The sequence below is a fragment of the Paenibacillus cookii genome, assembly GCF_018333375.1.
Lineage (GTDB): Bacteria > Bacillota > Bacilli > Paenibacillales > Paenibacillaceae > Paenibacillus_AQ > Paenibacillus_AQ cookii.
On the sequence record NZ_BORW01000003.1, the window covers coordinates 115,344 to 230,686 of the forward strand.

The following is a 115,343-nucleotide window of genomic DNA, read 5'->3' on the forward strand; positions in this document are numbered from 1 at the left end:
TCGTCATCGAAGAGGAGACGAAAAGAAAACCAAACGGCAGAACCAACAGCAGCGTCTTCCGGACCGGAAACCCGCCGAACGCGAACAATAGAACGGTATAAGTCAGCGCCTGGTACGCCGCGAAGTCGATGTTCCGCGTCAGCACCGTGACCAGGCACAACGCGACAAACAGGACGAGCTTGATGGCCGGATTGGTGCGCAGCAGCACCGTTTGCCGCGTAGGTTTCAGCAATTCGATCATGTGCCCGCCCGCCTTTCTGCCAGATCGGCCTCGATCGCCGGACGTTCGGTAACCGCGCCGTCCAGCACCTCCCACACCTTCGTGGCAACACGCCGGGCGATATTCTCTTCATGGGTGACCATTACGATGGCTGCGCCCTTTTCCTGCATCTCCAGGCAGTATTCGAGGATCGCAAACGTATTCCGGGCATCCTGGCCGAAAGTCGGTTCATCCAGCAAAAGGACGGGCTGCTCGCCCACGACGGCGGCCGCCATGCTAAGCCTCCGTTTTTGGCCGGTGGAAAGCTGGTACGGATGGCGGCGTTCCAGCCCTTCCAAATGAAAGAATCGCAGCAACCTTCGCGCTTTCGCTTCGGCCTCGGCCTTCCCCGCTTGTTTCGCTTTCGCGGAAAAGCCGGCTTCCCCCAGCACCGATTCCGCGACGAACTGGAATTCCGGGTTTTGGAACACGTAACCGATCCGGTCCGTGGGCGGACGAATCGCCCGGCGCGCTCTCCGGGAAGCGCCCTCCGTTTCCGGCATGGCCTCCCCGCATAACCGGTATTCCCCCCGAAAGCGCAGCAGCGACATCAGGCTGAGCAACAACGAGCTTTTGCCCGCCCCGTTCGGACCGACGACCGCGATAAAATCCCCGGGATCGACCCGCGCCTCGTCTGCCCGCACCACGGGCCGGCCGGCCCGGAATCCCGAAAACCGCCGCAGCGTGAGAAGCGGAGCGGATGCGTCCGGTTCCAACGGTTTCGCCGCTCCGCCCCGCCTCAGGTCAAGCACCTTGAAAAAATCCGCCCATACGCCCGGATACCAGATGCCGTACTGCTGCAGCTCCCGCCGGAAGGCGCCGAAAACCCATGCGGGAGGGCCGTCGCCGAGAATGCTCCCGTCCGGAGCCAGCAGGACGATCCGGTCCATCCGGTCCGCGATCTCTTCGATCCGGTGCTCCACGACGATTAAAGTCCGCCCTTCCGCCGCTTTCCAGACGGACTCCCACATCTGTTTTCTTCCCTCGGGATCCAGGAGGGCGGACGGTTCGTCCAGAAAAATGACCTCGGGCTCCAGCAGCAGCACGGAGGCCAGCGCCAGCCGCTGCTTCATGCCTTGGGACAGGCTGTCTACCGGAACATGCAGCAGATCCGGACGCAAACCGACCGCTTCAAGGGCCCGGCGCATTTCGGGCACCATCCGTTCCCGCGGAATGCCGCGGTTCTCCAATACGAACGCCAGCTCTTCGTCGACGTATGGCATGCAAAACTGCGTATCCGGATCCTGGAACACGTACCCTCTGGAATCCGGCGCCACGATGCCTTCCGCTTTGATCGGCACCTCGATCACTTGCGGAATCAGCCCGCCGAGCACCTGCAGCAGCGTCGATTTGCCGCAGCCGCTGGGCCCGAGCAGCAGCACTTTCTCGCCGCGACGAACGGACAGGGACAAATCCTTGAACACGAAAGACGGCTCTCCCGGAAATTTAAGCCTGAGCTTGCTGACTCCCGCCACGGTCTCCGGCCCGAACGGTTCTAAATCCAACGGCTCAATCATGGTCAAGCGCTTCATAATCCTTTTGGGTCACGGGCCGCAGCAGCTGCGTCACGCCGGTAGCCTCCAATGCCTTCGCCAGCGCAAACGCCAAATATCCCGCCAAAATCGCGGAGCTGATGATTCTAAGCACGTATTTGAACAGCATCATCCCGAGCGTATAGTCCGTCACGTAACCGAAATAAACATCGACCGCAAACGAACCGAGCGCAGCGGCCGCGCCCGCAAATGCCGCCGTCCCCATCTTGAAGCTGCGGTAGCGCAGCAAGGCAAAAACCAGTTCCGCCGCAAGGCCCTGCGCGACGCTGTACAGCACCAGCTGAACGCCCCATTCGCTGCCGAACAAAATTTCCACGTGTGCCGCCGCCACCTCCGCCAACAGGGCAACGCCGGGTTTGCGAATCAGGAGCATGGCGAGCGTCGGCGCCAAAAACCAGACCCCGTACACCAGCTCATCAGCCTGAAAAAACAGCGGCTTGAACAGATCGTACACCGAGCTCCAAAAATGATAGACGACGCCAAGCGCAAGCGACAGCAAAATCGTGACCAGCAGGTCGCTCAGCCGCAGCCCTTTCCTTTTTTCCGCCTGAAGCACGTGATTCATCCTACATCTTCCTCTCTTCTTCGGTGAGCGGGAATGCGCAAAAATAGGCATGAAAAAAACCGCCCTGGATACGCAAAGAGAGACGGTTAAATAAGCCCGGTCCATGGGCTTCTATCGCGAATTCTCTACGCTGGCATTATCCAGATCAGATTCCCGGTCAGCAGCGGATACAGCTGCAATCTCAGCCTGATTCACTCAAGCTCCCGCATCCCATATGTAACGGACCGCCCTTCGCCAAAAAAACGAAGCATGCGAAAGCGTCCGGTTCCTGGTTCCAAAATACACCAATTCCGTGCCGGTTGGCAACAGAAAAAATTTTTCCTCGGCAGCCCCTGCCCTACTTCCTCCCCCTGCATGCGGCCGTCCGTCTTGCGTTAGACGTTATTGATTTAACCGCTATTCTATGTCAATATATTTCAGAGTGTTCCAAAAATAGTATGCTGCGCATTTCGGATCTGGCCGAAATTCGGTGAAACCAAAAGGCGGCCGCGCACGTTAACTCTATAAATCGACTCGAAGCACCATCCGAAGGGAGAAATAGCATGGCAAAACGATTGTTAAGGCTGATGACGGAGCTCTCCTCAAGAAAGTGGCTATCCGCATTGATGGGGCGTTTTTCCCATAGCAGGCTCAGCAGGGGCGTCATCCCTTATTTTATAAAAAGCTATCAGATTCCAGCCGACGAAGCCGAAAAGGAAATCCACGAATACAGGACGCTGAACGAGTTTTTTTCGCGCCGGCTGAAGCCGGGCATGCGCCCGGTCGAGGAAGGGCCGAACGTGCTGACAAGCCCGGTCGACGCCAAAATAACGGCCATGGGCGACATTTCCGCGGGGACGATATTAAACGTCAAAGGCCAGGATTATTCCGTGGCGGAGCTGCTGAACTTCTCCCCCCATTTGGAGCTGTACAAACACGGCTATTTTTTTGTGCTTTATTTAAGCCCGACCGACTACCACCGCATCCATTCCCCCATTACGGGGGTGCGTACGGAAAGCGAGCACATCAAGGGCCGGGCTTATCCGGTCAACGAATTCGGCATGACCCGGATGAAATCGGTGCTGTGCCGGAACGAGCGGCTGATCACCTACATCGCCGGGGAATACGGCGAGGTGGCCGTCGTGAAGGTCGGCGCCATGAACGTCAGCAGCATCCGTTACGACGACGAATCCGTGTCCCGCTGGAACAACGGCGACGACCTGGCCTATTTCGAATTCGGCTCGACCGTCGTGCTGCTGACGCAGGACGGAACGTTTACGCCAAGGGCCGGCCTGAAGCCCGGGGACCACGTCCGGATGGGCCAGCTTCTCGGAACGCTTCACCCTCCGGTCCCGCGGGACAAGGGCTAAGATCCGCTTTCGTCCCGTCCCATGACGGAAGCGATCATCTTTTGCAGCAAACGCCCCGGCAGGATCGCTTTGGCCCGGAGCGTCAACCGGGTGCTTCCCGGCAGGGCGTACCGGAACGCGGGCCGCTTCATGCATGCGATACGCGCAACGAGTTCGGCTACCTCCTTCGGGTCGCCTCCTTGTCGTGCGCTTTTTCGCGAAAACGCCAGCACCTTGTCCATCATGGCCCGGTAAGGCGAACCTTCGGGAGCGCTCATTTGCGCGAACCCCTTGTCCCAAATCGGGGTGCCGTAGGCACCGGGCTCTACCAGGACCACATCGATGCCGAAGGGTTTGGCTTCGAGCGCAAGGCATTCGCTGAAACCCTCCATGGCGAATTTCGAGGAAGCATACGGCGCATATCCCGGAAATCCGATGCGGCCGCTGATGCTGCTCATCTGGATGATCCGGCCTTTCCCCCGCTCCCGCATGATCGGCAGCACCGCCTGCGTCACCCGCACCATGCCGTGAAAGTTCGTATCCATCTGTTCCTGCCAAATCGCGGCAGGCACCTCCTCGACGAAACCTCCGTAGGCCGTTCCGGCATTGTTGACCAGCACGTCCAACCGGCCGTACTGCCGGCGTATGTATGCCGCAGCGTCCGCCACGCCGGCCGGGTCGGTAACGTCCAGCCGCACGGCAACGATTTTTCCCTGCACCCCGGCCTCCGCCGCCGCGTCCATCAGCCCTGCCTGCGCCTCCATCCTCCGGATGCCCGCGATGACGGCGAATCCCCGCCGGGCAAGCTCAACCGCCGTCAGCAGCCCGAAGCCGCTTGAACCGCCCGTGACCAGGGCTACCGGCTCCCCTTGCATTGTTTTCATGTTACCCCACCTTATACGGGAATCGCTTCGAACAGAAACGGATTCCCGTCCAAATAATGCCGAAGGAGCGCCAACGAATACGGCTTGCTTTCCCTCAGCTCCGCCGCTTCCCACGGATGCGGGGCATGGAAGCTCTGGTTTTCGATCAGCGCTTTGACAAAAAACGTTTCGAGCGCAGGAATGCAGCCCGGCTGGCCGGAAACGGGCCGCAGCCGCTCGTATCCTTCCATGAACCATTGACGCTGCACAGGGTACAAGCCGATAAACGACTGCGCCAAATCATACAAATAGAAGCCGAAACCGCAGCGCCCGAAATCGATCGGATAAGGCTCCCCGCCTTTGAACACCATGTTTCCTTCGTGGAAATCGCCGTGAATGAGGCCGAAACTCTCGCGATCCCGCCGCATGCCGGACATATGGGCCGTCACTTTGGCGGCCGCCTGCTCATAAATCGCGTATTCGTCCGAGGTTAGAAAACTCCCATGATGCTGCTTGAGCCTGGCCGTCTCCCGCGCGAACGGCTCCCCGTCCCATACCGGGCGGACAAAGCCCTCGGCAGGTTTGAAACGGAGGGCCGCCCGGTGCATCTTCGCCAGCAGACCGCCCATGAGAAGGAGCTGCTCTTCGCTGTACTGTCCCTCCCAATGGTCGCCATCGATCCAGCGAAGCACCGACACCTTCCAGCTTTGCCCCCGACCCGTCTCCACCTCGGTGACGTACGAGCCTTCGCGGTTCGGAACGCCCGTGGGGACCACAAGCCCCTCGACCCGCGCCAAATATTCGAGCCACTCCATTTCCGAAACGGTTTCCCCTGAGGATGCCGCTGCGGGATGAACGCGGAGCAAATACAACCTTCCCGCTTCATCTTCGATTTTATAAGTGACATGCTCCGACACCTGAATGAAATCCAGATGTTTTTCCTGAATACCGTACTGCTCCAGGGCAGCCGTCAGAGCCGCCTCCGCCTGAACGAGCAGCAGCCTTCTGCTGTCCTCCGAATCCGCATGAAACGCTTCGTTCATGGGTATCTCCCCCCTTGTTTTCGCTCTTTTGCCGTTTTTTTCTGTTCTATCATTACAAAATTCCATATAGCCAGCATAGCATACCGGGCCCGGAAATTTCGATAGCCATCGCCGCCGTGCCGCCTGCTCCGGTCCTCGCCATCCTCTCTTGCAGGCCCCCGGCCCATCGCTTGCCCTTTCCAAAAAAACTCATTGCAGCAAAAATGGCGGTGCGGAGTCGACCCGACCCGCCCGCCATGCGTATGTTTGTCTCCTTTACGGGACCGTTGCCTGTCCGCCCATGATCATCGGAGGAAGGCTCCGGTAAGGATTCAACGGATTTCGGAAGGTTTTTTTCCCGTATATTGCTTAAACTGCCTGCTGAAGAAAAAGATGTCGCGATAGCCGAGGGCGTCCGCCACCTCCGTTACGTTCATGCCCGCATGAAGCAAAAGATGCTGGGCGCGCTCGATTCGCGTCCGGATGATGTAGGACTGGACCGGCGTCCCGATCAGCTCCTTGAATTTGATCGAAAAATAGCGCGGCGACAATCCCGCGCGGGCGGCAAGATCCTCTACCCGGTGAGGTTTGCCCGGATGCTGCTGGACGTAGTTCGCGATTTCGTGGATGGCCTCGGTCAGCTGGTTGCTGGCCTTTTTCTCCTCCGGCTGTTCGCGGTCATGCCGCAGCAGATGGATCATGAGCTGCTTCAGGATCAGCTGTCCTTCCTCCTGCGCGGCGAACGTGTTCACCAGAAACAGCCTCACGTACCGGGAAAGCATGTACTCGAAATCAACCGTGTCCGTGAGCCTCCGGTAAGGCTGCGGAATGTCGGTCACCGGCTCGTTGATCCTGAAATGGCTGTACGTCAGCACGAGCGGTTTTTGCGGATTATGGGTTGCGCTCGTATGATCCCCCGGCCTGAACAAAAAGCAGCTGCCTTTGCCGACCTCAAACGGCTCGTCGTTGCGGATCACCGTTCCTTCCCCGCTCCATACATAAAACAAATCGTAGTTCTCCAGCGCTTTTTCGCGTTTCTGCCATTTCCATCCCGGCTCGCATACGATTTTCGCCAGCGAAGGCAGTATTTGAAAAGAAGACGGCGACGCATGCAGCATGGCGTCATTCCCCCTTATGATATTTACTGAACATGAATCAAGTCGATCGCCGTGTACGCAAAAGCGAATGCCGCAATGCAGCAAAAGCGCAAATCCATCTATCATGATACCCTTTCACGAGAAATTTTGCACATCCTGCCACGCAAGCACCAGCCTTCGGACGCCGTCCGCGATCTGTTCCTCCGTCAGATGGGCGAACCCGAAACAGGCCGCCGGAGGCCCCTGTCCCATCCAATACGCCTGCGCATCCCGGAATACAACGCCCCGGCGGACCGCTGCGCCGCGAAACGCCTCGTATTCATCCGCGGACTTCAGCCAGTTCGCATACACATGCAGCCCGGCATCGCCGGGCATCAGTTCGAAAAGATCCCCGGCGAGCGCATGCATCAGTCCCCAAAAATGTCCGTGCCGCGCCCCATACAACCGGGTTAGACGGCGCAAATGGCGCATGTAGCTTCCTTTGGACATGAACCTGGCGAGCGCCCGCTGTTCCAGCAGCCCCGGCGACATCGGCTCATACAGCGATTTGGCGCGCACGGCGGCCTCGACCAGCCCTTCCGGCAGAACCGCAAACCCCAGCCTCAGGCCGGGAAACATCGTCTGGGAGAAGGAGCCGATATAAATGACCCGCTCCTGGGTATCGAGCGTTTTCAGCGGCTCGATCGGACGCCCGCCAAAACGGAATTCGCTGTCGTAATCGTCCTCGATGATGACCGCATCATGCCGCTGCGCCCAGTCGAGAAGCTGCCGCCGCCGCTTCAGGCTGAGCACGGCCCCCGTCGGGTACTGCCTGCTCGGCGTCACGAACAAAATGCCCGCATCCCACTCCTGCGGCCGCACTCCCTGCCGGTCGACCGCCGCCGGAATGATGTTGCCGCCGCAGGCCTCGACCGCCCGCCGGATGCCGTGGAATCCCGGATTTTCGACGACGGCGGCCTCCCCTTCGTTCATCAGCAGCTGAAAAAGCAAAACGATGGCCTGCATCGAACCGTTAAAAAGGACGACATGCTCCGGACGGGCCATAATTCCCCGCGTCACGCGCAAATGGGAAGCGATCGCCTCGCGCAGCTGTCCGTCCCCTTCGGGGGGCGCTTTATGCTGCAGGCCGATTCCTTTGCGTCCCCCGGCGAAAGACAAGGCGCTCCGCCACTCTTCGTACGGGAAACGGCTCATCTCGAGCGGCTGGTTGATGAAGCTGATCTCCGCCCGCTTCGCGGCATCGAGCGGCATGTCCGGAATGCGGAGCAGCCGTTCCCCCCATTGGGAAAGCTTGATCGGCGTTTCCTTTATTTTTTCCATCGACGGCGGGGAATAGCCCGCATCCGTGACGAAAGTCCCCCGGCCCGTTTCGGCATATACGTATCCTTCGGCCATCAGTATGTCATAGCTTTGGGCCACCGCCCCGCGGGACAAGCCGTACCGCTCCGCCATCTCGCGGGTCGACGGCAGCTTCATGCCGCCGGGCAAGCGGCCCTCCTGGATGGCCTCCCTTAACGCATGATACAGCGCCAAGTATTTGAATCGGTGTCGGTCGAGATATGCCTCCATATGGAGCGTCAATTCCATCCCCGTCGCCTCCTTTGTTCGAAAGGCAAAATTGGACTATTAAAATTAATCTAAATTGGATCTTTTTTATTGTCAATGTCTCCATTATGCTGACAACAAGCTTTCGCGGCTTGAAGGGCTGCGATACCGGCAATAGAAATATTGGAGGGAAACCAGATGAGAAGAGATGAATTCAGCGTTGACGAAGAAAAGGAAATCGAAGCATTTTTGTCCGGGATGAGTTTCGGCTTTCTCGGCACGGTCGGGGAGGACGGACGTCCGCGGGTGACGCCGCTCAACTTCGTATACGATCAGGGGATATTTTATTTTCACGGCAGCCGGATCGGCGAAAAAATGAACCATTTGAAAGCGAGCCCCATGGTCAGCTTCAGCGTCGCCGACGAATATGCCCTCATTCCGTCCTACTTCACGGATCCCAATCTTGCCTGTCCGGCCACGACGTATTTCAAAAGCGTCACGGTAAGCGGACGGGCCGAAATCGTGACCGACGTGCGCGAAAAAGCGGCGGTGTTCACGCTGCTGATGCACAAACTCCAGCCGGAAGGCGGCTATGATCCGATCGATGCCGACCATCCGGTATATGCTCCGAGACTGCGCAACGTGGCCGTCGTCAAAATCGTTCCGGAACGCCTCACCGCCAAATTCAAATTCGGCCAAAACCTGGAAGAAGGCGAAAGACGCCAAATCCTCTGCGGGCTGGAAGCCCGGAACCGGGAACGCGACCTTGAAACGGCGGAGCTCGTCCGCAGCAGCGTTCCGGAACGCCCCCGGAAGAAAAACGAATCGCCGTGCCAATCCATGGAAAATATCGAATGATATCCCTGTCCAAAGCGGTTTTGTCCGTGACGGCTCCGGCGGCAAATGATATAATGTAAGGCAGTGAAAACGGAAACCTGACATGGAAATCCCACGGCATTTCCGAACTTACAACCGATTTGGAAGGATGGAAGACATGGTAAACCGACCTGCTGAACAATTGAACGAAAGCATCAAATCCGGCAATCCGCATGTATACGACATGCTGTCCACGCTGGGCAAGGAGATCTACTTTCCGAAAGAAGGCATTCTGAGCCAATCCGCCGAAGCTGCCGGCCATGCCAAAAAGTACAACGCGACGATCGGCATTGCGACCGAAGGCGGCATTCCGATGCATTTGGACGTCATCCAAAGCAAGCTGTCCGCCTATCAGCCAAAGGACCTTTATCCGTACGCGCCGCCTGCCGGCAAACCGGAGCTCCGGACCGCCTGGCTTGCCAAGATGAAGGAGGAAAATCCTTCGCTGGAAGGAAAATCGCTCAGCAGCCCGATCGTGACCAACGCGCTGACGCACGGGCTGAGCATCGTTGCCGACCTTTTCGTCGATGAAGGGGACGCCGTCATTTTCCCGGACAAAAACTGGGAGAACTATGAGCTGACCTTCGGCATCCGCCGCCACGCGGAAATCGTCAATTATCCGCTTTTTACGGACGAAATGACGTTCAACAGCCAAGGCCTGCGCGAGGCACTGTTAGCGCAAAAAGACAAAGGCAAAGCGATCGTCATCCTCAACTTCCCGAACAACCCGACGGGATATACGCCGGGCCTTAAGGAAGGCGATGAAATCGTTGCGGCCGTCAAGGAAGCGGCGGAAGCGGGCATCAACGTGGTCGTGGTCACGGACGACGCTTATTTCGGACTCTTTTTCGAGGATTCCTTGAAGGAATCGTTGTTCGGCAAGCTGGCCGATCTTCATCCGCGCGTCCTGGCCGTCAAGGTCGACGGCGCGACCAAAGAAGAATTCGTCTGGGGCTTCCGCGTCGGCTTCATTACCTATGCATCCGAAAGCAAAGACGTGCTGAACGCGCTGGAACAAAAAACGCTCGGCATCATCCGCGCCACCGTCTCCAGCTGCTCCCATCCTTCCCAGACGTTCGTGCTCGATGCGCTTAAATCGCCGGAGTTCAACGCCCAGAAGGAAGAAAAATTCCAAATCATGAAAGGCCGCGCCAACAAGGTCAAGGCGCTGCTCGACAGCGGAAAATACGGCGACGTGTGGGAATATTACCCGTTCAACTCGGGTTACTTCATGTGCCTGAAGCTGAAGGACGTTTCCGCCGAAGAGCTCCGCACGCATATCCTCCATCAGTACGGCGTCGGAACGATCGCGCTCGGCGAACATGACCTTCGCATCGCGTTTTCCTGCATCGAAGAGGAATACCTGGAGGACCTGTTTGACCTCGTGTACAAAGGCATTGCCGATCTACGGAAATAAGGCGCCTGGAATAGATTTTTTTAGTCAGGAACGGGTGATTGCCCAAGCACAGTCTTTCCCCGAGACATAAGATACCGTGTAACGCAAAACAATCCAAAGTAAAGGGGAATGAACAATGAGCGAAGAAGTAAGAGGCGGATACGGATACGGTTGTGGACCTGGATTATTCGGTAACACGGGTGCTATCCTGGTTCTCTTCATCCTCCTGGTTATCATCACTCGTTCTTTCTGGGTATAATCGCATACCCTTGACTTACAGGCATCGATAAGCACCGCTAAAAAAGGCAGAAGGCCGGGATTCCGGCCTTCTGCCTTTTTGTTTTCGATACTTGCGCGTTATTCGTCGTCCTCATCGTCTTCCGTCTTTTTCCTGCTTGCAAAAAATCGGGACAACAGGCAAAGAACGATCCCGCCAAGCAGCGCCATGAGCACGGTCCCCATTCGTTCGAGCCCGGCCCCGAGCAACGGAAGCCATGTGACTGCCGCAAACGTCAGTTGAATCTGAAACGCGAGTTTGATGGCATTCCTCCGCCGGCTGCCCGGCGCGATCGGATAGACGTGAAGCCAGAAAGATTCGCTGTGAAAACGCAGCAGCGACGACAGCTGGATGCCTGCCAGAAACACGAAAAACCAATAGATGCCGATGCCGACGTTGCTTCCGCGCTGCCACCAAGCCAAAAACGCCGCCAAAATGCCGACCCTGAGCACGATGCCGAGAATGTCGCTGCGCACAAAGCTTTTCATCAGCAAATACCGGTAAGCCGCTTCCGGCTTCCACGGAATGTTGTTTCCCGCCCACGAAAGCCACTTTCTGGCATAAACGCGCTGCTCCCGTCCCGGAACGTTGACGAACCACCCCAGGACCATCAGCACCCGCCCGCTGTGGACTTTCTCCTGGGCAATAAGTCTTTCCCATGCGACGGGGTGTTTGGCGGGAAGTCGAAGCGCGGCGGTATACGTGGCCGCAAGCAGCACGATAAATATCAGGCTCCGGCCTGCCGGCTGCCAGATCCATGCCGCGACGCAAAGCGCAAGCACGACGTAGCGCAGCACCCTATAGGCAAACGTGGCGCGCCGGGAAACCATGCGCAGTTCCTTCCAGCAGCCGTAGCTGGCGAGCAGCTTCAGTGCGATCAGCACGAGCAGGAACAGCCAAAACGGCTTGGGCTGTCCGTCGCTCCGGACGTAAATCGGCCACGAAATGAGAAAGATGAGGGCGAGTCCCAGCAGTTTGTACACAACCCCGCTGGTCCAGCTTCCTTGAAAATAGCTTTTCATCCGGGATTCCTGCGGCAGCAGGAACACGGTGTCCGCCGGCGCGAGATAGGTTCTGAAGCTGCTGTTGACCGTCAGCGGCACGAATAATACGAGCATGATCCAGCGAATCGGGAGCCCCGCCGGAATATGCTGCACCAGGGACGTATACCAAGCCGAAAAAACGATCAGCGCGAACAGCATCAGCGCCGCGACCCCGCTTTGCAGTACATAACCGAGATACGGCAGCACTTCTTTCCCCCAGAAGCGGCTCCGGCGCTCGGCCCTTAACTTCATCAAGTCCATCGTCAATCCCTGCCTTGCACGAGGGTATAAAACATATCTTCCAGCCCTGCCCCGGTCGTTCCGGCCTGCGCTTCGATCGCTTCCAGCGTCCCCTGCGCAATGATGCTTCCCTGATGCAGCACGACAAACCGGTCGCAATAGTTTTCGATCGTCGACAGGATATGGGAGCTCAGCAGAATGGAAGAGCCCCCTTCCTTCAACTCAACCATAAAATCAAGCAAAGACCGGATGCCGAGCGGATCGAGCCCGAGAAACGGCTCGTCGATAATGTACAGCGACGGGCGGGCGACGAAGGCGCACATGATCATGACCTTCTGCCGCATGCCTTTGGACAGCTGCGTCGAAAGACTGTCCATCTTGTCCTGCATCCGGAAAATCCGGGAAAGCCTGTCCGCGCGTTCTTCGTAATCGCCGCGCGGAACGTTGTAGGCCCTCGCCGTGAATTCGAGATGCTCGCGGACGGTCATATCATCGTATAACAGCGGAGACTCCGGTACGAATGCCAGGGAGCCGTGATAGGTTTCGGAATCTTCGTCCCGTTTTTTCCCCCTGACGCGAATCTCTCCTTTTTGGGGAGTCATCAGCCCAAGGATATGCTTCATGGTCGTGCTTTTTCCCGCGCCGTTCAGCCCGATCAAGCCGACCATTTCGCCCGGATTCACCTGAAAGGACACATCATGCAGCACGGGGCGGTTCAAGCTGTATCCGCCGCTCAAGCCTTGAATATCCAGCACCGTATTTCCGTTCATTGCATCACCTCCAAAAAAATACCCGGCTCATCCGCTTATGGACGTTTTTTGTCTTTCAGCCATTTGGGAGCCCCTTTGTTTTTCCGGTCGCGGTCCCGCTCGCTGCCTTTTCGTTCCGGCTGCTTGCCGCCGCGGACCCATTCGTTTTTGCCTTTGGCCGGGCCCGGCGCCCGGCGCGTTTCTTCCTTGGCTGTGCGGTTTCTGCCTTCCCCGCCCCCCGACACGTCCGCCGTCGCTTTCTTGTCCGAAGGCTTTCGCGTTCCGGACGGGCCGCGCCCGCCGGGCAGCGCCCCGGGTTTCAGCACTTTGCCGCCGTACAGCCTGCGCTCTTCCAGCGAAATGCCGAGCTCCCTGGCAAATTTGTTCATGATGAAAATTTGACGGTGCGTCACCAGGGAGAGAACGAGGCCGCTGCGACCCATGCGCCCGGTACGGCCGGCACGGTGTACATAGTGCTCGGAATCCGCAGGCGGATCGTAGTTGACGACCATCTCGAGCCCTTCGATGTCGAGACCGCGGGCGGCGACGTCGCTCGCGACCAGCACCTTGAACTTGCCGCTGCGGAAACCGGAGAGCACCCTGCTTCGGGTCAGTTTATCCGCATCCGCGTACAATCCCTCTGCCGAAAGCCCCATATAATTCAATTTGCCCTGCACTTCGGCGATGGTTTCCGTCTGATTGACGAACACGATCGCCTTTTTCGGATCGTAATGGCGGATCACCCGGCGCAGCGTCTCGATTTTATCCCGCTCGTCGCCGGCAAAATAATAATGCTCAAGCCCTTTGGCGGTCGACTGGTCGGGATCGATGCCGATTTCGACCGGAGCGTTCATCTCGCGTTTGACGAGCGCCGCCGTTTCCTCGCTGACGGTCGCCGACAAAAACACGAGCTGCCGGTCCCGGAGCGCGCTCCGGAGGATGCGGTCGACATCGGCCGCGCCGCCAAGCTGAAACACCTGATCGACTTCATCCACGACGATCGTGTTTACTTCATGCATTTTCACCTTGCGCGTTTCGATCAGTTCCCGGATTCTTCCCGGGGTCCCGACGAGAAGCTGGGGGTGCTGCTTCAGCTTTTCCACCTGGCGTTTCAGGGCCGCGCCCCCGATCAATCCAAGCACGTTGATGCCGAGGTTTTCTCCGTATTTTTCGCCTTCCCTGACGATTTGCATGGCAAGCTCCTGCGTCGGCGCGATCACGAGCTTTTGCGCCGATTTCCGCTCTGCGTCGATGCCCTGCAGGACCGGCAGCAGATAGGCGAGCGTTTTGCCTGTCCCGGTCTGGGAACGGGCAAGCACGTCCGCCCCTTTCAAAATCGCGGGAATCGCTTCCGCCTGCACCGGCGTCGGATCCGTAATGCCGTATTCCGATAAGCTGTCCATCAAAGATTGTTCAATGCCCAGCGCTGTAAACGAAGTTGGGTTCATTCCATTCCATCCTTTTATAGAAGTCATTCTTAACCATTATATGATAAAAGGGCCGCCGCACCAAAAAATTAATTTGCGCGTACGGCGGAGGACGCGAAAAAACCGGCTCTATGCCGAGCCGGCCTGTCATTTTTTATTCATCATCCGATAGGTAAGCCGATCCGACAGGCGCGGGAACAGCTGGTACAAACGCATGGCCGCGGCTGCTTTGAGCGGCAGGTTCAGCTCTTCCTTTCGGGTATCCATCAGGCGCACCATTTTGCGGGCCACGTGCTCCGGCTTCATCATCAGCCATTTGACGTTGCTTACGTAGCCTCCCGAAGGATCCGCGATATCGAAAAAAGGCGTGTCGATGGGGCCCGGGTTGACGGTAGACACCGTAATTCCCGTGCCGCGCAGCTCCTGGCGCAGGGCGTTGCTGAAGCCGAGCACCGCATGTTTCGTCGCCGTATAGGCGGTCGACTTCGCCGTGCCGATTTTTCCGGCCATGGAAGCGACGTTGACGATTTGCCCGCTCCGGCGTTCAAGCATATGGGGAAGCACCGCCTTGGCGCAGCGCACCGTTCCCATATAATTGACGTCCATCATCCGCTCGAATTCCGCGGAAGGCATATCCGTCGCAGGCTCGAATTTGCCGTACCCCGCGTTGTTCAGCAAAATATCGATTCGCCCGTACTCCCGTATCACTTCTTCGACTGCCCGCTTCACTTCGTCTTCCCGGGTCACGTCAAGCGTCTTGACCCCGTGTTTCCCGGCAATGCCGGCGGAAGCTTCGGCCAGCTTGCGCCCGGAGCGCGCCGCGAGGACCGGTACCGCTCCCTTTTCGCTGAGCATTTGCGCCGTCAACAGGCCGATTCCGCTGGAAGCCCCGGTAATGAAAACGACTTTATCCTTTAACATGTTCCCGACCTCCTCCTAAGCGATGCATCCTAACGGGCCATGCCCGCGATGCGCTTTTTGCTTCTCCTCTAAAGATAGCAGAAACTGCCGCCGGGAGAAAATCCACCGGAACGAACCGGCCGGGACCTGTTTAGGACTGCCTTTTTCTAGGAAATCATGACCTGAATGTCCAGCTCCCCGATTCCGTCCATGACAAGAGGGATGCTGAGCGCTTTTTGCGGAAAAATCGACGTAACATGCTCGCTTTTGACCACCTTCGGCGGCGTAATGTCGACGCTGACGCCTTGATTGGACAAAATGGTGCTCGCGTTGCCGCTGATCATGTTGCCAAGCTCGGAAATGGCGCTTTGCCCCATCTCGTCCATTTCCGTCAGCACGTAGCCTCCCATCATGACGGAAACCATGCGTAACGCCACGCGCTCATGGATGCCGAACATGATGTTTCCGTTCAACTGTCCGGTCATGCCGATTTGAATCCATATATGGTCCTGAATAAACTCGACCGTCTTGACCCCCAGGTTTCCCGTCGAAGGGGATACCTGTATCACCTGCTCAATGACAAGCCGCGCGGATTCCAGAAAAGGATTAATAACCTCCGCTTTCATTAATGTTTAACACCCCTTCCAGATAGATGACAGCACTACGCTCCAAAAGTCCCATTCCCGTTTGAACCAATTATACGTGAAACCCCTTCACAAATCACGAAAAATTCATATCCGGTTTAATAACTAGGGTATAATTACCCTTATGATTAATCCCTTTTTCCTATTTAAGAATTGTAAGAGGCCGAATCCTGATATGTATATCGGTCCTTTAGGCATAATTTTGAAGACCTTGGCGAATTTTGTAGATGCATTTTTTCCTTCCCCGGCAGGCCCTGCTTTCCGGGCAAAGCCCGAAGCCATAAGCCGAGCGGCATTGCCGTCACTTTCCGAATCCCATATAATTAAAGGATATACATTGGGTCGAGGCTCAGTTAAGGTGAGGATTTGCAAAATCCTGAGGGTACAAATAAGAGTCTAAGGAGGAACTGCATGAACATCAGTCAACTGGAGACACTGATTACCATCTCGAAGACGATGAGTTTCCGCAAAGCCGGAGAACTGCTCAATTTGACCCAGCCTGCGGTATCCGCCCAAATCAAAAGCTTGGAGGACGAGTTCAAAACCGTTCTGGTCGACCGGAATCAGCCGGTAACCCTTACCGACCGGGGGCAAGTGTTCCTTGAACATGCCGAGCGGATTTTGGCCGTCGTGGAGGAGTTGAAACAGCGGCTGTCCGATCTGGATCAGATCCCGCAGGGACATATCGTGCTGGGCACGACGACCTCCATCGCGATCCAAATCCTGCCCCGGGTGCTTTCCTATTTTCAGAACCAGTTCCCGCTGATCAAAACGTCGATCCAGTCCATGGCCTCCTCCCAAATTTATACGAGCGTGGAAAACGGCCAGATCGATGTCGGCATCGGATACTTGATTGAACGCAATCCCAATTTGATTACATCCGTGCTTTATTACGACACTTTCGAGCTGATCGTGTCCCCGAGGCATCCCCTTGCCCGCAAAACGACGGTATCGATGGACGTTCTTCGGGATACGCCGCTGATCCTGCTGTCCCAGGATACGGTCGGCAGAAAGTTCAGCGACGACATATTCAAAAAACACGGCATCGTCCCCAACGTGGTCATGGAGCTGTCCAGCAGCGAGGAAATCAAACGGATGGTCGAAATCGACCTTGGCGCGGCCATCATGTCCAAACAATCGGTCGCAAGCGAACTCCGCCACGGCACCCTCAAAATCATCCCGCTCCGGGAGCTCGAGGTCAGCCATCCCGTCGGCGTGATCTACAAATCCGGAAAATATTTGAACTCCGCCATGCAGCAGTTTTTAAGCGATCTCAAGGGCATGCCGGAAACCCAGTTCATCAGCTCCGAATAAATTCGGGCATCTATTATAGCGAAGGGAGACTGCAGGATGAAATTCGATCTTCATACCCACCATTTCCGCTGCGGCCATGCGGACGGCACGATCCGCGATTACGTCGAAGCCGCCATTTCCGCCGGGCTGCAGGCCATCGGCATTTCCGATCACACCCCTTATTTCGGGGAAAAAGCGGAGCAGGCTTTTCCGGGAATCGCCATGGGGAAATCCGAAATCGCCAACTACGTCGAAGAAGTGCTGGAGCTGAAAAAAGAATACGCGGGCAAAATCGACGTGCTGCTCGGCATCGAATCCGACTATTTTCCCGAGCATTTCGAAACCTACCGCAAAGTGCTGTCCAATTACCCGTTCGACTACATCATCGGGTCGGTGCACAACGTGGGGGGCGTCAGCATTTTCAATAAAAACCGGTGGAAAAAGCTAAGCGATCAGCAGCAAATCGAAGTCAAGGAAGACTATTACCGGCTGATCCAGGATTCGGCGCGAAGCGGCCTCTTTCAATTTTTGGGCCATATCGACGCCATGAAAGGAAATTATCCCGCTTTTTCCGATATTCCCGCCGAACGGATGTTGGACGAAACGCTGCAGGTCATCGCGGAAAACGGGGTAGCGATCGAAATCAACACTTCCGGCAAAACGAAGCTGAGCGGGGGGTGGTACCCTTCCGACGCGATTCTGGAGCGCGCCTTGCATTTCGGCGTCGACGTGACGTTCGGCTCGGACGCGCACAAACCTTCCCGGGTGGGCGACGAGCTGAACCAAGTGGCCGCGCGGCTGAAGGAAATCGGCTTCAAAGAATGGGTGTATTTCAAAAACAAGCAAAAGATCAGCGTGCCGCTGTAATCTGCTGCTTTCTAACGCAAAAAAAATGGACCCGTCACGAGCGGGTCCTCAAAACATCATTTATATTTTCAAAAAGGGGGTCATGCAATAAGTGTACCCCGTCTCTGTTAGAGACGCATAACAGCAATATTTCATTTATGTTACAAAACCATTCCCCCGTTGCAAGCTTCCGTTACAGGCTTCTTTCGACCCCTTTTTTAACGATCCGCTTCTGATTCCCTGCTTGACCGGAACGGTTCACGATCACGATGCCGGCAACGACCAGGCCAAGCGACAGCCCGATCCAGGCCGACACGCGTTCATCCAGCAGCACTGCCGACAGCAGGACGCCGAAAACCGGAATCAGGAACAGGTATAAGGATACTTTGCCGACCGCGTTATATTTCATGACCGTGTTCCACAGCGCAAATCCTGCGGCGGAAAGCACGGACAGGTAGATCAGGAGCAGCCACCCTTTGGCGTCAAAAGAAAACGGCGCGATGCCGCTTCGGACGGCCCCTATTGCGAGAAGCCCCAGGCCGCCGGCGAGCATCTGCTTTCCCGTCAGCGCCATGACGGATTCGCTCACGCTTTCCTTGCGGAAAAGCACGTTGCCGAATCCGCCGAAAGCGGCCGATGCCAAGAGCAGGACGGCGCCGATGCCGAAATGGAACTGCACGCCCTGCTGCGCAAACCCCATGACCAGAATGCCGAGAAATCCGAGCAGCAGCCCCATCCATTTCGCCGGGTTCAACCCTTCCGACTTGTCCAGAAGCCGTGCCGACAAAATTTGAAACAGCGAGGTGGAGCCCACCAAAATAGAGCCTTCGATGCCGGAACTGTAGCTGAGTCCCGCGTACAACACGAGGTACTGCAAAAAGGTCTGGATGAAACCGAGCCGTGCGAGGCGGGGCATGGAAAGCGGCTTGCGCCCCGGACTTCGGGTCTGTCCCGTCAGCATGGCCAGAAGGATCAAAATCAACCCCGCCAGCGCAAACCGGTAGCCTGCAAACACCCATTCCCCGAACACGTCCTTGGAATCGATATGAAAATGCCCATAGCTGATCTTGATGACCGGCAGCGCGCTGCCCCACAACAGGGTTGCCCCCGCGGAGCTGATCAAAATGCCTGCCGGATGTTTAAACCATGTTTCTGCCTTCACTTTGCTGTGCTGAATCTCCCTTCAAATCCTTACCGTCGCTTGTCATGCCCTTGTCCTGAAGGGCCTGGTATTGCAGGTTCGTAAGGCTGTAAATTTTCATCTCGAGCGGTGCCGCAAAAAACATCCTTTTATGGGAGAACGTACGCTCCAGCACCATCCCGTTTTTTTGCATGACGCGTTCCGAAGCGGTGTTGACCGCATGGCACCGCCCTTCTACCCGATGCAGCAGCAGCCCGGCAAAAACATACTGCAGCAGCACGCCTACCGCTTCGGTCGCCAATCCCTGCTGCCAAAACTTCCGGTCGAGCATGTAGCCGATCATGGCGTCCTTTTGCTCCTGCCTCCAGTTTTGCAGCGACACGACCCCGACGGGAACGTTCGTCCCCGGAATCCAAATGCCGTAATGCATCGAATCCGGACGGCTGTCGTTCAATAGCTCCGCGGCCACGCGGCGCGACCGCCCGAAGCTGAACAGCGATCCTTGCGTGACGTATTTCATGACCTGCGGATCGGAGAGGATGCCAAGCAAAGCGGGGGCATCCTTTTTCTCGACCTGCCGGAGCGCCAGGCGCTCCCCCGTCAATTCGGGCGAAAACCGAAACTTTTCCGCGAACATCCGCTTCCTCTCCTTTGCATCGCTACATGATTCAGGCGTTTCCCGACCTCAGCGTCATCATGGTCAGCTCCGGCGTGCACAGGAATCGTATCGGCAAATGGGTTTCGCCGATGCCGCGGTTGACGTAAAGCGGCATTGCCCGCTCCCCGACCGCGTAGGCTCCCATCACGTAACGTCTTGCTCCCGGCGGCGTGAGCATCGCTCCGATGAGCGGAACCCGGACCTGTCCTCCATGGCTGTGTCCGGATATTTGCATGTCGAACGGGTACGCGGCCGCCGTGTCCGCGTAATCCGGCTCATGCATCATCAGCAGCGTAAACAGGCCGTCGGGAACGCCGCCAAGCCCCTTTGCGGGGTCCGGGAAACCCTTTAACCCGTCATCCAGGCCCACGATGGCGATCGCCTCTCCTCGCCGCTCCACAAGGGCGCTTCCGTTTCTCAAGACTTGAAAGCCTGCGACCTTCAGCATGTCGGCGACCAAATCCGGGCGGGTCATGTAATCATGGTTGCCGAGGATCGCAAACTTGCCGAGCGTCCCGTTCATGGAAGCCAGCAGCGGAAGATACTCGCGCAAAGCGTCCGCCTCCGAATCTACCGCATCCCCGGTAAAAAGGACCAGATCGGGCGTTTCTCTTCCGATCGCTTCGGCCAGCCTGGCAATCACGCTTTTCCTGGAGTAGAAACCCAGATGGAGGTCGCTGAAATGCGCAATCCGAATCCCGTCAAATGCGGCCGGAAGCCTGGGGCAGCGGAAGGACGGGCGGACGATGTCCAGCTGCACGGGCTCCCAAAACGAGGCGTATCCCCCGGCCAGCATGCCGGCGCCCAACATAGCCGCCCCCGAGCGCTTCAAAAATGCCCTGCGCGTCATCCTGCCGGACTTTGGACTGTTTTTCATCGTCTGGCCGCTCCCTGTATAATAATGATAAGAAAAGCGTCTTTTTACGTTGATGATTCGAACCCTGAGACCGTTTCCAGAAAGAACGGCATTTGCCAAAAAACTTATCCGTTCTCCATCAATCCAAATAGATCAAAGGAAAGGGATGATTCCCTATGTCTAACGATACCATGTCAAGCCTCATTCAGAAACAAAAACATTTTTACAAAAGCGGCATAACGCGCCCCTTGGCTTATCGTTTGGAGCAGCTCAAAAAGCTGCGGGACGCGCTGACCGCAAACGAGAAAAGGATCATCGAAGCCCTGAACAACGATTTGAACAAAAGCGAGTTCGAAGCCTTTTCCACGGAGATCGGCATCGTGTACGAAGAATTGGCCTTTACGCTCAAACATCTGCGCCGCTGGATGGCGCCCAAAAGGGTCCGAACCGCATTGACGCATATCGGAAGCCGAGGCCGGATCATCCCCGAACCTTACGGTACCGCGCTGATTATAGCCCCGTGGAATTACCCGTTCCAGCTCGCCGTATCCCCGCTTATCGGGGCATTGGCGGCCGGAAACACCGCGCTGCTGAAGCCTTCGGAGCTCACCCCAGCCACGTCGGCGCTGTTGGCCGACATGCTCGGCGGCATCTACGGCGAGGAATACGTGGCCGTGGTGCAAGGCGGGCCGGATGTGAGCCAGGAGCTGCTGGCCCAGCCCGTGGACTACATCTTTTTTACCGGCAGCGTCAACGTCGGCAAAATCGTCATGCAGGCAGCCGCCGAAGGGCTTATTCCGCTGACGCTCGAGCTCGGCGGCAAAAGCCCCTGCATCGTCCACGAAGATGCCGAGCTTAAGCTTGCGGCCCGTCGCATCGCTTTCGGCAAATTCACGAACGCCGGCCAGACCTGCATCGCCCCGGACTATGTGCTGGCGCACCGCAGCATCAAAAACAAGCTGATCCCGCACCTGCGGGAAGCCATCCGGGAGCTTTACGGACCCGATCCGTTATTTAACCCGTCGTATGGCCGCATCGTTTCCGAAAAACATTTCAAAAGGCTTGTATCCTTCCTGGGGAACGGCAGCATCGCCGCAGGCGGCCGGACGGATCCGGACCGGCTCCGCATCGAGCCGACGCTTCTGGATCAAGCGACATGGGATATGCCCGTCATGCAGGAGGAAATCTTCGGCCCGATTTTGCCGATACTGGAATACGACGACATCCAGGAAACCGTGGACATGATTAACGCCCGTCCCAAGCCGCTTGCTTTGTATCTGTTCACCCGGGATGCCGGGACCGAGAAGGCGGTTGTCGGCAGCGTCTCCTACGGCGGCGGCTGCGTCAACGACACGCTGATGCATATCGCCACCCCCTACCTGCCGTTCGGCGGCGTCGGCGAAAGCGGCATGGGGGCCTATCACGGGAAAGGGAGCTTCGACACCTTCACGCATTACAAAAGCGTCCTGAAGCAGACGACCCGTTTTGATATCGCATTCCGTTACCCGTCCTCCAAAAACGGGCTCAAACTGTTGCGCAAGCTGATGAAGCCGTAAAGCCTGGCCCCTCGCTACAGCTCCTCCGGCAGCTTGTCGTCGGGTCCCGGGCTAAAAATCCGCCGGAATTCGGTCAGCATCGACAAAGCGTACGCCACGGTAATGAAGCTGAAGCATATTTCCATGATGACCGCCAGCCGGGACGTGCTGTCCACGGGCGATATGTCGCCATATCCGACGGTCGCAAAGGTCGCCACGCTGAAATAGAGGAAAGAAACCAGCTGGCTGACAAGATCGCTGCCGATGTTTTCCCCGTCAAACGCGTTTTGTCCGAACAGCTTGTAAATCGACGTATAAATGATCGTAAAAAAGCACACGCACATGAGTGCGGCCGCGCTGATCCGAATCAGCAGCGTCTTCATGTAAAACTTCCTTTTTTTCAGCGCGGACTCGGCAATGCCGTTAAAAATGTACAATATGTAAAAAATGACGGAGGCAAGGCAAAACAGCAGGATTAGCGCCCGCATGCCCCCCGCGTCCCGGCACGATCCTCATCAGGTCGATCAGGCCGAACAAATCCTCCAGCGACACCAGCACGTAAATGATGACGGGCGCCAGCAGCACCGCCTTGCTCGTCCATTTTTTCTCCAGCCGGTAAAAAACGGCCATCAACGCCAATAAGCCCGCGATATTCAAAAGCCACATCCACCACGTCATGATCGAACACGCTCCCGCCCGTTACGGAGTCCCGGTTGCCTTTTTGTCCTTGCGGCCCCGGTACCGTAAGCCTTGGATTTATAAAAATTTCTTTAATTTGCATTACCCCCGGGCGGGCATCTCGTCACATGTTTCATCCGTGGCGGCTGATCCTTGGGCGATTCCGCAGCAAAAAGCCCCTCCGCCCTGCAGTTCACTGCAGCGATGGGAGGGGCCTTACGGCTTGGGCTGAACGTTATACGCTAAGCCATTTTTTGAACAAATGCTTGGTCGTCTGTTTGTTGATTTCCGCGATGGACGTCGTGAGCGGAATGCCTTTCGGACAGGAACGCACGCAGTTCTGCGAGTTGCCGCAGCCTTCGATGCCGCCGTCGTCCATCAGGGCGTCCAGCCGTTCGTCCGCGTTCATTTCGCCCGTCGGATGGGCGTTGAACAAGCGAACCTGGGAAATGGCCGCCGGCCCGATGAAGTCGGATTTGTCGTTGACGTTCGGGCAGGCTTCGAGGCAAACGCCGCAGGTCATGCACTTGGACAGCTCGTATGCCCATTGGCGTTTTTTCTCGGCCATGCGCGGTCCGGGACCCAGATCGTACGTGCCGTCGATCGGAATCCACGCTTTGACGCGTTTCAAAGCGTTGAACATCCGGCTGCGGTCGATGACCAGGTCGCGAACGACCGGGAAGGTCCGCATCGGCTGCACGCGGATCGGCTGCTCCAGCTTATCGACCAGCGCCGCGCACGCCTGGCGCGGCTTGCCGTTGATCACCATGGAGCAGGCGCCGCAAACCTCTTCGAGGCAGTTGGATTCCCAGCATACCGGGGCGACTTTTTCGCCTTTGGCATTCTGAGGATTGCGCTGAATTTCCATCAGCGCGCTGATTACGTTCATCCCCGGGCGATAAGGAAGCTCGAATTCCTCGGCGTACGGCGCCGATTCCGGGCTGTCCTGACGGGTAATGATAAACTTCACTTTTTTGGTAGAAGCAGTTTGTTCCGCCATGTCAAATCCCCCTTCTTACTTGTCTTTGGAATAGTCGCGAATCCGCGGCGGGATGAGCGACACGTCGACCGCCTCATAGGAAATTTCCGGACCGTCCGGCGTCCAGGCCGCCTTGGTCGTTTTCAGGAACTCCTCGTCGTTGCGGTCCGGGAATTCCGGCTTGTAGTGCGCGCCGCGGCTTTCGTTGCGCAGCAGCGCTCCCAGCGTCATCGCTTCGGCCAGCTCAAGCATGTTCCACAGCTGGCGGGTAAAGGATGCCCCCGGATTGTTCCAGCGCGATTTATCGTTGATGTTGATGTTTTTGTAGCGTTCTTTCAATTCCTTGATTTTGCCGATCGTTTTTTCCAGCTTGTCGTTGTAGCGAACCACCGTCATGTTGGCGGTCATCCATTCGCCCAGTTCTTTATGCAGCACATAGGCGTTTTCGTTTCCGTCCATCTTGAGGATGTTTTCGTATTTGTCTTCCTGCTTCTTTTTGTACTGGTCGAAGACGGTCGAGGATACGTCCGCCGCGGACTTTTTCAAGCCTTTGATATATTCGACCGCTTTTGGTCCTGCCACCATGCCGCCGAAAATCGCGGATACGAGCGAATTCGCTCCGAGGCGGTTGGCGCCGTGGTATTGGTATTCGCATTCCCCGGCCGCAAACAGGCCCGGAATGTTGGTCATTTGGTTGTAGTCGACCCACATGCCGCCCATGGAATAGTGAACGGCAGGGAAAATTTTCATCGGGATTTTGCGAGGATCGTCGCCGACGAATTTTTCATAGATTTCAATGATGCCGCCGAGCTTGACGTCCAATTCCTTCGGATCTTTATGCGACAGATCGAGATAGACGGTGTTTTCGCCGTTGACCCCGAGGCCTTGGTTGACGCACACGTCGAAAATTTCCCGGGTCGCGATATCCCGCGGAACGAGGTTGCCGTACGCCGGATATTTTTCCTCCAGGAAGTACCAAGGTTTGCCGTCCTTGTAAGTCCAGATCCGGCCGCCTTCGCCGCGCGCGGATTCGGACATCAGGCGCAGCTTGTCATCCCCCGGAATGGCCGTCGGGTGAATTTGGATGAATTCGCCGTTGGCGTAATATACGCCCTGCTGGTAAACGGCGCTTGCCGCCGTCCCCGTGTTGATGACCGAGTTGGTCGTTTTGCCGAAAATGATGCCGGGACCGCCGCTGGCGAGGATCACCGCATCGGCTGCGAACGTATGGATTTCCATCGAGCGCAGGTCCTGCGCGACGATGCCGCGGCAAACGCCTTCGTCATCGATGACGGCCTGAAGGAATTCCCAGTTTTCATGCTTCGTGACCAGTCCGGCCGTCTCGTGGCGGCGAACCTGCTCATCCAGCGCGTACAGCAGCTGCTGGCCCGTCGTTGCGCCGGCATAGGCCGTACGGTGGTGTTTCGTTCCGCCGAAACGGCGAAAATCGAGCAAACCTTCAGGCGTCCGGTTGAACATGACGCCCATCCGGTCCATGAGGTGAATGATGCCCGGAGCCGCTTCGCACATCGCTTTTACCGGAGGCTGGTTGGCAAGGAAGTCCCCGCCGTAGACGGTGTCGTCAAAATGGATCCATGGCGAGTCGCCTTCGCCTTTCGTGTTGACGGCTCCGTTGATGCCGCCCTGCGCGCATACGGAGTGCGATCTTTTAACAGGGACAAGCGAAAACAGGTGAACATGGACGCCCGCTTCCGCCGCTTTGATGGTAGCCATCAAGCCGGCCAGACCGCCGCCCACGATAATGATGTTGTTTGATGCCATTTTTGCTCACTCTCCTTAACTAAGAACTGACTTTACGGTATCAAGCCAAGCGGTTGCTTCCTGGAATTCCGCGCCGCGGAACGCGATCATGGACAACACGAGCATCACGCTTACAAGGACGAACAACGTCATGCAGATGTAAGACGATACGCGCTGCGCGCGAGGCCCGACCGTGATGCCCCAGCTGACGAAGAAAGACCAGAGGCCGTTGGCGAAGTGGAACGAAGCCGATACGACGCCGATCAGGTACAGGATGAACAGTCCCGGTTGGACGAAGATGTCGTGCATCGTGCTTCCCAGCTGTTCATGGGTAATGTTGCCGAGGGCCAACTGGATGCGCGTTTCGTATACGTGCCAGATGATGTACACGAACGTGATGACACCTGTTATCCGCTGGAACAGGTAACGCCAGTTGCGCGAATACTGAAAGCGCCCGTTATTCGGCTTGGCTTGGTAGGCGATATACAAACCGAACACGCCGTGGTAAATCAGCGGCAGGTAGATCAGCCCCCACTCGAGCAACCAGAGAAGCGGAAGATCATTGATCAGCTTGACGCCGGCGTTAAAACGCGCGAGCCCTCCTTCGAATGCGCCGAAGTTCGTCAGCGCATGCTCGATGAAAAACAAGCCGAGCGGAATGACTCCAAGAAGCGAATGCAGCTTTCTGGAATAATAACCATTCATAGATTGACGTGCCCCTTTCTCACATTATAACGTTTTCAATTTTTCATTTTCCGACATTTCACGGAAGTTCGCACACGAAAGTGTGAACAACTTGTGGCACTTTTCATGTTACTCTTTTTTTTCTTATAATGGAATTGCAATATAATTATTAATCATTATAATTTAGATGCATATGTAATAAACGTTGACCCCGATTCCATGGTAAGGAAGGTGAATCTGATGTTCGAGGATTTGGACGTCTTTGCGACGATTGTCGAACAGTCCAGCCTGAACAAAGCATCCCGGATATTGAATTTGTCGCAGCCGGCCCTGTCCCGCAAAATTTCAAAGCTGGAGGACGAGCTGGGCGTCAGCCTGTTCAATCGGCGCGGCAAAAGGCTGGAGCTTACCGCTTTCGGGCAAACCGCCTACAACTTCGCATTGGAGCAGCGGCAGCAAAAGCTCAAATTCATGCAAATGATCTCCAAATACAAAGGCGACGACCAAATTTCCGTTACGCTCGGCGCCAGCCTCACCACCCTGCAGACGACCCTGCCGCCGCTCGTGACCGCGTTCATGGAAAAACACCCGACGGCCGAGCTGAAGCTGATCACGGGAAAAACGCATGAAATCGTCTCCGCCGTGCGCGACAAAAAGCTTGACGCGGGCATCGTCGCCTCTTCCATCGAGGAACCCGGGCTGCGCTGCACCGCATTGTTCGACGACCATCTGGAGCTGGTGCTTCCGAAAAGCCATCCGCTGCTCGAAAAGGATGACGTAAGCATGGACATGCTTCACGGTCTTCCTATGATCATATTCTCAACCGGAACCTGGTACCGTAAACTGACCAACGATCTTTTTCATCGCGCCGGCGTCGTGCCGGACATCCGGATGGAGATGGACTCGTTCGAAGCGATCGTCCGGCTGCTTCCGGCCTGCAAGGCCGCCGCGCTGCTGCCGAAATCGTATTTGCGGAGCCAGCTGCTCGAGGATAACGATCTCGCCACGATCCATGTCCCGGATTTGAAGGAAACGCGGCGCACGACCTCGCTCATTTATCCGGACAACGGCGGGCTCAGCGCCGGCGCCAAACGCTGGGTAGAAGAAACGAAATCGATCTTCGGCCAACTTGCCCGGCAGCATCATTCATGAAAAACAAACCTCTGTTGCACGCCAAAAAGCTGCTCTCCGCCGTCGTATCGTTACGGCCGGAAGCAGCTTTTTTGAGCGGCGAACCTCTCGTTCTATGCTTTTGCCCCGGCGGATGCGGGTTGGCCGTCAGGTGTGATTTCCAGCCCCAATTTGCGGGCGACAAGGCCGGTCGTGCTTGCCTGAAGCAAAATCGTGAGCATGATCGCCATGAACGTCATCGCCGAAATCGCCCCGGCATGCGCCACGCCCATGCCCGCGATCATGCCGGACAAAGCCGCGGGAATGACCCCCGTCTCGCGTACCCACATCATGAACAGAAGCTCGCGCCAAGTCCATTTGACCTTCCGGTCAGGCAGCGCGCAGAGCAGGACGGCAAGCGGACGGGCCACGAACATGAGCACCAGGACCGCCGCAAAGCTTGGCCAAAAATAGTCGCCGAGCGCCTGAAAATCCACCTGGCTGCCGAGCAAAATGAAAATCAGCATCCGCATCATGATGCTCGTATTGTCGGCAAAGGACCCGGTTTCCTCCAGTTTGTCGTCCATCGACAATCCCATCGTGTCCGCATTCCCCCAGACCAGCCCGGCGACAAACGTCGCCATAAATCCGCTGACGTGCAGCATGTCCCCTATTAAATAGGAAGAAAGTGCAACGACGATCATCGCGATCGTCGTATAATCCTTTAACACGCCGAGGCGGAAATGGGCGACCAAATAGGTGAGAATGATCGAAACGACCGCTCCGACGGCAATCCCGCCGACAGCCGTTTTGACGAAATCCCAAGCCATGTCCCCCGCTTGCAGCGCCTTTCCTCCCGTAACCGCCGCGAGCAGCGAAAACGTCAGTATGGAACCGGTCGCGTCGTTAAACGCCGATTCGCTTTCGACCGTTTCCCTGACCCGCTCCTTGATTTTCACCTGTTTAAAGACGGGAATGATCGAAGCCGGATCGGTCGAGGCAATGACGGCGGCCGCGAGAAACGAAACGATCCAATCGAGCCCAAACAAAAAATGCACCGCGGCGCCCACGATGCCTGTCGTAATAATGACGCCGGGGACGCTCAGCAGCGACAGGGTGATCCAAACCTTCCGCAGCCCGCCAAAGCTCAGGTTCCGGCCGCCATCGAACAGGATCAAAGCCGAGCCGGCGGTCAAAATAAACTGATTGATCAGCGAGCTGCTTTCCGCATGGATCAGGTGCAGACCTCTCCCCAGCACCATGCCGGCGATGATAAACACGGCTACGTCCGGCAAACGAAGCCAGGATGCCAGCCTTCCGGCCAACATCCCGACGGTAATGATAAAGAGCAGCAGGATTAAAATATGATGAATGATTTCGGTCGTCTGGGTTTCCACGTTAACTTACTCCCATCTAGTCTGCATTGACGGCTTCGCTTTCGAACCGGTCGATGTTGTCGTTCGCGCCGATGATCACCATAATGTCGCCGGCGCGGAGCTGATCCATTGCCGTCGGAGCGACGATCACTTTTCCCTGGCGGTGGATCGCCACGATGCTGCAGCCGAATTTGGCGCGGGTGTTGATTTCGTTTAACGTTTTGCAGTCCAGTTTTTCAGGCACCTTCATTTCGACGATGCTGTATTCCTTGGACAGCTCGATGTAGTCGAGCAGGTTCGGCGTCACGAGCTGGTGGGCAACCCGGATCCCCATGTCCTTTTCCGGAAAAATGACCCGGTCGACGCCCAGCTTCTCCAGCGCGCGCCCGTGAAGCACCGAAATCGCCTTGGCCACGACCGTGCGCACGCCCAAATCCTTCAGCAAAATCGCGGCCAGGATGCTCATCTGGATATCGTCGCCGATCGCGACGATGCCGCAGTCGAAATTGCGGATCCCGAGCGATTTGAGGACTTCCTCGTCCGTGGCGTCGGCCACGACGGCATGCGTCAAATATTCGCTCATGTCGCTGACGACTTCCTCGTTTTTATCGACCCCGAGCACCTCGTATCCCAAATCGACGAGCTCGAGTGCAAGGCTGGAGCCGAAACGTCCCAGACCGATGACGACAAACTGCTGTGTTTTCATTCTCTCCTGATACTCCTTATTTAATCAATTTCTGTTTTCTTTGAAACTAGCCGATAATGATTTTGCCTTCCGGATGCCGGTACAGCTCTTTGCCTTTTTTCGGGCCGAGTGCGTAAGCCAAAGTCAGCGGCCCAAGCCGTCCCGCAAACATCGTGAGACAGATCAATATTTTCCCGACCAGCGTCAAATGCTGCGTAAGTCCAAGCGAAAGCCCGACCGTCCCGAAAGCCGAAGTCGTTTCATACAAAATGGTCAAAAAGTTGCTGTCCTCCGTCGTCGAAAGCACCATCGACACCCCGACCACCAGAAACAACGCGAGGAAGGTGATCGTCAGCGCCTTAAAGATGCGGTCCTGCGCCAGGCGGTAGCGGTAAAGCACGATATCGTCGCGTCCGCGGATCATGGCGATGACCGCGCCGACCAGAATGGTGAAGGTGGTCGTTTTGATCCCGCCTCCGGTGGATCCCGGCGATGCGCCGATAAACATCAGGATGACCATGAAAAATTGGGACGCTTGCCGCATGCTTGCGAGATCCAGCGTGTTGGCCCCCGCGGTCCGCGGCGAAACCGATTGGAAAAACGACGCAAGAATTTTGCCGCCCCAATTCAAGGAACCGAGCGTTTTCGGGTTCGTGAATTCGAAAACGAAGATGACGATCGCCCCGACCAGAATCAGCGCCCCGGTCATGGACAGCACGATTTTCGTATGCAGCGAAAGCTTCCGTTTGTGCCGGTAATCCACCAGGTCCGACATGACGATAAATCCGATCCCGCCCGAAACGATCAAAAACATGACGACGATATTCACGAGCGGATCGTACACATACCCCGTCAGGCTGTTGAAATGGCCGAAAAGGTCGAAGCCCGCGTTGTTGAACATCGATACCCCGTGAAATATCCCGAAGTATACCGCCCGGCCGACCGGCATGTCAAAGGACCAGCGGATGGCGAACAAAACCGCTCCGCAGCCTTCGATCACGAGCGAAAAGATAAGCACCTTCCGGATCAGCCGCACGATGCCCTCCATCGTGTTCTGGTTCATCGCTTCCTGAAGGATCAGGCGGTCGCGCAGCGAAATCTTCCGCTTCAGCACGAGGGAAAACAAGGTGGCCATCGTCATGAAGCCGAGCCCCCCGACCTGAATCAGCAGCATAATAACGACTTGTCCGAAGGTGCTGAAAAACGTTCCCGTATCCTTAACAACCAAACCGGTAACGCAAGTCGCCGAAGTCGCCGTAAACAAAGCATCGATGAACCGGAGCGGCTTGCCCGTCGTGTTCGAAATCGGCAAGGTGAGAAGTATGGCTCCGATCAATATAATGCCGGCGAACCCCAATACAAGAATTTGCGGGGGAGCCAATCGAAACCACCTGATTTTTGCTGTCAACATAGTCACCTCTTTAAAAAAGTCAAAAGAAAAAAAGCATCGGAAATCCAATGCCTTTCGGTTTGGTTCCTGCTGCATAACGCCTACGAGGTTAGCTGACGGATTCGGGCATGCACAGGTTGCCCTATTCGCTATGGATAAAGCGAAATTCACCCCAAAATAATGGTTCCCCCGTTTTCATATCGAAATTCGGCGTACGGATTATTCATTTGCTTCAAAGATTATAATCCTATTCGTTTTACATCACAAAGCCATTATTCGAATGAATACGTGGGAATACGGCCCGATTGCATCGCAAATCTCATAAAAGTCTGCCTTTCTCTCGCGTTTACAATCACTTTCCACGATTTTCATCATTTTTTCACGGCCAATGGGGGAGAAAACTGGCTTTCGAGGGACATCGTATGCTATGTTTACGTTTATACTAGGTATATATCTTTAGAATCCAAACAAAGGGGGCATTTCATGAATTCCGTCGGACAACCGCTGCGGCTCAAAGCCAATTACAAATGGCTGGGCATTTTTGCGGTCATCGGACTCGTTTTATTCGTCTTGTTCCAGATTCTCCCTTCCACCGCCTCGGAAACGCTGGAGCAGCAAAACACGAAGGTCATCAGCAAGGCGGAGGCCCAACGCGCCGCGGAGGCCTTCATGCAAAACACGCTGCATTTGGAGGCGGACCCGAGCAAGGACGCGGTCATCACGTACCAGTCCAACTCTGATTTATACGGCTATTTGTCGCGGGAAAAACTGCTGAACGAATACAACAAAACGTTTGAAAAAAGTTATCCCTACGACGTGTTCCGCGTCCGTTTGGCCGTACGCCAAAACGAAGGTTACGCCAATATCGACGTACATATGAATTCGGGCAAGGTCGTCGCTTTTTCCGTTACGCCCCGTTATTCGAATTATGCCGCGGCCATGGCGGACCCGAATAAATCCAAACGCGAAACCAAGCTGAAAATCGTGGAAGGCGGCCTGTCGCTGGAGAAAAAAGAAGAGCTTGCCGCACCTTGGCTGCAGCAAATGGGTTACGACCCGGGCAAGCTGGAGCTGTCGACCAAGGAGAACGAGGCGGGGCTCGTATACACCGACCCGAACCGGGCGATCGGCCGTTCAAGCCTTCAAGTCAAATTGACGTTCGAGGAAGGGAACGTTCATTCCTTCGAACAGACCTTTAGCGTGCCGGAGGCGCATGCGGCCTACGTCGAAAAGGAAACGTCCAAAGCCAAATGGCTGACCATCTTGGGCTACGGGCTGCTGACGTTCGTCCTGGGCGTGCTGGCCATCGTATACAGCGCGTTGACCCGGGCCCATACGTCGTTCAAGAGGGGCATTTTCCTGAGCGTGTTTTATTTTGCGGTCGCCACGTTCAGCACGTACAACATGCTGCCGGTATTCCAAGGCGAGGGGGTTTCGAATTTCGGCCTCGTCTTCATGCTCGGTTTTCAGACTTTCTTCAACCTGGTGATGGCTGCCCTTTTGTACTTCTCGCTCGTGGGCGGGGACGGATTATGGCGCAAAGCCGGCATCAATGCCTGGGCCAAAGCCAAAGAACCCGGCTACGGGCCTTACGTGCTGCACAGCATGTACACCGGGTACCTATGGGCGTTTATTCTGATGGGCGTCCAATCCGTCATTTACATCGTGCTCGACAAAACGATCCACAGCTGGTCGACGACCGATGCCACGCAATCGCCGTACAACATGCTATATCCTTGGCTTCTGCCGATTATGGCGTGGATGGCGGGCATTTCCGAGGAAGCGGTCTACCGCCTGTTCGGCATTCCGATGCTGAAAAAGCTGCTGCGCAGCACGTTTGCCGCATGCCTGATCACGACGCTGATTTGGGCGCTCGGACACACGCTTTATCCGATTTACCCCGTCATTACGCGTCCGATCGAACTGACGGTCATCGGGCTGCTGTTCAGCTTCATTTTCCTGAAGCACGGCTACATCGCCGCCATGTTCAGCCACGTCGTCTTCGACAGCGTCCTGATGAGCTTCAGCCTGTTCGCGCTGGGCGACGTGCCGGACATCATCGCGGGAATCGTCACGATCGTGATGCCTGCCGTCGTCGCTTATATCGTTTACCTGTACAACCGCAACAAAAAGAAAGAGGAGCCATATGTCATGACTCCTCATCCCGGAGGGCTGCAATAATTTGTTTGGCGAGCTTGTCTCCGATGGAAAGAGGCCGGAAATCTTCGATGCTGGCCTCTTTTATTTTTTTCAGCGATCCGAAATGCTTCAGCAGCAGCTTGCGCCGCTTCTCGCCGATGCCCGGGATCGAATCGAGCTTGGACGCGACCATCGACTTGCCCCGCTGTTCCCGGTGGAACGAAATGGCAAAACGGTGAACCTCGTCCTGAATCCGCTGCAGCAAATAAAACTCCTGGCTGTCGCGCGGCAGGTCGACCGGCTCGGGCGGGTCGCCGACCATAAGCTGCGCCGTTCTATGTTTGGCGTCCTTGACGAGTCCGCATACGGGGATGAACAAACCGAGCTCGTTTTCAAGCACGTCGACCGCTGCCGAAATTTGGCCCTTGCCCCCGTCTACGACGATGAGATCGGGCATTTCCAGGTTTTCCTTCAGCACGCGTTCATACCGGCGGCGGATGACCTCGCGCATCGTTTCGTAATCGTCCGGTCCTTGCACGGTGCGGACCTTATATTTGCGGTATTCCTTTTTATCCGGCTTCCCGTCGATGAAAACGACCATGGCGGACACGGGATTGGCCCCTTGGATATTCGAGTTGTCGAAAGCTTCGATACGGTGAAGATGTTCGATGCCGATATATTGGCCCAAGTTCGCTGCCGCTTTCAGCGTTCTTTCCTCGTCCCGCTCGATCAGCCGGAATTTTTCGTCCAGGGACACCTTCGCGTTTTCCACGGCCATGCCGACCATCTGCCGTTTTTGGCCGCGCTGCGGCACGAGCACTTTGACGCCCAGCCATTCCTGGAGGGAGGCAGCCGCGCTGTGCGCATCCAAAACGTCGCCGCCGTTTTCCGTTTCCCCCGCCGCCTTGTCCGAGCCTTCGGCATCCTTCCCGGAATCGGGCAGCAGTATTTCCTGCGGCAGGGCCGGGTTGTCGCTGTAATATTGGGTCACGAACGACATAAAATCGCTGTACGCCTCGCCGTAAAACGGAAAAGCCGAAGCATGGCGCTGAACCATCTTTCCTTGGCGCATGTACAAAATTTGTACGCACATCCAGCCTTTGTCGACGGCGAAACCAAGCACGTCGCGGTCTTTTGCGTCGGACGTCGTGATTTTTTGTTTCTGCATGATGGCGTCGATGTTCATGATTTGGTCGCGAAGTTCCTTGGCCCGTTCGAAATACAACTCTTCGGCCGCCTCTTCCATCTTCCGCTGCAGCTCTTTTTTGATCTCCTCATGCCCGCCGCTTAAAAACGACTGTATTTCCTGGGTAATCCGTTCGTATTCCGCAGGGTCGACTTCTTTTTCGCAAGGCGCGAGGCATTGGCCCATATGGTAATACAGGCAAACTTCCTTCGGCATGACGCCGCATTTGCGGAGCGGGTACATCCGGTCGAGCAGCTTTTTGGTCTGCTGGGCGGCGTACGCGTTCGGGTAAGGCCCGAAATATTTGGCCTTGTCCTTCAGCACGCGCCGCGTGACTTCCAGGCGGGGATGCGCCTCGTAAGTGATCTTGATGTAAGGAAACGTTTTGTCGTCCTTCAGCAGCACGTTATATTTGGGCTGGTGCATTTTGATCAGGTTGCATTCCAAAATGAGCGCCTCGATATTGCTGCCGGTGACGATATATTCGAAATCGCGGATATCCGCTACAAGCCGCTGGGTTTTTCCGTTATGGCTGCCGGTAAAATAGGATCGGACCCGGTTTTTCAGCACTTTGGCCTTGCCGACGTAGATAATGGTGCCTGCCGCGTTTTTCATGAGGTAGCATCCGGGCAAATCCGGCAGCAGCGCCAGCTTGTTGCGGATGTTTTCCTGCGCTTTTTCCAGCTCGGCTAACGTTTCGGTCTTTTTTTCGTCCATATATTCCGCTCTCCCCCTCTCCATAACATGTAACAAGAATCGGAAATATAACTTTTATTATATGGGGAATTCTCCAAAATCCAAAGCGCATTTTTATGGGAGAATGTACGACATGCCTGAAAAAAGGCGGCTATGTGAACGCAGCAAAGCGCCCCCGGAAGTTCCGGAGGCGCATCTTATGGCTGATCATGCATATGGCTTGAATTACTGGTGTTTGGAGATGATGTTTTTCAGGTTTTCCTTGGAATTCAATCCAACCACTTTGTCAACCGGCTGGCCGTCTTTGAAGAAGATCAGCGTCGGGATGCTCATCACGCCGAAACGGGAAGCCGTTTCCGGATTTTCATCCACGTTCAACTTCGCGATTTTGACGGAGTCGCCCATTTCGTTTGCGAGCTCATCCAGAATCGGAGCGATCATTTTGCAAGGGCCGCACCATGGTGCCCAGAAATCAACCAATACTGTACCTTGGCCTTCAATTTCAGCATTAAAGGATTGGTCAGTTACGTTTACAATAGCCATAATATTTCTCCTCCTTATAAAAAGCTGAATTTCATCGAAACTTCAGGATTTGTGAAAATCCTCAACTGAAATGTCTTAGCGGACAGTTTTAGTATACCACAATTTTTTCAGAAATGTAAATTCCTTAATTACAGATCTTGCTTCGGCTGTCCTGACCGGCGTGAACCAGCTTATTGTACCCTAAAGTATTCGCCATATATTCTTTACAAATTCTTTGGACTTTGGGTATACTAAGGTTAACTCGGGTTTCTGTGTCAATGACCGCGCTCATTTACATAAAGTGAAACCATCCTGAGGAGGCATTGTATTCATGGATGCAAACGTGCACGCTAACGACCCGCGGGAACACGTAAACGAAGAGCCGCGCAATGACTTGATGGATCTGATGAACGGCTTCGGGGGCATGGCTTTGTTCATGACTCTGATTTTCGCGATCATGGTCATCATCAAGTTCGTGATCTCCGGCTAACATGCTCATCGCTGAAGCGATAGCAAAAAGCCTGGCCTTTCCGCCGCTTCGGCAGAAGGTCAGGCTTTTTTCAATTTCTTGGTGATTCACGTTCAGGAACGAACCCGGCGCTGGTTTTCCCCATGCAGATGCACCACGTCGACAAAAGGCAAAATCCGGTCCATCAGCCGCTGTCCTTTGTACAATTCCTCTCCGTCCTTGCTTGTAAAGCTGAGATGCTTTTCCAGGCCCGCCAGATCGTAATTGGACGTATAAAAGGTCGGCTTGCGGTTCATCCTGTAATTGAGGATCGCTCCGAGTACATGATCGCGTACCCACGGGCTCAAATTTTCCGCTCCGATGTCGTCGAAAATAAGCAGGTCGCAGTTTTTCATGACCTCCACCGTTTCTTTCAGCTTTTGGCTGTCCTGGAGCATCGATTTCAGGTCTTCCACGAAGTCGGGCATGTAGACGATGACGCCGGTGTAACCCGCGATCGCCAGCTCATGGAGCAGATAGCTCATCAGGAACGTTTTTCCCGTCCCGAAGGAGCCGAACAAATACAGTCCTTTCGGCGTGAGCCCCTGCTCCTTCACTTCGCGGATATAGCGGAAAACATGGCTGACCGCCGGCGCGCGCAGCCGGTCTTTCCCCATGATCTCCACTTCGTTGTACCCTTCCGCAAGCGCCCGTTCATCGACGTAAAAGCTGCGGATCCGCTTCCTGATTCTCTCTTCGTTTTGTCTCGCGATGTGCAGCGCGCACGGGGCTTTGCGCTCGACCAATTCCCGCCGCCCGTTTTGCTCGGCCATCTCCAGCTTGGAGTAGTGGCCTTCGAAATCGTTGGGGCATCTGTCGAGCCCCGGACAGTTTTGGCAGTTGCGCCGGTCGTTGACGTATTGGTACAGCCGCGGCAAATTGGCGCGCAGTCGGTCTTCGTCCATCTCCGGATGTTCGGCGCGCAGCTCCTTGACGATCGGATCGCGAAGCAGGTCCTCGAAAATCGCCTGCGATCTTTGCAAAAACGACGGTCCGTTCATTTGTTTTAACACTTGGCCTAATGATTCCAACTTGTATGCTCCTCCTTCCCGTCAAGTGATGCACGATGCCGTCACTTGTTTTTGCTCGCCTGCATTTCGGCGGCCATCCGCAGCATCTCTTCGAATTCTTCCTCGCTGACGGCGTTTGCGGCCCCGCTCTCCTGGGCAATCGGAATGTCAGGCTTTAACCTGGCCGCCTTGCTGCCGTATGTACGGGTCCTTCCGCCCCCGGAAGCGGCCGCCTGCTTGCCTTTCACCTTGGATTGGTCGCGGATGTATTGAACGGCTTTTTCGTACGTGTTCACCTGCTTCAGCAGCATGTTGGAAGCGATCGCTTCGACGAAATTGCGGTTGATGCGCTGCTCGTTGCCGCCCGAGGTCAATAAGGACATTAAATAATGGATCAGAACGTTGATGACTTCCCCGGGAAGCTTGTAGCTGTGGTCGATCTTTTCGAAAATATCAAAAAAGTTGTCCGGCACCGCCCCCGGAAAAAACGTCTTCAGCAGACGCGTGTACGGTTCATTGCGCAGCATCATGTTGTATTGGTGGATGTCGCATTTGGATTGGAACTGGACCGGAACGTCCACGTAATATTCCATTTCGACCGCATGTTCCATCGGCGTCGGCTCCGCCGGATCCTCGAGCTGCCTGAGCGCTACCACCTTCCCGGCATACACCTCGCGCTGCTCCTGGCGCCGTTTATCCTGACGGAATTGCAGGTTGGCCCTGCGCTCCAGCTCTTCAAGCGCGACGCTGCCGTCGGGAGCGAACGCCCCGTCTTCGTCCAGCAGCCGGCATAAATCCTGCACGCTCAGGTCGTATTTATGCACGACGTAATTCAGGACCCCCATCTGCTCATGGTTGAAGCGGAGCTTTTCGACATGGGTCCGGTTGACCGAATCTTTCGGAAAACGGAGAATGATGTCGGCATAATTCAGCGCATTTTCGTCCTCGTGAACCCTAACCCCCGGCTGCCTTGCCGAAGACACCTCGGAAAGCGCCTGCTCCAGCTCGTAATCGATCACATGCGTGTTCAGCTCGAAAATGTCGTAAAACGCGAGCGAGATGTTTTCCTTATGTCCTCCCCTCGGTCCCGACAGTTCCTCCGGTTCGCGCGCCCAAAGCTCCTCGCGGAGCGCCAGCACCGCAAACTTGCCGATTTTGTCCCGAAGCAGCAGCGTCAGGTGCTGGGTATTAAAAAATTCGGCCGGCGACAAAGGCTGCTGAAGCTCGTATTCGTAAACGTAATCCTCCTGCTCCGGCATATAGATGCGGCAGGTTTGAAGCAGCCCGACCGCTTCCAGAAGCGAGGCCTGCTCGATCAGGTACCGGCGGCCTTTTTCGCTGGGCTCGAGTCCCAGGGTCAAAAACAGGCGCCGCTGCTGTTCAAGCGGAGAATAACCCAATTTCTCTATAGGAATCTGCTGAAACAGCAGATGGTACAAACTGATGGCGAAGGCTCCGACCATGGGCTGATAAACCGAGCTGAGCATCCTGCTGTCCAGACTGCTTAAACAAAAATCACGATAAACGCAAAACCTGTGATTTTCCGTAAAATGCAGCAGGCTCTTCATGTGCATATTTTGGCTCCTCCCATCGTAACGTAGACTTTCTCTATTCTATCATAAAAGGAATCCCCGCTCCGATATATTTCGACGATTATTTTATCCCCAAATGAATCCAGTCTGCCAAATCCCGGATGACGAATTCGGGAACGTTCGAGGCGAATCGATATTCGTCGCCCGTCGAAGGCCGGTCGTACAATGCGTACATATGGTTCAGCCCGGGATATAATTTGCAGCTGACGTCCGTCCGTGTCCCCAGCGCCTGCTTCCATACCTTCAAACTGGAGGGAGGAACCTGCACGTCATTGCCCCCCTGGAGAATGAAAAGGGGCACGTCCTGTCCGCGGGCGATCATCGGGCCGCTGTATTCCCGTATATCGAACCACCAATAAGCGTTAGGCAGCGGAAAATCGGCCGGCAAACGCGCCTTGGAATAACGGTCGTCGTGCAGCATGTCCACCGCCCGCCGCCACGTATGCAGGTTCGCTTGCTTGCGCTCCAGCTCCGCCCCGGTTTCGCCCGCTTCTCCCGCCCGCTTCAAAATGCCTTCGTATTGGGAAAGCATCAAATCCTCCAGCGCTCCCGAGGGAGCGGACAAAAGCATCCCGCCGGCGATGGAGCCGCCCCGGTCTTCTTCGATGATCGCAGGGAGGAGCATGCCGCCTTGGCTGTGACCCAGCACGAATATCCGGTCCGGATCGATCCGCTTGTCCTGCCGCAGCAGCCCGACCGCCGACAGAGCGTCTTCGACCGTTTCCTCCCGGACGGTAAAATGAGGCGTCAAGGAACGGTTGGGATATTCATATGTCCGTTTGGCATAACGCAGAACCGCAATTCCCTCGCGGGCGAGCCCGACGGCGATGTCGCGGAACATTTTGCCGCCTCCCGACGATTCGTCCGCGTCGTTCGGGCCCGAACCGTGGACGAGGACGACGGCAGGCACCTTCTCCCCGGCCCCGGCAGGTAGCGTCAACGTTCCGGGAAGCGGGAGGCTTGCGGTCCCGACGATCACGTTTTCGGTTATGTATCGGCCATGAGCGTCATAGGAGGGGGGACGGTACCGATCGGAAACGTTCGGAAGCAGCGCCAGATCGTCCAGCTTCCCGTCCCGGCCGAAGCGCAGTTCCATCCGGAAGCTTCGGCCGCGCGGCGTTTGGTAGGACAAAACCGCGTTCCGGTGCACCCGGTTTTCGGTTGAGCCGGCTTGGATCAGCGTCCAGGAGCCGTAGCTTTCCTCCAGATGCCTTTTGTACCGCTCCAGGACATCGGCCGAAAACAGCTTCGCCAAACCGGGGCTCATCATGTCCCTGGCCTCGCCGTATTCCCCCAGCTGCAAAAGCCGCATCCAGTACATCCCCAGGCCGGCCGGATCGGCTTCCGACGCCCTCCACCGTCCGTCGCGAAAATTCATTTGGACGCCCAGCGCCTCATGAAAAGCGGACACGGGGACATACAGCCTGCCCATCCTGTTCAGGACAGCAAGCTTCGGAAGGTCCAGCGGAAGGCCGTCGATTTCGGACCGGGCGCTGCCCGGCGTGATGTTCCATTTCCGGTTTCCCAACAACACCTTGGCCGCCTTTTCCTCCTTCACCCACAGCACGGTTCCTCCCAAGGCTTCGACCGCGTCGCGGACCGGTACGGCATCCGGTTCGGCCTCCCCCTTTTCCGGGATCCAAACGCACAACATGACAATCGCTGCAAACAGCGCAAGACAGGATTTTCCTTTCAACTTCCCTTCCCCTTCCCGGTTCATGCATGGAGCTGACGACGAGCAAGTTTTGATCAGGGATGCGGAGCAAGCCAGCTCTAAATGAAGCAAAACAGCCCCCCTGCCGGAGAGCTGTCTGCCTTACGTTTGCTTTAAAACATTTTAAATCCGCTTTTGCGCAGCTTTTGGATCGATACGCCGCTGACGATCGCCCCTACGAGCCCCGCCACTCCCGTCAAATAATCGACGATGCGGAAGGAGCCCAGGTAATGGAGAAACGAAGTGTCTCCCCGGTCCCAAAGCGAATAAACGACGATCGGCAAAATCACGATAATAAACAAATAGGATGGAAACCAAGTGGTCTTCATAAGCATATTTAAGATGAAGCCGATCCCGAACATCATCATAAAAAACAAAACCATCAGCACCAATACAGGGATAAACTGCATGCTAACCTGTTCACCTCTTCTTCTCTATGACCCGCTCGCGGTGCGCGGATATGGCTAACGAAAAAACGCTTCTTATTTTATGATAGTAAGTTTACTAGAAAATTTGTCACGAAGCAACGAACAATACGTGAATAGATTGTGACTTCATTTGCTCTTTCCGTTGCGGTTGGGATACAATGAGAAGAAGGTGTTAAAGCAACTAAACTTGGGAGTGATCGATAAAATGAACGAAGCAGCATCCACTTTAGAAGGCTGGTACGCTCTTCACGATTTTCGTTCCATCAACTGGACGGCCTGGAAGTCCGCGGACGACGAAGAACGCGCTATGGCGCTCGACGAGCTCCAGGAATTTTTCAAGGAATGGTCCGAGGTCGAATCCGCGAAACAAGGCAGCACGGCCGTTTACGGCATCGTGGGACAAAAAGCGGACTTTGTCCTGATGCATCTGCGCGAAACGCTGGAAGAACTCAACGCGGTGGAAACCGCATTCAATAAAACGCTCTTCGCCCGCTTCACCACCAAAGCCTACTCTTACGTAAGCGTGGTCGAGCTGAGCAACTATCTGGCAGGGGAAGGCGGCGGCGATCCGATGGAAAATCCGCATGTCGTCGCGCGTTTGAAGCCGATCCTTCCGAAAACGAAATATATCTGCTTCTACCCGATGAACAAAAAACGCGATCTAAGCGACAACTGGTATATGCTCGACATGGAAGAACGCCGGAACATGATGCGCAGCCACGGGCTCATCGGCCGCTCCTATGCCGGCAAAGTGAAGCAAATCATTACCGGTTCGGTCGGCTTCGACGATTGGGAATGGGGCGTTACGCTGTTCGCGGACGACGCGCTTCAATTCAAGAAGCTCGTGTATGAAATGCGTTTTGACGAGGTCAGCGCGCGGTTCGGCGAATTCGGCAGCTTTTTTGTCGGTCCGCTGCTCACGCCCGAATCGTTTGATGACATGCTCAAAGTATAAACAACGGCAAAAAGCTTGCTTCCTTTACTCGGAAGCAAGCTTTTTTATTATGAAAAAAGAGCATCATTCGGATTCGTGCCCGGCGTTTTTGAGGGATTCGAGAAATTCGGCGGTAGCCCGGTCGCGGTCGCGGCTTTTTTCCTTCAGCCTTTCGATGGCAGGCAAAATCAAAATATCGATTTCCTTCTGCACGGCGTATGCCAGGTCATAGCGGTTTTGGTCCTCCAAATAACCTCCCACTTCCATCAGCGCGTTATACCGGTCCAGCTCCTCCCTCGTCAAAAGCGAGCGGACTTGAACACTGCAGTGTCGCATCCTTACAAGAACCTTCCTTTCCTCAGCACGAGCGGAATGCCCCCGATGATGAACAAATAGCGCAAATCGACGAGCTTTTTCAGCTGCGCGGCTTTCCAGCCTTTGTAATGCTTGTCGCCCACGACCCCGATGCCTTCCCCTTTGCCCAGGGAAGCGACGGTGCCCTTGTTCTGGAACACGAATCTGCGCGGCTGCTGGTTGCGGATGGCCGCGACGATGTTATGCGCGCAGCATACGCCCTGCTGCATGGCGATTTGCGCCGTCGGCGGATAAGGCCGCCCTTCCGGATTAAAGACGAGGGCATTGTCACCGATAATATAGATGTTGTCATGGCCGGGGGCGTGAAGATATTCGTCGACCTTCACCCGGCCGCGGGCGGTTTCGAATCCCGCTGCTTCGATCATATGGTTGCCGCGGATGCCGCCGGTCCAAACGACGGTCGCGGCTTTGATTTCTTCGCCGGTAGCCAGCAGAACGCCGTCAGGCGTGCATTCCTGGATGGCAACGCCCAGTTTGAACGTCACGCCTTTTCTCTTCAGCACGTCCATCGCGTATTCGACGAGCTCAGGGGCAAATCCGGGCAGCGCGGTCGGCGAGGCTTCCACGTTATAGATGTTCACCTGGGCCGGATCGACGTCGTATTCTTTGCACAGCGCCGGAATCCGGTCCGCAAGCTCCGCCGCGAATTCGATCCCGCTGAAGCCCGCTCCGCCGATGACGAAGTTCAGGCGATGCTGCGGATGCCTTTCGTTTTTGTAAAGCGCAAACTGGTATTCGATATGCTTGCGGATCAGGCGCACCGAGTTGATGCTGCGGATCGTCATCGCATAATCGGCCAATCCCGGAATGCCGAAGGTCTCGGATTCGCCGCCCAGGGAAATGACCAAATAATCATAAGAAAGGGTTCCGTCCTCCAAAATGACCTTTTTTTCATGCGGGCGGATTTCCTGCACGGAAGACTTGACCAGGTCGATCTTAAATTCGTCGATCAGCTTCGAAATGGGAACCCGTGTATTTTCAACGCTGTCCGTGCCTGCGGCAGGCATATGCAAATGGGTCGTAATATAATGGTAATCGTGACGGTTCACGAGCGTGACGTCGGCTTCGTTATAATTCAATTCTTTCTGGAGCCGCTGTGCTGTCAGAATACCTGCGTATCCCGCGCCGAGGATTACGATCTTGGGAATGTTGCTCATCATCTTGCTCCTTCCAAATCCTTTGTTGTATGAATCAATTCCACATGGTTAAAAGCGCAATAATGAAACGATATATAGACGGTTCAACTGCTTCGATCTATATATCGTTCGGGATTAGAGCCGCTGTTAAGTTTATGAAATTGATTCTTATATCTATATTTGTGATACATTACAAAACTTATTGTGAAATTATACACTTTTATTGTCGTGATGTATCGCGATCCCGGTTATCGAATGGGATATGGATTCCGCCTGATTCTGACGGCTGCGGGAAACGTTAATCAGCGGTCAATTAGAAAAGCAGAAAAAGCAGGAAAAAAATGTCCGAAATTCGACAAAAAGATGGTAATGCACAATTGAAATGATAGCTAGTTTCAGGCAAAAGATCAAGTCTTATTTGGGCCTGAAATCCGCGTCCGAAGCCGCTTTTTCCGGACGGGAACGAACGGCCTCCGCGAATCCTCCCATTCTCTGTTCGCCATGGCCAAGGCAGACGAATTCACTTTCCAGCGGCGGCCGGGATATATTATAATAAGAAAAGCGTCGATTGAAGCGCTTCGAAGCAGGCTGGCCGCTTGTCCAAGTTCGAATTGCGATTGGGGTTGCTGATCTCTTTGAAGATGATTTCTTTTCGATATTCATAGATTATATCATTCGATAACAACGCGGAGGTGCAATATAAAACATGACATCACATACCGATGGTGTTGAAATATCCGACCTGCTCATTATTGGAGGAGGTCCTACGGGAATGTTCGCTTCCTTTTATTGCGGGATGCGTCAGGCTTCGGTCACGCTGATCGAAAGCATGCCGCAGCTTGGCGGGCAGCTGACGGCGCTATATCCTGAAAAATACATCTACGACGTGGCCGGATTTCCGAAGGTAACGGCACAGGAACTGGTGGACAATTTATCCAAGCAAATGGAGTTGTTCCAAACGAACGTGCGCTTGGAGGAGAAGGTCACTTCCCTCGTCAAACGGGACGAGCGTCATTTCGTCGTGACGACGGATAAAGGGGAATACCACGCCAAGGCGGTCATCATTACGGCCGGCGTCGGCGCATTCCAGCCGCGCCGGCTTGAAGTCGAAGGCGCGGAGAAATTCGAAAAAGCGAACCTCCATTATTTCGTGAACGATCTGCAGCAATTCAAGGGCAAAAAAGTGCTTCTGACCGGTGGCGGCGACTCGGCCGTTGACTGGGCCCTCATGCTGGAGCCGATTGCCGAGGAAGTGACGCTCGTTCATCGCCGCGACAAATTCCGCGCCCATGAGCACAGCGTCGAGAATTTGATGAAATCCAAGGTGCGCGTCGTGACGCCGACGGAAATCACGGCGCTGCACGGCGAAGACGCCATTACGAAGGTCACGCTGACCCACGTCAAAACCAAGGAAACGCAAGAGATCGAAGTGGATGACGTGATCGTCAATTTCGGGTTCGTGTCGACGCTCGGCCCGATCGCCGAATGGGGCATCCAGATCGAATCCAACTCGATCGTCGTCGATTCGAGAATGGAAACGAACATTCCGGGCATTTTCGCTGCCGGCGACATTACGACCTACCCGGGCAAAATCAAGCTGATCGCCGTCGGTTTCGGCGAGGCGCCGACGGCCGTCAACAATGCCAAGGTATACATCGATCCGGACGCCAAGCTGTCCCCTGGACACAGCAGCAACATGAAGCTGTAGAAGCCTTTTTACCAAAATAGATATACAAAAAAGGGTATCCTTACGTTTGGAACGCTTCAACTTCCAATCGGTAAGGGTACCCTCATTTTTTCCATGTCGTCTCTATGTATTTCGATAATAGAATGTACACCTCCACAACGCCGTCAAATGGTACAACTGTGCTGCATGTCAAAGGAAATAACGATGGATGTGCATGGGATTCCCGTCGCTTAGTGAACGATGCCCGGAGGATCAGCCTCAAGATTCCGTTTATGAATCTCAGCCAGGAGCAGCGTGATGAAGTCCCGGTCAAGCATCAATTCAACAGCTGCATGATAAGAATCAAGGAGCATTTCATCCGTCAAGATAGCCATTCCTTTCACATCCTTTCCTTTATTTTCCTCGAATCTATCATATCAAACATTCCACATCGGAACAAGCGTTCGCAATATCCACAGGTTATTGTGGAAATCCTGTGTATAATTTGTTAGCAAGTGTCGTAATACCAATAAAAATGCAGTGGATTTTGGGGATAACATTTATACACAGGAGGATGAATTATCAACAACCCTAAAAATATTTTTTCTGAATCTATGATCGGCGGTCTTCCGTTTCATAGGTTTACTGGGGTCTGGTATTAACTTCGAAAATCCATATCTTCCCGCTGTAATCCAGCCCGTAATCGAAACCCAACTGGCCGATGCCGGGAAAATGGCGTTCCAGAATAGCCGTGCATTTTCGCGTCAGATGGCGCATTTCATTCCGTTTGGCCGCCGAGGAGATGTGGGGCAGCGATCTGCGCAGCCCTTCACTGCAGCTCAGCAAACGCCCGCCTTTGCACAGGTTGGTAACGAACAGCCCTTGTCTGGCCAATCGCCCTACCATCGCCCTGAACTCCCAATGGTCTCCGGATTTGACATATTTCACGCGGTAATCGATCGGGCGGCCTTGGATGCGCGCCAGATGAATGCCCTGCTGGATCAAATATTTCCGCCTTACCTTGACCCGAAGCAGCGCTTGGTACATGTCGTTAAAATTGGCATACCGGCTCGTTTGCAAGGATTTCGTAATGCTGTAACCCATGTCGGACCGGTTTATTTTGATCACGCCGTATCCGCCGCCCCCTACGATCGGTTTAACGACGACAAATCCATAGGATTCCAACATCGAATAAAGATTTTCCCTATTTAGTCCTCTGGTTTGCGGTATATAAGGGGCTACTTCGGGATCTGTCAGCAGTGCTTCGGTTTTCAGCCACTTGCTAGCCAACTGTCTTCCCCCCACTTGTACCGCCTCCTTTCTCACTCTTCTCTTTTAGCATACTCGCCGGAGGCGTTCCTCTCCTGTATGTTTGTACATAAACGGTGCATATGGGAGGAAAACGGGGGATTGCGGAGTAAAAACGGAAGCATGGAGCCATAATAGTTCTATTGGCGTCTATCGTTTTATCGGATATAATGGGATTTGAATGTGACAAAGGGAGGAAGCTAACGCCGTGGCTGAATTTTTCAAGATATTGTACTGGGTTGCCATGATCGGCATGTCGATTACGCTGGTTGCCGTTACCGTGGGCATTTTCGCCATTGGATTCAAGTTCATTAAAGATAAACGCAAGGGACTGGGCACCGGCTGCATCGTATTCTCCATCCTCGCGGCAGCGATGATCGTGCTGATGGTTAACCACACCTTCATCGTCCCGGCATCCTGACGCAAGACACTACCCGAAAACGAACGGACAACGCAAAAAAGGGCTCGCGCCATGCTTCATACGAAGCGGTGCGGGCCCTTTTGGACGAGCGGTGGTTTGTGGATCAGCATTCTTCCGGCGCCGGCTTGCCAGCGTTCGTGGCCGTGCGGAACGAAGCTCCGCAGCCGCAGGTAGCCGTGGCGTTCGGGTTGTGCATCGTGAAGCCGCCGCTCATTCCTGCATCCTCATAATCGATTTCAAGGCCGTTGATCAAAGGCAGGCTTTGCTTATCGATGACGACCTTCAGGTCGTTGACGTTCATATATACATCGTTTTCCGTTTCTTCGTCGTCAAATCCCATCGCGTAGGAAAAGCCGCTGCAGCCGCCCTCCTGCACGCCCAAACGAAGGAACATATCCGGCACTTCTTGCTCGGCGAGCATTTCTTTTAGCTTATCGGAAGCGGAATCGCTGATTTGAATCATAAGTCACCCTCCTAAAAGTTTTGCGGAGCCATGCCCCTCGGATCTTTCTTTTTAGCAAAACCGGTATCGTAAGCAGACGCTTACTTAAGCTCAGTATACTCCACAAACGGTATCCTCTCAAGTGACCCCAGCCTTCATCCCAGGAAATACCGACCTTTTTTTTCCTCCCTACCGTATTGCGGAGCCTGAATGTGCGGTTTATAATAGGGTGGGTGACAGGGGAAAGGCATTTGTCGGAATTTTGTCACCAACAGGACAATGGTCTGCCATATTTTTTTGTTATTTTTTTCACAAAAAACATTTACATCCATGACGCAGGCAAGCAGATCTGCCGCCCATACTTAACCGGCCTTTGCTCCTTTCGAGCGCATTGACAAGCCGTTATTTCAAGACTTGATTGAATGAAGCCGGACACCTTCCGACGAGCGGATTTTTTTGTGTTTTTTGACGCAAAGCCGCAACCCATTACATGAACAGGAGGAATGGATATGTCCATGATTGTAACATCGAATACCAGCAAGAGAATGCAAGAAATCGCCGAAAAAGTACGCCACGGGGAGCGCCTGAACCTCGAGGATGGCGTATTTCTTTATGAAACGGATGACCTGCTGACGCTCGGCCAATTGGCGAATGAGGTCAACCTGCGCAAAAACGGCAAAAAGGTCTATTTCATCGAAAACATGAGCCTTTATTTCACCAACGTGTGCGAAGCCAGATGCGCATTTTGCAACTTCCGCAAAGACCTCGGCGACGAAGGCGCTTATACGCTGACCGGCCAGGAAATGATCGAATACGTGGAGCAGCACATCCATCCAGGCGTCCGCGAATTCCATATCGTCGGCGGCCATAACCACCATATGCCGTTCCAATACTACGTCGACTCGCTGCAGGCGCTCACCGACCGCTTCCCGGACGTGACCCTGAAAGCCTATACCGCGGCGGAAATCGATTTTTACACGCGAATCAGCGGGCTGAGCATCGAAGAAGTGCTGAAAGAGCTGCAAAAGGCCGGACTGAAGTCGCTGACGGGCGGCGGAGCCGAAATTTTGTCCGATGAATACCGCAAAAAAATGAAGGTCGACAAAGCCAACGTCGATCGTTACCTTGAAGTGCACAGAACGGCGCACAATCTGGGCATGAAAACCCATACGACGATGCTGTACGGCGCCATCGAAACGCACGAAGACCGCATCCGCCATATGATGCAGATCCGCGAGCTTCAGGATGAAACGAACGGTTTCCTGGTGTTCATCCCGCTTTCCATGCAGCCTAGAAACAAAAACGCCGGCATCATGCGCCGCAACTCGGCCTACGAGGATTTGAAAACCATCGCCATCAGCCGCCTGATGCTCGATAACTTCGATCACATCAAAGCTTACTTCATCAACATCGGCCCGCAGCTGACGCAGGTATCGCTTTCCTTCGGCGCCTCCGACGTGCACGGCACGATCCTCAAGGAACGCATCAGCCATGCGGCGGGAGCCCTGACGCCTGAAGGCCTGACCCGGAACGAACTGGTGTGGCTGATCAAGGGCGCAGGACGGATTCCGGTGGAACGGGATACTTTCTACAATGAAATCAAAGTATATGAGTAGGGCAATTGGGGGCAAACGCGCCAATCCTTAATCCCGATGCAAAAGAAAGGAAAGACGGACTTAATGAGAAAATTTGTCATCCTTGGTGGAGGTTACGGCGGCCTGGCGATGATCGAAGGCCTGGTGAACGGCAATCTTCCGGCGGATATCGAAATCGTGCTGGTCGACCGGATGCCGTTCCAAGGCATCAAAACGGAATACTACGCGCTTGCGGCCGGAACGGCTTCGGATTTCGATCTTCGGATCCAGTTCCCGCAGCATAACCAGCTGACCAAAAGATACGGCGAAGTGACGTCCATTGATCTGGAGAAGAAGCTGGTTCACATGGATCAGGACGAACCGATCGAATACGACTATCTTGCGATCGCCCTCGGCTGCACGGACCGTTATCACGGCATTCCGGGCGCCGAGGAGTATACGAACAGCATCCAGACCTTTTCCAGCACCCGCAAAACGTATCAGCGCTTGAACGACATCAAGCCGTACGGCCAGGTTCATATCATCGGCGGAGGCTTGAGCGGCGTCGAAACGGCCGCGGAGCTTCGCGAGAGCCGTCCCGACCTGAACATCACGATTCTTGACCGGGGCAGCCGGGTGCTGTCGGCCTTCCCTTCCACGCTTTCCGCTTACGTGGAGCAGTGGTTCCGCGATCATGACGTCAATACGAGATCCCATATCTCGGTATCGCGCGTCGAGCAGGGAGCGGTATACAACGGCGACGAGGCGATTTATACCGACGCGGCCGTCTGGACCGGAGGCATTCAGCCGGTCAAGGTCGTCCAGGATCTCGATTTGCCGAAAGACCGCGGCGGGCGGCTTCTGATCAACGAATATTCGCAGCTTCCGGATTATCCGGAGGTTTACGTGATCGGGGACTGCGCGAGCATTCCTTTTGCCCCAAGCGCGCAGGCTGCCGGCGCCCAAGCCGAGCAGGTGGCGGAAGTGATCCACGCCCTTTGGCGGGGAGATACGCCGAAAATCCATAAAATCCGCCTGAAGGGCACGCTCGGTTCGCTCGGCAGCAAAGCGGGCTTCGGATTGATGGGGAAAACCTCCGTAAAAGGAAGAGTACCCCGCATCCTGAAGAGCGGGGTACTCTGGTTGTCCAAACGCCATTTCGGCTAGTCCAGCTCGAGGCTGTCCCAAGCCTCGAGCTCTTTTATTTTGGCCATGATCGCCTCGTAAAGCTCGTCCGCGCTGTCGGCGTCGACGATTTCGCCGTTGACCATGGCGAACGGCATCATGGCGCATTGGCCGCAATTGCTTAAGCAGCCGTACTCTATCACATCATAGTCCGGATTTTCTTCCAGCTTTTCCATGACTTCATCGGTTCCGAAATGCATGTTGTTCGTGCAAAACTCGATAATGGGTCTCAATTGACATCACCTGCTTCATGAATGAATATCAGGATTGTGTATTAATCCTTGGAATAATGAACTTCCCTTAGTTTAGCGGGGCAAAAACAAAATATCAATGCCGTTCATGCGTTCCGAGCAGATATAGCCATTTTATTTTGGCTCGTTTTGTAATATAATAATCATTACAGGAAAGGAGTTGAAACTAATGAGCGAAAACGCACAAAGCACCATGTACGATGAGGTAGCGGAAGTGCTGGATAAGCTTCGTCCGTTCCTTCAGCGCGATGGCGGTGACGTGGAACTGGTTGACGTGGAAGACGGCATCGTGAAATTGAAATTGATGGGTGCATGCGGAAGCTGCCCAAGCTCCACCATTACACTCAAAGCCGGGATTGAACGCGCCCTCGTTGAGGAAGTCGACGGAATCAACGACGTTATTCAAGTATTCTAATCCCATTTCATATCTTCAATCGCAAAGAGTCCTGCCTTCTAACCGGAAGCGCAGGACTCTTTTTTGTTCATGATTTGGGGCCGGCCGGTTCGATCCAAGGACGGATCGGGTCCAGCCCGCCGGAAACGTCCATGATGTTGCCCGTGATGAAATCCGAGTCCTCATGGCATAAATAACGGATGACGCGGGCGATGTCTTCCCCGCTTCCCGGCCTTCCCCGGGGCGTTTCTCCGTCCGAAAGGCCGGATACCTCCGCAATCGTTTTTTCCTTGTTGTCTCCGCGAATGTCGCCGGGACAGACCATGTTGACGGTAATGCCGAACGGTGCTTCTTCCACCGCAAGCGTCTTCGTGAACGAAACCAGGCCCGTTTTCGCCGCGGCATATACCGCCCGGTGCGGCCAGGCCCTTGCTTCCGACGCATGGCCATAGCCGAAATGGATGATCCTTCCCCATTTTTTATGCCGCATGGCCGGCAAGACGAGATGATCCAGCAGCATCGTGCCGACCAGGTTCCCCTGGACGAGCGACAGAATTTCTTCCTTCGCGTATTCGGCAAACAATCTCCTCTCGCGGATGAACGGTCCGGCGTTGTTGACGACGATATCCGCGCTTCCCAGCCGGGATTCCACCTGACGCACCAGCTCTTCAATCTGGGCCGCCTCCGAAATGTCCGCCTGGACGGCAATGCACCGTACTCCAAGCTCCTCGATCCGCTGTTTGAGCTCTTCCGCCTCCTGCCGGCTGTGCACGTAGTTGAGCGCGATGTCGCAACCCTGCTCGGCCAGCGTGAGCGCCGTCATTTTTCCAAGCCCTTTTGCGCTTCCGGTAATCAAGGCGATTTTATCCTTCAACATTGCTCCTCCTCCATGGGCATCGGAAACCCGTTCCAAGTTTCAATATGTATCCGGATTTTTGCGAAATCCTCATATTTATAACCGTATTTCATCGATTCGTTATGTATTCCCTGCTCTTCTAGTATAGAAGATTGGACGGCTTCCCAGCAACTTGAAGGCGGCAGCGTTCGGAATTTCTGCAAAGGTTCGCAGCCCATAGGAAGAAGCATAAAAAAATCCGCGAAGGCATGAACGCCTCCGCGGATCTTCGTCTTACGGTATGCTCAAATGGACGGGTCATAGGCTTAAGCGATTAAAATGCCGGAATGACGGCCCCTTTGTATTGGTCTTCGATGAATTTTTTGACGTCGTCGGAAGTCAGCGCCGCAGCCAGTTTTTTGATCGCGTCGGAATCTTTGTTGTCCGGGCGGGCTACGAGAATGTTCGCGTAAGGATTATCTTTGTCTTCCATGAACAGCGCTTCTTTCACGGGATCGATGCCGGAATCCAGCGCGTAGTTCGTGTTGATGACCGCCAGGTCGAATTGGTCCAATTGGCGTGGAAGCATGGCGGCGTCAAGCTCTTTGATTTTGATGTTTTTCGGATTTTCGACGATGTCTTTGACGGTGGCTTGAATCATGTTGTCTTGTTTCAGTTTGATCAGCCCGTTTTTCGCCAGCAGGCTCAGCGCGCGGCCGCCGTTCGTTTTGTCGTTCGGAATGCCGACGACTGCGCCGTCTTTGATTTCGTCCACGGATTTCACCTTTTTGGAATACGCGCCAAGCGGCTCCACGTGCACGGCTACGACAGGGACGAGATCCATGTTGCGGGTTTTGTTTTCGTCGTCAAGATACGGTTTATGCTGGAAGAAGTTTGCGTCAAGCTGCTTTTGGAACGTTTGAACGTTAGGCTGCACGTAATCGGAAAATTCCTTGATTTCCAGTTTTACGCCTTCTTTTTCAAGCGCCGGCTGAATGTGCTTCAAAATTTCCGCATGCGGTACGGCCGTAGCTCCCACCGTCAACGTGACGGTTTTGGCTTCAGTCCCTTTGTTTTCCCCGCCTGCCGCCGGTTTCTCCTCGGCGTTTTTGTTTCCGCAAGCGGCAAGCGCCACCACGAGAATGAGGCTGAGCAATGCAAACAATCCTTTTTTCATTGTAAATCCCCCTTTAATTGATCAACTTAATAAGATTTATGATTGGAGAACTTGGCGCATGTCTTTCCTTTGAAGCGGAAACCACATGCAGGCGCCAAAGCTCTCCCGACATCCGAAGGTTCGGATGGAATTACCCTTCTATCATTTGCGCGTAAAATGCTTGACGAGCCGGTCACCGGCCATCTGCAGCACCTGCACCAAAACGATCATAAACAGCACGGAAATGATCATGACTTCCTTCTGATACCGGTAATAACCGTAACGGATCGCAAGGTCTCCAAGCCCGCCGCCGCCGACCATGCCGGACATGGCCGTATAGGATACCAGCGTGACGACCGTGATCGTAATGCCTGCAAGCAGGCCCGGTCTGGCTTCCGGCAGCAGCACCTTCATGATGATCTGCCACGTGGAAGCGCCCATCGACTGCGCGGCTTCCAGCACGCCCCGGTCCACCTCGCGCAGCGAGGTCTCCACCAGTCTGGCAAAAAACGGCGCGGCCGCGATCACCAGCGGCGGAATCGTCCCGAGCACTCCATAGGATACGCCCACGATCCATGTCGTAAACGGGATCAAAGCAACGATCAGGATGATAAACGGCACGGAACGCAAAATGTTGACGATGACCGACAGCACGTTGTAGACGATCCGCACCCAGCCGGTGTTCGATCGCGACGTCTGGTACAGCAGCACGCCAAGCGGCAGGCCGAGAATAAACGTAAACACCGCGGAGGAAACGAGCATTTTCAGCGTATCCGCGCTGGCTACGCCGATTTCGTTCCAATCCAGCAGCGAAAAATCAATACCGAACATCAGTCATACACCTCCACGTCCAAACCTTCGTCCCGAACCTTCCGGATCGTTTCCTCGATCGGCCCGGACTCGCCTTCCAGCCGAACGATCAGCTGGCCGTAAGGGATGTCCTTGATCTTCGAAATCGTCCCCTGCAAAATCGCGAAATCGACGCCGGTTTCCCTTGCCGTCCGAGATAAAATCGAGTCGTATGTTTTTTCCCCCAGGAACGTCAGCTTGCATAGCTTGGACGAACCGTCATGCGGCGCCTGCAGCGCAAGCTGGGCGGATTCTCCCGCCTCGCCGAGGATAAACTCGCGGGTCACCGGATGCTGCGGCTTCAGGAACACTTCGGCCACGGCCCCCTCCTCCACGATGCCGCCTTGATGAATGACGGCGACGCGGTCGCAAATGCTTTGGATGACATGCATCTCATGCGTGATGAGGACGATGGTCAGGTTGAATTTTTGGTTGATGTCAAGCAGCAGCTTGAGTATGGAATCGGTCGTCTGCGGATCCAAAGCCGATGTGGCTTCGTCGCACAGCAGCACCTGCGGGTCGCTGGCCAGCGCGCGGGCAATGCCGACCCTTTGCTTCTGGCCGCCGGACAGCTGCGCCGGATATTTGTCGCGGTGATCCTCCAGCCCGACAAGCTGAAGGAGTTCGTTCACTTTGTTCGCGATTTTGGCTTTATCCACATGGGCGAGCCGCAGCGGAAACGCGATGTTGTCGTAGACGGTCGCCGAGCTCAGCAGATTGAAATGCTGGAAAATCATGCCGATTTCCCTGCGCTTGGTCTGCAGCTGCTGCTTGCCGAGCTTGGTCAAATCCACGCCATCGACCCATACCTCGCCGGACGTCGGCCGCTCCAACAGGTTCATGCAGCGGATCAGCGTGCTTTTGCCGGCGCCGGAATGTCCGATGACCCCGAAGATCTCTCCTTTTTTAATGGAAAGGTTAAGGCCGGATAGAGCTTCCGTCGTCTTCGTGCCTTTGCCGTATCTTTTGGTTACTTGTTTCAATTCAATCAATCCGAAGCTCTCCTTCCTTGCTTTCTTAAAGCTTAAGCCTTGCGTCCTATCTATCAATGAAATGCCGAAATGCCGCTCTTCGACATAAGTAGACAAAATAAAAAGCCCTCTTGACGGAATCAAAAAGGGCTCTTCTATTCGAAGTCGCTTCCTCTTCTCATCTGCCAATCTGCAGCGCATGCCTGCAGTTGTAGGAATTAGCACCATGTCATTCGGGACTTTGGCCTCGCGGGGCCGCTTCTCGAATCGGTTGCCGGGCTTCATCGGGCCTGTCCCTCCGCCTCTCTCGATAAGAAAAAATGTATGCAAACAATATTATTTTTTCACGTGATTCAGTATAATCACTTTTCCGCTTCTTGTCAAAAGGAAATTTGTTGGATTTTAGGACCACAGTCTCCCTGCATACCGGTATACCGCGATCAACGATTTGCAGACCATGTCAAGCCCCTGCCGCAGATCCTCCAAATGCTGATCCAGGTCCTCCAGCTCCACTTTGGCATGCAGGCCCTGATGCCGCTGCCACAGGTCGTCCTGCATCTCCGCGTTCATGTAATGAATCTCCGCGTTCCTCCGTTTGCGCAGCACGTTCAGCGCGTCGCGGTATTCGTTTTTGACGGAATTCAGTTCGCCCTCCAGTTCAGGACTGCGCTCCAGTTCCCGGAGCCTGCGGAGGACGGTGAAATACGAGTAATGCTCCTTCACTTTGGCCGTATTCAAGTCAAAAAGTTCATTCAGCACCGTGCCGAGCTTATCCAAAACCGAAAAGACGCGGATAAAGCCGTTTTTATAAAAATAGGCGTATCTTGCATATTCGGTCTGCTCTTGAACGTTCATGTCGTCGACGTATCCGGCCTTGACCGATTTGCGGAAAAAGGCGGCGGCAAACAAGCTTTGTTCCAGCTCGTCCAATGAGGAAACCAGCCCCCGCGTCCATATGTCCAGCTTCCGGAAATCATGGCTCGGGTCGTCGTTTTTGTCCATTTCCTTTTGAAGCAGCCCGATGGTGCGGTGCATCGCATCCATGGCTTCCCCAATCCGTCCCTTGTTCTGGCGCGGCATTTCTCCAAGCAGTGTTCGCAGCATGGGCTTCTCTCCCGGCGTATAGTTTCGGATAACGTCCATTCTTGATAAGACCAAACAAAGCCCTCGAAGACGAAACTCGCGGACTTTGCTGTAGGCAAATGTTTATGATGCCTTGCACTTACACATTTGATGCAGGCTTCAGTTGTTCGACGGGCTCTTTGCCGAGCTGCCATACCCGTACGCTCAAATAACACAGGACGCCGAACAACGAGGAAATGAGCAGGTTATGAAGCAGCGCCGCAAAAATGTAAACCTCGGGGTTGCCCAGCGTGTACACGATGCCCGCGCCGCTGAACACCTGCAGAAGGCACAATACGGCGGCGGCGCCTCCGAGCGTTCGAATCTCCCTGCTGTTCCGGTGCAGCTTAAACGCGCAAATAGCCATGACCACGACGGCGATCAACAGCAGCAATGCCGCTAACCGGTGAACAAACGCGATGGCCACGCTTCCCGTGAGCGTCGGAATGAATTGCCCGTTGCACAGCGGCCAGCCGGAACAACCCCCGGCCGAGCTTGTATGGCTGACGTAAGCCCCGACGTAGACCACTAGGTACGAATAGATCGTAATCGACCATACAAAAGTACGGAAGCCGGGCGAAACGGCCGGTTGATCCTCGGGAGAATCCGTTTGCTTTTCCCGGTCCATTTTTCGGGCCCCGAGGGCAAGCATAAGCGAACTGGCGAAAGCAATGAGCGAAAATCCAAAATGAAGCGCTAACACGGCGGACGATTGGTCATAAATGACGGCGAGCGCCCCCATCAATGCTTGCACGATCACAAAAATAAGCGTCAGCACGGAATAGACGCGCAGATCTTTGCGGTTTTTGGCGTAAAGCCAAAAGGCCGCCACGACGGCCACCGCTGTAAGCCCTGCCAGGCCGCTGACCAGGCGGTGCGAATATTCGATCAGCGAAGCGATCGTGTGCGCGGGAATGAATTGCCCGTGGCATAAAGGCCATTCGTGGCCGCATCCAAGCCCGGAATCGGTTTTGGTGACGACCGTCCCTCCGAACGTTGCGAAAAACATGACGATAAAAGTCAGGTAGCTCAGCCATTTCAATTGTTTTGTATTCAAAATATCTCACCCGCAAGAATCAAAGTAAAAACGCCTCATTTCCCTGAAGCGCCCGTATATTACCAATCCTATTTATTATACCTGATATACCATCGCGAAATATAGCCATTTTGTGACAAAAAGACAAAGCTGCCCTTAAGGCTTACGGATTCGGCAGAAAAACCCGCACCGCTTTTGCGTGATGGCAAAAGCGGTGCCGTAATGGGGTGTTACTTATGAATCGCTTGATATACCTCGACGGCCCGCTGCAGGAAGGTTTCGATTTCCTCCCGCGATTTGCGCAGCTTGTTGACGAGGCGGACGAGCTCGCGTCCATCCGTAAACGCCACGAAGCTCGGAATCCCAAGAATGTTCAGCTCCTGGCTGACATCGTCCACTTTATCGACGTCCACCTCGACCAAAGTCAATTCATTTTTGAATTTCTCTTCCACATCGGGCATAAACGGATCCATGAATTTGCAGTCCCCGCACCAATCGGCTTTGAACACGGCCACCGTCAAACGGGGTGACTGGGTCGCGACTTGAAATTCGGCTTTGGACGTAATTTTTTGCATCTATAATCAGTCCTTTCTGAACAATCGATTCGTTTTTTCTTCCGGATTTTGCAAAATCCTACCCTTAGTGAATCAAAATATGGAGTGGAAGTCAAATTTTTGAGACATACTGGGAATAAGGGATTTCATGAAGAAAGGAGGAGGCTACCCGTGTCGGAAAAGGTGGACGGACAAACGTTCAAAGGGTTCATCCGGTTGGCCAAAACGCTGCCTCAAACGGCGGCCGAAGCGGTCAAAGGCAAATATGTTTGCTGGAAAGCGTCGCAGGAGCTGATTAAGGTCCGCAGGCCGCTGGGCTGGAGGGAATCGGCCGCCCACAGCATCCGCGATCAGCTCAAGCGGCAGCTTGCCGACCGGAATCGGATGCACAGCGGCGATTTCGGCAAGGAAGAGGCGCCGGCCCCGTTGTCGGCGGAGGATCTTGAAACCGTCCAATCGATCCGTGGAGCTGCCCTGGAGGCCTCGCGCAGCAACGTAACCCGGACGAGGGCGTACTACGAGTGCTACCGCGAGTACCCGGAGCTGCATTGGTCCTTTTTGGCCCATATGGTATCCCGCAATGCGGGCTGGAACATGACCGACCTGAAGGGCGGACTGTTTTCCGACGTGATTCCGGCGGAGCTTCAGGAAGATATTTATCAAATGCTGGAGCGCAGCAACGCGCTCATTTTTCTGGATGCCTATCCCCAGCTGATGCTCTACGCCCGCAGCCGGAAGCTCGGAAGAAGCCTGTTCTACCTGCTGCCCGAGTTTCGCGTTTCGGCTTTCATGCGCCCGTTCTGGGAACGCTTTTGGATCGAGCGGGACAGCGCGCTGCTCGCCGTCGGCCTGATCATCAACGAGCAAAACTACATCGAAGGCCGGGTCGTCCAAAACCGTTATTTTCAGCAGCGGGTTTTGCGGCATCCTTTTTTTGCGATGAACAGCGCCTTCCAGATGAATCAGGTCCTTTTTCCGATGCTCGTTGCGCCCCCGGCCGAAGCCGAATCGCCGGAGGAGGCGCCCCTCCCCCCTTCCGGCGAAGGCGAAGGCAGCGCCGATGGGGAGCAGGGCTGCCGCGGCATGGTCGGGCTGATTTTGGAGCATTTTGCCGACCTGGACGAACGGATCGAATTCGGCAAGGCGCTGTACGCCATGCTGTTCGGTTATCAAGAAGTGCTCGCGGGCGTCGAGGCGTTTGCCGCCAACGTGGTCCACAGGGGCTCCCGCCAGGAATATTGGCCGAAGCTGTTTACGGACGACAAAAAAACAGCCCTGAACTCTCCCCAGGAGAGCGCAGAGCTGCTGAAACGGGAATGGCTGCCGCCGGACAAGCGGTTGTACAGCCCGTCGCTTGCCGAGGTATGGCATGATATGCCGTACGAGCCGATTACCCGTTACGACTGGTTCAAATCCAATGAAGCGCTCGATCATCTCACGCGGCCGAAACGGCCGGTGCTGATCGAAATGTCGCATGCGCACCGGTTTGCCGTACAAAAGGCAGCGCTAACGCATGATACGGAACGCGCGGTTTCCGCCGATGCCGCTCCGGGGCGGCCGGACGCGACGCAATGACCGTCAGGCCTCGGCTTACTGTCCCTGGGAATCGGCGGACTTGTACCTGGCCGGCTGCAGGCGCATCAGCGGCCGCAGCAGCTTCTGCACTTTGCGCGGGTAGCCGGCAAGCTCATGCTGGCGCAGCACGCCGAGCATGATCAGCAGCCCCAGGTACAACAGGACGACCGCCCCGCCGACGATGATGCAGGTGATCAGGAACGCCAGCCGGTCCGGCATGATGCGGGTCAGCTGAACTCCTGCTTCGTTCAGGCCGTAACCGACCGCCGCGGTCAGAATGACGGCCGCCAAAAAGCCCGGCCACCGTTGGCCGAGGATGGAAAACGGCACGATCGTCTTCAATTGGCGGAGGTTCAGCAGCGTAATGACCAGGAAACAAAGCCCGGTAGCGGCGATGATGCCGTAAATGCCGATAACGAGCGCCAGCAGGAAGCTGCCGGCCAGCTTCACCAAAATCCCGACCATCACGTTCACCATCGACAGCTTCGCTTTGTTGACGCCAAGCAGGATGGAGTTCGTGGTCATCATCGTGATTTGAAAAATCGTGCCGAACGTCAGCAGCATGATGATCCAGCTGCCGTCGAGGCTGCTGAAAAGCAGCCCGTTAATGGAATAGGCAGCCGTGCAAAGCGCGATGACGATCGGCATCCCCGTCAAAATCGAAATGCGCAGCGCCAGCGTCATCTGCTGCTGCAAATGCTCCTGATCCTTGCGGGCAAAAGCCGACGAAATGATCGGAATCAGCGACGTGCTGAGCGCGATCGCCAGGATCGGCGGGATGCCGGCGATGCTTTGCGCGCGCTGGCCGAGAATCCCGAGCACCTGCGTCGCCTTGGCTTCCCCGATCTGCCCGATCAGCAGCGGGTTGACGATCGACGAATCGATGAAATTCACGGCAGGCACCGTCAGCGACGATAAAACGATCGGAATGGACAACGTAAAAATATCCCGATAAATCCTCATAAGCGGCAGCTTAGGATCGACGGTTTCCTGGAGCATCAGCACCTTGTCCTGCCGGCGCATTTTCACCGTGTAATACAGCATGATGGCAAACGCCCCGATGCTTCCGAGAACGCCTCCGAAGGAAGCGCCTGCGGCGATCCAGCTTCCGCTGTACCCGGCTTTGAGCATGATATAAGCGATAATGATGGCGGCCCCGACGCGGGCAAACTGCTCGACGATTTGCGAAACGCCGCCTGCGGTCATGTTGTTCCGCCCCTGGAAATAACCGCGCATCATGGCGATGGCGGGAAACAGGAGCAGCGCGGGCGCCAAGGCCCGGATCGCCAGCGTCGCTTCGGGCTGTTTGGAGACGTACGTCGCGTAATACGGAGCCAAAATATAAAGCAGCGCCGTAATGATCACGCCGGCAGCCACCGCAAACCAAAGCGCCGCATGATAGACCTGGCGGGCTTCGCCGGGCCGCTTCAGCGCGTAACGTTCCGACACCATTTTGCTCAGCGTGCTCGGAATGCCCGCCGTCGCCACGGTGAGCAGCATCAGATAGACGTTGTTGGCAATCGAAAACGAAGCGTTGCCGACTTCGTCGAGCAGATGTTCCAGGGGCACCCTTTGCACGAGCCCCAGCACCCTCGCCACCAGAGCCGCGGCGGCAAGGATCAGCGTACCTTTGATAAACGATTCTTTTTTAGCCAAACTGTTTCCCCTTCTTTCCCCCAGCGAGCAACCCCCATGGAGCAGATTGCCGGGATTAGCGAAATCCCTGATTGCCAATAACCGCAATGCAAACGGCCATGGAACAAAAATAAAAGCCTGTCCCCTAGGCCCATACAATCCAAATAATAAACACGACGATCATGACGATTTGCAAAATGATTTTCATGACCATGCTGCTGAACAGCCCCACGAGCGTGCCGAAGCCGACCTTCGTCGCCTTCGATACCGAGGAACCGTCGATCAGCTCGCCCACGAAGGCCCCGAGAAACGGACCGATGACCAGCCCGAACGCCGGGATGACAAACGGTCCGATAATGGCGCCGATCGTGCTTAATATGACGGACAGCTTTCCGCCCCCGTACTTTTTCGTCCCCCAGGCGCCGACGGCATAGTCGGCGACAAACAGCACGACGATGATCAGCGTTTCGATGATCCAAAACCACACGCCAAAATGCTCGAACGTAAAAAACCATCCGTAAACGAAAAAGGCTGCGAATATGGCGATTGCCCCGGGCAGCACGGGAACGATCGTCCCGGCCATCCCGACGGCAAACAAGGCGATGATAAGAATCCATCCGAGTACAGCCATTGCTTGATCTCCTTTTGACATTCGTATCCGCCCGGATACTTTGGAATTGATGTATCAGAGTGCTGCGGAATCCTTACATATGAAAAATGAATTTCCGAATGACTTCCGCGATGCCGTCCTTATCGTTGCTCGACGTGACAAAATCGGCGGCTTCCCGGACGACCTCCTGGGCATTTTCCATGGCGACGCCAAGCCCGGCCGCCTGGATGGCGGCCAAATCGTTCATGCTGTCCCCGACGGCGATGACCTCGCTCATGTCGATGTCGAGCAAGCCGCACACCTTTCGAATCCCCGACGCTTTGTTGATTCCCTGCGGGTTCACCTCTAGGTTATGAGGGGAAGAATTCGTGATTTCAAGGCCGCCCATATCCTGCAGCCGCATCAGGATGCGGTGCCGGGCTTCGTCATCCTCCGTATGGTAGCCGAACTTAAGCCACTCCTTCCCTTCGATGGAATCCGTCCAGTGATCCTTGTTATAGACTCTTTCCACGGAGTAGGCCCAAAACCAGCAGTCCTCGGCGACCGCGATGGCATGCATATCCGAGATCAGCTTCGGGTCCATCAGCGAGCGCTGGTGCAGCCGATGCGGGGCGCGCCACACTTCGCTGCCGTTGACCGTGATCATCGGCGTCGAAAGTCCGAGTTCCTCCCCGTAAGGAAGCGCGCTCTCGAAGCTTCTTCCCGTCGAGAGGCATACGTGGACGCCTTCTTCTTTCGCCCGCTTGATCCACTCGGCCGTGTCCGGCGAAATGGTCTGGTCGCTCGTCAGCAGCGTCCCGTCCATGTCCAGCGCCAGCATTTTATATTTCGTGTTCATACCGCTCCTCCTATTTGTACGCATTTTCACGTTTCACACACACATACGGACATTTTACCATAAGCCGCTTGGGGCCACAAAAGTGTTTTTAAAGGCTCTGCCCGGGCCCTTCCGAAAGCTGCAAGCGGCAGGCATGCAAAAGGGCAGGTCCGGGTGCCCCGAATCCTGCCCTCGAGATCATAACGATCCGATGAGTTCAAAAAAGATCGAATGCCGGCTTATTGGACGCCGTTCGTCGTTCCGGTCGTTCCGTTTGCCGCCTGGTTGTTTGCATTTCCTTTCGGCACGCCGTCCAGGCCGTAAACCTGGTCGTAGGCGTCGAATATTTTCCGCGCGACCGGCGCGGCGCTTTGCGAACCGAAGCCGCCTTCCGGGATCATGACCGCGACGGCCAAGACCGGATTTTCGCGCGGCGCATAGGCGATGAACACGCCGTTATCGACCAGCTGGTGGCCGACCTGCTGCGTCGATGTCCCCGTCTTCCGGGCAAAATCGTAAGGGAAGTCGCCAAAAGCGGAGACCTCACTTTTCATGCCGCGCCGGATTTCGTTCCAGTAGGATTTCGGGAAACTTACCGTGTTCAGCACCTCAGGCTTGAAGGTTTTGACGATGTTGCCCTTCTCGTCGGTAATTTTGCTGACGAGCTGCGGCTTCAGCCGCTTGCCTTCGTTGGCCAGCATCACCGTGTATTGCGCCAGCTGCAGGGTCGTGTATTTCCCTTGCTGCCCGAACGACGCATACGCCATCGCGGACTGGACACTGCCCGCCTGTTTGATGTTCGTATACTCCTTGCGTCCTTTCCATTCGCCCGGCAGGCCGCTGCCCGTCAGGACGCCAAGCCCGAATTTGGTCATATACTCGTCCCAAATCTCGATACTCTTGTCCTTATATTTGTCGTAAAGCCTTTTGCCGATCATATCGACCATAAACGCGTTGGAGGACTTTTCGATCGCGCGGGCCGGGTCCATGCCGCCGTACACGTGGCCTCCGGAGTTTTGCACGCGCGCCTGGTGGCCTTCCTTACCGAATTTAGCGAAGCCTTTATCCTCGTAATACGTGTTGGTCGTGATCAAATGCTCGTTCAAGCCAACCAGCACGCTGAGCGGCTTCTGGGTCGAACCGAGCAGGACGACCGACTCCGGATGATCGCCTTTTTTCCCCGGATTAAACGAACGGATCGTTCCGTTCAAGTAAATGTTCTGGATTTTTTTCCAGTTGTCCGGCGAAACGCTGCCCGTCTGCCAGACGTTTGCATCGTAATCCGGCATGCTGGCCATGGCGACGACATTCCCCGTCTTCACTTCCATCGCGACCGCAAAACCGGTCGTGGCGTTCGGGTGGGTCCGTCCGGACACCGGATGGGTATGCAGCCAGCTCAGCTGGTCCATGATCGCCTGCTCCGTGGCCAGTTGCACTTGTTTGTTGATCGTGCTGTAAATGTTGTTGCCTTTGACCGGCGGAACGACTTCGTCCACGCCTTCCGGCATGTTTCGCGGATTGATCGGCACTTTTTTATAGCCGTTTTTGCCGCGAAGCTCGTCCTGGTACATCAGCTCGAGTCCGTCGAAGCCGACGAATTCGGGTTCCGTGTACACCAGGCCGGGATCGGTCGTGACGTCGCTGCTCCGCTGCTTTTCGTCGATTTCCTTATATTTGCTCAGGCTCTTCGAACCGCTGAACGTGCGGATATACCCGATCGTTTGGACCGCAACGGTCTCCGGATCGTAATGGCGGACGCTTTCCTCTTCGATCGAAATGCCGGGAAACTCGGATTTATGCTCGCTGAAATAGGCGATTTCCTTTTGGCTCAAATCCATTTTGATCCGCCGCGGGGAATAACCGGCGTATTTTTTGTAATCCAAGTCCATGGCGTCGATGATGTCCTGCTTCGTCATCTTTTCAGCGGCAGGATCCCCGTATTTATCGAATACGTCCAGCAGTCGCTGCGCGATCTGCTCCGCTTCGGGACGGTTTTTGCTGCCGTTTTTTTGGCTGTAATCCTTCATTAACGTAATGTAAAGCGATTGCGTCGGGGTCGAGTAAGCCAGCGGCACGCCTGCCGCATCATAGATGGTGCCCCGAATCGGCGGAAGCGGTACGTCCTTGACGATGTTGCTGGATTCCTTCTCCGTGAGCGTAGGCCCTTCGACAAACTGCAAAATGGCGAGTCTGATAATGATGACGCAAAAAATGATGAACGTGCTGAAAAAAAACAGGTTGATCCTTAAGTTCAAATTTCCTTTTTTCTTCGTTTCCTCCTGTTCCGGATTGTCCGGTGTATATTCGGTCACCGGCCTCCCTCCTCTCTGCCTGAACATGATCGGTTCGGATTTCGAAAAATCCTCGTCTGAAAATAACATTCATATTTTAGCACAGATGGAGGGTGCTCGGCATCTTTCCCTACCGTTCGACAAGGACGGCCTTTTTACGCAAGCCGGAATGCCTTTTTTCAAGGGACATATCCCCGTGAATTGAAGCCAGGGAGCCCCGCTGCTCTAGGGGAGATGCATACATACGCAAGAAAAAACGGCAGCCCGGACGTTCCGGGCTGCCTCGCGCAAACTTACTGCTGTTTGTTGTTGTCTTGTTTTCCTGCGGTATCCAAACCGGTTTGGTTTTTCAGCTGCTTTTTCGGCACGCCGTCAAGGCCGTACACCTCATCATAGGCGTCGAATATTTTACGGGCGATCGGCGCCGCGCTTTGCGAGCCGAATCCGCCCTCCGGAACGACGACCGCGACCGCCAGTTTCGGGTTGTTGCGCGGGGCGTAAGCGATAAACACGCCGTTGTCGAGCAGCCCGTCTTTCCCCGCGTCCTGCTGCGAGGTACCGGTTTTCCGGGCAAAATCGTACGGGAAACCGGCGAAGGCGGCGCTGACGTTCGTATTCATCCCTCTGCGGATGAGCTTCCAATACGAAGGATCGAATTGAACCCGGCTCAACACTTCGCGTTGGGTCTGTTTCACGACTTTCCCGTTTGCGTCGGTAATTTTTTTGACGATCTGCGGCTTGATGCGCTCCCCCTCGTTCGCCAGCATGACGGTATATTGAGCAAGCTGCAGCGGCGTATATTTCCCGCCTTGGCCGAAGGAGGCGTACACAAGCGCGGCTTGGGCGCTGCCGACGGATTTGGGGATGTCCTCCGAGGTGCCGTATTCTTTTTTTCCGAGCCATTCGTTCGGCAAATCGATCCCCGTAGCGACGCCCAATCCGAATTCCTCCATATATCTGTTCCATACGTCGACGCCTTTTTTGCCGTACTTTTTGTACAGGGCGTTGCCGACCATATCGACCATAAACACATTGGAGGAATGTTCAATGGCGTCGGCAGGGGTACGGAAATAACCGTAGGCATGCCCCTGGGAGTTTTGGACGCGCGCCTGATGTCCCTCTTTCCCGAAAAAGGCTTCTCCGGTATCCGTATAAGGCGTCGTCGTCTTAAACAGATTTTCCTTTAACCCGATCAGCACGCTCAGCGGCTTGATCGTCGAGCCGAGCAGGACGGCCGAATCGAATTCATGCTTCGATTTGCCGGAGCTCAGCGGCGTGATGGCGCCGTTTTGATAATTGTTGTTCAGTTTCTTGAAGTCCTCCGTGGAGGACGCCCCCGTCTTCCAAATGTTCGTGTCGTAATCGGGAATGCTGGCCATGGCCACGACGTTGCCGGTATCGACCTCCATCGCCACCGCGTAGCCGGTCACGGCCTCGGGATGCGTTTTGCCGGATACCTGGTGGGTATGGAGCCACTCCAGCTGGTCCTTGATCGCCTGTTCCGTTTTCAGCTGAACCTCTTTATTGATCGTCAGCCATACGTCATTTCCTTTGACCGGCGGCACGATGTCCACCACTTCTTCCGGAATGTTGGCGGAGCTGACCGATACGACCTTATAGCCGTTTTTCCCTCTCAATTCGTCCTGAAACGAGAGCTCGACCCCGTCGAACCCGACAAGCTCGTCTTTCGTGTACGTTTCGTCGGGTTTCGTGCCGTCTTTGCTATCCTGCCGCGCCTTGTCGTACGCTTTCAGGCTTTCCGTGCGCTTGAACGATTTGACGTAACCCACGGTCTGCACGGCCACCGTCTCCGGATCGTAATGCCGCAGCGTTTCTTCGATGATTTCGATGCCCGGAAACTCGGATTTATGCTCCATGAAATATTGGATTTCTTTTTTATTGAGATCCGATTTTATCCGCCGAGGCGTATAACCGCTGTCCCGTTTGGATTCGAGATCCATCGCTTCGATCACGTCTTCCGGGGCCATCGGCTTGGTGCCCGGGTTTCCGAATGTTTTAAACGCGGCCGCCATCCGTTTCGCCATATCCTCGATTTCGGGACGGTTTTTCTTTCCCTTATCCGAATTGGCGTTGTAATCCTTCATCAGCGTAATATACAGCGATTGGACCGGCTGCGAATAAGCCAGCTTCACCCCGGCGGCGTCGCGGATGTTCCCGCGGTCCGGCGGCAGCGGAATGTTTTTCGTATTCTGGTTCGCCTCTTTTTCGGTCAGCGTCGGCGCTTCCACGAATTGGATGACCGCAAGCCGGACGATGACGACGCAAAAAATGATGAACGTGCTGAAAAAAAACATGTTAATGCGCAGATTCAAACTGTTTTTGCTTTCCTGTTCCATTTCCTCCGGCGATTTCCCGGACAAGAAAAAACGCAAGCCCCTCTCCCCCTTTTTCCTGCGCGTTTACCGAATCAAGCTTTATGTATCCCGATGTCCTGCTCTTATAAATTTTAACATATAAAACCATTAAAAGGAAAACCCGCTGCCATCTCTTTTTGCGTCTTCGCAGCCAAACAAGGCCCAAACGAAGGCTCCAACCCCATCCTATTTCCCGGGCCATAAAACAAACCTCTGGCGGCATGCTTCTTTAAGGCGGAACGCCCCATTTAGCGACCGTGTTTCCCGTAAAAGGAGAAAGAACCGTTCAAAGCTGCGGGAAGAAGGACGCGAAGTAGATGTTGGGGGGCATTGAGCAGGCCCTTGCAGGAGCATGGAAGGGGGGATTCAGCCAGAGACTGGGGCCAGCCTGTCAGTACGGCTGTTTTAAAATGCCGGCATGTCCCCGATCGTTCACGCCAAAAAGCCTATCATCGTCATTCAGCCATATACCGCAAGCCATTTTTTCAATTCGCGTTTCATCATTTCGCGATACTGCGCGGGCTCGATAATCTCCGCCTCGGATCCGAATTGGGACAGCCAGCTCATAAAACCTGGAACATCTTCGACGGTGACGTCGATGATGACGCTCCCGTCTTTCTCCTCCGACTCCGCCAGAGGAATGATCGATTCCTTTTCCTTGTATTTGGGGATCGCCGCAGCGGTGAGTCTTATCTTAAAAGCTACCGTTTCTTTCTCTTCATTTCCTCGGAAATGTGGGTGCCATTCTTGCTGCATATTGGTATGTACTTTGATAAAAACGTCATCCAGCACGACGACCCGCGCAAAATATTTTAACCTATAGGTATACAGTTTTCCCGTATTATGATTTCGTCCCACGAGGTAAAATCGGTGCTGCCAAGGAACAAGGATATACGGATCGATTTTGCCGTACAGAAGCTCGTTTCGCTCGGGAACGTAATATTCCGCTTGAATGATTTGCTGCGACAACGTCGCAAACAAGATCGGGATAAGATATTGCGACTGTTCCTCCGTTTCCTCGTTCCAGGCCCCTTTTGCCATGAGACTGTCCTGATCGTCAAGCTCGGTCTCCAGTCGTTCCGCCCGTTGTTTGTGATGGGCTGCCATCACCTTTTCGTAAGCTCCTTCAAAGCCGCCGGGGAGCAGCGGCTTGACCTGGTGCATCACCTTGGCCAGCGCCGTAAAGGATTGAAGCTCCTCTTCGGTCCAATCGAACGGATACAAGGCGAAGCTGCCGATAAACCGGTAACCTTTTCCGTATCCGAGATGAGTGATAGGTATATGCATGGCGCTTAACGCTTCCATATCGCGATAAATGGTACGTTCGGTGGTACTGCATCTCTCCGCCAGCTCTCTGGCCAAAATGCCCGGTTTGGCTTGAACGAGAGTAATGATACGCATCAATCGAATCAATCTGTCAGTCATGTGGATTCTCCTAGCTCGTATAGTAAATTAGACTCATATCCATTTTGCGTAATGTAGTCCATTCGACTTGCAGCAAAGTGAATCCTGCCTGATAAATCCGATCCCGCTTACGGCCGCTGACGTCAACCGCAGGCGCTTCGAAAACAGGGGGCTAACCATTTTTGATTTTCAGAACCTTATGATTCCGGTACGTCCCGATATAATGTTCGCTAAGCTGATAAAGCATGTCCGCCTCTTCCAGCAAACGTTCGTCCGTATGGCGCGCCGCTTCGATCAGCATCTCGTCCCCTTTTCGGCGCAGCAGCCATTCCCCGCGTTCGATGTCGCCGTTTTCGAACAAATGGATGGCTTCCTTCAAAATGCTTTGGGTTTCCAGCAGCATGACGTGTTTCCTGACATGAAAGCTCTCCGGCTGTTGCAGCAATCCGGTATGGTACGTGTAGTTCATATATAATTCCTTCACAGGAAGTTCCTTGATCCGTTCCTTGTTTTTTTCTTTGAATTTCCACTGGGCGGACAAAACGCCATGCATGCCGGCGCTTTGGGGCTGAAGAGCAAGCTCGATGGCCAGAAACTGCTTCACGCCGTCATACAGATGACCAAGAGGAATCATGAGTGATTGACCCAGGTTTTTCATCGCCTTCGCTCCGTGGATGCGGACCAAAGCAACTTGCGGTTCAAGCCATAAGTGCAGCTGCACGTCTTGGGCGATCAGTTTGGGCGTGTTTCTTCTTCTGGATTGGCGGAAGGATCCCCCGTACCACTCAACCAACAAAATGACTGTATTGGAGCCGCTTGCAAGAATATGACTCCGGTTCCATGTGAAATTTTCCTGAATACCTGAATGCAAGGATTTCACCCCTTTTCATGTCATCTTTCTATCGTACCAAGATCGGCTGACATCATTATGTCATGGAACGTATGTTCGCATGACATATTTCTTTCATGTTAGCATATTTTCAACAGCCAGCGAAGATATTTGGCGATTTTTAATTCCCCCCCATCCTTGCTCAGATGCGCAAAAAGACCTACTCAATACCCATTATAGTATATAAGAACTACACAAAAATAAATGTCGAATTGTGTAACTATGGGTTGAAATAAAAATATTATTTTGCCGGGCGCGCAGCAAACTTCACACTTTCGGCCCATTTCGGCAAAAACACCGAAAAAAGCCCGAAACCCTTCGGATTTCGGACTTTTACGCACGGTTATGATATGATGTAAAAAAGGGCTGGATCATTCCTATAAACGAAGGCAGGCTTTCAGCCCGCCACCGGTCCGGTTCCGGTACCGGACGCCTTGTCGGCTAGCGGGTTCGCCGCTACCGGCGCGTAAGTGACCTTGTCGATCCAGATCTCCCTGCCGACAGGTTTGCCGTTTACCGTGATCAGCATTTTTTTGTATTGGTGTTCTTTTTCCATAACGATCTCTCCTTTTGCGGTTAACGATTTTTCTTCTTAGCGAACCTTTCGCGCAGCGCCTGCAGGCCTTGCGGGATATCGGCTGTCTATGTACAAACATGTACAAGCTTTTTTAACATTGGAATGGGAAGCGGGATCTATCCTGGAAGGGATGGTATCCGCTTCTTTACGATATTTTTTTAAACGGGCGAACCTGGAATGAAACAACCCGGGCTTGTTCCATTTTATGCATCAGGTGGTGTTATCATGACCAAAAGAAAACGGCGCAACGATTTCGCTTTGCCGCAAGTAGCCGTCCTATTTCTGATTCTCTTCTTCGGCCCGGCTCTTTTTCCGCCTCCCGCCAGCGCCAATTATTTTAACGATTTCTATAACGGCGTGGAGAAGTTTTCCGGCCTGCCGGGGGAAGTCAACGAACTGAAGGAAAGCTATCGGCAAACGCTGGACGAGCTGGACCGGGCCAAAGAAAGCGCCAAGGCATTCGAGGAGCAAAACGCGGAGCTCGTGCAGCAAAACCGTCAGCTGGCCGAAACCGTCAACGAGCTGAAGAAACAAAGCGATCTGAAGGACGCCAAAGCCCGAAAATTCAAAACGATGCTGATTGCCGTCATTTTGCTTGTGGCAGGGTATTTTATCGGGATACGCGTACTGAGGTTCTTGATGCGGCGTTCGAACCGTCGAGTGCGGCGGTAGCCTCGGATCGCACCAGAAAGGGGAAAGCGTTTTTGAATATCGATATCCGGGAATCCGGAGGAGAAGTCGGCCAAGCCGTTGATTTTGCGCTTCGTCCCGGCGAAACCGTGCATATTCTTCATCCGGAGCAAATCATCACGTACCGCGGACCTTCCGACGGCCGCAGCGACCGTTTGATGAACGTCAAGGGCATGTACCGCAAAAAGAAGCTGATTCAGGCGGATCTAAGCGGACCGTGCGAGTTTACCGCCGCCCTGCCTCCCGGGTTTGCCGTCAAAGCGGTGGAGCTTCGGGAAGGCAGCGATTTGCTGTACGATTTCCGCAACATTTTCTTTTACAGTTCGGGCATCGAAATGCAGGCGCGGATTCTGCACATTAAAAACATGCTGATCACGAAAGACGCGGTCAAAATGAAATTTTCGGGCACGGGCACGATCGGGCTGTTGACGGAAGGCGCGGTGTACGAAGCCGAACTTCGCCCCGACGAACCGCTTTACGTGGATGCCCGCAGCCTCGTCGCTTATCCCGAAAACGCCAAGCTGGAATTGACCGTATACGGCAACACGCTGGCCAGCCAGCACATGAACTACCAATGGAAAATGACGGGCAGCGGAACGGTGCTGTTCCATGCGGGACCCAAAGGAAGCCGTCTGCAAAAAGAGATGGATCAGGACAATATCTTCAAGCGGATTTTGCGCGAGGTGATTCCTTTCGGAGGGGTCATCATCAAGTAAATCATCAAGTAAGGGGTATACGCCTACCCATTATCTGTCATATAATCTCCTTATCCATTCGATGAGAGCAGGAGGTCCACATGTCAGTTCCAACCGTCAATACCGCCGCGCCGCAAAAAGGACGGCAGCCTCTGGCCGGCACCGACGCCGGCGCCACCGTCTTCCGCATCCTGATTGCGATCAGTCTCGTTCATTTGTTCAACGATTCGATTCAGTCGGTCATACCGGCGATCTTCCCGATTTTGCGCAGCTCGATGCATTTGAACTACACGCAAATCGGCTGGATTTCCTTTGCCATAAATTTCACTTCTTCCATCATGCAGCCCGTGGTGGGCTGGTTTGCGGACCGCAAGCCGAAGCCGGCGCTGCTGCCGATCGGCATGGGATTTACCTTTACGGGCATGCTTCTCCTTGCCTTCGCGGAATCGTATCCGGCGGTGCTGATCGCCGTCGTCTTCGTCGGCCTTGGTTCGGCGGCCTTCCACCCCGAAGGGTCGAGAGTCGCCCATATGGCTTCCGGCTCGCGCAGAGGTTTGGCCCAGTCCATCTTCCAGGTCGGCGGCAACGCCGGCCAGTCCCTCGCTCCGATGCTGACGATGTGGATTTTCATTCCGCTCGGATTGTTCGGGTCGATCTGGTTCACCCTTGTCGCCGGAGCGGGCATCGCCGTCCAGATGTATATCGCCAGATGGTACGGCCGCAAGCTCCAAAGCGGAGCCCAGGTAAAGAAAAAGGCGCAGGCGCGCCGGTTGAAACCCGAGGTGCGCACCAAGGTCAGATTTGCGATCGTCATGCTTGTCGTGCTGGTTTTCGTCCGTTCCTGGTACAGCTCTTCGATCAGTACCTTTTTTCCGTTTTATTTGATCGATCATTTCGGACTCAGCGTCGACGACGCGCAAATATTCATATTCCTGTTCCTTGGCGCGGGAGCCGTGGGCACCTTCTTCGGCGGTCCGGTCGCGGACCGGATCGGCAAGCGAAACGTCATTTTTGCTTCCATGGTGCTTGCCGCGCCGCTGGCGCTGCTCCTGCCGCATGTCGGGTTATGGGGCGTCGGCGTCCTCCTTGCGCTGCTTGGGCTGATCGTCTTCTCCAGCTTTTCGGTCACCGTCGTATATGCCCAGATGCTGTTTCCGGGCAAAATCGGCACCGTATCGGGGCTGATTACCGGTCTTGCGTTCGGGCTGGGCGGCCTCGGGGCGCTAGTGCTCGGCAAATGGATCGACCTGGCCGGCGTCAATACGGTCATGGCCATTTGCAGCTTCCTGCCGCTCCTGGGCATCCTGACGTTCCTGCTTCCTTCCGACCAGCAGCTGAACCGGTGGTCCGGCGAAAGCGACGAAACGAAATCCTGATCCCGCGGGCATGGCCATCAACGATCCGAATCGTTGATGGCCATGTTTTTTTGGTTCAGCCGCGCCAAAATTCTGCGCTTGCGGTACAGCATTTTCCCCGCCTCCGCCACGTCCTCGATCGTCTCTTTATTGCTGATGGAGCCGAAAATCATGCCGGCTACCGGAATGAGCTGAAACAGCTTTTTCGTGCCGAAGCTGTCCCGGTACGTTTGCACGACCTCGCGCCATCCCTGGATTTGGGAAAAGACCTGGAGTTCCTTGTCCTCGCGCTCGAACAGCGCAAGCTCTTCCAGCACCGCTTTTTTTCCGACGACGTCGGCGGAAGCGAACTGAAGGCATTTTACGATAAAAATCCGTTCCTGCTCCGTGCGGGGATCATAACCGTAACAAACCGCGATTTCCTGCAGCACCTTCAGCGACAAGCCCAATACCATGGGAATGTCCGCGGCCAGCGTAAACACGCCGCCGACGCCCGTCGTCGCGCCCTGCACCGCTGCGAATTTGACGCGTCCGCGGATCAGCTCCTCCGCCGTCCGGTCCATGATCGCAAGCGGCAGCTCCCGCGCCTGTTCTAGCGTAAGCCCGCCTTGGGGTTCGTCAATCGTTCCCCCTGCCGCCAAAGTTCCGCTATGTTGCTGCCGATTTTGCTCAAGCAGCTTGAGCACGCTTTTGGGCTGGACGAGATATTGCCCGCCGGTCTGCAGAAACCTTCCCATTTCCCCGAGCAAATCCCCAAGCTTATCGCGGATCAGCTTCGGCGTGACTTTGTCCAGCAGCATAAAAGGAAGGCGGCTCAGCTTCTCCCAGAAAAAGACCTGCTTCTGCTCCTTCTCCCATGCTTCGATGTTCTGCAGTTCCTTTTGCAGATCCATGTCTTCATCCCAATCTTCTCTCATATTTTTATACGCTCCTCTCATGAACCCGCCTTTCGGCAAACGAAAATCATTCTTCGGGTATCCCCCCTGCAATTCGGAAATACTGAAGACCAAGGGAAATTAAATCAATAGGCCTTCCCGCTCCTTGAACCTTTTGATCAAAAATTCGCTGTGGACGCCCGTGATGCCTTCCAGCTTCCGAAGCCTTGCGAGATAGCGCTCGACGTGCTCCTGATCGTCCATCAAGGCATGAACGTGCAGGTGCGGGCCGCCGCTCATCTGATATACGCTCGTAATTTCCTCGTCGCCAAGCAGCTGTTCGGCGACGGTTTCCAGGCGGCTCCATTCCACGTCGATGTTAAAATATACGGACATGTTTTTGCCTGCTTTGATCGGATTGACCGTCACGGTAAATTTGTCGATGATCCCCTGTTCCATCAGATGATTCACCCGTTCCCGGACGGCCGCGCGCGTCAGATTGACAAGCCTGCCGAGCTCGGCGTGGCTCAGTCTGCCGTTATCCAGCAAATGTTTGAGGATCATCTCGTCTTTTTCGTCCAATTGTTTAAATCGCATGGGTCTTCCTCCTCTTCCATGTAGCGAGCCTCCTTCGGAACGGCTGCCGATATTTTACAATGTAATTAAAATCGCAATGAAAACATCCGATTGTATATTAATTATTTTACAATCGTTGTATAATAAACCGGTAATCGATTCGATTGTCAAGTCAATCTACTTCCTAGTTTACAAGTACTACGGAGGAAAAAGCAATCGGGTTCATTTTTATCGAGAGGAAGGTGTTCTACCTTGGTCATGTATTCATTGGAAATCCTTCTGATCTCCATTTTGGCCGGCATCGTCGGATCCGTTCTGGGGCTGGGAGGGGGCATCATCGTGACGCCGGCCTTGACGCTGCTTTTCGGCGTCAGCATCGAGCATGCCATCGGCGCCAGCATCATTTCCGTCATCGCGACGTCGAGCGGATCGGCGATCGCTTATATACGCGACCGCATCACCAATCTTCGCGTCGGCATGTTCCTTGAGATCGCCACGACCGTCGGCGCCATCACCGGCGCCTTTATCGGAGGACTGATCGCCCCCAATCTTCTGTATATCATTTTCGGCCTGCTGCTGGTCTATTCGGCGGTCAATATGATCAAAAGAAAAAAAGGCGGCCAGCAGGAGCAGATCGCCATGCACCCCGCCGCCGCCAAGCTGAGGCTCGGGGGAAGCTATTACGACAAAGCGGCGCAAGAGCAAATCTCTTATAATGTAGGAAATGTGTATGGAGGGTTCGGCGTCATGTACGGCGCGGGCGTCGTATCCGGGTTGCTTGGCATCGGCAGCGGCAGCTTTAAAGTCATGGCGATGGACGTGTTCATGAAACTGCCGCTGAAGGTTTCGACCGCGACGAGCAACTTCATGATGGGAGTCACCGCCGCCGCCAGCGCGGGCGTGTACCTGCTGCGCGGGGATATCGATCCGCATATCGCCGGGCCCGTCGCCCTTGGCGTCCTTGCGGGGGCTACGATCGGGGCGCAGATTATGCAGCGGATGAAGAGCAAAACGATTCGCATGCTGTTTATCCCGGTGCTCCTTTATGTCGCGTTTCAAATGATTTATGAAGGAGTGGCATTGTAGCATGAACGAAAACAGCGAAATTCAAGACGTCGAACTTGCCGTCAGCCGCTGGCTCCGGATCGGCGTTATCATCAGCGCCGCCGTCATCATCCTTGGCCTCATCCTGCTTTTTATTCAAGGCGGAAGCGGGTACCCCGGAGACACTTACCCGCACGACCTGCCGGACATTTTCCGCGGCCTGATCGAGCTTAAGCCCTATGCCGTGATCACGGTGGGATTGATGCTGCTGATCCTTACGCCGGTGCTGCGGGTCGCGATTTCGATTTGGGTTTTTGTCCGGGAAGGCGATAAGTTGTACGTCGTTATCACGTCCATCGTTTTGATCATTCTGATCGTCAGCTTTGCGCTTGGCAAAGCCTGATGGAAGGAGCATTCAGCGTGAGCAGGAGGCTTCTATCTATCGGATGCTTCCGTGATGCCATGCAAAAAAGCAGAAGGAACTCTTCTGCTTTTTTGCTTTTCTTCGTCCATTTTAAGCCGCTGCGGGAACTGCATCCCCTTGCCGAACATAATCTACTGTGAGTACGTTATGCGTTTAATCCGGTTGAATCAAGGTTTATGAAAGGAGTGTTCTGTACCCATGCGTGGAAAGAACTGCAATGCCTCCGTCAGTCAGCGCAACGCCTCTAATAGCCAGCGAAACCCTTCCCTTAATCAACGCAATAACTCCCTCAATCAACGTAACGGCTCCCCCAGCCAACGCAATAACTTCCTTAGTCAACGCGCTACCAAAGAGCTTGCCCTGGTTGCGGCGGTTTTGTTTTTGATCGCGGCCACGATCAGCCTTTATCTGGCATGGCTGGACTTGCGGGGAGGCGGCACGGAGGAAATTCTGGTGTAAGCTCCAAGGCGGTCCCGGCCCCTGCTTCACCCTTTTGGCCCGTCTGCTTTCGGGAAACGGACGACGACCTCCGTTCCGATTCCTTTGCCGCTCTTGAATTCGATCCGCCCCTGCATCGCTTCAATGATTCGGAACGTGACCATGAGCCCGAGGCCGGTGCCTTTCGTTTTGTTCGAAAAATAAGGCTCGCCAAGCCTTGCAAGTTCGGCGGGCTCCATGCCTTCGCCGTTGTCCTGGATATGGATGACGATTTCATGCTTTTGGGCGTAAGCCCAAATCAGGATTTGTCCTTCCTCCCGCAGCGCTTCAATGCTGTTTTTGACGATATTGATAAAGGCCTGCTTGAATTTCGAAGAATTCCCTTGAACATATAAGCCTGGCGGAATTCTTGACGTAATTTTGCTCCCTTGGAAGTTCGCCATCGGAATCAGAATCCCTTCAATATGACGGAACTCGTCGGCCAGGTCCAGCAGCTGAACCTGGTCGATTTCCGGTTTTGCGAAGGTCAGAAAATCGGTGATGATGCCCGAAGCGCGGTCAAGCTCCTCCAAAGCGAGGTTCAGATATTCCTTTTCCTTGCTTCCCGACTTTTTTTCCAGCAATTGCAGGAACCCGCGCGTCACCTGAAGCGGATTGCGTACCTCATGCGCGACGGACGCCGCAAGCTCGCTGATGATCTCCATTTTCTCCGAGCGCTGCAGCTCCGTATTGAACCTTTCCAGTTCCTTCGAATAGATGAGAATCTGACGGTGGTTTTGCGCAAACCGTTGGCCAAGCACGGCGATCAGCGCGATCGCAAACCCGAGCACCCCCCATTTCCACCAAAACAGCTCGTATTTCCCCCCGCTGCCCAAATAGCAGGCCATTTCAACCATGACGGTGAGGCCGAACACGGCAAACCCCAGCGTAAAAATCAACGCGTTCCGGTTCCCTTTGACCGCATACCCGATGGAGCTCCCGATCAGCAGAACGACCTGCAGAATGATCAGGTAACCGAGCGTTTTGACCGAAAACAGGTCGTAAATGGCGATAAGCCGGTCGTGGAGCGCAACGTTAATGGCCAGTAAAACGAGACAAAAAGCCGAATAAACGACTTGGAATTTCCGGAAATGCCGGATCAGATGTTTATATCCCGTGCCGACCGTTTTTTCGAAGAAAAAAGTCGTTGCGGGCAGCAGCGTCAGCAGCGCCATGTCGTAAATGACCAGAAAACATTGTCCGTATCGGTTAAACAGGCTGTACAACAGCGGCGAATAGGTCAAAATCAAAACGCCGATCGACGTCAACACGGCCGTTAACGCCAACCAGGAGACCAAATGGCTTTTGCGCATAAACAAAGCGGGAATCAGCATCATGACGCCGAGGAAAACCATGGAGCTGCCCAAAATCAAGTCGTCCATATTGGATTGGACGTACTGCTTAAGCAGCGACGCGTAATCCCCCGAAAGAACTTCCCCCCCGATTCCGATCCGGTTCCGTTCCTTCTCCGACACGATCTGGACCCGCAGCGTTTTCCCTTCGTCTTCGGGGCGTAACGGAAGCAAAATTTTATGGACGTCATACATATAGCTGCGGGCCTGCTCGTAAATTTTTCGTTCGTTTAGATAAACCACGATCCGTTCGCCGTAAACCTTTTTCAGCAGCAATGCCGGAGTGCCCTCCGGCAGTCCCGGCACGACGGTCCGGTACCATGCCTCTTTGTCATGATGGGCGGGCCGGGGAAGCTCCCGCAGCGAATCAAGCCGCTGCCAGCCCCCGTCTTTCCGGTCCGGCTCCGAAAGCGGCGGGCTCCATTTGAACTCCCACTCCCACCGGGCATCCCCCTCCCCCGAGGCCGAAGCCGGCACAGCCGAAAAAGAAATGGCGCCGAGGAAATTTCCTATGACGAGAACCAGTAGAATGATGACTTTTTGCAACGAGATTTTCATAGGACACACCCCAAATTGGTTCGAATGATGTGAGGCCAACCGACAAAATCGCCGGGCATTCCGCAACATCTCTTTGGGTCCATTATGTTCGATTCCAAAACTTTGCGCAATTTCCCGACACCGAAATGGTTCGGAAGTCCGGCAGGCATGCGGCATTTTTCAACCCGAACCCAATTTAAGGTTTATTTCCGTCCGTTTCGGGTAAGGGTAAATATGAATCCCAGACCATCCCATGAAACCATTCCATGAAAAGGAGATGAAGCGAATGCCCGAACCCTACAAATCCGAAGCCGAATGGACCTATGAACGTTATCAAAATGCCGGGGACCATCCCGCCGAGGACGGCCTGCCCGCGGACGATTTGCGCGACGTGAACACCGACACGGCGCAAAGCATTTCCGCGGAACCTGACGCGGCCGACGTGGAATTTTATGTCCGTTCGGACATGAGCGACGAGCTCGGCGGCCGTCGGGAGACCACCTCCGGGCAAGCCGTCGTGACAGGCGCCGATGAAAGCGGCGAAGAAAGCGGGGATGAATATACCGAGCTGGAAGACGTGCCCGATGCGGACGACATCCAAATGGACAGCCCCATCGACCCCGTGGCGACCATCGAGGATATGCATGGAACCGACCTGATCAACGGCTTCGACGGCGACGAGACGGAGTAACATGCGAAACGTTCTTCAAATAGAAAGGATAGCTTGCGCAGGACATGAAAAAACGGCCCCCGATCACGGCGGCCGTTTGATGTTTTTTTATGCTGCTTTTTTATGCGAACCCCAGCACATGAACCAGCAATAAACCGAGGCCGGCGAGCACGACGGAACCCAACGCTCCGGCGGCGAACGGTTTGACCCCGTTGCGGCGGAAAAAGGCAAAATCCACGTTCAGGCCAAGCCCTGCCATCGCCATGGCGATCAGGATATACGCGAGGTTGATGATTTGCGCGGTCACCGCATGCGGAATGATGCCGAGCGAATTGACGCCGCTCATCAGCAGGAAGCCGAGGACGAACCATGGGATTTGTATTTTGCTTTTTTGCGCCGTCCCCTCCTGCTTGCGGCTTGCCCAATATCCGACGCACAGGGAGACGGGAACCAGCAGCGCGACCCGGGTCAGCTTGACGATGACGGACATATCTTCCGCCTCCTTGCCGCCGGGAGCCGCTGCCGCGATGGCGTGCGCCACCTCGTGCAGCGTGCCGCCCGCAAACGCGCCGTATGCCGAAGGCGTCAGTCCGAGGAACGGGTAAAGCCCGACATATAGCAGCGTAAACAACGTGCCGAGGATCGCGACGGTCGCCGCGCCGACGGCGGTTTCCTGCTCCCTCGCTTTGATCAGCGGCGCGATGGCCACAACCGCGGCGGCGCCGCAAATGGCCGTCCCGCATGCCGTCAAAAGCGCCAGCGGGCGGTCCACTTTAAACAGTCTCGCCAGTCCGTATACAACGAAGATCGTTACCGTAATATTTATGGCGGCAATCAATACGACCCTTGGCCCGGCATGGGCGATATCCACCAAATTCAGCCGCATCCCCAGCAGGATGATACCGAAACGAAGCAGCTTTTTGTTGGAAAAGCCTACACCCGGCATCATCGATTCCGGCACGCCGACCGCCGCCTTGTAGATCATGCCCAGTATAATGGCCAGAACGAGCTGACCCATAATGCTCAGAAACGGAAGCAGCGACAGCCCCTTGGCAAGCAAAGATAAAATGAGCGTCAAGCCGATCCCCAACATCAATGCGTTTGTGTTCCTTTTTCTGCGCGGAGCCGCAGATTCCCTTGAAATCATGGCATTGCATCCCCTTTGTTTTCACTCGGTGTTCTCATACGCTCACTATAAAGTCGGCCGGCGGGGAAGGGAAATACCGATTTGCTATCCCTATCATGAGGAAAACTTATCATTGGGAAGATGCGGAATTCTTTTGGTATTGTTCATCCGCGAAATGAAGTTTATACCTGGGGGTTTTGCAAACTCATGACCTGATACATCGCAATTTATTTATTGCAAAATGCAAACTATGTATTACGATTTATGGGAAGAACCAAAAAAGACGAAGACGATACATAGATCAGGGATGGCCGATCATCCCGAACCGCACTGGAGGAAGATCCCGATGATTACCGATACATTAAAAGTGTTTGTGACGGTGGCCGAGCAGAGGAACTTCTCGCAGGCCGCCAAGCTGCTGAACTTGTCCCAGCCGGGCGTCAGCCTTCATATCCGCAACCTCGAAAACGAGCTGGGAGCCAAACTGATGCACCGTTCCCCGAAGCTCGTGAAGCTAACCGAGGCCGGAGAAATTTTATTTCTCAAGGCGCAGCAAATATTGGCTTTGTACGACGAAGCGAAGGAAGATATCCATATGCTCCGGGACGAAGTGACGGGTTCCCTTTCCATGGGAGCGAGTTTTACGATCGGCGAATACATTTTGCCGAGGGTGCTGGCGGAATATGCGCAGCTGTACCCGCTGGTGGACGTGCAGGTCCATATCAGCAATACGGGCAATATTTTGCAGGATATCCGCGCAGGCCGATTCCACATCGGCCTGGTCGAAGGCAAGGTGGATGCGAAAGACCTGAAGGTGACGGCTTTCATGAAAGACGAAATGGTGCTGATCGCCGCGCCGGACCACCCCATCGCTTCCGAAAAAAGCGTTGATTTCGGCCGGCTGCAAAATCAGGTATGGGTCATGCGGGAGACGGGTTCCGGCACGCGCGCCTACAGCGACAGGCTGATCCAGGACGGGGGGCTTGCCGTAAAACGCAGCTTCGTGTTCAACAGCAGCCAAGGGGTCAAGGAAGCGGTCGCTTGCGGGTTGGGCATCGCCCTTTTGTCGCGCTGGGTCGTCCGCAAGGAGCTGGAAAGCGGGGAACTGCAGGAAATTCCGATCCGGGGAACAAAAATCAGCCGGGATCTGTCCCTGCTGCAAAGCAAGGAAGAACCGGCTGTGATGGCGGTGCTGAAGTTTATTCAAACCTTAAAGCTGAACGTGAAGTCGCTTTACGCCGATTTTTGAGCTTCCTTCATCGTCAGCGCCTCCGCGCCTGCAGGCTGGCGGTAAGCAATAAAGTAGGCGCCGGCCACGAACGCGATGCCGCCGACCAGATTGCCGAGGAATACGGCGGCGAAGTTCGGGAAGTATTGGCTCCATGTCATTTGCCCGGCAAAAATGGCTGCCGGAATGACGAACATGTTGGCGACGACGTGCTGGAAGCCGATGGCGACGAAGGCCATGACCGGGAACCAGATGCCGGCGATTTTGCCCGCGAAGTCCTTTGCGCCGTAAGCGAGCCATACCGCAAGGCATACGAGCCAGTTGCAGCCGATGGCGGATACGAACGCTTGCGCAAAGCTGTCATGCACTTTCCCGGTGGCGATGGCCACCGTTTTAGCCAGGAAAGCGCCTTCGGTCAAACCGACGACATGGCCGAAAAAATAAGCGACGAATACCGCCCCGATAAAATTGGCGACCGTGACGAGAACCCAGTTTTTCAGCACGGCACCGAACCCGATTTTACGGGAAAACCAAGCCATCGGCAGCGTCATCATATTGCCCGTCAGCAATTCCCCGCCCGCGAGCACGGTCAAGATGAGCCCAACCGGGAACACCGCCGCTCCCAAAAAGCCCGCGACCGAACCCCATTCTTTCGGCGCCGTGCCGATGACGCGAATATCCAGCAGAAATCCCAAAGCAATAAAAGCCCCGGCCAAAAATCCAAGGACAAGCACCGAGGAGACGGGGATTTTGGCTTTCTTTTCCCCGTTTTCGGCCGCGATTTCCTTTATTTGTTGCGGTGTGTAAAACGACATGCTGCATACCTCCATACCATTTCGTTGAACTGAATATCATTTCGTTGTCCGAAAACGCTTACCAGAGCAGCGTTAACGGGAAAACCAAAAAAACCGCCACGAACCTTTCTTCTCGCCAGAACCGAAAAGAAAGATTTGTGCCGGTTAATCCTCCTACACGTAACCTATAGGAGCATCAATCACACGTCCAATCGTTCAAATAAAGCGGCTGCAATGCCTACAACCCCTTCATTTGCTTGACATAACACATGATAACATACGTTTTATTTTTGTCAACAATGTGAACTTCAAGATTTTTTGTCCTCTAAACGTTTTAGCCGCCGATCCGGGACATTTCCACCTTGGCCCCGTCGCGCTTCTGCCTGGCCTCGTCCCGCTCCAGGGAATAACGGTCATGGCGTCCTTCCCAGATCGAACCGATCTCCTTGGCGATCGTCTCGTCCGAAACGTCCGAACGCAGCAGCGTCCGCAGGTCATGCCCCTTCGTGGCAAACAGGCAGGTGTAGAACATGCCGTCCGCCGACAAGCGGCCTCTCGTGCAGGATTGGCAGAAGGCGTCGCTGACGGAGGAAATGATCCCAATCTCGCCTTTGCCGTCCGCAAAGCGGTAGCGGGAAGCCACTTCCCCCGCGTAATTGGGGGCGGCAGGCTCCAGCGGGAATTCCGCGCCGATCCGCTCCAGCATTTCCTTTTTGCTCACGACATGCTTCAAGTCCCAGCCGTTCGTGTTGCCGACGTCCATATATTCGATCATGCGCAAAATATGGCCTTTTTCGCGGAAATAGCGGACCATCGGCAGCAGGGCATGCTCATTGACGCCTTTTTGGACCACCATGTTCACTTTGACGGCCAAACCCGCATCCGCTGCCGCATCGATCCCTTCAAGCACCTGGCGCACGCTTGCTTTGCCGCCGTTCATGGCCATGAAGGTCTCGTCGTCCAGCGCGTCGAGGCTGACCGCCACCCGCATCAGCCCCTCCTCGCGCAGCTTCGCGGCTTGTTTGGCCAGAAGGCTTCCGTTGGTCGTCAGGGCGATATCCTGCACCCCTTCGATGGCGGCAATGCCGCGAATGATCTCCGGCAGCTCCTTGCGCAGGATCGGCTCGCCGCCCGTGATCCGCATTTTCCGCACGCCGAGCCGGGCGAAAATCCTGGCGATCCTTACCGTCTCGTCGACCGAAAGCACGGATTCCCGGGGCAGGAACGGATAATCCTTGCCGAATACCTCCTCCGGCATGCAGTAACGGCACCGGAAATTGCAGCGGTCCGTCACGGAAATCCGCAGGTCCCGGAGCGCTCGTTTGAAATAATCACTGGTTTCCATGATGCTCTCACTCCATTTCGCGTGCCAGGGGCAGCCGGACTTACGCGTCCGGCCGCTCTGCATCTGCCGTATTTGGGTTCGGCGCCGGCCGGCATTCGATGATGCGCTGCGGGTGCGTATACACGTTGCATGATTGTCCGCGCACGAAGCCGACCGTTGTAATGCCCAGATTCTCCGCCAATTCCAGCGCAAGCGCCGTCGGCGCCGATTTGGACAGGATGACGCCGCAGCCGATTTTGGCGACCTTAAGCAAAATTTCCGAGGAAATCCGCCCGCTGAACACGATGATTTTATCGTTCATGGGAATGTTCCGTCTGAGGCAGTAACCGTAAATTTTATCGAGCGCGTTATGGCGGCCGATGTCCATCCGGTCCAGCAAAATGCCCTGCCTGTCGCAAAGGGCAGCATTATGGACGCCTCCCGTTCGGCTGAACGTCTCCGATCCTTCCTGCATCTGCCGCACCAGCCTGAAAACGTCGTCAAAAGACAGCTCGACCGGTACGTCGTGCAGCCGCTTGGCGGTTTTGGCGTCGTTGAAAAAAACGAATCCCTGCCGGCTGGCGCCGCAGCAGGACGTGACGTAACGTTTGCTGTACAGCTGGCGGTGAAGCGGACTCCAGCGGCTGACGGTCGCGTGGACGAACCCTTCCTCCTCCTGCACCCATAACTCCTGCAATTCGTCGATGCCGGCAATGACGCCTTCGGACGCCAAGTAACCGACGGCCATATCCTCCATGTATTCGGGCGAACACACGAGCGTGGCGAATTCCTCGCCGTTGATTTTGATCGTGACGGGATGCTCGGCGACGACGAGATCGGATTTTTGCGCGATCCGGCCCTGCTCGAAGCGGATGATGCTCCCCCGTTCTTTCGTCACAGCATTCATGCCGGCCACTTCCTCACACTATATTTTTTTCGAACATGAACACGGAAATCGCCACGTCTTCATCGACCTTGATATCCGTGAACAGATGCACGAGCCGGGAGCCGCAAAGCTCTTCGAGCCCTTCGGGCACCTGGTCTTTGTACAAATCCTTGATCATGTGCGTTCTGGCGCTGTGCACCATCTTTTTGCCTTCCGGCGTCTGCGCGATAAACTTCTCGGTAGGGGTAAAATTCCCGTACATCCGGGTGATCGCCATGTTTTCGACGAAGGTCGTATGAATGCGTTCAGGCCCTTTGCCAAACGTGTCTTTCCGGACTTTCCGGATGATGTCGTTAAACGCAACTTCCTTTTTCATCCCTCAATCACCTCATCACAAGTTTAACACTATACTAAATCTTAGGGACATTGTACAGAATATTTCAACCTTGTTTTTTCGGGCGGAAGTAGTATAATCATGGCGAGACGTGAGTTTTTTCATTGCATGTTAATTTCATAACGGAATGATCAGTTTAGTAGGCCATTGCTAATCGGTTACTCCACTACAACCTGCCGCACCAGAACTAGCGGACCGGGTTTAGTGGAGTTTTTTGTTTGCGGAACTTTTGAGACAAAATTCTGCATGTTTTTGTATGCATATACAAGCGCCCGAAGTCTTCCGTTAACTCCAGGAAAAAATGTTGGGAAGAGAGGTTATTTTCGTGAGCAAACAAACGGTAAGCATTGCTTTGAACGGACAACAGGTCGAAGTCAAAGAAGGAATGACGGTGCTCGAAGCCATTAACCTGGCCGGCCTGTCGCATCCCCAAATCTGTTACGTTCCCGAGGTCGATCCGATCCAGACCTGCGATACGTGCATCGTCGAGATCAACGGCCGGCTGAAACGCGCCTGCTCGACCAAAGCCGAGGACGGCATGGACGTCCGGCTATCCTCGGAACGAGCAAAAGAAGCGCAAACCGAAGCGATGGACCGCATCCTCGAAAACCATTTGCTGTACTGCACGGTGTGCGACAACAACAACGGCAACTGCAAGCTGCACAACACGGCGGAAATGATGGAAATCGAGCATCAAAAATACCCTTACCGGCCGAAGGTCGACCCTTCCGAGGTCGATATGTCCCATCCGTTTTACCGGTATGACCCGAACCAGTGCATCGCCTGCGGACAATGCGTCGAGGTCTGCCAAAGCCTTCAGGTCAACGAGACGCTGTCGATCGATTGGGAAGCGGACATTCCGCGCGTCAAATGGGACGATGGCGTATCCATCAACGATTCCTCCTGCGTCAGCTGCGGACAATGCGTCACGATTTGCCCGTGCAACGCCTTGATGGAAAAATCGATGCTGGGCGAAGCCGGGTTCATGACCGCGATCGACAAGCCGATCCTCGATCCGATGATCGACCTGGTCAAAGAGGTGGAACCGGGATACAGCGGCATTTTCGCCATCTCCGAAATCGAGGCCGCGATGCGCGACACGAGAACGCGCAAAACGAAAACGGTATGCACGTTCTGCGGCGTCGGCTGCTCGTTCGAAGTGTGGACCAAAGGCCGCAAAATCCTGAAAATCCAGCCGTCCCATGACGCGCCGGTCAACGCGATTTCGACCTGCGTCAAAGGCAAATTCGGCTGGGATTTCGTCAACAGCGAAGAGCGCATCACGACGCCGCTCATCCGCCAAGGGGACGCTTTCGTGGAAGCGACCTGGGACGAAGCGTTGTCGCTCGTTGCGGAACGGCTCGGCGGGATCAAAAAAGAATACGGTTCCAATGCGCTCGGCTTCATCTCGTCCTCCAAAATCACGAACGAAGAAAATTACGTCATTCAAAAGCTGGCGCGCCAGGTGTTCGAAACGAACAATATCGACAACTGCTCCCGCTATTGCCAGTCGCCCGCCTCGGACGGCCTGATGTCCACCGTCGGCATCGGCGGCGATGCCGGATCGATCAAAGATATCGCTTCGGCCGGGCTGGTCATCCTGATCGGCTGCGCGCCGGCGGAAGGCCATCCCGTGCTGGCGACGCGGATCAAACGCGCCCACAAGCTGCATGGCCAGAAGCTGATCGTAGCCGATCTGCGCAAGCATGAAATGGCGGAACGCTCCGATTTGTTCATCCGTCCGAAACAAGGCACGGATTTCGTCTGGCTGAGCGCTGTCACGAAATACATGATCGACCAAGGCTGGCATGATGAAGCTTTCGTGCAGCAGCATGTGCATCAGTTCGGCGAATACAAGCAGCTGCTTGAGAAATTCACGCTGGAATTCGCGGAACAAGAAACCGGCATCTCCAAAGAGACGCTCATTTCGATCGCGACCATGATCCATGAAGCCGACGGAACCGCGATCTGCTGGGGCATGGGCGTTACCCAAAACGTTGCCGGTTCGCATACGTCCGCCGCGATTTCCAACCTGCTGCTGGCGACGGGCAACTACATGCGTCCGGGTGCCGGCGCGTATCCGCTCCGCGGACACAACAACGTGCAGGGCGCCTGCGACATGGGCACGCTTCCGCCATGGCTGCCGGGCTACCAGCATGTATCGAACGACGAAGCCCGCGGACGTTTCGAGCAGGCGTACGGCGTCAAAATTTCGCCGAAACCGGGCATGGACAACATTCAAATGCTTGACGCGGTGGAGCGCGGCGAGCTGAAAGGGATGTACCTGGTCGGGGAGGACATGGCTTGGGTGGATTCGAACGCCAACCATGTGCAGGATCTCCTCAGCAAACTCGACTTTTTTGTCGTGCAGGACGTGTTCCTGTCCCAAACCGCGCAGTTTGCCGATGTCATTTTGCCTGCCACCCCTTCCCTGGAGAAGGACGGCACCTTCACGAATACCGAACGCCGCGTCCAGCGTCTGTATCAGGCGCTCGAGCCGCTCGGCGACTCCAAGCCGGACTGGTGGATCACGACGCAAATCGCCAAACGCCTCGGCTTTGATTGGGGATACACCCACCCGAGCGAAATTTTCGCGGAAATGGCCAGCTTGACGCCGTTTTTCGCCAAAGCCAGCTACGAAGTGCTGGAAGGCTGGGGCAGCTTCACCTGGGGTTCGCCGACCGGCGAAGACACGCCGCTGCTGTATACCGACGGATTCCATTTCCCGGACAAAAAAGCGCGCTTCTCGCTGGTCGATTACATCCCGCCGGTGGAATTCCCGGCCGAATACGATCTCGTGCTGAACAACGGCCGCCTGCTGGAGCAGTTCCATGAAGGCAACATGACCAACAAATCGCATGGCATCAACGCGAAGCTGCCGGAGGTGTTCGTGGAAATTTCGCCGGAGCTTGCCGCACAGCGCGGCGTCGAAAGCGGATCGCTCGTGCGTCTCGAATCGCCGTACGGCGCGATCAAGCTGAAGGCCCTCGTGACGGACCGCGTGCACCGCAACGAAGTGTACGTTCCGATGCATTCCACCAGCCATGAGACGGCGGTCAACCTGCTGACGGGCGGTGCCGTCGACGTCCGCACGCATACGCCTGCCTACAAGCAGACGAGAGTCCGGATGCAAATCCTGAACGTCAAAGGAGCGAGCCCGCTGCCGCTCAGCAATCCGCGCAACAAAAAGCGGCATCCGCAAAACGGCGTCGAAGTGCACCGCAAATGGAGCCGTCCGGATTATGTTTCTCTTGTGGACTAAAGGAAGGGGGAACGAACATGGCCGAACCTATATCGTTTATCAAAAAGAAAGTTTTAACCGAAGAAGAAGTCAAACAGCAGTCTCTCGACCAGCTCAAGGACTCCCTGGCGGAGCATGAACAGGCGATCGACAAAGCGATCGACGTTCTCAGCGAGCTGTACGGCAGCGGCGTGCTGGAGGCGGCCGAGGCGCTTCTGAAAGCGAAAGCCAAGGTCGCCGAAATCGCCCTGCATCAATTGAAGCGTCCCGAAGTGACGAACATGATCAACAACGGGATGGCGGCGGCCGGAGCGTTGGCCCAGATCGACCCGGAACAGACCTCCAAGCTGCTCGGCAGCGTGGCCAAAGGGCTCGAGGAAGCAAGCAAGCCGCAGGACAAAAAGGTGACCGTATTTTCCCTGATGAGCGCCTTGAAGGATCCCGACGTCAACCGCGCCATCGGCTTCGGCCTGCGCTTCCTGAAAGGGATGGGCAAGGAGCTTGGCGATTAGACAGAGCTGAAATCGATTTGCAAGTTAAATAGAAAAAGAGCCTTCGACCGAATCGGAGGCTCTTTTTTGTTGCCGCGTATAAAAACATACCCCGGAGCAGCGGACTCCAGGGCACAAGAAATATATTTATAAAAGGGGTATGGCTTCATTATAGAAGCCGATTCTTAAAATTAGATGAAAATAACCTTCAAGTTTCCTTAAAATTTTATGACGGAAGGCCTAACATCTCATCGGCACCGGCCGCCGCCCGCTGAACGAGTTCCGCCAGTTTGACGGATTTCCCTTCGTGAAGCCGCGATTCCTCCGCGGCAAACGCGATCAAATGGCTCCGCAGCGAAGCCGTCGCCGAAGTGAGCGCCGCGCCGGAGCCGTCCCCGTGCTCCCGCACCTGGCGAAGGAAATCCGCGACCATCCGATCGTCTCCCCCGCCGTGGCCGTCCCCGGCAACGCCGCAATGGAACACGATCTTCTCCCCGCCGGCAAAGCGGCGAAGCGTATAGGTTCCTTCCTCCATGTCGCCGTAGATCTCTCCTTTCGTGCCCATGATCCGTACGCTGCGCACTTCCCTTTCGGTAAAGCCCGACAGCGTAAACGTCGCGTTGGCCCCGCCCGCGAACTCCATGTTGACGACCTGGTGGTCGACAACGTTGTTATCGCAGCGGTAAACGCAGCGCCCGAACGGCCCCTCCTTTAAAGCCTTCATGATCCCTTCGGGGGACAGGTCATGAGTAATGTACCGCGCCCATGGATGTTCCGGAGGCTGGTTATACAGCTTCAGCGCCGAGAACGGGCACTCCTTTTCCACCCGGCAGCCGTCCGTGCACCGGTCGGTCGAACCGGCGGGCGCATGCTCCTTGCGGAAATGCAGCAGCGATCCGAAGGAGCTGACGCTGGTGCACGGCTGGTCGATCAGCCAGGAAATGATGTCCAGGTCATGGCAGGACTTGGCCAGAATCATCGGGCTCGTTTCGGCCGAATTCCGCCAGTTGCCGCGCACGTAGCTGTGCGTCATATGCCGGTAGCCGACGAATTCCGCATGCTGGATCGTCGCGACGGCGCCGATTTCCCCGGCTTCGATGCAGCGCTTGATGCCGGACCAAAACGGCGAATAGCGCAGCACGTGGCTGACCGTCAGCACCCGCTTGCGGGCGATGGCCGCCTGCTCGATCCGGATGCATTCTTCAGGCACGGGCGACATCGGCTTCTCCAGCAAAATATGATAACCCAGTTCAAGCGCCTTCATCGCCGGCTCAAAATGCAGGTGGTCCAGCGTGCTGATGATCATGACGTCCGCGATCCGCCCGTTTTCGAAAGCATGCTCCCATGACGCATAAACGTTTTCGGGCGCGATACCATGGATTTCCGCGATTCGCCGCCGGCGCTCCTCGTGTGGCTCCGCGACCGCTACGATTTTTAACTCCTCCGGATGTTTCTCGGCATAAGGCCCGTAAATATACCGTCCCCGGCTCCCTGCTCCAAGCAATACGGCTGTTAATGTCTTCACGCGGGTTCCTCCTCGTTATGGTGATGCAATGCCCTGATTGTACGCCACCATGCGCAAGGCCCGAAAGAGACATTTCCGTACATTCATATACTATTGTTGACTTCCCTTGCCTGGCGCTGCAGACGGTATTCCTGGGGCGTCGCCTGGTTCTGCTTTTTGAAAAAGCGGATGAACGCCAAAGCCGAATTGTAGCCGAGCTCCCCCGCGATTTCGCCCACTTTCATCGTGCTGTTCAGCAGCCATTCCTTGGCTTTCAGGTTGCGGTATTCGTTGATATAGTCGGACAAGCCGATTCCCGTCAGCTGCTTATACAACCGCGAAAGATAGGAAGGGTTGAGCCCGACATGCTCCGCGATCGCAATCAGCGAAATGTCGCGCGCCAAATGCTCCTCGATGTAACGGTGCACCCGTTTGACCAGATCGCTTGGCACTTCCTCGCCCTGCTCCTCCCGCTTCGCAAAATAACAGTCGGCCAAATTCCAAAAATACTGCTTGACGTCCGGCCAGGCGATGCCTTCATCCTTCCGGTAGAGCAGCATCGTGTCCAGGGTTTTTGACGCTTCCTGCTTGAACTCTTCATTCTGGTCCATCATCGACAGAAACATCGCCGCCATCGAGTGATACAACTCCATCTTGCGTCCATAGGCATGGGCATCGTCGGTCCAGACGGACGTCAGATGAAGATACAGCTTGTTGAACTCTTCCCGGTGCTTGTTTTCGAGACAGCGCTGGAGGAGCTGCAGCCGGGCATGGTGGCAGTAATCGTTTTTGCCTTCCCCGCCTTCCTGCATCTTCAGCAAGTCCACGTCGGAGACGATGACGGAAGGGGACAGGCCGAGTCCGTAGACGAAACAATATTTCAGCAAATGGAAGCGCTCCGAGATGGAAGGCAGCGCCGTCGGCTCGCTGCTGATCGCAAAAGATACCCACACGCGCAGCAGGCGCCGGCAGGTCTGCTGAATGGTGTCCAGCAACCCGCTGATATGGCCGTACCCCGCCTTCCAGGCATCCGGCTCCCCGGCGCCTTCCTCCTCCCAAGGCTGCAGCAGCCATATGATGCGGGAGTTTTCGTAAACGCAGGAATAACATGTCATGCCGGCTCCGGCGTATTCTTTCGCAATGTTTTGAATGCCGTAAAGCAGCAGCGCTTTGTCCATGGGCGTATACGATTCCTTCCACGTATCCACCCTTCCAAGCAGCAGCAGGACGGGCCGGTCCGCCCGAAGCAAAATGCCAAGCTCCTCGAAATGGCGCGCAAGCTCCTCGGGAGTCTCCTGCTTGCCTTGAAGCAGGTCCCAGATATACTCTTTTTGGAGCAGGGGGAGCGCCTCGCGCATCCGCCTGTTGGCCCGCTCCAGCATCCGAAGGTGTTTTCCCTCCTCCTCCAGCTTTTCGAGGGCCCGCTCCACGGAAGCGATGATCTTGTCGTCGCTTTCCACCTTCAGGATATAATCGAACCCTCCGTAAGCCATCGCGCTCCGGATATAATGAAAGTCGTTGTATCCCGTCAGGAAAATCACCTTGCAGGCAGGCCAATCGGCCTGAATGATCTGCAGCAGCTCGATGCCTTCCAATCCGGGCATTTTAATGTCGGAAATGACGATGTCGACCGGCCCCTCCCGCATCAACCGGAGCGCTTCTTCGCCCGAATACGCTTTCAACACGTCGAGCTCCAAATGCTCCGTCGATTGGAACAATTCCAACAAACCGTCAACGATGATCGGCAAATCGTCTACGATCAAAAGCCTACGCATAACCGATTCCTCCTTATTCCATGCCAAGATGTATAAGCACCTTCAGTCCGCCCAGCGAAGATCGTGATACTTCAAGCCCGTATTCCTTTCCGTAATGAAGCTGAATTCGCCGATGCACGTTGATCAGCCCCGTCGTTTCATCCATGCGGTCCCCGGCATGGGCCAACCGGATCCGCAGTTGTTCCAGCTTCTCCTCGTCTAGGCTGTTTCCGTTATCCTCGACGCAGATCGTGAATCGGTCTTTCCCCTGCTCGCTGTAAACGCGGAGATCGCCTCTGCCCGCCATCCCGCCGATGCCATGTTTATAGGCGTTTTCGATAATCGGCTGGAGAATGAGGCGCGGAACCCGCAGCGGAAGCGCCGCTGCTTCGAAACGGACCTGGATGCGATCGCCGTAGCAAACGGTTTGCATGTCGACGTAAGTGCGCGAATGCTGGATCTCGAGCTCAAGCGGAATAATATCTTCGTCATCCTGTGTAATAAATTGGAAATATTCACCGATATAAAGGCAAAACTGGTAAGCTTTCTCCTTTTTGTCGGACTTGATCAGCCTGCACAGCACAAAAAAACAGTTGTACAAAAAATGCGGATTGATCTGCGATTGCAGCCGCTTCAGCTCCGAGCGCTGATTCCGGATCTGCTGCTCGTAATTTTGCTCGATCAGCGTCTTCAGCGAATGGACCGTGTCGTTGAAGGCCTGGTACAAATAACCGAATTCGTCCCGCCTTCGATCGATGGTCAGCGGGATAAGCTCCAGCTTTTGCACCCGTTTGAAACCGTGGATCAGCCTCATTAACGGACGGTACATCAGCTTGATAAGCGAATAGGAGAAAAACGCCCCTACCCCGACCGCAAGGCCGCATGCCCATAAAAACCATCGTCTGTACGTCTGGATCGGTCCGAGTACCGCCGATTCGGGAATGCAGGTGACGGAATAGGACTTCCACACGTCGGAGTATTTAAAAACGGTAAGGTAACGCCCGTCGTTGAACCGGACCATCTCATAACCCTGCTTGGTTCCTTTCGACTGCTTCTGAAAAATAAAGTCTTTGAGCGCATCCTGCAGTTCGGGTTTTTCGTCGCTGCCGATCACCCAGCCCCGCTCCACGTTCAGGAGCATGCTTTCGCCGCCGGGCGAACCCGCGATTTGCTGCAGCGCTTCCTTGATTTTGGCCGTGGATAATTCGATGCCCACCATATATAAAGGATCCCGGAACGTGTTCGTAGGGTAGGACATCGTGAGGAACAAGCGGTCGTTCCAATAGACGAACGGCTCGACGTAAAACGGCCCGTCATGCTGCATCGCCGCGTATTCCGCTTCATTGATCCCCGTCTCGTATTTCACGCTGAGCAGCGTGCGCCCGATCATCGGCACGTAGGCCTTGGATTCCCGAATGAACGGGCTCGAGTTTTTCATCAGGTCGAGGCGTTTTTGGATCAGCGTGATGCTTTGGGCTCGCTCGTAATCCGTCATATTCGTCCCGATGGCCGCAAGCTCCATCAAATCGTTGTCCATGACGTAATTGGGCAAATACTGCATGATGCGCTCAACCTCTTTATCGAGCGAATCGAGGTAAAAGCCGGCCGTATTCAAGGTGGAGCGGGAAATTTCCGTCTGGATGCTGCTCGCCCCCCGCTCGTTGATAAACCAGGTAACCATCATGAGGGGGAGCAGAACGATCAGGAACACCGCCATCATTTTCATAAAAATCGAGGAATCTTTCATTCGGAATAACAGCTTCATCGGTTGTCCCCCGTTAGTTGAGATTGCCGGAACTATTATTCTTTGACGCTCCCCATCACAATTCCTTTAATGAAAAACCTTTGAAGCACCGGATAGATGACCAGGATCGGGAAAGCGGCGACGAAAATTTGCGCGGCCTTGCTCGTCCGGTCGGACAGCTTCTGCATCAGCTCGATGTCCTGGGACTTCAAGAAGCGGAGGTCCATTTTGATGATAATCGATTGCAAAAAAGTTTGCAGCGGATAATGGTCGGGATGGTTCATGAGAATCATGCCGTCGAACCAGCTGTTCCAATGCCAGACGATCGTGAACAGCCCGGTGGTGGCCAGTGCGGGAAGCGACAGCGGCGCATAGATTTTCCACAGCGTCGTGAAGTGGCCCGCGCCGTCGATTCGGGACGACTCCTCCAATTCCTTCGGCAGGTTGCGGTAGAAATTCAGCAGCAAAATGATATTAAACACCTGCACCGCGCCCGGCAGCACCAGCGCCCAGATCGAATCGATGAGGCCCACGGCTTTGATCGTCATGTACCACGGAATTAATCCGCCGTTGAACAGGATCGTAAACACGAAAATCCAGGCGTAAAAGGTGCGCATCCCGAATTGATGCGTTTCTTTGGAGAGCGGGTACGCCGTCAGAATGGTCAGGAACATGCTGATCGCCGTGCCCAGCACGACCCGCTGAATCGTAACCCAAAACGCCCGCAGGTATTCGGGTTTGCCGAATACGTTCTGGTAAGCCGCCGGCGTGAATTCCACGGGCCAGAGAAGCACCTTGCCGGCCGAAGCGGCCGAACCCGAGCTGAACGAAATGGACAAAATATGAAGGATCGGCATGAGGCACATCAGCGACAGCAGCGCGAGAAAAACGAGGTTGCAGCCCAGAAACAGCCGTCTGCCCAATGACTTTTTCATAAGTATGACTGTTCTCCTTTTCTAGAAAATGCGGTAATTGGCGAAGCGGTAAGCCATGACGTACGATACCGAGATCAGGATGAAGGACACGACCGATTTGAGCAGTCCGACGGCGGTCGCAAACCCGTATTGCGCCTGCTCGATCCCCATCCGGTACACGAAGGTGTCGATCACGTCCCCGCTTTCGTACACTTGCGGGCTGTACAGGTTGAAAATTTGATCGAAACCTGCGTTCAGCACGTTGCCGATATTCAGCGTCAGCATCAGTATGATGATCGGCATCATGCCGGGCAGCGTAACGTTTATGGTCTGTTTCCAGCGTCCCGCCCCGTCGATTTCGGCTGCTTCATAAAGCGACGGATTGATGTTCGTCAGCGCCGCCAGGTAAATGATCGTGCCGAAGCCGAACTCCTTCCACACATCGGTAATGACCATCACGTAAGGAAACCATTTGTTGTCCCCGAGGAAAAAAATCGGCTTGGCGCCGAACAGCCCCAAAATTTGATTGATAATGCCCGTCGACGGGGACAACACGTCGATGATGATCCCGCTCAGCAGGACCCAGGACAAAAAATGCGGCAAATAGACCATCGTTTGGAACGTACGCTTCATCCATTCCTGGCGCAGCTCGTTCAGCAAAATCGCGATCGTGATCGGCACGACAAGCCCCGCGATGATTTTCATCGTCGCGATATACAGGGTATTAAACACGATCCGGCCGATATCCGGGTAATCGAGCAAATACTTAAAATGCTTCAAACCCACCATCGGGGAGCCGAACAGGCCTTTGGTCGGGATGTATTTCTGAAATGCCATCAGGACGCCGGCCATCGGGATGTAACTGAATAGGACAAGGAAAATCAATGCGGGAACCACCATGAAATGCAGCGGCCATTCGCGCTTCCATCTGCGTGCGAGTTGATTCATACATGCGTCACCTGCTTCAAGTCGAATTAGAAAAAGGGGGGAATCGATTTCCGATTCCCCGCGAATGATCTTACCGTCGTCGTTGTCGAATTGATTGACTCCTTCAAGCTTCCAAGCCGATTACTTGTTTTTCGCGTACCACTCGTTGACTTCTTTCGTGATGTCATCGCCGCCAAGCTTTTTCCACTCTTCGACGAACTTGTCGAATTCGTCGATCGGCACTTGGTTCATAATGATTTTCAGGAAAATTTCGTCGCGCTTGCGGTTCGAAATTTCCCGTTTTTCCACCATCGTCGGCGTCGGCGCGCCGTAGAACTTGTTCTGATGGAAGAGATTATGCTCCTTGAGGTACGGGATGTTTGATACCGCTCCTTTAGGTCCGGAAATCAGATATTCCCACCACATGCTGATATCTTCGCCGTTGACGTATTTCATCGCGCGCTCGAAGCGCGTTTTTTGGTCCTTCGTTTTCGGCAAGCCGGCATCCTTCGTTTCGATCGCTTTCGGCAGCACGTCGCCGTTGTCGCTCGTCAGGTTGAACGCCATGACCGGATTCAGCAGCCAGTAGTTGTTCCCTTTTTCCTTCAGATCTTTACCAAATTCATACACCTTTTGCTCCGGAGTCGTTTGATGATTGTCTATAGCGATCCACTGATTCAGCAGCTTGATCAGCGCTTCCGGATGTTTGGCCTTTTTGGATACGACGTAATAGCTGTTCGTGCCAAGCTCGATCTGCGTGGAAGCTTCCGTGCCGTCAATGGAAGGTAAGCGGTATACGCTCCATTCCTGAACGACTTTCCCGTCTTTGACGGCGCCTTGGGCCAGATGGGCCGGCGTCCATTCCGCGCCGTACAGCACGCCGATTTTGTTGCTGAAGATCAGTTCGGACTCCTTTTGCATATCCTTGACGGCGAATTCCGGATCGATCAGGCCTTTTTTGAACATGTCCTGCAGGCCGCGCAGCGCTTCCTTCATCTGGGGCTGGATGTCGCTGTACATCAATCCGCCGTTTCCGTCGTCGATCCATTGGTTCAAATACGCATGGTAGCCGTTCAGGAAACCGACCAGTCCCAGCGCGCCCTCGTCGAATTTTTTGTTCAGGGCGATGCCGTAGGATTTTCCCGTACCGCCCGGATCTTTGGTCGCGAAAGCTTCCATGATGTTCATCAAATCCTGCATCGTCTTCGGTTCAGGCAGGTTCAGCTTTTTGAGCCAGTCCGAACGCACCCATACGAGCTGCGGAGCAAACGGGTTGCCCGTCTGCGGGATCGCCATCAGCTTGCCGTCGAAGGTGCCGGACTTCATCTGCAGGCCGCCGTCCTTTTGCATGAACTCCTTCGTTTCGTCGCTGGCGTATTGATCGTATACGCTCGTCAGATCCTGGATCATGTCCGCCTCGATCAGCTGCTGCACTTGAGCCGGGGTCGCCGGGAAGAAATCGGGAATGTCGTTGGTGGTGATGGCCATCTTCAGCTTTTCCTGGAACTGCGGCCGGTCCACGGTGCCGTCGACGACCCATTGGTTTTTGATGCGGACGCCGATGTCTTTTTCATACGCGTCGTACACGGCGTTTTTGTCGAAATTCTCCCCTTCGTCAAACTTCAGATACGGGTCTTGCGCGCGCACGGTCGAAATTTCGATGACTCCGCCTTCCTTGGCAGCCGCCGGCTGCCCGGCCGCTTTTGGCTCCGCCGATCCGGTATCCGCCGTTTTGCTGCTGCAGGCCGTGACGCCCAGGCTCAGGATCAGCGTCAGCGCCAGCCCGATTTTACGTATTTTTTGCACAAATGACCCTCCCATGTTTGGAATTACCGATTTTGTTGAAATCCCTTGATGATGCCTTTCATGATTGTTTCTATCCTTATTATAGGTAGCGCCGCCGGGCAGGGGCTATATACCGGTCTTTACTTCCGTATACAACTGTTGCTGGCCGGAGGGCCCCGGCAGGATATTATTTCAAAAGCAGGCCATGATAAGGGAAGAAAAATACTGATATCCATGTCTGCAAAGGAGCGTTTAACGTATGAAACTATCCGGCAAATCGGCCATTGTTACCGGCGGCGCCAGCGGGATCGGCCAGGCGACGTCGAGATTGTTCGCGGAGGAAGGCGCCAGCGTCGTGATCGCCGATTTTTCCGAAGCGGGGGAAGAACATGCCAAGCGGCTGCGGGACGACGGCCATCAGGCCATCTTCTTCAAGGTCGACGTCACGAAGGAAGACCAGATCCAGGAGCTCATCGAGCACACGGTGCACGCCTTCGGCAAGCTGGACATCATGTTCGCGAATGCCGGCGTCGCCAATGACGATCCCGCCGACCGGCTATCGCTGGAAAAGTGGCAGAAGACGATCGACGTCAATTTGACGGGCGTTTTTCTCTCCGACAAATATGCTCTCATTCAAATGCTGAAGCAGGGAACCGGCGGCGCGATCGTCAACACCGCCTCCATACACGGCCATGCCGCGAAAGCTGGGGTCACCGCCTACGGCTCGTCGAAAGGCGGCGTGGTCATGCTGACCCAAACCCTCGGCATCCAATATGCCTCCAGAGGTATCCGCGTCAACGCGGTATGCCCCGGCTATATCGAAACGCCGCTGCTTAAAGTGCTGCCGCCGGAGGAGAAGCAGAAGCTGGTCGATCTGCATCCGATCGGCCGTCTCGGAACGCCGGAAGAGGTGGCCAAAGCCGTCCTGTTCCTTGCCAGCGACGACGCCTCGTTCGTAACGGGCGCCAGCCTGCTGGTGGACGGCGGATATACCGCCCAATAAACGAATAAAAGCGCCGGGAATCGGTCGATTCCCGGCGCTCTTTCATGTTCAGGATTCATGGCGCCAAGCCGTTTTCGTTTTCATTTGACGAGGATTCGGGTCCCCGGCGGCGTTTCGTTCGGCCGTTTGCCTTTGACGTGCCACAGCGACGGCGTATCCTTTACCTGCCGCAGCTCGATCTGAAAAGGCCGCCGCTCGGGCAGCCGGGGAAATCGCAGCCGCAGCCTGTTCCCGTCGACATGGCTCTCCGCGGGCTGGATCTCGCCCCATTGCCCTTCGTGTTCATCCAGCACGATGACGCCGGAGGATTCGGGATCGAGCCGTTTGTTGAAGGATACGGTCACGTCCGCGGCGCCATGGACGACCGCCGTCAGAGGCTCGGGAGGTTCCTCGTACATGTACCCGCCCAAATGATATTCATAGGCCGTCCAGGTATGGTATCCCAGATCGTAGACCGTGTTTTGGAACGCGTTCAGCCACTTCCGGCTTTTAACCATATTGGCCCTGGAGCCGACATCCGCCTGGATGCCGAGCGGAAGCTCGGGATACGCGGCGCGGATCGGCGCGGCAAAACTTTCGTACGACCGGACGTATTCCGCTTTGAGCCCGCGTTTCATCCAATCCGGCCAATGCGTCTGCAGCATGTGCAGGTCCGGTTTGACCTTGCCGATCATGGAAATGGCGTCGAGCCCCTGCCATTCCTTCAGCCTTAACGTGGAGACGGCTCCGCCGTCCACGGCAAGCGACCAGGTGGCCACCAGGGCATCGGGACGGGAATCGCGCGCCCCGCCGCGGCCGTTAATGATTTCATCGATGAGTGCATTGACGGCGTCCACGCGGAAATCGATCCATTTGGCGTAAATGTCCGGCGTTTTTTTATAATAATTGGCCGCGAACCTGTTCGCGAACTCGGGAACGTCAAAACCGTATTTTTCTTTGAAAGCCTGCTGCGCCGCTGGCCCGATGTCCCCGTAGACCCCGCGGCGGAGGCCGTCCCATTCGGGGAAATACGGCTCCGCGACTTCGATGCCGTCAAACGGATAGTCGCGGAGCATCCGCGCCACGGCTTCTTTTTTCCACTGCACGTACGCTTCCGAAAACGGGGAAAACCGTACGAACCCGTCGTTCAACTCCTTCATCAGCCCCATTTTCCAGGACGGCCATTCCGGAGGCAAACCCGCGGTCGAAAACGTCCCGTTGCCGATCACAAGCGCCCAGACGGCGATGCCCCGCCGGTGCAGGCAATCGATCAGTTCGCCGTCGACCGCCGTTTCCTTCACGACGAAGTAATGGACCGTCCGGTAACCGGCAAGCTCGATTTCCTCGGCGACGCTGTCCCTGGAACGGTTCTGATAGTACGGAAACGTCGGATCGATTTGAATGCTGGGGCCTTCCAAAGCCCAAAGTTTCAGGTTCTCGGAATCCTTTTTCACGTTGTTCTCCTTCCCTCCCGGCTTCGCTAGCTGCACCTTCCCGTAGTAGCATTGCCGGAAATGGAAAATTTCACCCTTCGTCTTTTTTCCCCGGGAGCCTCTTCACCCCTCACCCGCCCAAAAAGGAGCTCATACAATAGAACAAACACGAAACGGAGGGGATTTCCTTGTCGATACTCAAACGGAGGAAAAACATCACGCTCCAGCAGCGGCTTGCCCAATTGACGGGCCATCTGGCGGAAATCAACGGCGAAGGTTTGGGGCTTGAGCCCGGAAAATTGCAGCGCGTCTTCAAAAGAAATTTCATCCAGGTTTCAGGCGAATTGTTCGTCCCGCTAAGCCTGCAGTCGATCCGGGTCTTCGACGTTAAACCTGCTGCCCGGACCGTCCGGGTCGGCCTTAGGACGACCTTCAAAACGGGGAAAGCTTTCTCCAGCATCCGCCTGGTGCAAATCGGGACCGATTTTGTCGAAGTACAGGCCAAAGGGAAGTTTCCTTCCCGGATTCTGTTCCCGCTGAATAAAATCGAAGGCATTTTTCCGGTCGGCTACCATGCGGCCCCTTCCAAGGCGGCTAGCGTCAGCAAATGAAGGGGATAAAAGGAACGCCACACCCATTTGCGCACCCGGAATTCCTCAAGCCTCTTCCATGCGGCCGGCCCATAGACGAGAACCAGCGTCGGCACAATGCTCAGCATCTGCAGCATGCCGCCGAGCCCGTAAACGAGCATGTAAACCAAATTCAGCAGCAAATGGATAAAAAGAAGGCGTTCGGATGCAAAATAGCGGAAGGACAAGACAAGAAGCAGCCCGTAACAACCGTAATCAAACGGAAAAAGCTGCATGACCGCCCCGGCGCCAAGCACGATGCCAACCTTGGCCCAAACCCGGGACGTGCGGTCAAGCGCCTGCATCACGGCCGCAGCCATGAACAGGGTAGCGACGACGTTCATCCCTCCCGGATTCAGGGCCAGCTGGTAAGGCACTTGCGACAATAAGGCCAGCACGAACAGCCTGACCAAATATCGGGATGGCGACTTCGTATAGCGATGCCCTTGAACGAGGGCGTAGGCATAAATCGGAAATGCCGCCCGGCCGACCATCCGCAGCCAAAGCCGGTCTTCGAAAAATACGATGCCGATATGATCCATGAGCATGGTCAGCATGGCAATCAGCTGCAAAACGACTCCTCTCCCTTGCCGGACAAAGTTTGAATCTAAACCTATTTTACTTGGCTGCGGCTCTTTCTCCAAGTTCCCCTCTGATATAATATAGGCATGAACGTTTTATTTTCTTCTACTTATCTTCGAGGAGGGCAACATTTTGAATTTTGACAAACCGATATCGCGACACATGACCGGCTGCGAAAAGTGGGACGGCATGAAACATATTTTCGGTACGGCGGACGCGCTGCCGATGTGGGTGGCGGACATGGATTTCGAATCCCCGCCATCCGTCATCTCCGCGCTTAAGGAGCGCGTCGAGCATGGGGTATTCGGTTATACCATGCAAACGGACGAATATAAGGGGGCCGTGGCCGGATGGATGAAAGAGCGCCATGGCTGGGAAATCGACACCGATTGGATCGTCTTTTGCCCAGGCGTCGTGCCTGCGTTAAGCTTTGCGGTCCAGGCCTTTACCGCTCCGGGAGACAAAGTGGTGATTCAGCCGCCCGTTTACCCTCCGTTTCACAGCGTCGTGGAAGAGCATGGACGCGAGCTGGTCATCAACCCGCTCCTATCCGAAAACGGCCATTATTCCATGGATTTGAAGGGCCTGGAAGAGATTTTGCAAGGCGGGCAAATCAAAATGCTCATTCTGTGCAGCCCCCACAATCCGGTCGGACGGGTATGGACGCGCGAAGAGCTGGAAGCGTTGGTGACGCTTTGCGTGCGCCATGACGTGCTGATCGTCTCCGACGAGATCCATGCGGACCTGGTTTTCGAAGCGGAGGCCCACACGCCGCTCGCCCTGATCTCCGAAGACGCCAAAAAGAGATCCATCATCTGTACGTCGCCAAGCAAAACCTTTAACATTGCCGGATTGAACACGTCCAACATCATCATTCCGGATCCGGACATCCGCAGCGCCTTCCAAAGCGCGCTCCGGCTTTACCATGTGGGATCGATCAGCGCCCTCGGCAGCACGGCGGCGCAAGCGGCCTACACCGGGGGACGCGAATGGCTGGACGAGGTTTTGGTTTACCTGCAGCAGAACATGGATTACGTGATAAACTACGTCGAAACGCATATGCCGGAAATTAAGGTACGGAAACCGGAAGCGACCTATCTGCTATGGCTCGATTTCCGTGCCCTCGGCATGGATCAGGACGAGCTTTCCGCTTTCCTGCTGGCCAAAGCGAAGCTGGCTCTGAACAACGGCGGAGCTTTTGGCCAAGGCGGGGAAGGATTCATGCGCATGAACGTCGCTTGCCCGAAAGCGACCGTCGCCGAAGCGATGGAACGGCTGAACGCGGCGATGAAGGAATGGCGGCAATTGCCATAGAAGAACCCTGCCTGATCAAAGGGGCGTTGGAGAATTCGGTCAAGACCGAATTCTCTTTTTTTATTTGCGCTATGAAAATTAGCACTGTTTTTGTCGAAATATAGGAGGTGAACTCTTCAAGGGACCACAACATACATATATTTTTGGGGGAATCTTTTTGAAAAAACAACTCAAGGGAGTTTTGCGCCTCTTTAAGATCAAAAGACTGCGCACCAGACTCATGATCATTGTCAGTCTCATGGTCATCATTCCCAACATTTTCGTGGCGTTATTTTCCGTGAACAGCGCGAAAACGGAGCTGCAGGACAAAATGGAGGAAACGACGAAATCCAGCGTCACGCTGCTGGACAACCTTGTGGACAGCATGATTCAAATGCAGGTATCCAACGTAAAAATGCTCGCGGGCCAAATCACGTCCGAGGACATCAGCGTGAACTCGATCAAGGTCCGGAAACTGATCAACGACTACAAATCCCAACACCCGGAGGTCGAATAGGTCTCGGTCGGCAATGACCGGGGAGCCTGGATGAAAGCGCCGGATCCCGGCAAGCAGAACGACTACGATCCGCGCACCCGCGAGTGGTACAAGCTCGCCAAACAATATCCGAATCAGGCGATGGTCGCCGATCCGTCCATATCGTACACGACCGGCAATTACGTGCTTTCCATTTCCAAAATGCTGCCTGATGGAGAAGGGGCGATCACGGTCGACTTCAGCATGAAGGAGATGGACAAGGTCGTCAATAACCTTCACCTTGGCAACAAGGGATACCTGTACATCATGGACCGCAACGACCGCATGATGGCCCATCCGACCAAAAAAATCGGCGATGTGGCGACCGGGCCGCAGCTGGCGATCATCCACAGCCGGAAGGAAGGCTTCGTCCACTATACCAACCCTGACACCCACGTGCCGCAGCAGGGGTATTTCACGACCAACGGAACGACCTCCTTCAAAATCGTGGGCATCCTTCCCGACAGCGAATACGCCGACGCGACGCGCCCGATCCTGTACACTTCCGTGGGCGTGCTCGTTATTGCCGTTGCCGCTATTCTTGTCATCATGTTCTTCATCATCCGCGGCATGACCAAACCGATCGAGCAGCTCAACCGCTCGGCCATCCGGGTCAGCAACGGACATCTGAACGAGCGGGTCAGCACCAAACGCACGGATGAAATCGGAACGCTCGCCGAAAATTATAACGGCATGGTCGCTTCCCTCCGCAACATGGTCATGGACATGGGCAACACCTCCAGCCAATTGGCGGCGTCCAGCGAAGAGCTGACCGCCAGCACCGAAATGAATGCGCAGACGGTCGAATCGGTTTCCCGCCTCGTCTCCGAATCGTCCGAGGGCGCCGCAACCCAGGCTCTGGCCACCGAAGAAAGCGCCCGTACGCTGGAAGAAATGACGCGCGGAATCCAGAAAATCGCCGAGTCGGCAGGAGCGATCGTGGACTCGTCCGGCCGCACGGAAGAAGACGTCGAGGCCGGCAGCCAAAAAATCCGCCAGGTCAGCGCCCAGATGGATACGATCCGCCAATCCACGGTGGAATCCGCGGAGCTGATGGATCAGCTGCATAACCACAGCGCGAGCATCGCCGCGATGAGCACCGCCATTGCCGAAATCTCCAAGCAAACGAACCTGCTGTCGCTGAATGCCGCCATCGAAGCGGCCCGCGCCGGCGAACATGGCCGGGGGTTTGCGGTCGTCGCCGATGAGGTTCGCAAGCTGGCCGATCAGTCCAGCATCACGGCCGACGAAATCCAGCAAACGATCGTCAAGATGACCGATCTGATCGCGAGCGCCTTCGACGTCATGAAAAACAAGGTGCAAGCCGACGTCAGCCATGGGCTCGACGTCACCGCGGAAGCGCTCGAAGCGTTCGTGAACATCGAACGCTCCGCCAAACGGATTTCGGACCAGGTGCAGGACATCTCGGCCATCACGGAACAGATGTCGGCCAGCAGCCAGCAAATTTCGGCTGCGGTCCACGAGGTTGCCGGCATCTCCCGCCAAACCGTCTCCTCGCTCGAGCAGGTCTCCGCGGCAAGCCAGGAACAGCTCGCGTCCATGGAGGAAATCAGCTCCTCCGCGGCGGGCCTCGCCCGGATGGCGACGGACATGCAAGCCATGATCGACCGCTTCAAGCTGGATGAATAAGAAAAAAGGCCGCCTTTCAAGCTGCGTCAGCTTGAAAAGGCGGCCTTTTCATCTATTGGGGCCACGAGAGGGGCGCTTATTTGTTCAGCCGTTCATGCAGGAAATCCACGATGTGGACCGCCTCCATCCGCCCGCTGAGCCCGTGTTCCTCGATGCCGTGCTTCATTTGCAGCAGGCAGCCCGGATTGCTGGTCAGAAGATAGGAAGCCTGAGTAGCTTCGGCATGCTCCATCTTATGGTCCAGAATTTGCCCGGCCATCGCCGGCTGGGTAATGTTGTAGATGCCTGCCGAGCCGCAGCAGCGGTCGGCGCCCGTCATCTCCACGTACTGCGCTCCCTCCACCTGTCGCATCAATTTGCGCGGAGCGTCCGATGAGCGCATGACGTTGCGGAGGTGGCACGAATCCTGATACGTGATCCGAACCGGTTCCGTACCGCCGGCCGCATCGTCCCGGCCGAAGTCCAGTTTTCTTCCGAAGCGTACCAGCAAATCGCTGATATCGACTACCCGTTCCGCAAACCAAACGGCATCGTCCCGCCACTGCGGATCCTCATGCAGCAGATGGTCGTATTCGCTCAGAATCGCGCCGCATCCGCCCGCATTGGACACGATATAATCCACGCCGGCCGCCTTGAACGTTTGAATATTGCGTCTGGCCAGCTCGCGCGCGCCCTCCGCTTCCCCGCTATGGGCATGCAGCGCGCCGCAGCAGTTCTGCTCACGCGGGATGACCACCTCAAAACCGGCGGCCGTCAACAAATCGACCGTGTGGATGTTCGTGTCGGTAAACAGCACGTCCATGATGCAGCCCCTGAACAAGGCCACCGTCGCGATTTTTTCGCCTTTCGCCGGATGGCGGTCGCCGATTTGCTCCACGACGCCGCGCCCGGCGGCATCCGGCAAAATTTTCTCCATATCGCGCAGATGTTTCGGAAACAGCTTCATCGCTCCCGTGGCATGGGCTGCGGCACGGAGCCCGGATTTCTGGTAAAACCGCAAGCCGCGCCCGACCCATTTCATCCGGTTCTGATGCGGGAATACCGTCTTGAAGGCCGCGTGGCGGGCGGCTCTCACAAGCGGCTTATGCCGTTTATGGTCTTCGATCGCGTCCCGTGCCTGCTCGATCAGCTGGCCGTATTTGACGCCAGCCGGGCACGCCGGCTCGCAGGCGCGGCAGCCGAGGCAATGGTTCATCTGGTCTTCGAAAGCCTGATCCGGCGCCATCAGGCCGTCCGTCACCGCTTTCATGAGGGCGATCCGTCCCCGCGGGGATTCGGCCTCCAGCCCGGTTTCCGCAAACGTCGGGCAGGCCGGAAGGCAGAAGCCGCAGCGCATGCAGTTGGTCAGCTGATCTTCGTCAAGGCGTAACCGGAGCTTTTCCGTCAGCGGATTCATCGGTTGCGTTTGCCCGTTAGCCACGTTGGATCACCACCCGTTTCCGCGTTTCTTTCGCGAATACTTTGCCCGGATTCAGCAGATGATCCGGATCGAAGGAGTTTTTGATCGCTTTCATCACGTCCATCCCCGCCGGGCCTACCTTCCATTCCAGATACGGGGACTTGACCATCCCGACGCCATGCTCGCCCGTGATGGTTCCGCCCAGCCGGATCGCCGCTTCGAATATTTCCTCGAAGGCTTCTTCCACCCGCGCGATCTCTTCCTTGTTCCGGGCATCGGTCGTTGCCGTCGGATGGAGGTTGCCGTCCCCCGCATGCCCGAACGTGCTGATCTGCACCTGGTGCTTTTTCGCGATCCGGTTGATTTCGATCACCATGTCGGCGATTTTCGAGCGCGGCACGGTCGCGTCCTCCAGTATGGTCGTCGGGCGCAGCCGGGCGAGCGCCGTAAACGCGCTGCGGCGCGCGGTCAATAGCTTCTCGGCCTCTTCCGGGCTGGCTGCGATGCTGACCTGGTCGGCATGTTCGCTTCGGCAAACCTCGGTGATGATGGCGATATCCCGTTCCACGGCTTCTTGATCGCCGTCCTGCTCGATGATCAGGATCGCCTCCATGTCGAGCGGCAGCCCCAGCTTCGCGAAATCATCCACGACGCGGATGGTGGCGTTATCCAGAATTTCAAGCGTGGCCGGGATGATGCGGTTTTCGATGATTTTCGATACGGTGCGGGCCGCGCCGTACAAGTCCTTGTACATGGCCAGCATCGTTTTCTTGTATCTTGGAGGCGGAATCAGTTTCAGCGTGGCCTCCGTGATGATGGCCAGCGTCCCTTCCGAGCCGACCAGCAGCTTGGTCAGGTCGTACCCCGCCACGTCCTTCATCAGCTTGCCTCCCGTGCGGATCACGTCGCCGCTTGCAAGCACCGCTTCCAGGCCGATCACGTAATCTTTGGTCGTCCCGTATTTCAGGCCGCGCAGCCCTCCGGAGCATTCGGCAATGTTTCCCCCGATCGTGGAAATGGCCATGCTGCTCGGATCCGGCGGGTAAAACAAGCCGAGGCTTTCGACATGCGTGCTGAACTGTTTCGTGTTCAATCCGGGCTGTACCGTGGCCGTCAAATTTTCCAGGTCGATTTCCAAAATGCGGTTCATCCGGTGCATGACCATGACGATGCCGCCCTGCACGGGTACCGTGCCCCCGCATAAATTGGTGCCGGAACCTCTGCCCACGACCGGGATTTTGTAGCGGCTCAGCACCTTCATGATCCGCGACACCTCCTCGGTGCTGGACGGGTAAACAACGCCGTCCGGCAAGGATTGCAGCATCGGCGTGCCGTCATAGGAATGGGTGACGAGCGACTGCGGATCGTCCTTGACGTATGCGCTGCCGAGGATCGAGATCAGTTCGCGTTTGACTTCTTCTTGCAGCAAGGAAAGTCCCTCCTTGGGATTCATTCGGTATCGATGGAATATTTAAATTAATCAGGTCATCTGATGACTTTTCTTGGGAACAAGTATACACTAGAATAGATGAATCGAAAATAGACGTATCGAAATTTTTTTCAGACTTGTCCGCTGCCGATGATAAAATCGCTTCAGATGTTATGGACTCGCGAAACATGCTGCATGACGGGCCAGTTGAATGCCAATAACGATAATGAAACTATAGAGACGGATCAGGATCAGGAATTCGGGAAGGACGTTGAGGAAGATGACCAACCAGCAGAGACCGCTTAAGCAGTACGAATGGGTCATGAACGATTTGAAGGAACGGATGCTCGACGGGCGCCTTGCGCCCGGGGACCGGCTTGCTTCCGTCGTCGACCTGGCGGCCCAATACAACGTGGGCAGATCGACGATCCGGGAGGCGCTGAGCGCGCTGAAAGCGATGGGATTGCTTAACATTAAACAGGGCGGGGGTACGTTCGTCAAAGCTGTTCCTTCGGAAGCCGCGCCGGCCCACCCGATGCAGCGTTACGACGATTTATGGGAAGGACGGGCCGCATCGCTCCGCCACCTTCTGGAGGTGCGCCGCGTTCTTGAGACCGGATGCGCCGCGCTTGCCGCGCTGCATCGAACGGAAGAGGACCTGACCGTCCTCGAAAAGCTGCTCGAAGAGATGGAAAATTCCGATGACGAGCATTTCATCGAACAGGCCGACGTCAAATTTCACCAGCAGATCGCGGCCGCAACCCGCAACCCGCTGCTGCTTGAACTGATGGAATCGCTGTCGAGCCGTCTGCATGAAAACATGAAGGATATGCGCGCGCTTTGGTTTTACGCCGAGCGTTCTTCGGCCGAGCGATTGCTGCAGGAACATATCCGGATCTGCGAAGCCATCGCCAAGCAGGATGCCGGGGAGGCGTCCGCCCGCATGGATTTGCATATTTCGAAAGTCGAGCAGGTGCTGAACGAGAAAAAAGCCGGGGACCATCATCTGCGGATGACGTAAACCGGCTTCTTTTTTTCGCTGCTAGTTTTCGAGCCTGATGACCACGCCGCTCCCGACCGCGCATCGGTCCAGCCCTTCCAGCGTCTGCTCCACCCGCTCGATCATTTTCGCCAGATGGTCGCCGTCGTTGCCGGGCAGAAAAGCCGAATCTTCGGACTCCGCGATATATTGCAGCGTGTTCAAAAACAGCTCCGTTTCCAAATCGATCTCGGCGACATCCCGAAGCGCACCGATCAATTCGTCATAATACAGATCCTCCGGCGGAAACCTGCCTTCCGATTGCAAATAAATTTGCTTCAGCTTCGCTTTGACGCTCATGTGGGCCACGACCAGCGCCGCTTTGCAGAAGCCCGCTTCCAGCAGGGGGCGCGCAAAGTTCATATAACTTCGAGACAAATCGTTCCAGCTGCGGGCTTTGGCATACAGCTCGTACACATCCTTTTCAAAAAGGCCGTTACGGATGCTTCTTTGCGATTGTACCGAAAAAGGCAGCATGTAAATAACCTCCCGTTCAGGATCTTGCAAATGTTGCGATGCCTGACGCCTTCCATGCTTTCGACAGCCGAATGGAAAACGGATCCGATGAAAGACACTGCATGTAATTCGACAAAATCCCCGTTACACCATTTAAACTTCTACCTTGGGACACTCGAGCTTTATGCCCTGCGCTGCTATGAATGGTACTAAGGACCTCCATGTTCTTGCGTCTGGATACCCAGTGTGATCCCTTATTGCGTGTATGCTATATATGTCGGCCTTTCTTACTAAAAAATGAATATTATTCCAACAAAAAATGCGCGACTTTTGCGAAAGAGCCTGATTTTGGGGCCCCGCCGCTTTGACGTGGTGCTATAATGAATAAGCCCGCCATTTTACATCATGAAGAAAAAGGAAGCTGAATGTATGATTGCTACCATATTGCTTGAAGTCGTGCTGCCGGTGTTTGTGCTGATTGCGTTCGGCTCGCTGATGCAGCGGCTTTTCCAACTGGATTTATACACTTTATCCAAAATCAACTTTTATTTCATCACGCCGGCCGCGGTTTTTATGAGCATGTACCATTCCGATATGTCCGGCGAGCTGCTGGGGACCGTCGTTATGTTTTACGCCTTGTACGTCCTCATTTTATGGCTGCTGGGGACCGTGACGGGGCGCCTGTTCAAATTCGAAAGCAGCATGAAAGCGGCCTTTAACAACAGCATCATGCTCGACAATTCCGGGAATTACGGAATGCCGATCAACGCGCTCGTCTTTAAGGGGGATATGCTCGCTTCGTCGATGCAGGCGCTGATCATGTCCCTGCAAAGCCTGCTGACCTTCACGTACGGCGTCATCGCGATCCAGGGAGCGAAGATGAAAGGCAACTACCGGAGCATGCTGATCGGCTTTTTGAAGATGCCCGTGCCGTATGCTTTGGTTTTGGGGCTGCTGCTGCATGTGCTGAAGGCGCCGCTGCCTTTGTTCGTATCCCAGCCTTTAACCTATGCGCAGCAATCGATGGTTGCCATCGCGCTGCTGACCCTGGGGGCGCAGATCGTCAAATACCCGCTCAAGCTTTACCGCTTGGACGTATACGTCAGCATGTTCCTGAAGCTGATCATCGGTCCGGCCATCGGATGCGCGCTCGTCTTCGCGCTGGGACTCAAAGGAATACCCGCGCAGGCGCTGCTGATCGCATCCGGCATGCCGACGGGCGTCAATACGTCGATCCTGGCCGAAGAATATCGGAACGAACCCGATTTCGCCGCCCAAACCGTGCTGCTCTCCACCCTGTTTAATGTCGTGACCATTACGGGATTGATCTCCCTCGCAAAGATGTTCTGAGCCTATTCCAAACGAATTCCGAGCATATTCCGTGCTAAATTCGCCGTCATTCTGTGGTAAGATGGATATACGGCAATAGAGTTTAATATTGGGAATTCAGGAGTGGTTAACCATTGGAATTGGAAAAAAGGATTGAACAGCTAGAAGCCAAAATGAAACAAATGGAGCTTGAGCTGACGGAACTGCGCCATGCCAGGCGCGGGGCGGACCAGCCCGTTCAGGGGCCGGCGCCGGGGGTAACGCCTCCGCACGCGGGCGCTCCGGGGTATGCCGGGCACCCTCCGCAGGCTCATCCGCCTTACGGTCAGCCGCGGGTCCCGAACCAGGCCGTTCCCCCGCAGGGCATGCCGGGGCATCATGCCCCTCCGGGCCAGGGCATGTATGGCCCCCCGGCTCCGGGACAAGGGGGGCCGGGTTACCGGCCCGGACCGCAGGGCATGCCGGGATATCCTCCTGCAGGCGTCCCGGGCCAAGGTTATCAGGGCCAGGTTCCGCCGCAACAGCCCCGGATGCAGGGGGCCGGCCAGCCTTATCCGCCGGGGATGAATCCGTACGCTTATCCCGGGCAACAGGCGCAGGTTCCACGCGAACCCAAGCCGCCGAAGGACTGGGAACATCTCATCGCCAGGGTATGGCTTCCGCGGGTCTTTATCGTGGTCCTCCTGCTCGGCGTGTTATGGGGATTTACGGCAGTGGTCAAAGCCGGATATTTGACCGAACCCGTTCGCTGCCTGCTGGGCGTCGTCGCAGCCGCCGTCATGTATTGGCTGGGCGAACGGCAGCTCCGCAGCAAACGGGAGGCGCTCGGACAGGTGCTTTTGGGGGGTTCGATCGGCATCCTCATCTTGTCCGTGTTTGCGGCCCATCAGCTGTATGACCTGATCCCTTCGGGCATCGCGTTTGCGCTTTACGTCATTTCGATTGCGCTATGCGTGTTTACGGCGCTCAGACGCCGCTCGCAAACGCTGATCATCATCGCGACGGTGGCCGGGTATCTCGTTCCTTTCCTCGTGCATTCCGCCGAGCCGAATGCTTGGGTGCTGGCGGGATACGAGACCGCGTTTTCGCTGGCGATGATCGCCGTCGCCTTGAAATTCGATTTCCGAGCCGCCTATTTCGTCGCGGCCGGGGTGCTTCATCTGCCGCTTCTGATCGCTTACGCGGCAGGCGACTTCGATGAAAGCCGCCACGTTTTCATCGGAGCGGTATTCATTCAGCATGCAGCATTGCTCGCCTACGCCTTCTTCGGGCCCGGACGCCGCAAGCTTGACGAAACGTTGTCGTTATTCCCCGGATTCGGCGTCATGGCATTATGGATGTATGCCTTGTACCCGCTGTGGGAAGGTTCCGTCCATTGGCGGCCGTTGATGCTGCTCGTGTGGGCGCTGGTTTACACCCTGGCCGCATGGGGCAAATACATGAAGGAACAGCGTTCCCCCGTGTTCGTCTCCATCGCAACCGTCGCCTGGTTCCTGTGGGCATTCGATATTTCGAACCAGCATTATGCGCCGGCTTCCGCGATCGTCATTGGAACCGCGGGCATCGTCCTAGGCATGGTGCTGAAAAGTTATATGCAGCAAATCACGGCAGCCATCGTATTGCTGTACGGCGCGGCGGGCACGCTGTTTTTGGCCATCCATCGCATCTTTTCCGCCGAAACCCTTTCCTGGCTCGTGCTGCTGGCCTCCCTTGCGGTTCTGTCGTACGCGCTGCGGCGTATGCCGCAACGGATGTTGTCCAACCGCTGGCCGGATATTCTCATGTGGATCGATGCCGGGCTTGCGATCATTTTTATTACCGAGGCGACCAACGTGCTGACCGGCGGGCTGACGAAAGACCTGCGGCATTTGGTGTTGTCCGCGGTGTGGGCGGTGTACGCCATCGCCGTCATCGTATGCGGCGTCATGCTTCAGCGCCGGATGGTCCGGCTTGCGGGCATCGGCTTGCTCTTCCTCACGCTGGTCAAAGTCATCGTCGCCGACCTGCCGGACGTATCCGTTGCGGTCAGAGCGATTTTGTTCATCGGACTCGGCGCGATCGGCATCATCGTCTCCAGGCTCATGTACAAACGCAAACAGGTTCCGCCGCAATCGCCGCCTGATGATGCGGCCGTGGAACGTTAATGCCGACGCGTCGGTACCTGCCTGAACTTATACGAGAAATCGTTTATAGGATGTAAATGCAAACAAAGCAGTCGCGACCCCGTAGCGGGAATGCGGCTGCTTTGTTTTCGTTCGTTCATCCCTGAATCCTTTAAGCCAGCAGCAGGTCGGCAAGCTCCCGGTAACTGCCTGCCGTATACTGCGGCTGATGTTCCGTTTCAGGCTCAACCTGCCTGTGGTTGAACCAGATCGCGGTCCAGCCCGCATCCAGCGCCCCGATCACGTCGTTTCGCCACGAATCGCCGATGTAGAAGCAGCGCGAAGGATCCGTCCCCGTTTGTTCATTGACGCGGGCAAACAGGCGCGGGTCCGGTTTGTCGTAACCGACCGCCCCCGATACGAAAATATGGCCGGAAGGGATGGCGGCATCCAGCGCCAGCGCCTTGATTTTGGCCATCTGGTGCTCCGCCGGTCCGTTCGTGATCAGCCCGACGACATGACCGGCCGCCTGCAAATCGCCGATCAGCTCCGTTGCCCCCGGAAACGGGCTGATCCGGAACTGGCGCTCCAGGTATTGTTCCTGGATCCGGGCCGCCTCCCCATCCGTCACCGCGATCCCGAACTCCGCCAAAGCCAGCTTGGCCCTTTGGATCCTCATCTCCTGCAAATCCCGTTCCGCTCCGGCGGCATTGACCGCGCCATGGCTGGCGGAAAGCTTGTCGCTGTAATATCTGAATCGGTGATATACCGCCTCATACGGAAAGTCCTCTCCGGTGCCGAGCACATGCCGAAGCGCCTCCCTTAGCGGCTGCAAATGATCGTAAAGCGTATCATCCACGTCAAAAAATATCCCTTTTGCGTTCGTCCGTTTCTCTCCCATTGCGCTTCCTCTCCTATGGTCAGGATTGCAAAATCCTTATTGTGATGTTTGTTACGGCAAACGAATTTATGTCTATTTTAGCACATTATGCCGCGGTACAAGCGGGTTTCAGCGACCGCCGGACACGGGGAAAAAAGGCTTACCCCGGGCTTAAAACCCTTTCAATTGTGACAGAACTGGCACAACCGTTCCCCGCCCGTTCAATTTTGAACAAAAATGAAAATCGCCGAATTTAGCCTTTTTCAAAGCTTAATCGGATTTTTTGGCCTTTTTTTGCGAAGAATGTGAAGATTATCACAGAATAATTGTATTTTATTTACAGTTATGTATTCTACTGTATTTGTTTTCTTTTTCACAAGTTACTATGCTATGGCTATAAGGATTCGCGAATTATCCAAACACTCAGCGATTAAGGCATGCTAGAAAGGAGTTTCCCGTGAAGAAAAAAAGATGGTTGTTTTCACTCATTTTTATTTCCGTCGTCATGCTGCTCAGCGGATGCGATACGAAACTGATGGTCCTGGATCCGAAAGGGCCGGTAGCGAAAACACAATCCAATACAATTATCTTCTCCATTCTGATGATGGCGCTCGTGTTAATCGTCGTGTACATCCTGTACATTTTCATGTTGACCAAATACCGGGCCAGCAAAACGCCGGACGATTATGAACCGCCTCATATGGAAGGAAGCAAATGGCTTGAATTTATTTGGACTGCCATTCCGATTATCATCGTAGCCATTTTGTCTGTCGTTACCGTACGTACGACTTATGCCGTAGAAAAGGTGCCGGCCGGCTATGAGGATCAAAAGCCGCTTGTCATCTACGCCTCCTCTTCCAACTGGAAATGGCATTTCAGCTATCCGGAGGAAGGCATCGAAACGGTAAACTACGTCAACATCCCTACGCACCGTCCGGTCGAGTTCCGTCTCTACTCGTACGGTCCGATTTCAAGCTTCTGGGTTCCGCAGCTCGGCGGACAGAAATACGCGATGAGCGACATGATCACCAAGCTGAATCTCGTCGCCGAACATGAAGGTTCGTACATGGGTAAAAACTCGAACTTCTCCGGTAAAGGTTTCGCCCAAATGGAATTCGAGGTGCTTGCCCAATCTCCTGCCGATTACACGAAATGGGTCAAAGAGGTGCAGCAAACCGCTCCGAAGCTGACCGAGCAGGAATTCAACTCCGTATTGCATACGGACTTCGTCGGACGCAAGTCTTACAGCTCCACGCACCTGAAATTCTCAGCTCCGCCTATGGATATGTCCGAACACGGCCATGGCGGGGACAATTCGACAGACAGCAAGGAATCCGGCAAGGATTCCGCGGATCATATGCAGGACATGGGTGACATGAAAGACATGAACGATCATTCTTCCATGGAACACGGTCACTAACATCATGGAGAAAGGAGAACAAACTGCATGAAATGGGACGAATTTTTTGTTACCGGCGAGCCGATGATCTACGCGGCCGATGTCAGCATCGTGCTCGTATCGCTCGCCATCGTGATCGGATTGACCTATTTCAAAAAATGGGGCTATCTGTGGCGTGAGTGGCTCACCACCGTGGACCACAAAAAAATCGGCATTATGTATATTTTGTCGGCGTTGATCATGCTGTTCCGCGGCGGCGTCGACGCCCTGTTGATGCGGGCGCAGCTCGCGACGCCGGACTCCAAATTTTTGGACGCCCAGCACTACAATGAGATATTTACGACGCACGGGGTTATCATGATTTTGTTCATGGCGATGCCGTTTGTCATCGGGATGATGAACGTGGTCGTTCCGCTGCAAATCGGGGCCCGCGACGTCGCTTTCCCTAGACTTAACGCCGTCAGCTTCTGGATGTTCTTTATGGGAGCGATGCTGTTTAACATTTCGTTTGTGATCGGGGGATCGCCGGATGCCGGCTGGTCCGCGTACTTCCCGCTCGCAAGCCTTGAATTCAGCCCGACGGTAGGCAATAACTACTACTCGCTCGCGCTGCAAATATCCGGTATCGGTACGCTGATGACGGGCGTCAACTTTATCGTGACGATCCTGAAGATGCGTGCTCCAGGCATGAAACTGATGCGTATGCCGATGTTCACCTGGTCGGTACTGATTACGAACGTCATTATTTTGTTTGCTTTCCCTGTGCTCACCGTAGCGCTTGCCCTGATGATGTTCGACCGCGTGTTCGGAAGCCAGTTCTTTACGATGGCCAACGGCGGTATGGATATGCTCTGGGCCAACTTGTTCTGGGTTTGGGGACACCCTGAAGTATATATCGTTATCTTGCCTGCTTTCGGTATTTTCAGCGATATTATTTCCACGTTCTCGAAAAAGAATTTGTACGGCTACAAATCGATGGTTGTCAGCATGGTCGCCATCTCGGTCCTGTCCTTTCTCGTATGGGCGCACCATTTCTATACGATGGGCCAAGGCGCCATGGTCAACGGCTTTTTCTCCATCACGACGATGGCGATCGCGGTTCCGACCGGGGTCAAAATTTTCAACTGGCTGTTTACGCTCCGCAAAGGCAAAATCTCGTTCACGTCTCCGATGCTGTACGCGATGGGTTTTATCCCGATCTTTACGATCGGCGGCGTAACCGGCGTCATGCTTGCGATGGCAAGCGCCGACTATCAGTATCACAATACGATGTTCCTGGTGGCCCACTTCCACTATGTGCTTATTCCGGGTACGGTATTCGGGGTACTGGCCGGCATGCATTACTGGTTCCCTAAAATGTTCGGCTTCCGCCTGAACGAACGTCTGGCCAAAACGGCCTTCTGGCTGATCATCGTCGGCTTCAACGTGGCTTTCATGCCGCTGTTCTTCCTTGGACTTAACGGCATGACGCGCCGGATGTACACCTATTCGGCCAGCACCGGCTACGGTCCGCTGAACATGATCGCGACGATCGGCGCTCTCATTCTTGCGGTCGGCTTCGTGGTCCTGTGTTACAACTTCTTCTACAGCTTCCGCCACAGCCCACGCAACGAGGGCGGGGATCCATGGGATGCACGTACGCTGGAATGGAGCACGCCAAGCCCGGTTCCGGTTTACAACTTTGCGAAAGTGCCTGTCGTGCACTCCGAAGATGCTTTCTGGCATGCCAAAAAGCATAACGTTCCGCTTTATGAAGAAGGACCTTACGAAGAGATTCATATGCCAAACAACAGCGGGCAACCGTTCATTCTCGGCGTAATCATGTTTTTCCTGGGCTTTTTCCTCGTGTTCAGCTGGTTCATTCCTGCGATCATCGCAGGCGTCGGCGTGATCATCATGCTGGCGGTGCGTTCCTTCGAACGCGATCACGGCTATCATATTCCACCGAAGGAAATCGCCGCTACCGAACAGAAACTGCGGGGTGATACCGTATGAAAATAAATGACACGCTTCCGCTGGAGTACAGAACCGAGGAGAACAGCAACAAAATCTTCGGCTTCTGGCTCTTCCTTGGAGCAGAGATCGTCTTGTTTTCCACGTTGTTCGCCGTATACTTCACGCTTTGGAACCGTACGGGCAACGGCCCGACCGGCAAAGAGCTTTTCGAGGTCGGCGGTGTTATCTGGGAAACGTTCCTGCTGCTCACAAGCAGCTTTACCTGCGGCCTTGGCATTCATGCCATGCGCCTCGGCTTGAAAAAACCGATGATGATTTTCTTCGTCGTCACGTTGCTGATGGGCCTCGGGTTCCTCGGCATCGAGATTACGGAATTCGTCAACTACGTGCATGAAGGCGCGACGCTGCAAACGAGCGCATTCCTGTCCAGCTTGTTCGTCCTGCTCGGAACCCACGGTCTTCACGTGACCATGGGGATCCTGTGGGGCGC

107 protein-coding genes and 3 riboswitches (2 of these 110 cut by a window edge) are annotated in these 115,343 nt (G+C 55.1%); of the genes, 37 read left to right on the forward strand and 70 right to left on the reverse strand.

The genetic code is table 11. The features are described 5' to 3' along the window. The 3 genes in view from KI367_RS05175 to KI367_RS05185 are tightly spaced (each overlapping or abutting the next) and all read right to left on the reverse strand, a layout consistent with a single transcriptional unit that may run on beyond the window. Positions 1-238, reverse strand: partial view of an energy-coupling factor transporter transmembrane component T family protein gene (locus KI367_RS05175; RefSeq protein ID WP_212948320.1) — the start only. It extends 569 nt beyond the left edge of the window; 238 of the gene's 807 nt are visible here — the first part of the coding sequence; the start codon lies at positions 236-238; the stop codon falls past the left edge of the window. Continuing rightward, on the reverse strand, positions 238-1,776 hold the full coding sequence (locus KI367_RS05180; protein ID WP_212948322.1) for an ABC transporter ATP-binding protein: 1,539 nt from the start codon (positions 1,774-1,776) through the stop codon (positions 238-240). Before KI367_RS05180 ends, KI367_RS05175 begins: the two co-directional genes overlap by 1 nt. Continuing rightward, a complete protein-coding gene (locus tag KI367_RS05185; protein ID WP_212948128.1) occupies positions 1,769-2,377 on the reverse strand; it encodes an ECF transporter S component in 609 nt (202 codons plus the stop codon). The genes KI367_RS05180 and KI367_RS05185 overlap by 8 nt, the downstream gene beginning before the upstream one ends. Positions 2,378-2,482: 105 nt before the next feature. Next, a riboswitch (TPP riboswitch) is annotated at positions 2,483-2,594 on the reverse strand. A 325-nt stretch (positions 2,595-2,919) separates the two neighbouring features. Here KI367_RS05185 and asd point away from each other — a divergent pair. Beyond that, positions 2,920-3,726 carry an archaetidylserine decarboxylase gene (gene asd / locus KI367_RS05190; RefSeq protein WP_212948130.1) on the forward strand — a complete coding sequence of 269 codons (807 nt, stop codon included), beginning with the start codon at positions 2,920-2,922 and terminating at the stop codon, positions 3,724-3,726. Here asd and KI367_RS05195 read toward each other — a convergent pair. The 4 genes from KI367_RS05195 to pdxR all read right to left on the reverse strand — a co-directional run bounded on the left by KI367_RS05195 (position 3,723) and on the right by pdxR (position 8,274). After that, positions 3,723-4,589 carry an SDR family oxidoreductase gene (locus KI367_RS05195; RefSeq protein WP_212948132.1) on the reverse strand — a complete coding sequence of 289 codons (867 nt, stop codon included), beginning with the start codon at positions 4,587-4,589 and terminating at the stop codon, positions 3,723-3,725. The two genes, asd and KI367_RS05195, sit on opposite strands and share 4 nt — an antisense overlap. Positions 4,590-4,600: 11 nt before the next feature. Further along, entirely contained in the window at positions 4,601-5,611 is a 1,011-nt protein-coding gene (locus KI367_RS05200) for a phosphotransferase enzyme family protein (RefSeq protein WP_212948140.1), read from the reverse strand. A 311-nt stretch (positions 5,612-5,922) separates the two neighbouring features. After that, positions 5,923-6,708 (reverse strand): helix-turn-helix domain-containing protein, encoded by a 786-nt coding sequence (locus tag KI367_RS05205; protein WP_036710836.1) that lies wholly within the window; start codon positions 6,706-6,708, stop codon positions 5,923-5,925. Between the two features lie 114 nt (positions 6,709-6,822). Beyond that, on the reverse strand, positions 6,823-8,274 hold the full coding sequence (pdxR, locus tag KI367_RS05210) for a MocR-like pyridoxine biosynthesis transcription factor PdxR (protein WP_212948148.1): 1,452 nt from the start codon (positions 8,272-8,274) through the stop codon (positions 6,823-6,825). A gap of 156 nt (positions 8,275-8,430) precedes the next feature. On the opposite strand from pdxR, the gene KI367_RS05215 reads away from it, so the two are divergent. Continuing rightward, the gene (locus KI367_RS05215; protein ID WP_212948150.1) at positions 8,431-9,090 is read left to right on the forward strand and encodes a pyridoxamine 5'-phosphate oxidase family protein; all 660 of its coding nucleotides are present in this window, start codon (positions 8,431-8,433) and stop codon (positions 9,088-9,090) included. 136 nt (positions 9,091-9,226) lie between these two features. Beyond that, positions 9,227-10,525 (forward strand): aminotransferase class I/II-fold pyridoxal phosphate-dependent enzyme, encoded by a 1,299-nt coding sequence (locus KI367_RS05220; RefSeq protein WP_036710841.1) that lies wholly within the window; start codon positions 9,227-9,229, stop codon positions 10,523-10,525. Positions 10,526-10,861: 336 nt separating this feature from the next. On the opposite strand, the gene KI367_RS05225 is transcribed toward KI367_RS05220, so the two are convergent. The 5 genes from KI367_RS05225 to KI367_RS05245 all read right to left on the reverse strand — a co-directional run bounded on the left by KI367_RS05225 (position 10,862) and on the right by KI367_RS05245 (position 15,766). Next, entirely contained in the window at positions 10,862-12,085 is a 1,224-nt protein-coding gene (locus tag KI367_RS05225; protein WP_212948152.1) for an ABC transporter permease, read from the reverse strand. 2 nt (positions 12,086-12,087) lie between these two features. Beyond that, on the reverse strand, positions 12,088-12,834 hold the full coding sequence (locus KI367_RS05230) for an ABC transporter ATP-binding protein (protein WP_212948154.1): 747 nt from the start codon (positions 12,832-12,834) through the stop codon (positions 12,088-12,090). 35 nt (positions 12,835-12,869) lie between these two features. Next, positions 12,870-14,261 (reverse strand): DEAD/DEAH box helicase, encoded by a 1,392-nt coding sequence (locus tag KI367_RS05235; protein WP_212948156.1) that lies wholly within the window; start codon positions 14,259-14,261, stop codon positions 12,870-12,872. A gap of 126 nt (positions 14,262-14,387) precedes the next feature. Further along, on the reverse strand, positions 14,388-15,161 hold the full coding sequence (locus KI367_RS05240; RefSeq protein WP_036710845.1) for an SDR family NAD(P)-dependent oxidoreductase: 774 nt from the start codon (positions 15,159-15,161) through the stop codon (positions 14,388-14,390). A gap of 146 nt (positions 15,162-15,307) precedes the next feature. Beyond that, a complete protein-coding gene (locus KI367_RS05245; protein ID WP_036710848.1) occupies positions 15,308-15,766 on the reverse strand; it encodes a chemotaxis protein CheX in 459 nt (152 codons plus the stop codon). Between the two features lie 429 nt (positions 15,767-16,195). Between KI367_RS05245 and KI367_RS05250 the strand changes: the two genes are divergently transcribed. Then, positions 16,196-17,098, forward strand: coding sequence for a LysR family transcriptional regulator (locus KI367_RS05250; RefSeq protein WP_036710850.1), 903 nt, complete (start codon positions 16,196-16,198; stop codon positions 17,096-17,098). 36 nt (positions 17,099-17,134) lie between these two features. Beyond that, entirely contained in the window at positions 17,135-17,944 is an 810-nt protein-coding gene (locus KI367_RS05255) for a histidinol-phosphatase (RefSeq protein WP_212948157.1), read from the forward strand. Positions 17,945-18,116: 172 nt separating this feature from the next. On the opposite strand, the gene KI367_RS05260 is transcribed toward KI367_RS05255, so the two are convergent. From KI367_RS05260 to KI367_RS05270, 3 genes are read right to left on the reverse strand one after another with little or no spacing between them, the layout of a single operon-like run. Beyond that, complete coding sequence (locus KI367_RS05260) at positions 18,117-19,085, reverse strand: DMT family transporter (protein ID WP_212948159.1); 969 nt, start codon at positions 19,083-19,085, stop codon at positions 18,117-18,119. Beyond that, the gene (locus tag KI367_RS05265; protein WP_212948161.1) at positions 19,063-19,701 is read right to left on the reverse strand and encodes a GNAT family N-acetyltransferase; all 639 of its coding nucleotides are present in this window, start codon (positions 19,699-19,701) and stop codon (positions 19,063-19,065) included. The genes KI367_RS05260 and KI367_RS05265 overlap by 23 nt, the downstream gene beginning before the upstream one ends. A gap of 31 nt (positions 19,702-19,732) precedes the next feature. Next, positions 19,733-20,599, reverse strand: a complete 867-nt coding sequence (locus KI367_RS05270; protein ID WP_212948163.1) for a metallophosphoesterase — start codon at positions 20,597-20,599, stop codon at positions 19,733-19,735. A 155-nt stretch (positions 20,600-20,754) separates the two neighbouring features. On the opposite strand from KI367_RS05270, the gene KI367_RS05275 reads away from it, so the two are divergent. Then, complete coding sequence (locus tag KI367_RS05275) at positions 20,755-22,134, forward strand: aldehyde dehydrogenase (RefSeq protein ID WP_212948165.1); 1,380 nt, start codon at positions 20,755-20,757, stop codon at positions 22,132-22,134. A 14-nt stretch (positions 22,135-22,148) separates the two neighbouring features. Here the strand turns inward: KI367_RS05275 and KI367_RS05280 are convergent, their stop codons facing one another. The 5 genes from KI367_RS05280 to KI367_RS05295 all read right to left on the reverse strand — a co-directional run bounded on the left by KI367_RS05280 (position 22,149) and on the right by KI367_RS05295 (position 26,236). Then, the gene (locus KI367_RS05280; RefSeq protein ID WP_246536653.1) at positions 22,149-22,601 is read right to left on the reverse strand and encodes an ion channel; all 453 of its coding nucleotides are present in this window, start codon (positions 22,599-22,601) and stop codon (positions 22,149-22,151) included. Then, a complete protein-coding gene (locus tag KI367_RS27095) occupies positions 22,537-22,791 on the reverse strand; it encodes a hypothetical protein (RefSeq protein WP_246536656.1) in 255 nt (84 codons plus the stop codon). Before KI367_RS27095 ends, KI367_RS05280 begins: the two co-directional genes overlap by 65 nt. A gap of 235 nt (positions 22,792-23,026) precedes the next feature. Further along, positions 23,027-23,791: a succinate dehydrogenase iron-sulfur subunit gene (sdhB, locus tag KI367_RS05285; RefSeq protein WP_212948168.1), complete on the reverse strand. Its 765-nt coding sequence runs from the start codon at positions 23,789-23,791 to the stop codon at positions 23,027-23,029. A gap of 15 nt (positions 23,792-23,806) precedes the next feature. Continuing rightward, complete coding sequence (gene sdhA, locus KI367_RS05290) at positions 23,807-25,552, reverse strand: succinate dehydrogenase flavoprotein subunit (protein WP_212948170.1); 1,746 nt, start codon at positions 25,550-25,552, stop codon at positions 23,807-23,809. A gap of 15 nt (positions 25,553-25,567) precedes the next feature. After that, positions 25,568-26,236: a succinate dehydrogenase cytochrome b558 subunit gene (locus KI367_RS05295; RefSeq protein WP_036710857.1), complete on the reverse strand. Its 669-nt coding sequence runs from the start codon at positions 26,234-26,236 to the stop codon at positions 25,568-25,570. Between the two features lie 219 nt (positions 26,237-26,455). On the opposite strand from KI367_RS05295, the gene KI367_RS05300 reads away from it, so the two are divergent. Then, on the forward strand, positions 26,456-27,367 hold the full coding sequence (locus KI367_RS05300) for a LysR family transcriptional regulator (RefSeq protein WP_212948171.1): 912 nt from the start codon (positions 26,456-26,458) through the stop codon (positions 27,365-27,367). A gap of 92 nt (positions 27,368-27,459) precedes the next feature. Here the strand turns inward: KI367_RS05300 and KI367_RS05305 are convergent, their stop codons facing one another. Genes KI367_RS05305 through KI367_RS05315 form a run of 3 tightly spaced genes read right to left on the reverse strand, consistent with a single transcriptional unit; the run spans position 27,460 to position 30,794 of the window. After that, positions 27,460-28,722 (reverse strand): cation:proton antiporter, encoded by a 1,263-nt coding sequence (locus KI367_RS05305; protein ID WP_212948178.1) that lies wholly within the window; start codon positions 28,720-28,722, stop codon positions 27,460-27,462. A gap of 16 nt (positions 28,723-28,738) precedes the next feature. Then, positions 28,739-29,407, reverse strand: coding sequence for a potassium channel family protein (locus KI367_RS05310; RefSeq protein WP_036710861.1), 669 nt, complete (start codon positions 29,405-29,407; stop codon positions 28,739-28,741). Between the two features lie 46 nt (positions 29,408-29,453). Then, the gene (locus tag KI367_RS05315) at positions 29,454-30,794 is read right to left on the reverse strand and encodes a TrkH family potassium uptake protein (protein ID WP_444544266.1); all 1,341 of its coding nucleotides are present in this window, start codon (positions 30,792-30,794) and stop codon (positions 29,454-29,456) included. A gap of 65 nt (positions 30,795-30,859) precedes the next feature. Beyond that, a riboswitch (cyclic di-AMP (ydaO/yuaA leader) is annotated at positions 30,860-30,999 on the reverse strand. A 260-nt stretch (positions 31,000-31,259) separates the two neighbouring features. Between KI367_RS05315 and KI367_RS05320 the strand changes: the two genes are divergently transcribed. After that, entirely contained in the window at positions 31,260-32,957 is a 1,698-nt protein-coding gene (locus KI367_RS05320; RefSeq protein WP_212948180.1) for a CPBP family intramembrane glutamic endopeptidase, read from the forward strand. Here KI367_RS05320 and uvrC read toward each other — a convergent pair. Both uvrC and trxA read right to left on the reverse strand, forming a co-directional pair. Beyond that, positions 32,926-34,818: an excinuclease ABC subunit UvrC gene (uvrC, locus tag KI367_RS05325; protein ID WP_212948181.1), complete on the reverse strand. Its 1,893-nt coding sequence runs from the start codon at positions 34,816-34,818 to the stop codon at positions 32,926-32,928. The two genes, KI367_RS05320 and uvrC, sit on opposite strands and share 32 nt — an antisense overlap. Positions 34,819-35,022: 204 nt before the next feature. After that, positions 35,023-35,340, reverse strand: a complete 318-nt coding sequence (gene trxA, locus KI367_RS05330) for a thioredoxin (RefSeq protein ID WP_036710867.1) — start codon at positions 35,338-35,340, stop codon at positions 35,023-35,025. A 310-nt stretch (positions 35,341-35,650) separates the two neighbouring features. Here trxA and KI367_RS05335 point away from each other — a divergent pair, with 310 nt between their 5' ends. After that, on the forward strand, positions 35,651-35,809 hold the full coding sequence (locus tag KI367_RS05335) for a YqzM family protein (protein WP_156124594.1): 159 nt from the start codon (positions 35,651-35,653) through the stop codon (positions 35,807-35,809). 92 nt (positions 35,810-35,901) lie between these two features. On the opposite strand, the gene dnaI is transcribed toward KI367_RS05335, so the two are convergent. From dnaI to KI367_RS05355, 4 genes are all read right to left on the reverse strand, one after another. Beyond that, a complete protein-coding gene (dnaI, locus tag KI367_RS05340; protein WP_212948188.1) occupies positions 35,902-36,858 on the reverse strand; it encodes a primosomal protein DnaI in 957 nt (318 codons plus the stop codon). Between the two features lie 41 nt (positions 36,859-36,899). Further along, positions 36,900-38,411, reverse strand: a complete 1,512-nt coding sequence (locus KI367_RS05345; protein ID WP_212948197.1) for a replication initiation and membrane attachment family protein — start codon at positions 38,409-38,411, stop codon at positions 36,900-36,902. Between the two features lie 79 nt (positions 38,412-38,490). Next, a complete protein-coding gene (locus KI367_RS05350; RefSeq protein ID WP_212948199.1) occupies positions 38,491-40,125 on the reverse strand; it encodes an alpha/beta hydrolase family protein in 1,635 nt (544 codons plus the stop codon). Positions 40,126-40,256: 131 nt separating this feature from the next. Continuing rightward, on the reverse strand, positions 40,257-40,553 hold the full coding sequence (locus KI367_RS05355; protein WP_036710872.1) for a YuiB family protein: 297 nt from the start codon (positions 40,551-40,553) through the stop codon (positions 40,257-40,259). Between the two features lie 223 nt (positions 40,554-40,776). Between KI367_RS05355 and hemQ the strand changes: the two genes are divergently transcribed. Continuing rightward, a complete protein-coding gene (gene hemQ / locus KI367_RS05360) occupies positions 40,777-41,526 on the forward strand; it encodes a hydrogen peroxide-dependent heme synthase (protein WP_036710974.1) in 750 nt (249 codons plus the stop codon). Positions 41,527-41,589: 63 nt separating this feature from the next. On the opposite strand, the gene KI367_RS05365 is transcribed toward hemQ, so the two are convergent. After that, positions 41,590-41,841, reverse strand: coding sequence for a hypothetical protein (locus tag KI367_RS05365; RefSeq protein ID WP_212948201.1), 252 nt, complete (start codon positions 41,839-41,841; stop codon positions 41,590-41,592). A 2-nt stretch (positions 41,842-41,843) separates the two neighbouring features. Beyond that, positions 41,844-43,037 carry an NAD(P)/FAD-dependent oxidoreductase gene (locus KI367_RS05370; RefSeq protein ID WP_036710976.1) on the reverse strand — a complete coding sequence of 398 codons (1,194 nt, stop codon included), beginning with the start codon at positions 43,035-43,037 and terminating at the stop codon, positions 41,844-41,846. A 685-nt stretch (positions 43,038-43,722) separates the two neighbouring features. On the opposite strand from KI367_RS05370, the gene KI367_RS05375 reads away from it, so the two are divergent. Then, positions 43,723-44,724, forward strand: a complete 1,002-nt coding sequence (locus KI367_RS05375) for an NAD(P)/FAD-dependent oxidoreductase (protein WP_036710874.1) — start codon at positions 43,723-43,725, stop codon at positions 44,722-44,724. Positions 44,725-44,933: 209 nt separating this feature from the next. Here the strand turns inward: KI367_RS05375 and KI367_RS05380 are convergent, their stop codons facing one another. Continuing rightward, positions 44,934-45,077: a sporulation histidine kinase inhibitor Sda gene (locus KI367_RS05380; protein WP_156124595.1), complete on the reverse strand. Its 144-nt coding sequence runs from the start codon at positions 45,075-45,077 to the stop codon at positions 44,934-44,936. A gap of 247 nt (positions 45,078-45,324) precedes the next feature. Next, complete coding sequence (locus KI367_RS05385) at positions 45,325-45,987, reverse strand: YheC/YheD family protein (RefSeq protein WP_036710876.1); 663 nt, start codon at positions 45,985-45,987, stop codon at positions 45,325-45,327. 211 nt (positions 45,988-46,198) lie between these two features. On the opposite strand from KI367_RS05385, the gene KI367_RS05390 reads away from it, so the two are divergent. Then, positions 46,199-46,411, forward strand: a complete 213-nt coding sequence (locus KI367_RS05390) for a hypothetical protein (protein WP_036710879.1) — start codon at positions 46,199-46,201, stop codon at positions 46,409-46,411. Between the two features lie 103 nt (positions 46,412-46,514). On the opposite strand, the gene KI367_RS05395 is transcribed toward KI367_RS05390, so the two are convergent. Beyond that, complete coding sequence (locus KI367_RS05395) at positions 46,515-46,874, reverse strand: HesB/IscA family protein (protein WP_212948203.1); 360 nt, start codon at positions 46,872-46,874, stop codon at positions 46,515-46,517. Between the two features lie 488 nt (positions 46,875-47,362). Between KI367_RS05395 and mqnE the strand changes: the two genes are divergently transcribed. Together mqnE and KI367_RS05405 are read left to right on the forward strand one after the other, a co-directional pair. Continuing rightward, positions 47,363-48,469, forward strand: a complete 1,107-nt coding sequence (gene mqnE, locus KI367_RS05400; RefSeq protein ID WP_212948205.1) for an aminofutalosine synthase MqnE — start codon at positions 47,363-47,365, stop codon at positions 48,467-48,469. A 63-nt stretch (positions 48,470-48,532) separates the two neighbouring features. Continuing rightward, a complete protein-coding gene (locus tag KI367_RS05405; RefSeq protein ID WP_212948206.1) occupies positions 48,533-49,594 on the forward strand; it encodes an NAD(P)/FAD-dependent oxidoreductase in 1,062 nt (353 codons plus the stop codon). On the opposite strand, the gene KI367_RS05410 is transcribed toward KI367_RS05405, so the two are convergent. Then, positions 49,591-49,845 carry a YuzB family protein gene (locus KI367_RS05410; RefSeq protein ID WP_036710884.1) on the reverse strand — a complete coding sequence of 85 codons (255 nt, stop codon included), beginning with the start codon at positions 49,843-49,845 and terminating at the stop codon, positions 49,591-49,593. The genes KI367_RS05405 and KI367_RS05410 overlap by 4 nt on opposite strands. A gap of 187 nt (positions 49,846-50,032) precedes the next feature. On the opposite strand from KI367_RS05410, the gene KI367_RS05415 reads away from it, so the two are divergent. Then, positions 50,033-50,278: a NifU family protein gene (locus tag KI367_RS05415; protein ID WP_036710886.1), complete on the forward strand. Its 246-nt coding sequence runs from the start codon at positions 50,033-50,035 to the stop codon at positions 50,276-50,278. Positions 50,279-50,345: 67 nt separating this feature from the next. Here KI367_RS05415 and KI367_RS05420 read toward each other — a convergent pair whose 3' ends face one another. The 7 genes from KI367_RS05420 to KI367_RS05450 all read right to left on the reverse strand — a co-directional run bounded on the left by KI367_RS05420 (position 50,346) and on the right by KI367_RS05450 (position 56,801). Then, positions 50,346-51,131 (reverse strand): SDR family oxidoreductase, encoded by a 786-nt coding sequence (locus tag KI367_RS05420; RefSeq protein WP_036710982.1) that lies wholly within the window; start codon positions 51,129-51,131, stop codon positions 50,346-50,348. A 295-nt stretch (positions 51,132-51,426) separates the two neighbouring features. Beyond that, positions 51,427-52,269, reverse strand: a complete 843-nt coding sequence (locus KI367_RS05425) for a MetQ/NlpA family ABC transporter substrate-binding protein (protein ID WP_036710891.1) — start codon at positions 52,267-52,269, stop codon at positions 51,427-51,429. A gap of 141 nt (positions 52,270-52,410) precedes the next feature. After that, positions 52,411-53,079, reverse strand: coding sequence for a methionine ABC transporter permease (locus tag KI367_RS05430; RefSeq protein WP_036710892.1), 669 nt, complete (start codon positions 53,077-53,079; stop codon positions 52,411-52,413). After that, positions 53,079-54,089: a methionine ABC transporter ATP-binding protein gene (locus tag KI367_RS05435; protein ID WP_036710896.1), complete on the reverse strand. Its 1,011-nt coding sequence runs from the start codon at positions 54,087-54,089 to the stop codon at positions 53,079-53,081. Before KI367_RS05435 ends, KI367_RS05430 begins: the two co-directional genes overlap by 1 nt. A 154-nt stretch (positions 54,090-54,243) precedes the next feature. Then, positions 54,244-54,385: riboswitch (SAM riboswitch) on the reverse strand. 85 nt (positions 54,386-54,470) lie between these two features. Beyond that, positions 54,471-55,172 carry a Cthe_2314 family HEPN domain-containing protein gene (locus tag KI367_RS05440; protein ID WP_212948208.1) on the reverse strand — a complete coding sequence of 234 codons (702 nt, stop codon included), beginning with the start codon at positions 55,170-55,172 and terminating at the stop codon, positions 54,471-54,473. 118 nt (positions 55,173-55,290) lie between these two features. Beyond that, on the reverse strand, positions 55,291-56,247 hold the full coding sequence (locus KI367_RS05445; protein ID WP_212948210.1) for a COX15/CtaA family protein: 957 nt from the start codon (positions 56,245-56,247) through the stop codon (positions 55,291-55,293). Positions 56,248-56,456: 209 nt separating this feature from the next. Further along, positions 56,457-56,801, reverse strand: coding sequence for a thioredoxin family protein (locus tag KI367_RS05450; protein ID WP_036710904.1), 345 nt, complete (start codon positions 56,799-56,801; stop codon positions 56,457-56,459). Positions 56,802-56,951: 150 nt separating this feature from the next. On the opposite strand from KI367_RS05450, the gene KI367_RS05455 reads away from it, so the two are divergent. After that, entirely contained in the window at positions 56,952-58,355 is a 1,404-nt protein-coding gene (locus KI367_RS05455; RefSeq protein ID WP_212948212.1) for a DUF2515 family protein, read from the forward strand. Between the two features lie 15 nt (positions 58,356-58,370). On the opposite strand, the gene KI367_RS05460 is transcribed toward KI367_RS05455, so the two are convergent. The 8 genes from KI367_RS05460 to KI367_RS05495 form a co-directional block, all read right to left on the reverse strand. Beyond that, on the reverse strand, positions 58,371-60,011 hold the full coding sequence (locus tag KI367_RS05460; RefSeq protein WP_212948214.1) for a putative polysaccharide biosynthesis protein: 1,641 nt from the start codon (positions 60,009-60,011) through the stop codon (positions 58,371-58,373). Positions 60,012-60,135: 124 nt separating this feature from the next. Beyond that, positions 60,136-60,621 carry a DUF456 domain-containing protein gene (locus KI367_RS05465; protein WP_036710908.1) on the reverse strand — a complete coding sequence of 162 codons (486 nt, stop codon included), beginning with the start codon at positions 60,619-60,621 and terminating at the stop codon, positions 60,136-60,138. A gap of 73 nt (positions 60,622-60,694) precedes the next feature. Further along, positions 60,695-61,438, reverse strand: coding sequence for a Cof-type HAD-IIB family hydrolase (locus tag KI367_RS05470; protein WP_036710910.1), 744 nt, complete (start codon positions 61,436-61,438; stop codon positions 60,695-60,697). 218 nt (positions 61,439-61,656) lie between these two features. After that, entirely contained in the window at positions 61,657-63,729 is a 2,073-nt protein-coding gene (locus KI367_RS05475; protein ID WP_036710913.1) for a peptidoglycan D,D-transpeptidase FtsI family protein, read from the reverse strand. 272 nt (positions 63,730-64,001) lie between these two features. Next, complete coding sequence (locus KI367_RS05480; protein WP_212948324.1) at positions 64,002-66,065, reverse strand: peptidoglycan D,D-transpeptidase FtsI family protein; 2,064 nt, start codon at positions 66,063-66,065, stop codon at positions 64,002-64,004. Positions 66,066-66,542: 477 nt separating this feature from the next. Then, the gene (locus KI367_RS05485; RefSeq protein WP_212948216.1) at positions 66,543-67,508 is read right to left on the reverse strand and encodes a helix-turn-helix transcriptional regulator; all 966 of its coding nucleotides are present in this window, start codon (positions 67,506-67,508) and stop codon (positions 66,543-66,545) included. A gap of 151 nt (positions 67,509-67,659) precedes the next feature. Then, a complete protein-coding gene (locus tag KI367_RS05490) occupies positions 67,660-68,358 on the reverse strand; it encodes a hypothetical protein (protein WP_036710918.1) in 699 nt (232 codons plus the stop codon). Positions 68,359-68,773: 415 nt separating this feature from the next. Beyond that, a complete protein-coding gene (locus KI367_RS05495; protein ID WP_197069977.1) occupies positions 68,774-68,932 on the reverse strand; it encodes a hypothetical protein in 159 nt (52 codons plus the stop codon). A 246-nt stretch (positions 68,933-69,178) separates the two neighbouring features. Here KI367_RS05495 and KI367_RS05500 point away from each other — a divergent pair, with 246 nt between their 5' ends. The 3 genes from KI367_RS05500 to KI367_RS05510 all read left to right on the forward strand — a co-directional run bounded on the left by KI367_RS05500 (position 69,179) and on the right by KI367_RS05510 (position 71,714). Continuing rightward, positions 69,179-69,625, forward strand: a complete 447-nt coding sequence (locus tag KI367_RS05500) for a hypothetical protein (RefSeq protein ID WP_212948218.1) — start codon at positions 69,179-69,181, stop codon at positions 69,623-69,625. Positions 69,626-69,657: 32 nt separating this feature from the next. Next, entirely contained in the window at positions 69,658-70,359 is a 702-nt protein-coding gene (locus tag KI367_RS05505) for an AIM24 family protein (RefSeq protein WP_212948219.1), read from the forward strand. A gap of 80 nt (positions 70,360-70,439) precedes the next feature. Continuing rightward, entirely contained in the window at positions 70,440-71,714 is a 1,275-nt protein-coding gene (locus KI367_RS05510; protein WP_212948221.1) for an MFS transporter, read from the forward strand. A 17-nt stretch (positions 71,715-71,731) separates the two neighbouring features. Here KI367_RS05510 and KI367_RS05515 read toward each other — a convergent pair whose 3' ends face one another. Then, the gene (locus KI367_RS05515) at positions 71,732-72,610 is read right to left on the reverse strand and encodes an EcsC family protein (RefSeq protein ID WP_212948223.1); all 879 of its coding nucleotides are present in this window, start codon (positions 72,608-72,610) and stop codon (positions 71,732-71,734) included. A 99-nt stretch (positions 72,611-72,709) separates the two neighbouring features. Beyond that, positions 72,710-73,165 carry an Lrp/AsnC family transcriptional regulator gene (locus KI367_RS05520; RefSeq protein WP_212948225.1) on the reverse strand — a complete coding sequence of 152 codons (456 nt, stop codon included), beginning with the start codon at positions 73,163-73,165 and terminating at the stop codon, positions 72,710-72,712. A 237-nt stretch (positions 73,166-73,402) separates the two neighbouring features. Between KI367_RS05520 and KI367_RS05525 the strand changes: the two genes are divergently transcribed. The 3 genes from KI367_RS05525 (at position 73,403) to KI367_RS05535 (ending at position 75,071) form a co-directional block, all read left to right on the forward strand. Then, on the forward strand, positions 73,403-74,230 hold the full coding sequence (locus KI367_RS05525) for a sulfite exporter TauE/SafE family protein (RefSeq protein ID WP_212948226.1): 828 nt from the start codon (positions 73,403-73,405) through the stop codon (positions 74,228-74,230). A 1-nt stretch (position 74,231) separates the two neighbouring features. Next, positions 74,232-74,591: a DUF1634 domain-containing protein gene (locus tag KI367_RS05530; RefSeq protein WP_212948228.1), complete on the forward strand. Its 360-nt coding sequence runs from the start codon at positions 74,232-74,234 to the stop codon at positions 74,589-74,591. A gap of 219 nt (positions 74,592-74,810) precedes the next feature. Next, positions 74,811-75,071, forward strand: coding sequence for a hypothetical protein (locus KI367_RS05535; RefSeq protein ID WP_156124596.1), 261 nt, complete (start codon positions 74,811-74,813; stop codon positions 75,069-75,071). A gap of 26 nt (positions 75,072-75,097) precedes the next feature. Here the strand turns inward: KI367_RS05535 and KI367_RS05540 are convergent, their stop codons facing one another. Further along, positions 75,098-76,999, reverse strand: coding sequence for a sensor histidine kinase (locus KI367_RS05540; RefSeq protein WP_212948230.1), 1,902 nt, complete (start codon positions 76,997-76,999; stop codon positions 75,098-75,100). Positions 77,000-77,264: 265 nt separating this feature from the next. Between KI367_RS05540 and KI367_RS05545 the strand changes: the two genes are divergently transcribed. Next, positions 77,265-77,669: a hypothetical protein gene (locus KI367_RS05545; protein ID WP_212948231.1), complete on the forward strand. Its 405-nt coding sequence runs from the start codon at positions 77,265-77,267 to the stop codon at positions 77,667-77,669. A gap of 100 nt (positions 77,670-77,769) precedes the next feature. On the opposite strand, the gene KI367_RS05550 is transcribed toward KI367_RS05545, so the two are convergent. Next, on the reverse strand, positions 77,770-78,795 hold the full coding sequence (locus KI367_RS05550) for a YeiH family protein (RefSeq protein WP_246536659.1): 1,026 nt from the start codon (positions 78,793-78,795) through the stop codon (positions 77,770-77,772). 325 nt (positions 78,796-79,120) lie between these two features. Between KI367_RS05550 and KI367_RS05555 the strand changes: the two genes are divergently transcribed. Beyond that, positions 79,121-80,023 carry a LysR family transcriptional regulator gene (locus tag KI367_RS05555; protein ID WP_212948233.1) on the forward strand — a complete coding sequence of 301 codons (903 nt, stop codon included), beginning with the start codon at positions 79,121-79,123 and terminating at the stop codon, positions 80,021-80,023. Here the strand turns inward: KI367_RS05555 and KI367_RS05560 are convergent. From KI367_RS05560 to KI367_RS05575, 4 genes are all read right to left on the reverse strand, one after another. After that, positions 80,008-80,817 carry a formate/nitrite transporter family protein gene (locus KI367_RS05560; RefSeq protein ID WP_036710946.1) on the reverse strand — a complete coding sequence of 270 codons (810 nt, stop codon included), beginning with the start codon at positions 80,815-80,817 and terminating at the stop codon, positions 80,008-80,010. The two genes, KI367_RS05555 and KI367_RS05560, sit on opposite strands and share 16 nt — an antisense overlap. 313 nt (positions 80,818-81,130) lie before the next feature. Then, positions 81,131-82,141 carry a GTP 3',8-cyclase MoaA gene (moaA, locus tag KI367_RS05565; RefSeq protein ID WP_246536660.1) on the reverse strand — a complete coding sequence of 337 codons (1,011 nt, stop codon included), beginning with the start codon at positions 82,139-82,141 and terminating at the stop codon, positions 81,131-81,133. 40 nt (positions 82,142-82,181) lie between these two features. Beyond that, complete coding sequence (fdhD, locus tag KI367_RS05570) at positions 82,182-83,027, reverse strand: formate dehydrogenase accessory sulfurtransferase FdhD (RefSeq protein WP_212948236.1); 846 nt, start codon at positions 83,025-83,027, stop codon at positions 82,182-82,184. A 13-nt stretch (positions 83,028-83,040) separates the two neighbouring features. Beyond that, positions 83,041-83,382, reverse strand: a complete 342-nt coding sequence (locus tag KI367_RS05575; protein WP_036710948.1) for a Na-translocating system protein MpsC family protein — start codon at positions 83,380-83,382, stop codon at positions 83,041-83,043. A gap of 364 nt (positions 83,383-83,746) precedes the next feature. Between KI367_RS05575 and fdhF the strand changes: the two genes are divergently transcribed. Beyond that, positions 83,747-86,662, forward strand: coding sequence for a formate dehydrogenase subunit alpha (fdhF, locus tag KI367_RS05580; RefSeq protein WP_373316206.1), 2,916 nt, complete (start codon positions 83,747-83,749; stop codon positions 86,660-86,662). Between the two features lie 17 nt (positions 86,663-86,679). After that, positions 86,680-87,153, forward strand: coding sequence for a helical membrane plugin domain-containing protein (locus KI367_RS05585; RefSeq protein WP_036710951.1), 474 nt, complete (start codon positions 86,680-86,682; stop codon positions 87,151-87,153). Between the two features lie 205 nt (positions 87,154-87,358). Here KI367_RS05585 and KI367_RS05590 read toward each other — a convergent pair whose 3' ends face one another. The 6 genes from KI367_RS05590 to KI367_RS05615 all read right to left on the reverse strand — a co-directional run bounded on the left by KI367_RS05590 (position 87,359) and on the right by KI367_RS05615 (position 95,781). Beyond that, complete coding sequence (locus tag KI367_RS05590; protein ID WP_212948239.1) at positions 87,359-88,657, reverse strand: Gfo/Idh/MocA family protein; 1,299 nt, start codon at positions 88,655-88,657, stop codon at positions 87,359-87,361. Positions 88,658-88,740: 83 nt separating this feature from the next. Further along, positions 88,741-90,411 (reverse strand): response regulator transcription factor, encoded by a 1,671-nt coding sequence (locus KI367_RS05595; RefSeq protein WP_212948246.1) that lies wholly within the window; start codon positions 90,409-90,411, stop codon positions 88,741-88,743. Positions 90,412-90,424: 13 nt separating this feature from the next. Then, positions 90,425-92,155, reverse strand: a complete 1,731-nt coding sequence (locus tag KI367_RS05600; protein WP_212948248.1) for a sensor histidine kinase — start codon at positions 92,153-92,155, stop codon at positions 90,425-90,427. A 35-nt stretch (positions 92,156-92,190) separates the two neighbouring features. Beyond that, positions 92,191-93,069: a carbohydrate ABC transporter permease gene (locus KI367_RS05605; RefSeq protein WP_036715606.1), complete on the reverse strand. Its 879-nt coding sequence runs from the start codon at positions 93,067-93,069 to the stop codon at positions 92,191-92,193. Positions 93,070-93,090: 21 nt separating this feature from the next. Next, positions 93,091-93,996 carry an ABC transporter permease gene (locus KI367_RS05610; RefSeq protein ID WP_036715603.1) on the reverse strand — a complete coding sequence of 302 codons (906 nt, stop codon included), beginning with the start codon at positions 93,994-93,996 and terminating at the stop codon, positions 93,091-93,093. Positions 93,997-94,116: 120 nt separating this feature from the next. Further along, a complete protein-coding gene (locus tag KI367_RS05615) occupies positions 94,117-95,781 on the reverse strand; it encodes an extracellular solute-binding protein (RefSeq protein ID WP_212948250.1) in 1,665 nt (554 codons plus the stop codon). A gap of 238 nt (positions 95,782-96,019) precedes the next feature. Here KI367_RS05615 and KI367_RS05620 point away from each other — a divergent pair, with 238 nt between their 5' ends. Continuing rightward, a complete protein-coding gene (locus KI367_RS05620; RefSeq protein WP_212948252.1) occupies positions 96,020-96,763 on the forward strand; it encodes an SDR family NAD(P)-dependent oxidoreductase in 744 nt (247 codons plus the stop codon). Between the two features lie 80 nt (positions 96,764-96,843). Here KI367_RS05620 and KI367_RS05625 read toward each other — a convergent pair whose 3' ends face one another. Further along, positions 96,844-98,196, reverse strand: a complete 1,353-nt coding sequence (locus tag KI367_RS05625) for a copper resistance CopC family protein (RefSeq protein ID WP_212948253.1) — start codon at positions 98,194-98,196, stop codon at positions 96,844-96,846. A 167-nt stretch (positions 98,197-98,363) separates the two neighbouring features. On the opposite strand from KI367_RS05625, the gene KI367_RS05630 reads away from it, so the two are divergent. Then, positions 98,364-98,786 carry a hypothetical protein gene (locus KI367_RS05630; RefSeq protein WP_246536661.1) on the forward strand — a complete coding sequence of 141 codons (423 nt, stop codon included), beginning with the start codon at positions 98,364-98,366 and terminating at the stop codon, positions 98,784-98,786. Here the strand turns inward: KI367_RS05630 and KI367_RS05635 are convergent. After that, a complete protein-coding gene (locus KI367_RS05635; RefSeq protein WP_036713895.1) occupies positions 98,744-99,376 on the reverse strand; it encodes a TraX family protein in 633 nt (210 codons plus the stop codon). The genes KI367_RS05630 and KI367_RS05635 overlap by 43 nt on opposite strands. 142 nt (positions 99,377-99,518) lie before the next feature. Here KI367_RS05635 and KI367_RS05640 point away from each other — a divergent pair, with 142 nt between their 5' ends. The 3 genes from KI367_RS05640 to KI367_RS05645 all read left to right on the forward strand — a co-directional run bounded on the left by KI367_RS05640 (position 99,519) and on the right by KI367_RS05645 (position 102,864). Then, the gene (locus KI367_RS05640; protein WP_212948255.1) at positions 99,519-100,700 is read left to right on the forward strand and encodes a MalY/PatB family protein; all 1,182 of its coding nucleotides are present in this window, start codon (positions 99,519-99,521) and stop codon (positions 100,698-100,700) included. 157 nt (positions 100,701-100,857) lie between these two features. Further along, positions 100,858-101,196 carry a hypothetical protein gene (locus KI367_RS27100; RefSeq protein ID WP_052147290.1) on the forward strand — a complete coding sequence of 113 codons (339 nt, stop codon included), beginning with the start codon at positions 100,858-100,860 and terminating at the stop codon, positions 101,194-101,196. 30 nt (positions 101,197-101,226) lie between these two features. Beyond that, positions 101,227-102,864, forward strand: a complete 1,638-nt coding sequence (locus KI367_RS05645; protein ID WP_246536662.1) for a methyl-accepting chemotaxis protein — start codon at positions 101,227-101,229, stop codon at positions 102,862-102,864. A 76-nt stretch (positions 102,865-102,940) separates the two neighbouring features. Here the strand turns inward: KI367_RS05645 and KI367_RS05650 are convergent, their stop codons facing one another. Next, entirely contained in the window at positions 102,941-104,260 is a 1,320-nt protein-coding gene (locus tag KI367_RS05650) for a (Fe-S)-binding protein (protein ID WP_212948329.1), read from the reverse strand. A gap of 16 nt (positions 104,261-104,276) precedes the next feature. Continuing rightward, a complete protein-coding gene (locus tag KI367_RS05655; RefSeq protein WP_212948256.1) occupies positions 104,277-105,692 on the reverse strand; it encodes an FAD-binding oxidoreductase in 1,416 nt (471 codons plus the stop codon). A gap of 280 nt (positions 105,693-105,972) precedes the next feature. Between KI367_RS05655 and KI367_RS05660 the strand changes: the two genes are divergently transcribed. Continuing rightward, a complete protein-coding gene (locus tag KI367_RS05660) occupies positions 105,973-106,713 on the forward strand; it encodes a FadR/GntR family transcriptional regulator (RefSeq protein WP_212948258.1) in 741 nt (246 codons plus the stop codon). Positions 106,714-106,734: 21 nt separating this feature from the next. Here KI367_RS05660 and KI367_RS05665 read toward each other — a convergent pair whose 3' ends face one another. Continuing rightward, positions 106,735-107,208, reverse strand: a complete 474-nt coding sequence (locus tag KI367_RS05665; RefSeq protein WP_036713903.1) for a hypothetical protein — start codon at positions 107,206-107,208, stop codon at positions 106,735-106,737. A 408-nt stretch (positions 107,209-107,616) separates the two neighbouring features. Between KI367_RS05665 and KI367_RS05670 the strand changes: the two genes are divergently transcribed. After that, the gene (locus KI367_RS05670) at positions 107,617-108,537 is read left to right on the forward strand and encodes an AEC family transporter (protein WP_036713904.1); all 921 of its coding nucleotides are present in this window, start codon (positions 107,617-107,619) and stop codon (positions 108,535-108,537) included. Positions 108,538-108,650: 113 nt separating this feature from the next. Then, a complete protein-coding gene (locus tag KI367_RS05675; RefSeq protein WP_212948260.1) occupies positions 108,651-110,660 on the forward strand; it encodes a DUF2339 domain-containing protein in 2,010 nt (669 codons plus the stop codon). A 130-nt stretch (positions 110,661-110,790) separates the two neighbouring features. Here the strand turns inward: KI367_RS05675 and KI367_RS05680 are convergent, their stop codons facing one another. Further along, a complete protein-coding gene (locus tag KI367_RS05680) occupies positions 110,791-111,519 on the reverse strand; it encodes an HAD family hydrolase (protein ID WP_036713914.1) in 729 nt (242 codons plus the stop codon). 436 nt (positions 111,520-111,955) lie between these two features. Here KI367_RS05680 and qoxA point away from each other — a divergent pair, with 436 nt between their 5' ends. The 3 genes in view from qoxA to qoxC are tightly spaced (at most 27 nt apart) and all read left to right on the forward strand, a layout consistent with a single transcriptional unit that may run on beyond the window. Beyond that, positions 111,956-112,918, forward strand: coding sequence for a cytochrome aa3 quinol oxidase subunit II (qoxA, locus tag KI367_RS05685; RefSeq protein WP_081992681.1), 963 nt, complete (start codon positions 111,956-111,958; stop codon positions 112,916-112,918). A 27-nt stretch (positions 112,919-112,945) separates the two neighbouring features. Then, entirely contained in the window at positions 112,946-114,892 is a 1,947-nt protein-coding gene (gene qoxB, locus KI367_RS05690; protein WP_212948261.1) for a cytochrome aa3 quinol oxidase subunit I, read from the forward strand. After that, positions 114,889-115,343 carry the 5' portion of a cytochrome aa3 quinol oxidase subunit III gene (gene qoxC, locus KI367_RS05695; RefSeq protein WP_036713917.1) on the forward strand. It continues 142 nt past the right edge of the window, so 455 of the gene's 597 nt are visible here — the first part of the coding sequence; its start codon is at positions 114,889-114,891; its stop codon lies beyond the right edge, outside the window. The genes qoxB and qoxC overlap by 4 nt, the downstream gene beginning before the upstream one ends.

Excerpts from the sequence above, each read along its gene's own strand:
- KI367_RS05180 (WP_212948322.1), bottom strand. The coding sequence starts at position 1,776 with ATGATTGAGCCGTTGGATTTAGAACCGTTCGGGCCGGAGACCGTGGCG.
- KI367_RS05185 (WP_212948128.1), bottom strand. The coding sequence starts at position 2,377 with ATGAATCACGTGCTTCAGGCGGAAAAAAGGAAAGGGCTGCGGCTGAGC.
- asd (WP_212948130.1), top strand. The coding sequence starts at position 2,920 with ATGGCAAAACGATTGTTAAGGCTGATGACGGAGCTCTCCTCAAGAAAG.
- KI367_RS05195 (WP_212948132.1), bottom strand. The coding sequence starts at position 4,589 with ATGAAAACAATGCAAGGGGAGCCGGTAGCCCTGGTCACGGGCGGTTCA.
- KI367_RS05200 (WP_212948140.1), bottom strand. The coding sequence starts at position 5,611 with ATGAACGAAGCGTTTCATGCGGATTCGGAGGACAGCAGAAGGCTGCTG.
- KI367_RS05205 (WP_036710836.1), bottom strand. The coding sequence starts at position 6,708 with ATGCTGCATGCGTCGCCGTCTTCTTTTCAAATACTGCCTTCGCTGGCG.
- pdxR (WP_212948148.1), bottom strand. The coding sequence starts at position 8,274 with ATGGAATTGACGCTCCATATGGAGGCATATCTCGACCGACACCGATTC.
- KI367_RS05215 (WP_212948150.1), top strand. The coding sequence starts at position 8,431 with ATGAGAAGAGATGAATTCAGCGTTGACGAAGAAAAGGAAATCGAAGCA.
- KI367_RS05220 (WP_036710841.1), top strand. The coding sequence starts at position 9,227 with ATGGTAAACCGACCTGCTGAACAATTGAACGAAAGCATCAAATCCGGC.
- KI367_RS05225 (WP_212948152.1), bottom strand. The coding sequence starts at position 12,085 with ATGGACTTGATGAAGTTAAGGGCCGAGCGCCGGAGCCGCTTCTGGGGG.
- KI367_RS05230 (WP_212948154.1), bottom strand. The coding sequence starts at position 12,834 with ATGAACGGAAATACGGTGCTGGATATTCAAGGCTTGAGCGGCGGATAC.
- KI367_RS05235 (WP_212948156.1), bottom strand. The coding sequence starts at position 14,261 with ATGAACCCAACTTCGTTTACAGCGCTGGGCATTGAACAATCTTTGATG.
- KI367_RS05240 (WP_036710845.1), bottom strand. The coding sequence starts at position 15,161 with ATGTTAAAGGATAAAGTCGTTTTCATTACCGGGGCTTCCAGCGGAATC.
- KI367_RS05245 (WP_036710848.1), bottom strand. The coding sequence starts at position 15,766 with ATGAAAGCGGAGGTTATTAATCCTTTTCTGGAATCCGCGCGGCTTGTC.
- KI367_RS05250 (WP_036710850.1), top strand. The coding sequence starts at position 16,196 with ATGAACATCAGTCAACTGGAGACACTGATTACCATCTCGAAGACGATG.
- KI367_RS05255 (WP_212948157.1), top strand. The coding sequence starts at position 17,135 with ATGAAATTCGATCTTCATACCCACCATTTCCGCTGCGGCCATGCGGAC.
- KI367_RS05265 (WP_212948161.1), bottom strand. The coding sequence starts at position 19,701 with ATGTTCGCGGAAAAGTTTCGGTTTTCGCCCGAATTGACGGGGGAGCGC.
- KI367_RS05270 (WP_212948163.1), bottom strand. The coding sequence starts at position 20,599 with ATGAAAAACAGTCCAAAGTCCGGCAGGATGACGCGCAGGGCATTTTTG.
- KI367_RS05275 (WP_212948165.1), top strand. The coding sequence starts at position 20,755 with ATGTCTAACGATACCATGTCAAGCCTCATTCAGAAACAAAAACATTTT.
- KI367_RS05280 (WP_246536653.1), bottom strand. The coding sequence starts at position 22,601 with ATGCGGGCGCTAATCCTGCTGTTTTGCCTTGCCTCCGTCATTTTTTAC.
- KI367_RS27095 (WP_246536656.1), bottom strand. The coding sequence starts at position 22,791 with ATGACGTGGTGGATGTGGCTTTTGAATATCGCGGGCTTATTGGCGTTG.
- sdhB (WP_212948168.1), bottom strand. The coding sequence starts at position 23,791 with ATGGCGGAACAAACTGCTTCTACCAAAAAAGTGAAGTTTATCATTACC.
- sdhA (WP_212948170.1), bottom strand. The coding sequence starts at position 25,552 with ATGGCATCAAACAACATCATTATCGTGGGCGGCGGTCTGGCCGGCTTG.
- KI367_RS05295 (WP_036710857.1), bottom strand. The coding sequence starts at position 26,236 with ATGAATGGTTATTATTCCAGAAAGCTGCATTCGCTTCTTGGAGTCATT.
- KI367_RS05300 (WP_212948171.1), top strand. The coding sequence starts at position 26,456 with ATGTTCGAGGATTTGGACGTCTTTGCGACGATTGTCGAACAGTCCAGC.
- KI367_RS05310 (WP_036710861.1), bottom strand. The coding sequence starts at position 29,407 with ATGAAAACACAGCAGTTTGTCGTCATCGGTCTGGGACGTTTCGGCTCC.
- KI367_RS05320 (WP_212948180.1), top strand. The coding sequence starts at position 31,260 with ATGAATTCCGTCGGACAACCGCTGCGGCTCAAAGCCAATTACAAATGG.
- uvrC (WP_212948181.1), bottom strand. The coding sequence starts at position 34,818 with ATGGACGAAAAAAAGACCGAAACGTTAGCCGAGCTGGAAAAAGCGCAG.
- trxA (WP_036710867.1), bottom strand. The coding sequence starts at position 35,340 with ATGGCTATTGTAAACGTAACTGACCAATCCTTTAATGCTGAAATTGAA.
- KI367_RS05335 (WP_156124594.1), top strand. The coding sequence starts at position 35,651 with ATGGATGCAAACGTGCACGCTAACGACCCGCGGGAACACGTAAACGAA.
- KI367_RS05345 (WP_212948197.1), bottom strand. The coding sequence starts at position 38,411 with ATGCACATGAAGAGCCTGCTGCATTTTACGGAAAATCACAGGTTTTGC.
- KI367_RS05355 (WP_036710872.1), bottom strand. The coding sequence starts at position 40,553 with ATGCAGTTTATCCCTGTATTGGTGCTGATGGTTTTGTTTTTTATGATG.
- hemQ (WP_036710974.1), top strand. The coding sequence starts at position 40,777 with ATGAACGAAGCAGCATCCACTTTAGAAGGCTGGTACGCTCTTCACGAT.
- KI367_RS05365 (WP_212948201.1), bottom strand. The coding sequence starts at position 41,841 with ATGCGACACTGCAGTGTTCAAGTCCGCTCGCTTTTGACGAGGGAGGAG.
- KI367_RS05370 (WP_036710976.1), bottom strand. The coding sequence starts at position 43,037 with ATGAGCAACATTCCCAAGATCGTAATCCTCGGCGCGGGATACGCAGGT.
- KI367_RS05375 (WP_036710874.1), top strand. The coding sequence starts at position 43,723 with ATGACATCACATACCGATGGTGTTGAAATATCCGACCTGCTCATTATT.
- KI367_RS05380 (WP_156124595.1), bottom strand. The coding sequence starts at position 45,077 with ATGGCTATCTTGACGGATGAAATGCTCCTTGATTCTTATCATGCAGCT.
- KI367_RS05395 (WP_212948203.1), bottom strand. The coding sequence starts at position 46,874 with ATGATTCAAATCAGCGATTCCGCTTCCGATAAGCTAAAAGAAATGCTC.
- mqnE (WP_212948205.1), top strand. The coding sequence starts at position 47,363 with ATGTCCATGATTGTAACATCGAATACCAGCAAGAGAATGCAAGAAATC.
- KI367_RS05405 (WP_212948206.1), top strand. The coding sequence starts at position 48,533 with ATGAGAAAATTTGTCATCCTTGGTGGAGGTTACGGCGGCCTGGCGATG.
- KI367_RS05415 (WP_036710886.1), top strand. The coding sequence starts at position 50,033 with ATGAGCGAAAACGCACAAAGCACCATGTACGATGAGGTAGCGGAAGTG.
- KI367_RS05425 (WP_036710891.1), bottom strand. The coding sequence starts at position 52,269 with ATGAAAAAAGGATTGTTTGCATTGCTCAGCCTCATTCTCGTGGTGGCG.
- KI367_RS05430 (WP_036710892.1), bottom strand. The coding sequence starts at position 53,079 with ATGTTCGGTATTGATTTTTCGCTGCTGGATTGGAACGAAATCGGCGTA.
- KI367_RS05440 (WP_212948208.1), bottom strand. The coding sequence starts at position 55,172 with ATGCTGCGAACACTGCTTGGAGAAATGCCGCGCCAGAACAAGGGACGG.
- KI367_RS05450 (WP_036710904.1), bottom strand. The coding sequence starts at position 56,801 with ATGCAAAAAATTACGTCCAAAGCCGAATTTCAAGTCGCGACCCAGTCA.
- KI367_RS05465 (WP_036710908.1), bottom strand. The coding sequence starts at position 60,621 with ATGGCTGTACTCGGATGGATTCTTATCATCGCCTTGTTTGCCGTCGGG.
- KI367_RS05470 (WP_036710910.1), bottom strand. The coding sequence starts at position 61,438 with ATGAACACGAAATATAAAATGCTGGCGCTGGACATGGACGGGACGCTG.
- KI367_RS05480 (WP_212948324.1), bottom strand. The coding sequence starts at position 66,065 with ATGGAACAGGAAAGCAAAAACAGTTTGAATCTGCGCATTAACATGTTT.
- KI367_RS05485 (WP_212948216.1), bottom strand. The coding sequence starts at position 67,508 with ATGACTGACAGATTGATTCGATTGATGCGTATCATTACTCTCGTTCAA.
- KI367_RS05495 (WP_197069977.1), bottom strand. The coding sequence starts at position 68,932 with ATGGAAAAAGAACACCAATACAAAAAAATGCTGATCACGGTAAACGGC.
- KI367_RS05500 (WP_212948218.1), top strand. The coding sequence starts at position 69,179 with ATGACCAAAAGAAAACGGCGCAACGATTTCGCTTTGCCGCAAGTAGCC.
- KI367_RS05510 (WP_212948221.1), top strand. The coding sequence starts at position 70,440 with ATGTCAGTTCCAACCGTCAATACCGCCGCGCCGCAAAAAGGACGGCAG.
- KI367_RS05515 (WP_212948223.1), bottom strand. The coding sequence starts at position 72,610 with ATGAGAGAAGATTGGGATGAAGACATGGATCTGCAAAAGGAACTGCAG.
- KI367_RS05520 (WP_212948225.1), bottom strand. The coding sequence starts at position 73,165 with ATGCGATTTAAACAATTGGACGAAAAAGACGAGATGATCCTCAAACAT.
- KI367_RS05525 (WP_212948226.1), top strand. The coding sequence starts at position 73,403 with ATGTATTCATTGGAAATCCTTCTGATCTCCATTTTGGCCGGCATCGTC.
- KI367_RS05530 (WP_212948228.1), top strand. The coding sequence starts at position 74,232 with ATGAACGAAAACAGCGAAATTCAAGACGTCGAACTTGCCGTCAGCCGC.
- KI367_RS05535 (WP_156124596.1), top strand. The coding sequence starts at position 74,811 with ATGCGTGGAAAGAACTGCAATGCCTCCGTCAGTCAGCGCAACGCCTCT.
- KI367_RS05540 (WP_212948230.1), bottom strand. The coding sequence starts at position 76,999 with ATGAAAATCTCGTTGCAAAAAGTCATCATTCTACTGGTTCTCGTCATA.
- KI367_RS05545 (WP_212948231.1), top strand. The coding sequence starts at position 77,265 with ATGCCCGAACCCTACAAATCCGAAGCCGAATGGACCTATGAACGTTAT.
- KI367_RS05550 (WP_246536659.1), bottom strand. The coding sequence starts at position 78,795 with ATGATTTCAAGGGAATCTGCGGCTCCGCGCAGAAAAAGGAACACAAAC.
- KI367_RS05555 (WP_212948233.1), top strand. The coding sequence starts at position 79,121 with ATGATTACCGATACATTAAAAGTGTTTGTGACGGTGGCCGAGCAGAGG.
- KI367_RS05560 (WP_036710946.1), bottom strand. The coding sequence starts at position 80,817 with ATGTCGTTTTACACACCGCAACAAATAAAGGAAATCGCGGCCGAAAAC.
- moaA (WP_246536660.1), bottom strand. The coding sequence starts at position 82,141 with ATGGAAACCAGTGATTATTTCAAACGAGCGCTCCGGGACCTGCGGATT.
- fdhD (WP_212948236.1), bottom strand. The coding sequence starts at position 83,027 with ATGAATGCTGTGACGAAAGAACGGGGGAGCATCATCCGCTTCGAGCAG.
- KI367_RS05575 (WP_036710948.1), bottom strand. The coding sequence starts at position 83,382 with ATGAAAAAGGAAGTTGCGTTTAACGACATCATCCGGAAAGTCCGGAAA.
- KI367_RS05585 (WP_036710951.1), top strand. The coding sequence starts at position 86,680 with ATGGCCGAACCTATATCGTTTATCAAAAAGAAAGTTTTAACCGAAGAA.
- KI367_RS05595 (WP_212948246.1), bottom strand. The coding sequence starts at position 90,411 with ATGCGTAGGCTTTTGATCGTAGACGATTTGCCGATCATCGTTGACGGT.
- KI367_RS05600 (WP_212948248.1), bottom strand. The coding sequence starts at position 92,155 with ATGAAGCTGTTATTCCGAATGAAAGATTCCTCGATTTTTATGAAAATG.
- KI367_RS05605 (WP_036715606.1), bottom strand. The coding sequence starts at position 93,069 with ATGAAAAAGTCATTGGGCAGACGGCTGTTTCTGGGCTGCAACCTCGTT.
- KI367_RS05610 (WP_036715603.1), bottom strand. The coding sequence starts at position 93,996 with ATGAATCAACTCGCACGCAGATGGAAGCGCGAATGGCCGCTGCATTTC.
- KI367_RS05620 (WP_212948252.1), top strand. The coding sequence starts at position 96,020 with ATGAAACTATCCGGCAAATCGGCCATTGTTACCGGCGGCGCCAGCGGG.
- KI367_RS05645 (WP_246536662.1), top strand. The coding sequence starts at position 101,227 with ATGAAAGCGCCGGATCCCGGCAAGCAGAACGACTACGATCCGCGCACC.
- KI367_RS05650 (WP_212948329.1), bottom strand. The coding sequence starts at position 104,260 with ATGAATCCGCTGACGGAAAAGCTCCGGTTACGCCTTGACGAAGATCAG.
- KI367_RS05660 (WP_212948258.1), top strand. The coding sequence starts at position 105,973 with ATGACCAACCAGCAGAGACCGCTTAAGCAGTACGAATGGGTCATGAAC.
- KI367_RS05665 (WP_036713903.1), bottom strand. The coding sequence starts at position 107,208 with ATGCTGCCTTTTTCGGTACAATCGCAAAGAAGCATCCGTAACGGCCTT.
- KI367_RS05670 (WP_036713904.1), top strand. The coding sequence starts at position 107,617 with ATGATTGCTACCATATTGCTTGAAGTCGTGCTGCCGGTGTTTGTGCTG.
- KI367_RS05680 (WP_036713914.1), bottom strand. The coding sequence starts at position 111,519 with ATGGGAGAGAAACGGACGAACGCAAAAGGGATATTTTTTGACGTGGAT.
- qoxB (WP_212948261.1), top strand. The coding sequence starts at position 112,946 with ATGAAATGGGACGAATTTTTTGTTACCGGCGAGCCGATGATCTACGCG.